The sequence below is a fragment of the Brevibacillus sp. 7WMA2 genome (assembly GCF_010748895.1).
GTDB lineage: Bacteria > Bacillota > Bacilli > Brevibacillales > Brevibacillaceae > Brevibacillus_B > Brevibacillus_B halotolerans.
Window position 1 is genome coordinate 4257501 of the sequence record NZ_CP048799.1, and the last position, 115343, is coordinate 4372843.

The 115343-nt window shown below is 41.2% G+C and carries 97 protein-coding genes, 13 tRNA genes and 1 rRNA gene (2 of these 111 cut by a window edge); 87 read left to right on the plus strand and 24 right to left on the minus strand.

All coding sequences use genetic code 11. From position 1 onward, the window contains the following. The 22 genes from GOP56_RS18255 to purB form a co-directional block, all read left to right on the plus strand. Nucleotides 1-2142: ribosomal RNA gene (locus GOP56_RS18255) — 23S ribosomal RNA — on the plus strand; it begins 788 nt to the left of the window's first position. A gap of 58 nt (nt 2143-2200) precedes the next feature. After that, a tRNA-Asn gene (locus tag GOP56_RS18260) sits at nt 2201-2275 on the plus strand. Between the two features lie 5 nt (nt 2276-2280). Beyond that, nucleotides 2281-2371: transfer RNA gene (locus GOP56_RS18265), tRNA-Ser, on the plus strand. 20 nt (nt 2372-2391) lie between these two features. Further along, nucleotides 2392-2468, plus strand: a tRNA-Met gene (locus GOP56_RS18270). A 15-nt stretch (nt 2469-2483) separates the two neighbouring features. Then, nucleotides 2484-2568 (plus strand) — tRNA-Leu (locus GOP56_RS18275). A 19-nt stretch (nt 2569-2587) separates the two neighbouring features. Continuing rightward, nucleotides 2588-2664, plus strand: a tRNA-Glu gene (locus tag GOP56_RS18280). 7 nt (nt 2665-2671) lie between these two features. Next, nucleotides 2672-2747, plus strand: a tRNA-Val gene (locus GOP56_RS18285). Between the two features lie 17 nt (nt 2748-2764). After that, nucleotides 2765-2841: transfer RNA gene (locus GOP56_RS18290), tRNA-Met, on the plus strand. Nucleotides 2842-2848: 7 nt separating this feature from the next. After that, nucleotides 2849-2925, plus strand: a tRNA-Asp gene (locus tag GOP56_RS18295). A gap of 63 nt (nt 2926-2988) precedes the next feature. Beyond that, nucleotides 2989-3064, plus strand: a tRNA-Phe gene (locus GOP56_RS18300). An 11-nt stretch (nt 3065-3075) separates the two neighbouring features. Then, nucleotides 3076-3151 (plus strand) — tRNA-Thr (locus GOP56_RS18305). 6 nt (nt 3152-3157) lie between these two features. Then, nucleotides 3158-3232, plus strand: a tRNA-Gln gene (locus GOP56_RS18310). Nucleotides 3233-3236: 4 nt separating this feature from the next. Continuing rightward, nucleotides 3237-3312 (plus strand) — tRNA-Lys (locus GOP56_RS18315). A gap of 9 nt (nt 3313-3321) precedes the next feature. Next, nucleotides 3322-3404: transfer RNA gene (locus GOP56_RS18320), tRNA-Leu, on the plus strand. A 504-nt stretch (nt 3405-3908) separates the two neighbouring features. After that, the gene (locus GOP56_RS18325; protein WP_035318754.1) at nt 3909-4862 is read left to right on the plus strand and encodes an AAA family ATPase; all 954 of its coding nucleotides are present in this window, start codon (nt 3909-3911) and stop codon (nt 4860-4862) included. A gap of 15 nt (nt 4863-4877) precedes the next feature. Further along, nucleotides 4878-6086, plus strand: coding sequence for a DUF58 domain-containing protein (locus GOP56_RS18330; RefSeq protein ID WP_022584240.1), 1209 nt, complete (start codon nt 4878-4880; stop codon nt 6084-6086). A gap of 1 nt (nt 6087) precedes the next feature. Then, complete coding sequence (locus GOP56_RS18335; RefSeq protein ID WP_163246222.1) at nt 6088-8331, plus strand: transglutaminase TgpA family protein; 2244 nt, start codon at nt 6088-6090, stop codon at nt 8329-8331. A gap of 288 nt (nt 8332-8619) precedes the next feature. Next, complete coding sequence (gene guaA, locus GOP56_RS18340) at nt 8620-10158, plus strand: glutamine-hydrolyzing GMP synthase (RefSeq protein ID WP_003335708.1); 1539 nt, start codon at nt 8620-8622, stop codon at nt 10156-10158. A 254-nt stretch (nt 10159-10412) separates the two neighbouring features. Further along, nucleotides 10413-11783 (plus strand): NCS2 family permease, encoded by a 1371-nt coding sequence (locus GOP56_RS18345; RefSeq protein WP_004432854.1) that lies wholly within the window; start codon nt 10413-10415, stop codon nt 11781-11783. A gap of 258 nt (nt 11784-12041) precedes the next feature. Next, nucleotides 12042-12560 carry a 5-(carboxyamino)imidazole ribonucleotide mutase gene (purE, locus tag GOP56_RS18350; RefSeq protein WP_174250684.1) on the plus strand — a complete coding sequence of 173 codons (519 nt, stop codon included), beginning with the start codon at nt 12042-12044 and terminating at the stop codon, nt 12558-12560. After that, nucleotides 12553-13689 (plus strand): 5-(carboxyamino)imidazole ribonucleotide synthase, encoded by a 1137-nt coding sequence (gene purK, locus GOP56_RS18355; RefSeq protein WP_163246224.1) that lies wholly within the window; start codon nt 12553-12555, stop codon nt 13687-13689. The genes purE and purK overlap by 8 nt, the downstream gene beginning before the upstream one ends. A 16-nt stretch (nt 13690-13705) precedes the next feature. Then, complete coding sequence (purB, locus tag GOP56_RS18360) at nt 13706-15013, plus strand: adenylosuccinate lyase (RefSeq protein WP_163246225.1); 1308 nt, start codon at nt 13706-13708, stop codon at nt 15011-15013. Nucleotides 15014-15137: 124 nt separating this feature from the next. Here purB and GOP56_RS18365 read toward each other — a convergent pair whose 3' ends face one another. Together GOP56_RS18365 and GOP56_RS18370 are read right to left on the minus strand one after the other, a co-directional pair. Continuing rightward, a complete protein-coding gene (locus GOP56_RS18365; RefSeq protein WP_003335703.1) occupies nt 15138-16250 on the minus strand; it encodes an aminopeptidase in 1113 nt (370 codons plus the stop codon). A gap of 60 nt (nt 16251-16310) precedes the next feature. Further along, a complete protein-coding gene (locus tag GOP56_RS18370) occupies nt 16311-17507 on the minus strand; it encodes an iron-containing alcohol dehydrogenase (protein WP_163246226.1) in 1197 nt (398 codons plus the stop codon). Nucleotides 17508-17760: 253 nt separating this feature from the next. Between GOP56_RS18370 and purC the strand changes: the two genes are divergently transcribed. The 8 genes from purC to GOP56_RS18410 all read left to right on the plus strand — a co-directional run bounded on the left by purC (nt 17761) and on the right by GOP56_RS18410 (nt 25356). Next, on the plus strand, nt 17761-18480 hold the full coding sequence (gene purC / locus GOP56_RS18375; RefSeq protein ID WP_121473343.1) for a phosphoribosylaminoimidazolesuccinocarboxamide synthase: 720 nt from the start codon (nt 17761-17763) through the stop codon (nt 18478-18480). After that, nucleotides 18473-18730: a phosphoribosylformylglycinamidine synthase subunit PurS gene (gene purS / locus GOP56_RS18380; protein ID WP_003335700.1), complete on the plus strand. Its 258-nt coding sequence runs from the start codon at nt 18473-18475 to the stop codon at nt 18728-18730. The genes purC and purS overlap by 8 nt, the downstream gene beginning before the upstream one ends. 1 nt (nt 18731) lies before the next feature. Beyond that, complete coding sequence (gene purQ, locus GOP56_RS18385) at nt 18732-19424, plus strand: phosphoribosylformylglycinamidine synthase subunit PurQ (protein ID WP_022584232.1); 693 nt, start codon at nt 18732-18734, stop codon at nt 19422-19424. Continuing rightward, the gene (purL, locus tag GOP56_RS18390) at nt 19405-21645 is read left to right on the plus strand and encodes a phosphoribosylformylglycinamidine synthase subunit PurL (RefSeq protein ID WP_163246227.1); all 2241 of its coding nucleotides are present in this window, start codon (nt 19405-19407) and stop codon (nt 21643-21645) included. The genes purQ and purL overlap by 20 nt, the downstream gene beginning before the upstream one ends. Beyond that, the gene (purF, locus tag GOP56_RS18395; protein ID WP_068793718.1) at nt 21630-23054 is read left to right on the plus strand and encodes an amidophosphoribosyltransferase; all 1425 of its coding nucleotides are present in this window, start codon (nt 21630-21632) and stop codon (nt 23052-23054) included. The genes purL and purF overlap by 16 nt, the downstream gene beginning before the upstream one ends. A gap of 16 nt (nt 23055-23070) precedes the next feature. Further along, nucleotides 23071-24114 carry a phosphoribosylformylglycinamidine cyclo-ligase gene (gene purM / locus GOP56_RS18400; RefSeq protein ID WP_163246228.1) on the plus strand — a complete coding sequence of 348 codons (1044 nt, stop codon included), beginning with the start codon at nt 23071-23073 and terminating at the stop codon, nt 24112-24114. After that, nucleotides 24111-24713, plus strand: coding sequence for a phosphoribosylglycinamide formyltransferase (purN, locus tag GOP56_RS18405; protein ID WP_163246229.1), 603 nt, complete (start codon nt 24111-24113; stop codon nt 24711-24713). The genes purM and purN overlap by 4 nt, the downstream gene beginning before the upstream one ends. Nucleotides 24714-24915: 202 nt before the next feature. Next, complete coding sequence (locus tag GOP56_RS18410; protein ID WP_004432830.1) at nt 24916-25356, plus strand: hypothetical protein; 441 nt, start codon at nt 24916-24918, stop codon at nt 25354-25356. Nucleotides 25357-25413: 57 nt separating this feature from the next. Here GOP56_RS18410 and GOP56_RS18415 read toward each other — a convergent pair whose 3' ends face one another. Then, complete coding sequence (locus GOP56_RS18415; RefSeq protein WP_163246230.1) at nt 25414-26733, minus strand: globin-coupled sensor protein; 1320 nt, start codon at nt 26731-26733, stop codon at nt 25414-25416. Between the two features lie 235 nt (nt 26734-26968). Between GOP56_RS18415 and GOP56_RS18420 the strand changes: the two genes are divergently transcribed. After that, the gene (locus GOP56_RS18420; RefSeq protein WP_138976968.1) at nt 26969-27247 is read left to right on the plus strand and encodes a hypothetical protein; all 279 of its coding nucleotides are present in this window, start codon (nt 26969-26971) and stop codon (nt 27245-27247) included. A 17-nt stretch (nt 27248-27264) separates the two neighbouring features. Here GOP56_RS18420 and GOP56_RS23460 read toward each other — a convergent pair whose 3' ends face one another. Together GOP56_RS23460 and GOP56_RS18425 are read right to left on the minus strand one after the other, a co-directional pair. Further along, nucleotides 27265-27411 (minus strand): hypothetical protein, encoded by a 147-nt coding sequence (locus tag GOP56_RS23460; protein ID WP_003335690.1) that lies wholly within the window; start codon nt 27409-27411, stop codon nt 27265-27267. Between the two features lie 84 nt (nt 27412-27495). Next, nucleotides 27496-28206 (minus strand): NAD-dependent epimerase/dehydratase family protein, encoded by a 711-nt coding sequence (locus tag GOP56_RS18425; RefSeq protein WP_254068452.1) that lies wholly within the window; start codon nt 28204-28206, stop codon nt 27496-27498. Nucleotides 28207-28392: 186 nt separating this feature from the next. On the opposite strand from GOP56_RS18425, the gene purH reads away from it, so the two are divergent. Then, complete coding sequence (gene purH / locus GOP56_RS18430; RefSeq protein ID WP_163246231.1) at nt 28393-29949, plus strand: bifunctional phosphoribosylaminoimidazolecarboxamide formyltransferase/IMP cyclohydrolase; 1557 nt, start codon at nt 28393-28395, stop codon at nt 29947-29949. Nucleotides 29950-29965: 16 nt separating this feature from the next. After that, nucleotides 29966-31255, plus strand: a complete 1290-nt coding sequence (gene purD / locus GOP56_RS18435) for a phosphoribosylamine--glycine ligase (RefSeq protein WP_163246232.1) — start codon at nt 29966-29968, stop codon at nt 31253-31255. Nucleotides 31256-31421: 166 nt separating this feature from the next. Here the strand turns inward: purD and GOP56_RS18440 are convergent, their stop codons facing one another. Next, complete coding sequence (locus GOP56_RS18440; RefSeq protein ID WP_254068454.1) at nt 31422-31868, minus strand: YgaP family membrane protein; 447 nt, start codon at nt 31866-31868, stop codon at nt 31422-31424. Between the two features lie 142 nt (nt 31869-32010). On the opposite strand from GOP56_RS18440, the gene GOP56_RS18445 reads away from it, so the two are divergent. The 6 genes from GOP56_RS18445 to GOP56_RS18470 all read left to right on the plus strand — a co-directional run bounded on the left by GOP56_RS18445 (nt 32011) and on the right by GOP56_RS18470 (nt 39094). Next, the gene (locus GOP56_RS18445; protein ID WP_163246234.1) at nt 32011-33777 is read left to right on the plus strand and encodes an adenine deaminase C-terminal domain-containing protein; all 1767 of its coding nucleotides are present in this window, start codon (nt 32011-32013) and stop codon (nt 33775-33777) included. 247 nt (nt 33778-34024) lie between these two features. Further along, on the plus strand, nt 34025-35194 hold the full coding sequence (locus GOP56_RS18450; RefSeq protein ID WP_163246235.1) for a branched-chain amino acid ABC transporter substrate-binding protein: 1170 nt from the start codon (nt 34025-34027) through the stop codon (nt 35192-35194). Nucleotides 35195-35343: 149 nt separating this feature from the next. Then, nucleotides 35344-36291, plus strand: a complete 948-nt coding sequence (locus GOP56_RS18455) for a branched-chain amino acid ABC transporter permease (protein WP_163246236.1) — start codon at nt 35344-35346, stop codon at nt 36289-36291. 9 nt (nt 36292-36300) lie between these two features. Beyond that, a complete protein-coding gene (locus GOP56_RS18460) occupies nt 36301-37584 on the plus strand; it encodes a branched-chain amino acid ABC transporter permease (RefSeq protein WP_163246237.1) in 1284 nt (427 codons plus the stop codon). Between the two features lie 13 nt (nt 37585-37597). Beyond that, nucleotides 37598-38374 (plus strand): ABC transporter ATP-binding protein, encoded by a 777-nt coding sequence (locus tag GOP56_RS18465; RefSeq protein ID WP_004432798.1) that lies wholly within the window; start codon nt 37598-37600, stop codon nt 38372-38374. Between the two features lie 12 nt (nt 38375-38386). After that, nucleotides 38387-39094, plus strand: coding sequence for an ABC transporter ATP-binding protein (locus GOP56_RS18470; protein WP_003335679.1), 708 nt, complete (start codon nt 38387-38389; stop codon nt 39092-39094). 71 nt (nt 39095-39165) lie between these two features. Here GOP56_RS18470 and GOP56_RS18475 read toward each other — a convergent pair whose 3' ends face one another. The 3 genes from GOP56_RS18475 to GOP56_RS18485 form a co-directional block, all read right to left on the minus strand. Next, the gene (locus GOP56_RS18475) at nt 39166-40356 is read right to left on the minus strand and encodes a glycosyl hydrolase family 18 protein (RefSeq protein WP_163246238.1); all 1191 of its coding nucleotides are present in this window, start codon (nt 40354-40356) and stop codon (nt 39166-39168) included. Between the two features lie 162 nt (nt 40357-40518). Continuing rightward, the gene (locus GOP56_RS18480; RefSeq protein ID WP_068793731.1) at nt 40519-41943 is read right to left on the minus strand and encodes a HAMP domain-containing sensor histidine kinase; all 1425 of its coding nucleotides are present in this window, start codon (nt 41941-41943) and stop codon (nt 40519-40521) included. Next, the gene (locus tag GOP56_RS18485; RefSeq protein WP_003335676.1) at nt 41940-42656 is read right to left on the minus strand and encodes a response regulator transcription factor; all 717 of its coding nucleotides are present in this window, start codon (nt 42654-42656) and stop codon (nt 41940-41942) included. The genes GOP56_RS18480 and GOP56_RS18485 overlap by 4 nt, the downstream gene beginning before the upstream one ends. A 147-nt stretch (nt 42657-42803) precedes the next feature. Here GOP56_RS18485 and GOP56_RS18490 point away from each other — a divergent pair, with 147 nt between their 5' ends. From GOP56_RS18490 to pruA, 8 genes are all read left to right on the plus strand, one after another. Then, complete coding sequence (locus tag GOP56_RS18490; protein WP_163246239.1) at nt 42804-43847, plus strand: DUF3048 domain-containing protein; 1044 nt, start codon at nt 42804-42806, stop codon at nt 43845-43847. 141 nt (nt 43848-43988) lie between these two features. Further along, entirely contained in the window at nt 43989-44279 is a 291-nt protein-coding gene (locus GOP56_RS18495; protein ID WP_003335673.1) for a YerC/YecD family TrpR-related protein, read from the plus strand. 15 nt (nt 44280-44294) lie between these two features. After that, entirely contained in the window at nt 44295-44996 is a 702-nt protein-coding gene (locus GOP56_RS18500; protein ID WP_004432782.1) for a heptaprenylglyceryl phosphate synthase, read from the plus strand. 206 nt (nt 44997-45202) lie between these two features. Then, nucleotides 45203-47560: a DNA helicase PcrA gene (pcrA, locus tag GOP56_RS18505; protein ID WP_163246240.1), complete on the plus strand. Its 2358-nt coding sequence runs from the start codon at nt 45203-45205 to the stop codon at nt 47558-47560. A gap of 31 nt (nt 47561-47591) precedes the next feature. After that, nucleotides 47592-49598, plus strand: coding sequence for an NAD-dependent DNA ligase LigA (gene ligA / locus GOP56_RS18510; RefSeq protein WP_163246241.1), 2007 nt, complete (start codon nt 47592-47594; stop codon nt 49596-49598). Between the two features lie 37 nt (nt 49599-49635). Then, nucleotides 49636-50577: a WD40/YVTN/BNR-like repeat-containing protein gene (locus GOP56_RS18515; protein ID WP_163246242.1), complete on the plus strand. Its 942-nt coding sequence runs from the start codon at nt 49636-49638 to the stop codon at nt 50575-50577. Between the two features lie 19 nt (nt 50578-50596). Beyond that, nucleotides 50597-51673, plus strand: coding sequence for a CamS family sex pheromone protein (locus GOP56_RS18520; protein WP_003335668.1), 1077 nt, complete (start codon nt 50597-50599; stop codon nt 51671-51673). 161 nt (nt 51674-51834) lie between these two features. Next, a complete protein-coding gene (gene pruA / locus GOP56_RS18525) occupies nt 51835-53382 on the plus strand; it encodes an L-glutamate gamma-semialdehyde dehydrogenase (RefSeq protein WP_163246243.1) in 1548 nt (515 codons plus the stop codon). A 206-nt stretch (nt 53383-53588) separates the two neighbouring features. Here pruA and GOP56_RS18530 read toward each other — a convergent pair whose 3' ends face one another. Beyond that, nucleotides 53589-54845, minus strand: a complete 1257-nt coding sequence (locus GOP56_RS18530; RefSeq protein ID WP_096887930.1) for a helix-turn-helix transcriptional regulator — start codon at nt 54843-54845, stop codon at nt 53589-53591. Nucleotides 54846-55302: 457 nt separating this feature from the next. Here GOP56_RS18530 and GOP56_RS18535 point away from each other — a divergent pair, with 457 nt between their 5' ends. The 8 genes from GOP56_RS18535 to gatB all read left to right on the plus strand — a co-directional run bounded on the left by GOP56_RS18535 (nt 55303) and on the right by gatB (nt 63977). Beyond that, nucleotides 55303-56796 carry a methyl-accepting chemotaxis protein gene (locus GOP56_RS18535; protein ID WP_163246244.1) on the plus strand — a complete coding sequence of 498 codons (1494 nt, stop codon included), beginning with the start codon at nt 55303-55305 and terminating at the stop codon, nt 56794-56796. 88 nt (nt 56797-56884) lie between these two features. Continuing rightward, nucleotides 56885-57730 carry an archaetidylserine decarboxylase gene (gene asd / locus GOP56_RS18540; protein ID WP_003335664.1) on the plus strand — a complete coding sequence of 282 codons (846 nt, stop codon included), beginning with the start codon at nt 56885-56887 and terminating at the stop codon, nt 57728-57730. A 333-nt stretch (nt 57731-58063) separates the two neighbouring features. Next, a complete protein-coding gene (locus GOP56_RS18545; protein WP_163246245.1) occupies nt 58064-58753 on the plus strand; it encodes a GNAT family N-acetyltransferase in 690 nt (229 codons plus the stop codon). Between the two features lie 163 nt (nt 58754-58916). Next, nucleotides 58917-59465: an RNA polymerase sigma factor gene (locus GOP56_RS18550; protein WP_022584205.1), complete on the plus strand. Its 549-nt coding sequence runs from the start codon at nt 58917-58919 to the stop codon at nt 59463-59465. 206 nt (nt 59466-59671) lie between these two features. After that, a complete protein-coding gene (locus tag GOP56_RS18555; protein ID WP_174250686.1) occupies nt 59672-60541 on the plus strand; it encodes a DegV family protein in 870 nt (289 codons plus the stop codon). Nucleotides 60542-60746: 205 nt separating this feature from the next. Further along, the gene (gene gatC / locus GOP56_RS18560) at nt 60747-61037 is read left to right on the plus strand and encodes an Asp-tRNA(Asn)/Glu-tRNA(Gln) amidotransferase subunit GatC (RefSeq protein WP_003335653.1); all 291 of its coding nucleotides are present in this window, start codon (nt 60747-60749) and stop codon (nt 61035-61037) included. 20 nt (nt 61038-61057) lie between these two features. Next, nucleotides 61058-62536, plus strand: a complete 1479-nt coding sequence (gatA, locus tag GOP56_RS18565) for an Asp-tRNA(Asn)/Glu-tRNA(Gln) amidotransferase subunit GatA (RefSeq protein ID WP_003335652.1) — start codon at nt 61058-61060, stop codon at nt 62534-62536. A 1-nt stretch (nt 62537) separates the two neighbouring features. Further along, nucleotides 62538-63977: an Asp-tRNA(Asn)/Glu-tRNA(Gln) amidotransferase subunit GatB gene (gatB, locus tag GOP56_RS18570; RefSeq protein ID WP_004432748.1), complete on the plus strand. Its 1440-nt coding sequence runs from the start codon at nt 62538-62540 to the stop codon at nt 63975-63977. A gap of 83 nt (nt 63978-64060) precedes the next feature. On the opposite strand, the gene GOP56_RS18575 is transcribed toward gatB, so the two are convergent. Next, the gene (locus GOP56_RS18575) at nt 64061-65278 is read right to left on the minus strand and encodes an MFS transporter (RefSeq protein ID WP_163246247.1); all 1218 of its coding nucleotides are present in this window, start codon (nt 65276-65278) and stop codon (nt 64061-64063) included. 456 nt (nt 65279-65734) lie between these two features. On the opposite strand from GOP56_RS18575, the gene GOP56_RS18580 reads away from it, so the two are divergent. From GOP56_RS18580 to GOP56_RS18630, 11 genes are all read left to right on the plus strand, one after another. Beyond that, the gene (locus GOP56_RS18580) at nt 65735-66418 is read left to right on the plus strand and encodes an ABC transporter ATP-binding protein (RefSeq protein WP_163246248.1); all 684 of its coding nucleotides are present in this window, start codon (nt 65735-65737) and stop codon (nt 66416-66418) included. A 118-nt stretch (nt 66419-66536) separates the two neighbouring features. Beyond that, a complete protein-coding gene (locus GOP56_RS18585) occupies nt 66537-68003 on the plus strand; it encodes an ABC transporter permease (protein ID WP_163246249.1) in 1467 nt (488 codons plus the stop codon). Nucleotides 68004-68088: 85 nt separating this feature from the next. After that, a complete protein-coding gene (locus GOP56_RS18590) occupies nt 68089-69606 on the plus strand; it encodes a permuted SH3 domain-containing protein (protein ID WP_163246250.1) in 1518 nt (505 codons plus the stop codon). Nucleotides 69607-69823: 217 nt separating this feature from the next. Continuing rightward, nucleotides 69824-71104, plus strand: coding sequence for an ArsB/NhaD family transporter (locus GOP56_RS18595; RefSeq protein ID WP_003335645.1), 1281 nt, complete (start codon nt 69824-69826; stop codon nt 71102-71104). A 245-nt stretch (nt 71105-71349) separates the two neighbouring features. Then, the gene (locus GOP56_RS18600; protein ID WP_004432734.1) at nt 71350-72129 is read left to right on the plus strand and encodes an ABC transporter permease; all 780 of its coding nucleotides are present in this window, start codon (nt 71350-71352) and stop codon (nt 72127-72129) included. A gap of 15 nt (nt 72130-72144) precedes the next feature. Next, nucleotides 72145-72933: an ABC transporter permease gene (locus tag GOP56_RS18605; RefSeq protein ID WP_163246251.1), complete on the plus strand. Its 789-nt coding sequence runs from the start codon at nt 72145-72147 to the stop codon at nt 72931-72933. Between the two features lie 25 nt (nt 72934-72958). After that, nucleotides 72959-73906: an ABC transporter ATP-binding protein gene (locus tag GOP56_RS18610; protein ID WP_163246252.1), complete on the plus strand. Its 948-nt coding sequence runs from the start codon at nt 72959-72961 to the stop codon at nt 73904-73906. A gap of 309 nt (nt 73907-74215) precedes the next feature. After that, entirely contained in the window at nt 74216-74560 is a 345-nt protein-coding gene (locus GOP56_RS18615; RefSeq protein WP_163246253.1) for a hypothetical protein, read from the plus strand. Between the two features lie 219 nt (nt 74561-74779). Continuing rightward, nucleotides 74780-75529, plus strand: coding sequence for a sirohydrochlorin chelatase (locus tag GOP56_RS18620; protein WP_003335640.1), 750 nt, complete (start codon nt 74780-74782; stop codon nt 75527-75529). Between the two features lie 218 nt (nt 75530-75747). Next, on the plus strand, nt 75748-76482 hold the full coding sequence (locus tag GOP56_RS18625) for an ABC transporter ATP-binding protein (RefSeq protein WP_003335639.1): 735 nt from the start codon (nt 75748-75750) through the stop codon (nt 76480-76482). Continuing rightward, nucleotides 76475-77659, plus strand: coding sequence for an ABC transporter permease (locus GOP56_RS18630; protein WP_004432712.1), 1185 nt, complete (start codon nt 76475-76477; stop codon nt 77657-77659). The genes GOP56_RS18625 and GOP56_RS18630 overlap by 8 nt, the downstream gene beginning before the upstream one ends. A 144-nt stretch (nt 77660-77803) precedes the next feature. Here the strand turns inward: GOP56_RS18630 and GOP56_RS18635 are convergent, their stop codons facing one another. Beyond that, nucleotides 77804-78769: an ROK family glucokinase gene (locus tag GOP56_RS18635; RefSeq protein WP_254068456.1), complete on the minus strand. Its 966-nt coding sequence runs from the start codon at nt 78767-78769 to the stop codon at nt 77804-77806. 184 nt (nt 78770-78953) lie between these two features. On the opposite strand from GOP56_RS18635, the gene GOP56_RS18640 reads away from it, so the two are divergent. Both GOP56_RS18640 and rlmD read left to right on the plus strand, forming a co-directional pair. After that, entirely contained in the window at nt 78954-79844 is an 891-nt protein-coding gene (locus tag GOP56_RS18640; protein WP_003335635.1) for a diacylglycerol kinase, read from the plus strand. A 35-nt stretch (nt 79845-79879) separates the two neighbouring features. Further along, nucleotides 79880-81520, plus strand: a complete 1641-nt coding sequence (rlmD, locus tag GOP56_RS18645; RefSeq protein ID WP_163246255.1) for a 23S rRNA (uracil(1939)-C(5))-methyltransferase RlmD — start codon at nt 79880-79882, stop codon at nt 81518-81520. A gap of 510 nt (nt 81521-82030) precedes the next feature. On the opposite strand, the gene GOP56_RS18650 is transcribed toward rlmD, so the two are convergent. The 5 genes from GOP56_RS18650 to GOP56_RS18670 all read right to left on the minus strand — a co-directional run bounded on the left by GOP56_RS18650 (nt 82031) and on the right by GOP56_RS18670 (nt 87935). Beyond that, nucleotides 82031-82483 (minus strand): VanZ family protein, encoded by a 453-nt coding sequence (locus tag GOP56_RS18650; protein ID WP_163246256.1) that lies wholly within the window; start codon nt 82481-82483, stop codon nt 82031-82033. 804 nt (nt 82484-83287) lie between these two features. After that, complete coding sequence (locus GOP56_RS18655) at nt 83288-83776, minus strand: NTF2 fold immunity protein (protein WP_174250687.1); 489 nt, start codon at nt 83774-83776, stop codon at nt 83288-83290. Between the two features lie 24 nt (nt 83777-83800). Further along, nucleotides 83801-84553: a DUF4241 domain-containing protein gene (locus tag GOP56_RS18660; RefSeq protein ID WP_163246257.1), complete on the minus strand. Its 753-nt coding sequence runs from the start codon at nt 84551-84553 to the stop codon at nt 83801-83803. Between the two features lie 493 nt (nt 84554-85046). Beyond that, nucleotides 85047-86576 (minus strand): thiol-activated cytolysin family protein, encoded by a 1530-nt coding sequence (locus GOP56_RS18665; protein WP_163246258.1) that lies wholly within the window; start codon nt 86574-86576, stop codon nt 85047-85049. A gap of 642 nt (nt 86577-87218) precedes the next feature. Further along, the gene (locus tag GOP56_RS18670) at nt 87219-87935 is read right to left on the minus strand and encodes a hypothetical protein (protein ID WP_163246259.1); all 717 of its coding nucleotides are present in this window, start codon (nt 87933-87935) and stop codon (nt 87219-87221) included. 110 nt (nt 87936-88045) lie between these two features. Here GOP56_RS18670 and GOP56_RS18675 point away from each other — a divergent pair, with 110 nt between their 5' ends. Next, complete coding sequence (locus GOP56_RS18675) at nt 88046-88435, plus strand: hypothetical protein (protein ID WP_163246260.1); 390 nt, start codon at nt 88046-88048, stop codon at nt 88433-88435. A 798-nt stretch (nt 88436-89233) separates the two neighbouring features. After that, nucleotides 89234-90445, plus strand: a complete 1212-nt coding sequence (locus tag GOP56_RS18680) for a macrolide family glycosyltransferase (RefSeq protein ID WP_163246261.1) — start codon at nt 89234-89236, stop codon at nt 90443-90445. 271 nt (nt 90446-90716) lie between these two features. Here the strand turns inward: GOP56_RS18680 and GOP56_RS18685 are convergent, their stop codons facing one another. Continuing rightward, nucleotides 90717-91634: a hypothetical protein gene (locus tag GOP56_RS18685; RefSeq protein WP_163246262.1), complete on the minus strand. Its 918-nt coding sequence runs from the start codon at nt 91632-91634 to the stop codon at nt 90717-90719. Between the two features lie 43 nt (nt 91635-91677). Between GOP56_RS18685 and GOP56_RS18690 the strand changes: the two genes are divergently transcribed. Beyond that, the gene (locus GOP56_RS18690) at nt 91678-92109 is read left to right on the plus strand and encodes a hypothetical protein (protein ID WP_003335618.1); all 432 of its coding nucleotides are present in this window, start codon (nt 91678-91680) and stop codon (nt 92107-92109) included. Between the two features lie 745 nt (nt 92110-92854). Here the strand turns inward: GOP56_RS18690 and GOP56_RS23465 are convergent. Together GOP56_RS23465 and GOP56_RS18695 are read right to left on the minus strand one after the other, a co-directional pair. Further along, nucleotides 92855-92995, minus strand: coding sequence for a hypothetical protein (locus GOP56_RS23465; protein ID WP_174250688.1), 141 nt, complete (start codon nt 92993-92995; stop codon nt 92855-92857). Then, a complete protein-coding gene (locus tag GOP56_RS18695) occupies nt 92995-94287 on the minus strand; it encodes a helix-turn-helix domain-containing protein (RefSeq protein ID WP_096887901.1) in 1293 nt (430 codons plus the stop codon). Before GOP56_RS18695 ends, GOP56_RS23465 begins: the two co-directional genes overlap by 1 nt. Nucleotides 94288-94571: 284 nt before the next feature. Here GOP56_RS18695 and GOP56_RS18700 point away from each other — a divergent pair, with 284 nt between their 5' ends. From GOP56_RS18700 to GOP56_RS18740, 9 genes are all read left to right on the plus strand, one after another. Next, the gene (locus tag GOP56_RS18700) at nt 94572-95627 is read left to right on the plus strand and encodes a restriction endonuclease (RefSeq protein WP_163246263.1); all 1056 of its coding nucleotides are present in this window, start codon (nt 94572-94574) and stop codon (nt 95625-95627) included. 491 nt (nt 95628-96118) lie between these two features. Further along, nucleotides 96119-97525, plus strand: a complete 1407-nt coding sequence (locus tag GOP56_RS18705) for an MBOAT family O-acyltransferase (protein ID WP_163246264.1) — start codon at nt 96119-96121, stop codon at nt 97523-97525. A gap of 21 nt (nt 97526-97546) precedes the next feature. Beyond that, a complete protein-coding gene (locus GOP56_RS18710) occupies nt 97547-98833 on the plus strand; it encodes a DHHW family protein (RefSeq protein WP_163246265.1) in 1287 nt (428 codons plus the stop codon). A gap of 564 nt (nt 98834-99397) precedes the next feature. Continuing rightward, nucleotides 99398-100177: a 3-oxoacyl-ACP reductase FabG gene (gene fabG, locus GOP56_RS18715; RefSeq protein ID WP_163246266.1), complete on the plus strand. Its 780-nt coding sequence runs from the start codon at nt 99398-99400 to the stop codon at nt 100175-100177. A 1612-nt stretch (nt 100178-101789) separates the two neighbouring features. Continuing rightward, nucleotides 101790-102443 carry a M23 family metallopeptidase gene (locus GOP56_RS18720; protein ID WP_163246267.1) on the plus strand — a complete coding sequence of 218 codons (654 nt, stop codon included), beginning with the start codon at nt 101790-101792 and terminating at the stop codon, nt 102441-102443. A 59-nt stretch (nt 102444-102502) separates the two neighbouring features. Beyond that, complete coding sequence (locus GOP56_RS18725; RefSeq protein ID WP_163246268.1) at nt 102503-103435, plus strand: DUF5050 domain-containing protein; 933 nt, start codon at nt 102503-102505, stop codon at nt 103433-103435. Nucleotides 103436-103632: 197 nt separating this feature from the next. Next, nucleotides 103633-103818, plus strand: a complete 186-nt coding sequence (locus GOP56_RS24435) for an N-acetylmuramoyl-L-alanine amidase family protein (protein ID WP_371807999.1) — start codon at nt 103633-103635, stop codon at nt 103816-103818. Then, nucleotides 103754-104101 (plus strand): N-acetylmuramoyl-L-alanine amidase family protein, encoded by a 348-nt coding sequence (locus GOP56_RS18735; RefSeq protein WP_254068458.1) that lies wholly within the window; start codon nt 103754-103756, stop codon nt 104099-104101. Before GOP56_RS24435 ends, GOP56_RS18735 begins: the two co-directional genes overlap by 65 nt. Nucleotides 104102-104115: 14 nt before the next feature. Beyond that, nucleotides 104116-104520, plus strand: coding sequence for a hypothetical protein (locus tag GOP56_RS18740; RefSeq protein WP_163246271.1), 405 nt, complete (start codon nt 104116-104118; stop codon nt 104518-104520). 581 nt (nt 104521-105101) lie between these two features. On the opposite strand, the gene GOP56_RS18745 is transcribed toward GOP56_RS18740, so the two are convergent. Then, on the minus strand, nt 105102-105845 hold the full coding sequence (locus GOP56_RS18745; RefSeq protein WP_163246272.1) for a suppressor of fused domain protein: 744 nt from the start codon (nt 105843-105845) through the stop codon (nt 105102-105104). A 433-nt stretch (nt 105846-106278) separates the two neighbouring features. Between GOP56_RS18745 and GOP56_RS18750 the strand changes: the two genes are divergently transcribed. Next, on the plus strand, nt 106279-106812 hold the full coding sequence (locus GOP56_RS18750; protein ID WP_004432651.1) for an RNA polymerase sigma factor: 534 nt from the start codon (nt 106279-106281) through the stop codon (nt 106810-106812). Then, complete coding sequence (locus GOP56_RS18755; RefSeq protein ID WP_163246273.1) at nt 106796-107905, plus strand: hypothetical protein; 1110 nt, start codon at nt 106796-106798, stop codon at nt 107903-107905. The genes GOP56_RS18750 and GOP56_RS18755 overlap by 17 nt, the downstream gene beginning before the upstream one ends. 60 nt (nt 107906-107965) lie before the next feature. Here the strand turns inward: GOP56_RS18755 and GOP56_RS18760 are convergent, their stop codons facing one another. Beyond that, the gene (locus tag GOP56_RS18760) at nt 107966-108322 is read right to left on the minus strand and encodes an MmcQ/YjbR family DNA-binding protein (RefSeq protein WP_163246274.1); all 357 of its coding nucleotides are present in this window, start codon (nt 108320-108322) and stop codon (nt 107966-107968) included. A gap of 637 nt (nt 108323-108959) precedes the next feature. Further along, nucleotides 108960-109532: a hypothetical protein gene (locus GOP56_RS18765; RefSeq protein WP_163246880.1), complete on the minus strand. Its 573-nt coding sequence runs from the start codon at nt 109530-109532 to the stop codon at nt 108960-108962. Between the two features lie 887 nt (nt 109533-110419). Here GOP56_RS18765 and GOP56_RS18770 point away from each other — a divergent pair. The 4 genes from GOP56_RS18770 to GOP56_RS18785 all read left to right on the plus strand — a co-directional run bounded on the left by GOP56_RS18770 (nt 110420) and on the right by GOP56_RS18785 (nt 112638). Continuing rightward, the gene (locus tag GOP56_RS18770) at nt 110420-110890 is read left to right on the plus strand and encodes a hypothetical protein (protein WP_003335596.1); all 471 of its coding nucleotides are present in this window, start codon (nt 110420-110422) and stop codon (nt 110888-110890) included. Nucleotides 110891-110913: 23 nt separating this feature from the next. After that, the gene (locus GOP56_RS18775; RefSeq protein ID WP_096888378.1) at nt 110914-111237 is read left to right on the plus strand and encodes a hypothetical protein; all 324 of its coding nucleotides are present in this window, start codon (nt 110914-110916) and stop codon (nt 111235-111237) included. A gap of 189 nt (nt 111238-111426) precedes the next feature. After that, nucleotides 111427-112050: a TetR/AcrR family transcriptional regulator gene (locus tag GOP56_RS18780; RefSeq protein WP_163246275.1), complete on the plus strand. Its 624-nt coding sequence runs from the start codon at nt 111427-111429 to the stop codon at nt 112048-112050. Between the two features lie 33 nt (nt 112051-112083). Then, nucleotides 112084-112638, plus strand: coding sequence for a GNAT family N-acetyltransferase (locus tag GOP56_RS18785; protein WP_163246276.1), 555 nt, complete (start codon nt 112084-112086; stop codon nt 112636-112638). 28 nt (nt 112639-112666) lie between these two features. On the opposite strand, the gene GOP56_RS18790 is transcribed toward GOP56_RS18785, so the two are convergent. After that, nucleotides 112667-113035: a YybH family protein gene (locus GOP56_RS18790; RefSeq protein WP_003342964.1), complete on the minus strand. Its 369-nt coding sequence runs from the start codon at nt 113033-113035 to the stop codon at nt 112667-112669. A 357-nt stretch (nt 113036-113392) separates the two neighbouring features. Here GOP56_RS18790 and GOP56_RS18795 point away from each other — a divergent pair, with 357 nt between their 5' ends. Then, on the plus strand, nt 113393-115343 hold the 5' portion of the coding sequence (locus GOP56_RS18795; protein ID WP_254068460.1) for a methyl-accepting chemotaxis protein. 20 nt of this gene lie beyond the right edge of the window; only the first 1951 of its 1971 coding nucleotides appear in the window; the start codon lies at nt 113393-113395; its stop codon lies beyond the right edge, outside the window.

Here is a 115343-nt window from a genome sequence, read left to right on the forward strand (position 1 = left end):
ACGTTGAAAAGTGCGGGGATGAGGTGTGGCTAGCGGTGAAATTCCAATCGAACTCGGAGATAGCTGGTTCTCCCCGAAATAGCTTTAGGGCTAGCCTCGGAATAAAGAGTCTTGGAGGTAGAGCACTGATTGGACTAGGGGCCCTCATCGGGTTACCGAATTCAGTCAAACTCCGAATGCCAAGTACTTATGTCCGGGAGTCAGACGGTGAGTGCTAAGATCCATCGTCAAAAGGGAAACAGCCCAGACCATCAGCTAAGGCCCCCAAGTGTATGTTAAGTGGGAAACGATGTGGAGTTGCCCAGACAACCAGGATGTTGGCTTAGAAGCAGCCATCATTTAAAGAGTGCGTAATAGCTCACTGGTCGAGTGACTCTGCGCGGAAAATGTAACGGGGCTAAACATACCGCCGAAGCTATGGCAGTCCTTATGGACTGGGTAGGGGAGCGTTCCAAGTAGCAGTGAAGCCGTATCGTGAGGAGCGGTGGAGCGCTTGGAAGTGAGAATGCCGGTGTAAGTAGCGAAAAGACAAGTGAGAATCTTGTCCACCGAAAGCCTAAGGTTTCCTGGGGAAGGCTCGTCCTCCCAGGGTTAGTCGGGACCTAAGCTGAGGCCGAAAGGCGTAGGCGATGGACAACTGGTTGATATTCCAGTACCACCTCTGTTCCGCTTGAGCAATGGCGTGACGCAGGAGGATAGGGTGAGCGGCCTATTGGATGGCCGTCTAAGCAGTAAGTGTGGTGTGTAGGCAAATCCGCACACCAATAAGCACAAGCTGTGATGGCGAGGGAAATATAAGTACCGAAGTCCCTGATTTCACACTGCCAAGAAAAGCGTCTAGCGAGGAACAAGGTGCCCGTACCGCAAACCGACACAGGTAGGCGAGGAGAGAATCCTAAGGTGCGCGGGATAACTCTTGCTAAGGAACTCGGCAAAATGGCCCCGTAACTTCGGGAGAAGGGGCGCCTCGGTAGGGTTTATAGCCCGAGGAGGCCGCAGTGAAAAGGCCCAAGCGACTGTTTAGCAAAAACACAGGTCTCTGCGAAGCCGCAAGGCGAAGTATAGGGGCTGACGCCTGCCCGGTGCTGGAAGGTTAAGGGGATGGGTTAGCGCAAGCGAAGCTTTGAACCGAAGCCCCAGTAAACGGCGGCCGTAACTATAACGGTCCTAAGGTAGCGAAATTCCTTGTCGGGTAAGTTCCGACCCGCACGAAAGGCGTAACGACTTGGGCGCTGTCTCGGCAAGAGACCCGGTGAAATCATAATACCTGTGAAGATGCAGGTTACCCGCGACAAGACGGAAAGACCCCATGGAGCTTTACTGTAGCCTGGTATTGAAACTTTGTGCATCATGTACAGAATAGGTGGGAAGCTGTGAAGCGAGGGCGCCAGCCTTCGTGGAGCTGTCGTTGGGATACCACCCTTGATGTACGGAGTTTCTAACTTGCCGCCCTTATCGGGTGGAAGGACCATGCCAGGTGGGCAGTTTGACTGGGGCGGTCGCCTCCTAAAGAGTAACGGAGGCGCCCAAAGGTTCCCTCAGAATGGTCGGAAATCATTCGTAGAGTGTAAAGGCACAAGGGAGCTTGACTGCGAGACCTACAAGTCGAGCAGGGACGAAAGTCGGGCTTAGTGATCCGGTGGTTCCGCATGGAAGGGCCATCGCTCAACGGATAAAAGCTACCCTGGGGATAACAGGCTTATCTCCCCCAAGAGTCCACATCGACGGGGAGGTTTGGCACCTCGATGTCGGCTCATCGCATCCTGGGGCTGAAGTAGGTCCCAAGGGTTGGGCTGTTCGCCCATTAAAGCGGTACGCGAGCTGGGTTCAGAACGTCGTGAGACAGTTCGGTCCCTATCTGTCGCGGGCGTAGGAAGTTTGAGGAGAGCTGTCCTTAGTACGAGAGGACCGGGATGGACGCACCTCTGGTGCACCAGTTGTCACGCCAGTGGCACAGCTGGGTAGCTATGTGCGGACGGGATAAGCGCTGAAAGCATCTAAGCGTGAAGCCCCCTTCAAGATGAGACTTCCCATAGCGCAAGCTAGTAAGACCCCTTATAGACGATGAGGTTGATAGGTTCGGTGTGGAAGTGCAGTAATGCATGGAGCTGACGAATACTAATCGGTCGAGGACTTATCCACATTGCCTTTATGCTGACTTTCATTATCTAGTTTTGAAAGAACAATTCTTTCACATTGTTCCTCAGTAGCTCAATGGTGGAGCAACCGGCTGTTAACCGGTAGGCTGGCGGTTCGAGTCCGTCCTGAGGAGCCATATAAGGAGAGTTACCCAAGAGGCCGAAGGGGACGGTTTGCTAAACCGTTAGTATGCGTAAGCGTAGCGAGGGTTCGAATCCCTCACTCTCCGCCATATTGTTTTCTCTAGATCGTGGCGGTGTAGCTCAGCTGGCTAGAGCGTTCGGTTCATACCCGAAAGGTCGGGGGTTCGATCCCCTCCGCCGCTACCAGTTCTTATAACTCCTGCGGTCGTGGTGGAATTGGCAGACACACCATCTTGAGGGGGTGGCGGGGCGACCCGTGCGAGTTCGAGTCTCGCCGACCGCACCATTAAGAGAAAAATTATCTTGGCCCGTTGGTGAAGCGGTTTAACACAGCAGCCTTTCACGCTGTCATACAGGGGTTCGAATCCCCTACGGGTCACCATTTATCTGGAGGATTAGCTCAGCTGGGAGAGCATCTGCCTTACAAGCAGAGGGTCGGCGGTTCGATCCCGTCATCCTCCACCATTAATTCTTCCTATTATCGCGGGGTGGAGCAGTTCGGTAGCTCGTCGGGCTCATAACCCGAAGGTCGCAGGTTCAAATCCTGTCCCCGCAACCAAAATTTTGGAGCTGTGGTGAAGTTGGAGTTCACGCCGGTCTGTCACACCGGAGGTCGCGGGTTCGAGTCCCGTCAGCTCCGCCATTTATTCAATTGGTGGAATAAGATTTTTATCGTGTATTGGAATTACTATTATAGAAATAATAAGGCTCGGTAGCTCAGTCGGTAGAGCAGAGGACTGAAAATCCTCGTGTCGGCGGTTCGATTCCGTCCCGAGCCACCATTGTAAATAATGCCGGTGTAGCTCAATTGGTAGAGCACCTGACTTGTAATCAGGGGGTTGTGGGTTCAAGTCCTATCGCCGGCACCATTTTGGTGGGGTATAGCCAAGCGGTAAGGCAACGGACTTTGACTCCGTCATTCCCAGGTTCAAATCCTGGTACCCCAGCCATTATGAGCCATTAGCTCAGTTGGTAGAGCATCTGACTTTTAATCAGAGGGTCGAAGGTTCGAGTCCTTCATGGCTCACCAGTTTCATATGCGGGTGTGGCGGAATTGGCAGACGCACCAGATTTAGGTTCTGGCGGGCGACCGTGGGGGTTCAAGTCCCTCCACCCGCACCACACATGTAAAGTAGAAAGCCGCAAATATTGCAGGCTTTTTTTGTTTATATCATTTATTGTCACGTAAACCATTTAAAAAACGTCATATAAAGAGCTACCTATAAAAATCAATTACTACAAATCATATAAAAGCTTCGTCAGCATTGTTGATGAAGCTTTTTTCTACTATTAGGGTGCAAGTTACATTAATAGTGATCCATTAACAATGGAACTACATAGCTTTGTTTTTCTATACATAGAAGGCGTGGTTAAAGCTACTCGATTGTCATAGATTTCTTTGGCTAACGGAAGATGATACATGGCGCAGGAAATGACAAGGTAAAAACCGAATGTTTTATGCAATAGAATTTAATGAAGTTTATAATTCAAAGAGTATTTACTAAAACTTAACACTTGTTCTTCCAGATATCTTCCAGTAACTTGGTAGAAGGAAAACAATCATTACATGAAACATCCAAATAATAAATCGAAACATGACAATGTAATCAAAAAGGGGTTGTAAATATGAGTATGATCCAGATGGATCGTCCCCATCACTCTATAGAAGATCTAATACTGAATATTGAAAAAGTCCTTATCGGTAAAAGAAAAATGATAGAACTTGGCTTGGTTGCTTTATTGGCAAAAGGTCATGTTTTACTAGAGGATGTACCTGGTGTAGGAAAAACAATGTTTGTACGTGCGTTAGCTAAATCGATTGGTGGAGAATTTAAACGGATTCAATTTACTCCAGATCTCCTTCCTACTGATGTAACGGGTGTATCCATTTACAATCAAAAAACAATGGAGTTTGAATTCCGTAAAGGGCCTCTGTTTGCAAATGTGGTGCTTGCTGATGAAATTAACCGCACCTCACCAAAAACGCAATCTGCCCTATTAGAGGCGATGGAGGAGCACTCTGTAACGATTGATGGCAATACCTATGAGTTAAATCAGCCATTTTTTGTTATGGCGACACAGAACCCTCTTGAATACGAAGGAACATTTCCGCTTCCGGAAGCACAGCTAGATCGTTTTTTGTTGCAACTGCAGCTTGGGTATCCAACAGAAAAAGAAGAAATGGCCATTCTAACTCGTATGGGTGCTGTTCACCCTATAGAGAGCTTGAAGGCTGTTATTAGTGTACAAGAAATCGTTCAATTACAAGCGATGATTACTCAAATCAAAGTAACAGACTCAGTGAAAGAGTATATGGTAAGGCTTTCTCAGAAAACAAGGAGCAACCCAAGCGTCTACTTAGGAATTAGCCCTCGTGGAACATTGGCTCTATGCCGGGCTGCCCAAGCTTATGCTTTTATCCAAGGTCGTGATTACGTTATCCCAGACGATGTAAAGGTGCTAGTACCTCCTATCTTTAGACATCGCCTAATTTTGAAGCCAGAGGCACGAATGGATGGGGAAACACCGGAGCGCTTCATCAGCCGGTTGTTACAAGAGACACGAGTTCCTGTACATTGAGAGGACGGTGTCTAAATGAAACAGAGAAAGTATAACAAAGCCTTATTGGCGCTATTAGTGCTGATTTGTTATGTATATGCACAATTTCAAGGTGGTTTTGTCAGTTGGTTTTTATTTTATAGCGCTTGTATACTTGGAATTTATGAAGGATTAACATACTTGTTGATGTTTGCAACCTTGGAGGTTACGCGAGAGGTGGATCGCCAAAGACTTAAAGAAGGCGATGATGTAATGATAACACTAACCTTCCGCAGAAGATTTTGGTTTCCGCTTGGCTGGAACTTGATTGTCGAACCTCTTCCTGATAAATTATCAGGTTACTTTGAACCGCATCAACAAGTAATCTTTCCAGGATTCAAAAGAGAACAGGTCATTCATTATTTAATTCCAGCCATCCCACGTGGACATTACCAGATGAAAGAATGCATTCTGGTCGGTGGCGACTTTTTTGGCTTTTTACATCGCCAGAAGAAAATAGAGCTTTTTAATGATTTTTTGGTTTACCCTAGCTATAAGCAAATTAGCCATTGGTCCGCAGGAGACGGGCGTATTAGTGGCAATGTACATGTAGCACACCTGCGCTCAGATGATGTAGCAGCTGTCAGAGGCGTCCGAGAGTACCAGAGAGGGGATCGGTTAAGCCAGATTCATTGGAGGGCATCTGCTAGGGGCCACGGGCTTAAAACGAAGGAATTCGAACATCAGGCTATGAATCAGTTAATTTTCTTTCTAGACGTACAGAAGCCTGCATCAACTCAAATTCATCATCATATTTTTGAAACCAGTGTAAAGCTGACCGCCAGCCTTATTTACTATTCAAGCATTAATATGCATTCGTATGGTTTTGTAGCACGCGGAAAAGAGCGAATCATTATACCGCCAGCTATTTCACAGCAGCATTTTTTTCGGGTATTTGATCAGCTAGCCAGAGTTCATTCGGATGGCGAAGATTCTTTTGCGAGAGTGATCGGGAGGGAGGCAATGGAATTTCCCAAAGGATATACTCTAGTACTGATTACCTCTGCATTGACAAAAGACCTCGTGCTGCAAGTGGGCAATTTAGCTAGGTCTGGACGTAACATTCAATTGTTCTGGGTACACGATCATGTGATTCCAACTGTGGAGGAAAACGAAGCATTAAAGCGATTAAGATCTGTGAAAGTAATGTGTACACCAGTTCATGTGGATGCATATGAAGAGCTAAAACAGATAGGGGGTGCCTAAGATGTTAGGAGCATCCTTTTTAAAGCAAAAAAAAGCGCTAGAATGGCTATCTGCCTTATTTTTGTTTTTATTGTTACGTGAATGGCTGTTACCGCTGCCCTCCCTTTCAGATACAGGGAGCATCAGTAGCTTTCTCTATCTGGTTGCAGGGATCATTTTAGTAGATATGACCTTCCGAAGTCACTGGCTGGGTTTATTGATTAAAATCATCGGTACTCTTGTCATCTTCCATTCCGCTTTTGTGGAAATTTCATTGTTTAATCCGGAGTGGATTTTGCAAACATTGCAAGCAGTAAGTGAAGACTTTAGCAGGATAGTTAATCAAGAGTGGACAAATATGAGTATCATTTCAAGAAATCTGCTTTTTTCGGGCATGATTTTAGTATTGGTGTCCCTTCTTAATTACTTAGTGCTAGAGCAAAGACAAGGATTATGGTTTGTATTTATCACCATTTCGTACCTTGCTGTATTAGATACCTTCATGCCTTTTAATGGTAGTGGGGCGATCATGCGGACGTTGATGATTGGCTTTATGCTAATTACGACCCTGCATTTATCAGCTATTCAGAAGGGATTTATCTATCGAGGAACGCAATCTGCAATCTGGAAAACGCTTGTAGTTCCATTAATGATCGTTTCATTAGCAATAGGGGTAGGATACGCGTCCCCAAAGGCAGAGCCTAACTGGCCTGATCCGATCGGTTTTCTGCAAGGAAAATCTGTAACTGGTCAGAGCGAAGCGATCCGCAGAGTGGGATATGACACCAATGATAAGACGCTGGGAGGTCCCTTTCAGCAGGATGATACTAAGGTATTTACAATTACCACAAATGATAAATATTACTTGCGCGGGGATGCTAAGGATGTATATACCGGCAAAGGCTGGATAAAAAGCGATAAACAATTGGAGTCCATTGTACATCCTAAAAACTATATTTGGAATGACACGCTTTTTTCCGGATTGGAAACCAAAAAGGTCATGGCTGTTGTGCAGGCGGAGGGAGAACAGCTACCGGCCATTTTTTATCCAGGGCAGCTTAAAGGCATTGAAGAGTTAAACCCAGAAAATACAACATTAACCTATGATACGATTTCTCAGGGGATTCTTACCTTTAATGGAGCTATGCAAAAGGATTCAAATAGTCGCCTGTTTGTTGAAAGAGACGATAGCACTTTGATTCCTACACCTGTTCAGCAGTATATGGACCATTATCAGCTGCAAGCCGAGATTCCCGTGATTAGTGAAAAGAAAATCATTGCGGCGGGGACCAATTATCCAAAAGATATAGAAGAACGTTACCTGCAATTGCCTAACAGTCTTCCTGATCGGATCAAGCAGCTAGCTGAAAAAATTACGGAAGGATCAAACAATCCGTACGATAAAGCGAGAGCGATAGAGAATTATTTGCGCTCTCCAGGCAGATATCGCTATGAAACGAAAGATGTACCAATACCTAAGGAAGGACAAGACTTTGTAGATCAATTTCTATTTGAAACCATGAGAGGCTACTGCGATCATTTTTCAACTTCGATGGTGGTCATGCTTCGTTCTATTGATATACCCGCACGTTGGGTAAAAGGATTTGCTCCCGGTCAGGAGATTAGTCGTGATGCGAACAATAATATGACGATTGAAGTGAGAAATAGAGATGCACACTCCTGGGTTGAGGTTTACTTCCCAGGTAGCGGCTGGATACCGTTTGAGGCAACAGCTTCTTTTACATCTCCACTACAAGTAAATTATGATCGCCTTGCTAATGAGGCCAATGAGTTCAATATTCCTGCTTCTACAGAGGAAAAAGAAGCGAACAAGCCTAAACAGTTAGATCAAATGGAAGAAGCAGACAAGCCTGTAGTGAAAACAAGTGCCGGATTCTCATGGAGCTGGCTATGGGGAATTGGTATTTTGATAGCAGTTGGTGTATGGGTTCTGTGGAAAAAACGTCAGGAGATGTATTTATGGTGGCTGCAGCGGAAAATGACACAATACGCTCAGGATGATTTTCCACGCAGATTTACGTTAGTGTTAACGATATTTGAAAAAATGGTTTCCCCACGCTATTCAGGTGAAACGCTGCGCGAGTATGTGAATCGTCTCCAAATTAGTGGAGATGAGCGTCAGGATTTACTTTATTTAACAACTATTTATGAAAAAATGTTGTATGGCTTGAAGGAAATGGAAGGGAAAACGAGATCGTTGTGGCAACAGACCATTGAGCGTTTGTTGCGCCAAATGAAACCTTGATCATTTCCCCATCATCTGCTAGAATTTTTGACAATATGATACTTTGGTAGCAGTAAGCAGGAGAAACGGTACTGCCTCTTTTTTGAATGACAACGTTAAAGACAGGGACATTTGCCCTTAGAAGATGTCAGACGATTTCATCTACGGGTGGGTGGCCTGTCTTTTTGATGGAACGGGAGAAATTTTTTTCTTCATACCAAAAAAGAGAAAGGGAGATAATATCTTCAAGAACGTTTTGGACATGTCTACTGAGTGCACGAGTATACAAGGTTAAGGGAGGATCTTTCCGTGGAAAAGCCGTTGGAATTAGTGGTAGTAATAGACTTTGGGGGGCAATATAACCAATTGATCGCAAGACGTGTACGTGATTTAGGCGTATACAGTGAGTTGTTGCCTTTCAATACACCAGTGGAAAAAATTAAGGAGCTTAACCCAAAAGGGATTATTTTCTCTGGAGGACCGGCTAGTGTATACGAAGAAGGAGCACCACAAATTGATCCAGCAATTTTTGACTTAGGTGTACCTATCTTGGGTATTTGCTATGGAATGCAATTAATGTCCCAAACATTGAAGGGCAAAGTAGAACGTGCCGGTAAACGTGAATACGGAAAAGCAGAAATACGTCTTGAAAACAAACATGATCTATACAGCAACTGGGAACCTTCTGAGGTTGTATGGATGAGCCACACAGATAAAGTAGTAGAATTGCCAGAAGGCTTCGTGATCGACGCAGTGAGCGACTCTTGCCCGATTGCTGCTATCAGTCATCCAGAGCGTAACCTATATGGTGTACAATTCCACCCAGAAGTTCGTCATACTGTAAAAGGACATGAATTTGTAAGCAACTTTCTATTCAATATTTGTAAATGCGCTGGCGACTGGAGCATGACGACATTTATTGAAGACAAGATCAAAGAAATTCGCGAAACCGTTGGAAATAAAAACGTATTATGTGCTTTGAGCGGCGGAGTAGATTCTTCTGTAGTTGCGGCTCTTATTCATCGTGCGATCGGTGATCAACTAACTTGCATGTTTGTTGACCATGGATTGTTGCGTAAAGGTGAAGCGGAAAGCGTAATGGATACGTTCGTTGGCAAATTTGATATGAAGGTAATCAAAATTGATGCTCGTGAACGTTTCTTAAACAAATTAAAAGGTGTAACTGACCCAGAGCAAAAACGTAAGATCATCGGTAACGAATTCATCTATGTATTTGATGAAGAGGCAGCTAAGCTTACGGATATGGACTTCCTAGCTCAGGGTACATTGTACACGGACATTGTTGAGAGTGGGACAGCTACTGCTCAAACGATTAAATCTCACCACAATGTAGGCGGCTTGCCAGAGGACATGACGTTTAAGCTAATCGAGCCTTTGGACACACTATTCAAGGATGAAGTACGTAAATTAGGTTCAGAGCTAGGCCTTCCTGATGCAATCGTATGGAGACAGCCTTTCCCAGGTCCTGGACTAGGTATTCGTGTTTTAGGCGAAATTACTGAAGAGAAACTAGAAATTGTTCGTGAATCTGATGCTATCTTGCGTGAAGAAATCCAAAAAGCTGGTTTGGACCGTGAGATTTGGCAATACTTCACTGCATTGCCTGACATGAAGAGTGTAGGGGTAATGGGTGATGCACGTACGTACTCTTATACAGTAGGGATTCGTGCGGTAACGTCTATTGATGGTATGACAGCAGACTGGGCTCGCATTCCATGGGATATACTAGAGAAAATTTCTGTACGTATTGTTAACGAAGTGGACAACGTAAACCGTATTGTGTACGATGTTACTTCTAAACCGCCTGCAACTATCGAGTGGGAATAGTAAATACGTATAATTCATATTAAATTAACATGAACGTTCGTGTTTTATGTTGACAGCGTGCGATGTTCTTGTTAAACTTTCGTTGTAAGATAGAAGTTCGAGTTTTTGTTCGGATTTTCGACTTATAACGACTTGTTTAGCAGGAATTATCGCACGTTTTTTATTTATTACCGAATGTTATACGTCATTATTTGAACGAAACTTGTCTTTTTAGCAATATGACTTAAAGAGGTTACTATTAGGAGGGACAAAGGGTGCGTAAGTATTTTGAGTTTGATCGACATGGCACCACGTATCGTCGAGAGATAATTGCTGGTTTAACAACCTTTTTGGCAATGGCATATATTTTAGCCGTCAATCCAAACATTTTAAGCGGGGCAGGATTGCCGCCGGAGCTACAAGCAAAATTCCCTCCGCATGATGCGGTGTTTACTGCTACAGCGCTTGCTGCGGCTATTGGTACACTTATTATGGGGATTGTCGGTAAATTACCGATCGGTCAAGCACCGGGTATGGGTTTAAATGCGTTCTTTGCTTTTACAGCAGTTCTAACTATGCAAATTCCTTGGCAACAAGCTTTGGCTGGTGTGTTTGTTTCTTGTACTTTGTTTCTCATCCTGTCTTTAACAGGTATTCGTTCGCAGATTATTGATGCCATTCCGCAGAATCTCAAGAATGCTACAACAGCAGGTATTGGCTTGTTTATCGCTTTTATGGGTCTAAAGAATGCTGGGATTATTATAGATTCACCAGCTACCTTAGTCACAATGGGACATTTAAGCTTTAAAGAAGGAATGGATGCTACTCAAATTCTAGGAGTGAAAAATGCGCTGCTAGCAGTCTTTGGACTACTGGTTACGGGGGTTTTATTAGCAAGACGTATTCACGCCGGAGTATTCCTTGGAATGTTGGTCACAGCGATTGCCGGCATGATTTTTGGAGTGGTAGAGCTTCCTTCCCAAGTGGTATCGGCTCCTCCTAGCTTAGCTCCGACACTTGGTGTTGCCTTACCATATTTATTAGATCCGAGTGTTATTTTTTCTCAAGGCATGTTCATTGTTGTGTTCACCTTTTTATTCGTTGATTTCTTTGATACAACCGGTACATTGCTAGGCGTTTGCAATCAGGCAGGGCTTTTGAAGGATGGGAAGCTGGAGCGTCCTGGGTCGGCACTTGCTTCTGATGCTGTTGCTGGAATGGCAGGTGCGCTGTTAGGGACCTCTACAACAACAAGCTATATTGAATCAACTGCTGGTGTTGCCGCAGGAGGTAGAACTGGCTTTACGGCAGTAGTCATCGGAATTATGTTCCTGCTGTCTCTGTTCTTCTTTCCATTGCTGTCTGTTATTACTCCCGCTGTTACAGCACCTGCCTTGATTATTGTAGGTGTACTGATGGCTAGTAGCCTACGCAATATTGAGTGGGATAAGCTAGAAGAAGCATTACCGGCCTTCCTTACCATGCTAATGATGCCTTTATCTTCTAGTATTGCAGCAGGTATTGCTTGTGGATTCATTTTCTATCCAGTGACGAAAGCATGTAAAGGCCAAGCACGTGAAGTTCACCCGGCGATGTATGTACTATTTGTTATCTTCCTGGTTTACTTCATTTGGTTCCGTGAATAGGTTGTTTTATCAAAAGCTACTAGCTTTGATATTTACAATATTTGATTTTGGAATATCACTAGATTATCACCATGAAAAAGTCTTCTTGAACTGTCTTCATTTGAGTCAGATCGGAAGGCTTTTTCTTTTTGGTGTAAGGAATTGAATAAAGAAGAATGAAATTTTGGTATAAAACTAAAATGTTCGTGTTTTGTTGACGTTTTATAATTTATTTTGTTAAACTGAACGTGAAATGATCTTAAATACGTAAAATGAAAAATGGAAGATCAAGGGGGAAGCGGCGTGGTTACACCGATTGTTGGAGTCATTATGGGAAGTACTTCTGATTGGGAAACAATGAAGGAAGCTTGCCACATACTAGAGGAGATGCAGATTCCCTATGAAAAGCAGGTAGTTTCTGCTCATCGTACGCCTGATCTGATGTTTACGTATGCAGAGACTGCTAAAGAGAGAGGTCTGAAGGTAATTATTGCTGGAGCCGGTGGAGCTGCTCATCTTCCGGGAATGGTAGCGGCAAAGACCATTCTTCCTGTCATCGGTGTGCCAGTGAAATCAGCCGCTTTAAACGGATTAGATTCTTTATTGTCGATCGTGCAAATGCCGGGTGGCGTTCCGGTTGCTACCGTAGCGATAGGTAAGGCAGGGGCTATAAATGCTAGTTTGTTAGCAGCGCAAATGATCGGGATGAATGACGAGGAGATAAGTCGACGTTTAACCGAACGAAGAGAAGCTATCCAAAAAAAGGTGATGGAAGCGAGCGAGTTGCCTCATGAATAAACAGAAGCAAATCAAACCGGGCAGTACCATTGGCTTGCTAGGCGGAGGACAGCTAGGAAGAATGATTACACTCGCTGGCAGAGCGATGGGGTATCGGTTTGTAGTGCTAGATCCTACAGAGGATTCACCATGTGGTCAGGTAAGCGATCGGCAAATCGTCGCAGGATATGATGATCAGCTAGCGGCGCGAAAATTAGCCCAGCTCAGTGATGTGATTACCTATGAATTTGAGAACGTGGATGCTGGTGTTGCAGCCATTTTAGAAGAAGAAGCTTTTGTGCCACAGGGAAGTAAGCTATTGGGCATTACACAACACCGCGTTAAGGAGAAGACTACGATTCAAGTCTATGGTTTGCCTGTAGCACCTTTTCGAATCGTCGCTTCAGCAGAGGACGTGAGAGAGGCTGTTGCAGAGCTGGGCTTGCCTGCTGTTATGAAGACAGCTACAGGAGGCTATGACGGTAAGGGGCAGTGGGTATTACGCTCTTTGGAAGAAATAGAAGAAGCTTTTTCGTGCCTTGCAAAAGCTAAAACAGAACTGATCGTTGAAAAATTTATCCCTTTTACAAAGGAGCTATCTGTAATCGTAGCTCGTAATGTATCAGGGGAAGTAGCAGTCTTTCCTACAGCCGAAAATATTCACCGAGATAACATTTTGCATCAGAGTATAGTCCCAGCTCGGATTGATATAAAAATTCAACAGCAGGCTGAGCAAATAGCCATAGAGTTGGCAGAAAAGCTGGAGATGGTTGGGTTGCTTGCAGTCGAGATGTTTCTGACAAAGGAGGGGGAGCTTTATATAAACGAGATGGCTCCGCGTCCCCACAATTCAGGTCATTATACAATGGACGCCTGTTTCACCTCGCAATTTGAGCAGCATATTCGAGCAATCAGTAACTTGCCACTTGGCTCCACGAAGTTGCTTAGTCCGGTCGTTATGGTTAATATTTTAGGTGAGCATATAGCACCTTTACTCAAAAAAATAGATCAACTACCCAAGAAAGCAAAATTGCATTTGTACGGAAAACAAGAGGCCAAAGAAAAGCGAAAAATGGGTCATATAAATCTTGTAGCCGAATCGGTAGATGTAGCACTGCAACAGGCTGAAAAACTTGGAATATGGTCATAAACGGAGGAATGAACAAATGATTGAACGCTATTCAAGACCAGAAATGCGCGTCATCTGGACAGAAGAAAATAAGTATAAGGCATGGCTGGAAGTAGAGATTTTGGCGTGTGAAGCATGGGCAGAGTTAGGGGTTATTCCAAAAGAGGACGTTGAAAAGCTCTGGAAGAAAGCTAGTTTTGATGTAAACCGTATTTATGAAATCGAACAAGAGACACGTCATGACGTCGTAGCCTTTACTCGTGCTGTTTCGGAAACGATGGAGGGCGATGAAAAAAAATGGGTTCACTATGGCCTAACCTCTACCGATGTAGTAGATACGGCGCTTGGTTATCTGATTCGCCAAGCTAATGAAATTATTGAAAAGGATATTATGGACTTTCTGGAAATTTTAAAACAGAAAGCGATTGAACACAAAGATACAGTTATGATGGGGCGTACACATGGAGTTCATGCCGAGCCAACTACCTTTGGGTTGAAAATAGCACTATGGTATGAAGAAATGAAGCGTAATTTGGCAAGATTCCGTGCTGCACGTGTGGAAGTAGAAGCGGGCAAAATGTCAGGGGCAGTTGGCACGTATGCGAACATTGATCCATATGTAGAACAGCATGTATGTAAGAAGCTTGGTCTGACAGCAGCTTCTATCTCGACCCAAACCCTACAGCGTGATCGTCATGCAGAGTATATGGCTACACTCGCATTGATCGCTACTTCTTTAGATAAATTTGCTACAGAAATCAGGGGCTTGCAAAAGAGTGAGATTCGTGAAGTGGAAGAGGCATTTGCAAAAGGACAAAAGGGTTCTTCAGCAATGCCACATAAGCGAAACCCAATAGGCTCTGAGAACATCTCTGGACTTTCTCGTGTTATCCGTGGCCATATGCTGTCTGCTTATGAGAATGTGCCGCTATGGCATGAGCGTGATATTTCGCATTCTTCTGTTGAACGTGTTATTTTACCAGATGCAACACAATTGCTTAACTATATGCTACGTCGCTTTATGAACATCGTGAAGAACCTAACGGTGTTCCCTGAGAATATGAAACGCAACATGGATCGTACCTTTGGATTAATTTATTCACAGCAAGTATTGCTTAAATTAATTGATAAGGGCTTGAGCCGCGAAAAAGCTTACGACACTGTACAACCACGTGCGATGCAAGCTTGGGAGGAGCAGCGTTCGTTTAAAGAGATTATCAGTGAGGATGAAACGGTGAAGGAAATGCTGACCGCAGAAGAGCTGGAGGCATGCTTTGACTATCGTTATCATTTGAAGCATGTGGACACTATTTTTACCCGATTGGGATTGACTGAAAGTAAGTAATCGTTCTTTTGAAGGATCAATAACAGCAAAAAATAGGCTTTTCAGAAGCTCATTTCGAGTTCATGAAAAGCCTATTTCCTTTTCTCTTTTTTAGGAAGACGAATCTCTTACATTCGGTTCCTTTTTACACTAAATTCTCAGGATTCAAGCCTTGTAGTTCAGGCAAGACGAAGATACCGTCCTTACGAATTAACACGTCATCAAACCAGATTTCTCCCCCACCATACTCAGGGCGTTGGATTTGTACCAAATCCCAGTGGATAGAGGAGCGGTTACCGTTATCAGCAATATCGTAGGCATTACCAGGTGTAAAGTGGAAGCTTCCCGCGATCTTTTCATCGAATAAGATGTCGCCCATTGGCTGTAGGATGTGAGGGTTAAATCCGATTGCAAACTCCCCAATGTAGCGGGCACCTTCATCTGTATCTAAAATTGTATTTAACAAGGCTGTATTACTGCTAGTAGCTTCTACGATCTTACCTTCTTTAAACGTAAGCTTCACGTCTGTAAAGGTCGTACTATGATAATTGGTTTTTGCATTGTAATAAACAGTACCTTCTACGGAATTACGCACAGGGGAGGTATAGCATTCGCCATCTGGAATATTTGCTTTACCATCGCATTTGATAGTTGGAATTCCCTTAATGGAGAATCGTAGATCAGTGTCTGGGCCTACAATGCGCACACGGTCTGTTTTATTCATTAATTCCACTAAGGGGTCCATTGCTTTGGACATTTTCGCATAATCTAGATTGCATACAGAGAAGTAAAAATCTTCAAAGCCTTCCAAGCTCATGTTAGCAGCTTGGGCCATGGCTTTGTTTGGATAACGAAGTACGACCCAGCGTTTATTTGGAACGCGTTCCTTCAGATGGACTGTGCTGTAATAAATTCGAGAATAAAGCCCCATTTTCTCTTCTGGAATATCAGAGTACTCATTTACATTTTCAAAGGCACGTACCCCGATATACGCATCCATATCTTCCATGCGTGCTAATTCATGCTTGGCAAAAAGAGCCATATGCTCTTCGCTTGAGCCCATAATCAAGGAACGCATAATTTCCTGATCCTTTACGGTAACTACTGGAAGGGCTCCTACTGCAAAAGCTTCACGTACCAGCGCTTTAACCAATGCTGGCTGGAGTCCAATATTTTCGATTAGCACCTTTTCCCCTTTTTGTAAATTCAGAGAGTAACGTATTAATCGGCTTGCAAGTTCATTGATGCGTGAATCCATGCTTTAACACCTCTTTTTATAATATGTACAACATGAATATATCATCAAGATAACCCCTTCCTAGAAGCAAGCTTCATAGATGCGAAGGACGTCATCGGTTGATAGCGCTCTTGTACTTGGAATGTGGTCAATTCCTCCACCAGTACGAATTGCTTCTCGGGCCAGCACTGGCAAATCGTCGCGTGAAATACCAAAGTCGGACAGGCGTTGAGTAATCCCCATCTGCTGATACCAATCAGCAATCGCCTGAATGGTAGCCTGCGCTGCGTCCTGAACAGATTCAGCCTTTACCCGGAAGCATTCGCGTCCCAAACGTGCGAGTCTTTCAGGACGATCTATTGCTACAAACTGTTCGAAATATGGCAGAGATAGGATGGCAAGTCCACGTCCATGCGACATATCGAAATGTCCGCTTAAAGGATGTTCGATCTTGTGTAGTGGATACCCTGCATTTCGACCTGCTCGGGCAAATGGAGAAATGCCCAATGTGCTTGCCCACAATAAGGTAGAGCGAGCTTCTTCGTTATCAGGCTCCGTCATAGCAACTGTAGAAAACTCAACGACTAAACGAATCAATGCTTCTGTGACGCCATCTTGTACATGAGCGTCATTAGGGCCAACCAAATACTCTTCAAATAAATGCGAAAAGATATCTGCAGAAGACTCGGCTGTAACCCGAGCTGGGACTGTGTAGGTTAGAGATGGATCAAGGATAGCTACTTTAGGGAATAGGGCTGGACCTGAAAAGGAGCTTTTTTCATGGGTCTCCCAGTGAGTTAGTACCGTGATATTGTTAGCTTCAGAGCCTGTTGCTGCCACAGTAGGAATGGTCAGCAAAGGTAGAGCTTCCGTTACGGGAACCAGTTCCTTTGCTGTGTTTTGGGGATTACCACGCAGGTATTCATAGCTGGATCGGCCAGATAGTGCTACAGCAGCAATAGCTTTTGCCGCATCCATGACAGATCCGCCACCAAGTGCGATGACGAAATCGCAGTTTGTTTCGCGGGCAAGCTGTCCTCCGCGGTCTACTGTGGAGGTGCGTGGATTGGGTTCTACTTGATCAAATAGTTGGTACGGTACGTTTGCTTCTTGTAGGAGCTGTTCTACCTTTGCTAATAGTCCTGTTGATTTGGCAGATTGTCCGCCTGTCACCAGCAAAGCTTTTGTTCCTAATGCACGCGCTTCTGTGCCGACACGTGCAAGCTCACCAACTCCGAAGTAGATATGAGTGGGAAATTGAACCTGGAAAGGGTACATGGTACCATCGCCTCTTTTCATTAAAAAACAGTTTCGCGTTCGAAAGAAAATCCGAACATAAATCGTGCCTATATTGTACCACAATGGCATTTTGGCAATCTAAACGGAAATGCAAAGTGTAAAATACGAACAATTGTCGAATATATCCTGTATAATATTCGTTGATTATCTGTTTGGTTTATGTTTTAATCAAGTTGAAAGTGATTTGTTGACTAAAACACGCATAAAGCTTGTAGCGGGAGGAGAATTTTTCTTGAAGAAGCGCGAGCAGCTATATGAAGGAAAAGCGAAGCAGGTTTATCTTACTTCAGATCCAGATGTGTATTGGGTGGTTTACAAGGATGACGCCACTGCTTTTAATGGCGAAAAGAAAGGGACAATCGTGAATAAAGGCAGATGGAATAATCAGATTAGCGCGATTTTGTTTAAGGCGTTAACTGAAAAAGGCATTGCCAATCATTTTATCCGCCTGTTATCTGAAACGGAGCAATTGGTTAAAAAGGTCGACATTATCCCGTTAGAAGTAGTTGTGCGTAACATTGCTGCCGGGTCCTTGGCTAAACGTTTGGGATGGGCTGAGGGCGTACCATTAGATGAACCAGTAGTGGAGTTTTATTACAAAAATGATGAACTAGGAGATCCGCTCATTAATAATGATCACATTGCCATTTTAAAAATTGCCACAATACAGGAACTGGCGGTAATTAAAGAAACGGCTTTGCAAGTAAATGAATTTTTACAGGAATATATGGGGGCAAGAGGCGTACTTGTTGTTGATTTTAAATTAGAATTCGGCCGAACCTCAGATGGAGAGGTATTGTTAGCGGATGAAATTTCACCGGATACTTGTCGTTTCTGGGATGCAGAGACGTTGGAGAAGCTGGACAAGGATCGTTTTCGCCGCAACTTAGGGAACGTGGAAGAGGCGTATCAAGAAATGCTGAAACGATTAGGAGGAGAAGTTCATGTGTAAAGCTGTTATCTATGTCACCTTGCGTGAAAGCGTACTAGACCCTCAAGGGCATGCGATACAAGGAGCCCTTCATACCTTAGGATTTCAACAAGTAAAGGATGCCCGCATCGGAAAATATATCGAATTGACGCTAGATACAATTGATCGACAAGCTGCTGAGGAGCAGGTGAAAGAGATGTGTGAAAAGCTGTTAGCTAACACTGTCATTGAAGAATACCGCTATGAGCTGGTAGAACTGGTGGAGGGATAAGATGAGAGTAGCTGTTATCGTATTTCCCGGTTCGAATGCAGATGTGGACATGTATAACGCAGTAGAAGATTGCATGCAGGTGCCTGTTGACTACGTGTGGCACACCGAAACAGATTTATCAGCTTACGATGTCATTCTTTTACCAGGAGGCTTTTCCTACGGTGACTATTTGCGCTGTGGTGCAGTAGCCCGCTTCTCACCAGTGATGGAGCAGGTGGTAAGGGCGGCACAGGAAGGTAAATTCATTATGGGAGTCTGCAATGGCTTTCAAATTCTATTAGAAACAGGTTTGTTGCCGGGAGCTATGTTACGGAATACATCGCTTACTTATCGCTGTAAACTATCTACCTTACGTGTAGAAAATAATCAGACTCCATTTACCAATGGATTTGCCAAAGGGGAGCGAATTGAAATCCCGATTGCGCATGGAGAGGGCAACTATTTCTGCGAAGAGGAAACATTAAGAAGGATGCAACAAAACGGGCAGATTGTCTTTCGCTACGATGGGGAAAATCCGAATGGCTCCTTGGATGATATCGCAGGGATTACGAATGAACGCGGAAATGTGCTTGGTATGATGCCGCATCCAGAGCGTGCTGTGCATAGCTGGATGACATCAGCCGACGGTCGTACCATGTTTACCTCAATTCTGAATGCCTGGAGGGAGAAAAACGGTGTCACAACTTACGCATAAGGAACCATCAGCAAGCCGCATTGCAGAAGAACATCTATACCGTGAACTAGGTTTAACAGATGAAGAATATCAAAGCGTTGTTCGCTTGCTGGGCAGGGAGCCAAATTGGACGGAAATTGGGCTATACAGTGTGATGTGGTCGGAGCATTGCTCTTATAAAAACTCCAAACCAGTGCTTCGTCGTTTTCCAACCAAAGGGCCCCGTGTTTTGCAAGGGCCGGGTGAAGGAGCAGGAATTGTTGATATCGGTGATAATCAGGCTGTAGTTTTTAAGATCGAAAGCCATAATCATCCTTCAGCTATCGAACCTTATCAGGGAGCAGCAACTGGTGTCGGTGGTATTATCCGCGATGTGTTCTCGATGGGAGCTCGTCCGGTAGCGTTACTGAACTCTCTGCGCTTTGGGGAATTAAAGACGCCTCGGGTCAATTATTTATTTAAAAATGTTGTGGCTGGAATTGCTGGTTACGGTAATTGTATTGGGATACCTACCGTGGGAGGGGAAATCAGCTTTGATCCTACCTATGAGGGAAATCCGCTTGTAAATGCCATGTGTGTGGGATTAATTGATCACGACAAGATTCAAAAGGGTGTAGCTAAAGGAATTGGTAACCCAGTCATATATGTCGGAGCCAGCACTGGTCGGGATGGCATTCATGGTGCTACTTTTGCTTCAGAGGAACTAAGTGAGGAATCAGAGAAAAAACGTCCTGCTGTACAGGTTGGCGATCCGTTTATGGAAAAATTGCTATTGGAGGCTTGTCTTGAATTAATTGAGACAGGTGCAGTGACAGGCATTCAGGATATGGGAGCAGCGGGACTTACTTCTTCAAGCGCGGAAATGGCATCTAAAGCAGGGAACGGAATTGAAATGAATTTAGACCTAGTACCTCAGCGTGAAAAAGGTATGAGCGCTTATGAAATGATGCTCTCCGAATCGCAAGAACGTATGCTGGTAGTCGTAGAAAAGGGAAGAGAGTCAGAGGTTACAGCCATTTTTGAGAAATGGGGTCTCTACTCAGCAGAAATCGGACGCGTAACGGATGATGGCATGCTGCGCCTACTTCATCATGGCGAAATTGTCGCCAATGTACCAGTGGATAGCCTAGCAGAGGATGCACCTGTCTATCATAAGCCATCAAAGGTACCTGCTTATTACGAGCAGAATGCGAATATAGATTCCACGGACTTTGAAATGCCTGCTGACCTAAATCAAACGCTAGTCCAATTGCTAGCACAGCCCACAATTGCTAATAAAGCATGGGTATATGAGCAATATGATCACATTGTTCGCGCCTCAACTGCTGTAACACCAGGCTCAGACGCAGCAGTGGTCATGATTCGCGGAACTCGTAAGGCTCTGGCTATGAGTACGGATTGTAATGGGCGATATGTTTACCTTGATCCAGAAGTAGGTGGAGCAATAGCGGTTGCCGAATCGGCACGAAACGTGGTTTGTTCAGGGGCTGAGCCCTTAGCTATCACAGATTGCCTGAACTTTGGAAATCCAGAGAAACCAGAGGTTTTCTGGCAATTCGAGAAAGCAGTGGATGGGATGAGTGCCGCTTGCAATGCCTTGTCTACCCCTGTCATCGGCGGGAATGTTTCCCTTTATAACGAACGTAGTGGTGAGGCCATTTATCCAACACCAGTAGTCGGAATGGTTGGACTCATTACAGACGTGGACCATATTACAACTCAGGATTTTAAACAAGAGGGAGACGTCATTTTATTATTGGGTCAAACTCACGCAGAAGTAGGAGGCTCTGAGTATCAAAAGCTACTGACAGGCAAAATCTCCGGTCGCCCTCCACAAATTGATTTAGAAAAGGAAGCAAATGTTCAAAAAGTAGTGCTATCTGCAATTCGGGCAGGGTATATACAATCGGCTCACGATTTGGCAGAGGGCGGATTAGCTGTCGCTATTGCTGAGGGCTGCTTCGGAAAAGAGATTGGAGCAACGATTGAACTAACTGACGACTTGCGAGCTGATCTAGCGCTATTCAGTGAATCACAATCACGTATTCTAGTGAGCACGACTCAGGACAATGTTAATCAGATGAAACGACTAGCAGCAGAGCAGGGAGTGGCTTGCCAAGTGCTTGGCACAACAGGATTAGATCATTTGGTTATCACTCATCAGGGCAAAGAAATCGTGAATGCATCACTTACTCGCCTAAAATCAGCATGGAAGGATGCGATACCATGTTTGATCCAATAATGTGGGATAAATTAAATGAAGAGTGCGGTGTTTTTGGAATATACAATCACAAGGAGGCAGCCCCGCTTACTTATTTGGGGCTGCATGCTCTTCAACACCGAGGTCAGGAGAGCGCCGGAATCTGTTCCTCTGACGGGGAAAAATGGTATAAGCATCGCGGAATGGGATTAGTAAGTGAAGCATTTGGGCAAGGCGAATTAGCAAAGTTCCAAGGTCATTTAGCTATTGGACATACACGTTATACGACACAAGGCTCAAGTAGGATTGAAAATGCGCAACCTTTATTTTTTAACTATGCACAAGGTAGCATGGCTGTAGCTCACAATGGAAATTTAGTAAACGCAGGAGTTATTCGCAAGGAACTGGAGAAAAAAGGCTCTATTTTTCAAACAACCAGCGATACAGAAGTGATTGCGCATCTTATAGCCCGTTCATCGAAGCAGGACTTACCTTCCGCGGTTAAGGAAGCCTTGCAGGAGATTAAAGGCGCTTATGCGCTGTTGGTCATGAACGAGGATCAATTAATTGTTGCGCTTGATCCAAATGGCTTACGTCCATTATCGCTTGGAACATTGGGAGAAGCGGTTATCGTTGCTTCCGAAACCTGCGCTTTTGATATCGTAGGAGGTTCCTATTGGCGTGAGATTGAGCCAGGCGAGTTATTGATTATTGATCAGCATGGTATTCAATCACAGCGATTTGCACCGAAAATAAATCGTACATTATGTACGTTTGAATATATTTATTTTGCACGACCGGATAGTGACATTGATGGGATTAATGTACACATGGCTCGTAAACGACTTGGGAAGCAATTAGCTTATGAAGCGCCAGCAGAGGGTGATGTGGTAATCGGGGTACCCGACTCCAGTACTTCAGCAGCGATTGGTTTTGCTGAAGCGACAGGTATTCCTTATGAAATCGGGTTTATTAAAAACCGTTATGTGGGTCGTACCTTTATTCAGCCTTCTCAAGAACTGCGTGAGCGTGGAGTGCACATGAAGCTCTCGGTGGTTCGTAAAGTTGTAGAAGGTAAACGAGTGATCATGATAGATGATTCGATTGTGCGAGGAACGACAAGTAGTCGTATTGTGCAGATGCTAAGAGACGCGGGAGCTATCGAAGTACATGTTCGAATCAGTTCGCCACCAGTAAAAAATCCGTGTTTTTATGGCATTGATACATCATCCTTTGATGAGCTGATCGCTTCGAATAAATCGGTTGAAGAGATTCGTCAGTACATTGGAGCGGATTCTTTACTCTTTATGACACCAAAGGGCATGGTAGATGCTATTGGGCGTGTAGACAGCGATAACGCACCGGATCGTGGGCATTGTTTAGCATGCTTTACAGGTAGATACCCGACAGAGGTTAACTTCGAGGAAGCCTTGCCAATCACGAAATGCTAAAAGGGAGCGATTACAGATGAGTCAAGCATATAAAGAAGCTGGTGTTGATATCGCTGCTGGAAATGAAGCGGTTGAGCGAATGAAAAAACACGTTACACGAACGTTTCGGCCTGAGGTGATGAGTGGACTCGGTGGTTTTGGCGCCTTATTTCGTCTAAATGTAGCAGAGTACAAGCAACCCGTGCTTGTATCTGGAACAGATGGTGTTGGGACTAAGCTAAAGCTCGCCTTTCAAATGGATCATCATGATACAATTGGAATTGATGCGGTAGCGATGTGTGTCAATGATGTTGTGGTGCAAGGCGCTGAGCCTTTATATTTCTTAGATTATGTTGCATGTGATAGGGTAATCCCTACGAAGCTGGAGTCCATTGTAAAGGGAATCGCGGACGGCTGCGAGCAAGCAGGCTGTGCTCTCATTGGCGGAGAAACGGCCGAGATGCCGGGGATGTATGCAGACGGTGAATATGATATCGCGGGTTTTACGGTTGGAGTGGTTGAGGAATCCAAAATAATTGATGGAAGTAAAATTCAAGCAGGGGATATTTTAATCGGCATTGCTTCGAGTGGTGTTCATAGCAATGGCTTTTCCTTAGTACGAAAGGTATTGCTTCAGGATGCCGGGTTTTCGTTGCACGACAAAGTAGAAGGCTTTGAAAAAAGCTTAGGTGAGATCTTACTTACTCCTACAAAGATTTATGTTAAACCAATCCTCTCCTTGCTAAAACAGGTTGAAGTGAAAGGAATGGCTCATATTACAGGCGGTGGATTTACAGAGAACATTCCCCGAATGCTGCCAAACGGACTGCAAGCCTCCATTACATTAGGAAGTTGGCCGGTATTGCCGATTTTTGAATTGATCGAAAAAACAGGTAATATCAACCAGCAGGATATGTTCCTGACTTTTAATATGGGAATTGGAATGGTGCTTGCAGTGGCCAAGAATGATGCTGAACATGTAGTAAACATGCTTCAGGAGGCTGGAGAAGAAGCGTATCTGATTGGAAAGGTACAGCAAGGAGAGGGCGGGGTTGTCTATGTGGAAGGGGAGCATCAATGAGGATAGCGGTGTTTGCTTCTGGAAGCGGATCTAATTTTGAAGCGATTGTGCAAGCAACTCGAGATGGACGCCTTCCCTTTGTAGAGGTAGCTCTGTTAGTCTGTGATCAAGCTCAAGCCTATGCGATTAAGAGAGCAGAGCGTCTTGGCATCCCTGTATTTTTGTTTTCAGCCAAAGATTATGTGTCTAAGGAAGCATTTGAACAAGAGATTTTGGTTCAATTAAAGCAAGAAGAAATTGATTTTATTATACTAGCTGGCTATATGCGATTGATAGGGAATGTATTGCTTACCAGCTACCAGGGGCGAATGATCAATCTACATCCATCTTTATTACCGGCATTCCCGGGAAAAGATGCTATTAAAAAAGCATGGGAATATGGAGTAAAAGTGATGGGTGCGACTGTTCATTTTGTTGACGAGGGAATGGACACAGGTCCCATCATTGATCAGGAAGTTATTTTTGTTCATAAGGAAGATACCGAAGAAAGCTTGCAGCAAAAGATACATGAGGTGGAGCATAGGCTGTTAATTCGTGTGTTACAGGGTCTTAGCGAAGAAGCCCAGTTAGGAATAGAAGGTAAGGGGAATCTAAACTAATTAAACAGCGAGGCAAGCAACATAAGTAAAGCGTTCTCCTTCTGGATGAAGGAAAACGCTTTTTCGCGTTTCATCTCAGCAAGGCGAGAAACGACCCCAAACACCCAAAAGTATCATTCCACGACTTTCTCACTCACCAACTACTTGCCCTATTCATACGATAAAGCAAGTGGGCACGCACACAAGGAGGCGAACAACTGGAATGGCAGATATCGTATCCAATTTGCTTAGCAAGCTTAGTGAGCGAACAGGAAGAGAGTGGAGCATTCATGACATATATCGATTGGCGCAAAAACTACCTGAAGTAAATAGTAAAAATATAACTTCAGTGCTAAATGAGATATCTGACATGGGATTGAACGTGTCCCAAGAGGCACGTGATAAGGTATTAAGTAAAGTCAAAAACAAGGATTACACCGGTATTAAAAATGAAGTGCTAAATCATCCTGTTGAAGAGTTGGAATTACCTATCGAATGTAGTCTGGATAAAAAAGAGAAAAAAGCAAAGAACAAATCAAGTAAAAGAACAAAAGAAGAATATGCAAAGGTATCTTTGCATAAAAAATCAAACAAAAGGTCTAAAAGTCTCTACCATAGTCTAAAAAAACTAAGCAATAAAAAAGGGAAAAAGAAGCGTGTATAAAATAAAAGAAAACCGTACAGCCCATATGGGAGGTACGGTTATTCCCAGCAACATTTCCTATAACGTATCCATTACCTCAGATAAGTTCTCTGCTGAATGCGCGACATGAGAAACAGCTTGATTCATTTCTTCAATGACGCGTGAAAAAGTGACAAGCTCTTGTTCAATCAGGTTGCTGCGTTCCTTACTAATACTGACAGCTTTTTGGATATTGGCAAAAAAGCAGGTGATTTCGCTCATCGAAGACGTAGAGGATACAATCAATTCTTCTACACGGTCGAGAAGCGAAGACACTCTGGAGGTTTGATTATGTGTTTGCTCAATCAATTGAGTTACACCAGAAACCGACTTTTTCGTTTGTTCCGCGAGCTTGCGCACCTCATCTGCAACAACAGCAAAGCCTCTCCCTTGTTCACCAGCACGCGCTGCCTCGATGGCCGCATTTAAGGCGAGGAGATTGGTTTGCTCGGCGATACCCGTTACTACACTAACGATGCCTCGAATTTGCTCTGAAGTATTTTCTAGAGCTTTCATTTCAATGGAGATTTCTCTCATACTAGACTGAAGCAGATCAAATTGGCTAACCTGCTGGTCAAGTTTGGTGGTACCGTCTATGGACAAATTTTGTGCTTCAATAGAAGAAGCTGTTCCTTGCTTCGCATGAATCACAAATTCCCCAGCCTGGGCACTCAGCTCCTCAACAGAAGCGCTAGTTTCCTCAGAGATTGCAGCTAATTCCTGAGCAGCTTGATTGACTTTTTCTCGGACAATCACTTTCTTATCTTCTTCTAAGCTACGTAAACGGTTGATCTCATCCTGGTACGCCTCCAGCACGATTTGTTGTTCGATATTTAATAACTTGGTAATGGCTTTTACTGATTTATGGTAATCAGATTTACTGTCTATATGTATGTCTAGCATATTAAATAACGAGATGGATAAATCCTGAAAGGCACATAAATACCATTTTGGTAGCAAACCAATTTTAACATGAGCGATTGCAATGCGCTTACGCTGTTGTAGGAAGTTCTCATCTATAATGCCGTTAAACAATTGTAAAATATGAGTACGCAGTGTTGATTTTAAACGGTCAATAGAGCTGTGGCGTTCAATGATAACCATCAAAGAAGGCTCGTGCTTCAGATTCTTGTAAAATTGCGCTACCATCTCATCGATATGCTGTTCAACGAGTGGCTGGAGACACCTGGCAATTCGAAGATCGGATTCGGAAAGTTGAATCATTTCCAATTGTTTCACGACATCGGAATGTTTTGACACGTTTAGAGATACATTCTTGGCATGCGCTTGCTCATCTAGTGAGAACGCTTTCTTGCTGTGGTTAGAACCAAAAAATGCGGAAAAAGGTTTTGCGCACATGAAATACCCCCCGGAATAATGAGACAGCAGTTTTTGATCTGATTGTCCGTTGCAATCTCTTTTGATTGTAATATATATATTATAAAGTAAGTGACCCCCATCATATAGAACGATACTAGCTACTATATAAAAATAATATATCCACTAGTTATATCGGTTCCTTTTTTGTAAAAAGTAAGGTGTTTATACAGTTTCAGTATTTTATTTGTAAATAAGAATGTCAAGTGGTCGTGAGGTGAGAACAGTGAACTCGTTTTGGCGATTTATTGCTTCCTATTTTGTTGCCACACTGATATGGGTGCTGATGTGGAATAACGCTGAGGGAATGGTACCTTCTATACAAGTAGCATGGTTTACCATCGGTGTTGTAGTTGGATCTTTGTTAATCATGAATGTAAAAAACTCATCTCCAAGAAACCAACAAATCCTTTATCTGTTACTCGGATGGCTGAGTATTTATGCAACCATTCATTTATTCGAATGGAAGGTAAAGATGATAACCATGGCCTTTTGATGGCAAAGAAAAATCTGTTAGCATTTTTTGGATTTCTTTTTTTGCTTATCAATTACAAGGGCGAGGAAGGTTAGAACAGAGCTGATGATGCTAAGTATAGCAGCCCAAAATGCTAAATTATCTGACGAAACACCAAGATTCACTAAATCGGATGTCGCTGGCATGATTCCTCCTCCTCTCTGACGACTTAGTAATCAGTTTATGTTGGCATGCGTGACAAGGGACTAGGCAGGTATCTGCACTGTAGATTAGGATGTAGAAAAACGTGATTGAGCCATATCATGTATAAGTGATGAGTCGTACACATGATTTCCGAAAATGCTTTGTTGGGCGGCTTGGTACATGCTATAGGCTACTTCTTCGGCAGGGATAGCACGATATGTTGCTAAGGGGCCAATCAACAAAGGAGAGAGCAAAGGAACAAGCTTACCTGCCAAATGTTCGGAAATTCGATACTCATCACGTTTACCTAGTAATAAGGAAGGACGAAAGAACAAGGCAGTAGGCAATTGTAGATTTGCAATATCTCGTTCCAGCTTCCCTTTTATTTGATTGTAAAAGAAAAGCGAGTGTACATTAGCACCTAGAGCAGAAACCAATAGAAATTTTTCAGCACCTTGTTGTTTAGCTAGGCGTGCTATAGCCAGTGGATATTCATAGTCAACTTGCTCAAATTGTTTCTTACCTTTGGCCTTCTTTCGTGTGGTGCCAAGACAGCAATAGATATCCGTACATGAGAAAAGAGAGTCGTATTGATCCAGATTTTCAAAAGAAAGAACAGCTTGTTCGAGTTTCGGATGATCAATGAATAGCGCCTTTCGCCCAACCGCATAAATACGCTCGTATTCGGGAGCTTCTAATAAAAAAGTGAGTAAATGTCCTCCTACCAGTCCGCTTGCGCCCGCAAGAAGGGCTGTTTTCTTTTGGAGCATGTCAACAATCCTTTCTGACTTCTTCAATCTTTCTTATTATCTCCTATTTTTGCCAGAAAAAAAAGAACATTATGATAGAAGGTAATTATAAAGTAAATAAAAGGTAATAGGCTGTTTGAGCAGTAAAAAAGTTGAAAAAAGCGTACATTTATAATATGATTAGCTTGAAATGTTCGTGTTAAACGAGTAATTACATGTCAGGAGGTTCTTTCCGTGGGGAAAAAGAGAGCACTGATTAGCGTATCTAACAAAACAGGGGTGGTGGAATTTGCAAGCCAGCTTGTCGAGCTAGGTTTTGAGGTCATTTCAACTGGAGGTACAGCGACTCTTTTAGCTGATGCAGGAGTTAAGGTAACAGGAATATCGGAGGTAACCCAATTTCCAGAAATGATGGATGGTCGGGTAAAAACTCTGCACCCAGCTATTCACAGTGGTTTGCTTGCGGTTCGCGATAATGAAGAGCACACGGAGCAAATGGCGGCCCAAGGTTTTGAATATATTGATATCGTAGCGGTGAACCTTTATCCGTTTAAGGAAACAATTTCTCGTACAGATGTCAGCTATGAGGACGCGATTGAAAATATTGATATTGGCGGCCCAACGATGCTGCGCTCGGCTGCAAAGAACCATGCATACGTGACTGTAGTTGTGGATGCTAATGACTATGAGCTTGTGTTGAATGAAATCCGCGAACAACAAAACACCAGTTTAGAAACGCGCAAACGCCTAGCAGCTAAAGTATTTCGTCATACGGCTGCCTATGATTCTCTCATTTCACGCTATTTAAGCGAACAAACAGGCGAGGAATTGCCAGAGAGCTTCACGGTTACCTATGAAAAGGCTCAGGAGCTTCGCTATGGAGAAAACCCTCATCAGAAGGCAGCCTTTTATCGAGATGCTTTGTCCACTAGCGGCAATATCGCTGCATGCAAACAACTTCACGGTAAAGAACTTTCCTATAATAATATTAACGATGCTAATGCTGCATTGGCTATATTGGCTGAATTCAGCGAGCCAGCAGTGGTTGCCGTAAAACATACCAATCCATGCGGGGTAGGTGTGGGAGTGAGCATTCATCAGGCTTATCAAAAAGCGTATGATGCTGATCCCGTCTCTATTTTTGGTGGGATTGTAGCGGCGAATCGCCCGATTGATCGCGAAACAGCTTTACTACTAAAAGAGGTATTCTTAGAAATCATTATTGCCCCAGCTTTTGAACCAGAGGCATTGGCTGTTTTGCAGGAAAAGAAAAATGTGCGTTTACTTCAGATGGACGAGATAGCCTCTACTGAGCATAAAGGTGCATTGGGTTCTGCTTATCAAATTACTTCTGTGCATGGTGGAGCGCTTGTACAGGAATGGGATCGCAAATCCCTTGACCCTACTGCTATAATGGTCGTAACTGAACGTTCACCAAGTGAAGAAGAGCTAACTCAACTAGAGTTTGCTTGGAAGGTGGTCAAACACGTTAAGTCTAATGCGATCGTTCTAGCTACATCAGATAAAACGATCGGAGTTGGTGCGGGGCAGATGAACAGAGTAGGTTCAGCCCAAATTGCGATCAAACAAGCTGGAGAAGAAGCGAAGGGAGCAGTTCTTGCCTCAGATGCATTTTTCCCAATGTCTGATACAGTAGAAGCAGCAGCTCAAGCAGGAATTACAGCTATTATTCAGCCTGGTGGCTCTATTCGAGACCAAGAATCGATCGATGCGTGCAATCGTCATGGCATTGCTATGATTTTCACAGGTGTCCGTCATTTTAAACATTAAGGGGAGGACAAATAGAATGAAAGTTTTGGTAGTAGGCAGCGGGGGAAGGGAACACACCCTCGTGTGGAAACTGGCACAAAGCCCTAAAGTGGAGAAAATTTTCTGCGCTCCGGGTAATGGTGGAACCGCTGCTCTGGTGCAAAACGTTCCGATCCAAGTGACAGATTATGCGGCACTGGCACAGTTTGCCAAAGATGAGGAAATTGATGTTACCATTGTAGGTCCTGAAGATCCGCTTTTAGGAGGAATTGTAGATTTCTTTACTCTACGTAATCTACCTATATATGGTCCAAGTGCAAAAGCCGCAAAGCTGGAAGGCAGTAAATCCTTTGCTAAATGTCTGATGAAAAAATATAATATTCCAACTGCGGAATATGAATCTTTCCTCGATTATGAATCTGCTATCGCTTATGTAAGAGAAAAAGGGGCGCCCATCGTTATTAAAGCGGACGGTCTGGCACAAGGAAAAGGTGTCATTCTAGCTTTTAGCCTAGAGGAAGCAGAAGAAGCAATCCGTCAGATCATGCAGGATAGTAAGTTTGGTCAAGCTGGAAGTCGCGTTGTTATTGAAGAGTTTATGCGCGGGGAAGAATTGACGTTGCTCTCCTTTATTGATGGAGAGACTGTTAAGCCAATGATTCCTTCTCAGGATCATAAGACGGTATTTGACGGAGATAAAGGGCCGAATACCGGCGGAATGGGGGCGTATGCTCCTGTACCTCAAGTAAAGAATAGCGATATACAGCATATAATAGATAAGATTGTTCAACCGATGGCGTCTGCTATGGTAAAGGAAGGTATCCCGTTTCGAGGTGTTTTGTACACGGGATTAATGCTTACCGAGGATGGTCCTAAGGTTGTAGAATTTAATGCCAGATTTGGTGATCCAGAAACACAGGTCACTCTGCCATTATTGGAAACGGATTTAGTGGATATTGTGATGGCCACAATAAATGGAACCTTGGCTGATTTAGATATCAAATGGAGTAAGCAGAGTGCGGTTACGGTTGTTATGGCTTCACCAGGATATCCGGGAGATTATCCTAAGGGAGCTGTTATAAGTGGTCTGGATGTATCTGTAGCTGATTCGCCTCAAGAAGACAAACAGGAAATGGTATTCCATGCTGGTACGAAGCAGGAAGCTGGTCATTTTGTAACAAATGGTGGACGGGTGCTTGCAGTAACTGCTTTAGGCGACTCCTTGCAGCTAGCCAAAGAAAAGGCATATCAGGCTGTAGCCAACATATCCTTTACAGGTGCACATTATCGTAGAGATATTGCTGATAAAGCTTTTAAAAAGGTATAGACAGTCAGAAAGAACAAGTACTCTTTGATTGAACAAACAAAAGGGATTGGGCATCTGTGGCCTGATCCCTTTGTTTGATTTACTTAGCATCATGATTAGACGCGTTTTTATTCTGGGCTTGATCAAGATGTGAGTCTTTTTCCTGAGTAGATGGTTGAAAAGGTGCTTACTCCCCTTGTTTTTCGCTTTCAACAAAGCTTTCGAATGCCCTGCGAGCAAGCTCTTCAGCTTGCGTGTTTTCAGCATTATGGTTTGTTGCCTGCTCATTCTGAGAATTTGTTTGGGTATGATCAGTGGAGGTGCGCTTTGATACTCGGTTTTTCATCGACGACGTAGCTTCTCTAGTCTTGTTGTAAAGCGAAAGACCAGTCGGAATAATTTTATCCATCGCTTGACGTATTAAATCCTCTTTTCTGGTACTGATACCAAACATCAAGAGGATTGGACAAAAGCGCGTGATGCCCTCAGCTACCTTCGTAGCAGACCAAAGCAAAAGACCATAAGGTTTTCTACGATAGCGATGATTTGACATTTTGCTAATGGCGCACCCTAACCCGATTAGCCCCAAGGTTATACGAATATAGGCGTCCAGCCTACCAACATTCTTTTTCATGCTCATCCAGCCTCCTTCCTTGTGTTAGTTTGTGTTGAGAAGCGATCGTCCACCCAAGGAAAAAATGGCAGAAAAGCAGGGATCCATGAGTGAGTCATATAAGTAGTAAATAACGATGCTAACACAAGAGGAGAGGGAATGAGTGAGGGCAAGAAAACTAACAGAAATGGCTTATAAACAAATGATTCGTACAGCAAAAGGACTTGAAGCTGCTAGTGTGTGGATTACGGGAGGTACCATATTAGATGTATATACGAAGTCTTGGCGCCAAGCAGACATCGTCTTGTCCGGGGAGCGAATTGCTTATGTGGGAGAAAAAGCACCATTAGTAAATCAGGATACAATTTGTATAAATGCAAAAGACAAGTATATCGTCCCGGGATACATCGAACCGCATGCTCATCCTTTTCAATGGTATAATCCGTTCACCTTAGCTGATTATGCATTGCAGACAGGGACTACGACGATGGTAAGTGATAGCTTGTTCTTTTTTCAATTGTTGCCCTATGATAAGCTGTCTTCGCTTTTAGATGAGATAAATAAGCATCCCGTGAAGCAATTTTTTTGGGCTAGGCTGGATTCACAAACGCTGCCTGATCCAGAAGGAGTATTCCAGCGAGAAAGAATAAAGGAGCTATTAGACCATCCTCTAGTGATTCAGGCTGGAGAATTAACGGATTGGAGAGGAATATTGGATGAGCGAGAAGAGCTGTTAGAAGGGATGCGCTATGCTCTGGATTTGGGTAAACGAATAGAGGGTCACCATCCGGGGGCTTCTTATCATACATTGACTTTAGCGGCCGCTCATGGTGTAGGAGCTTGTCATGAAAGTATGACGGCCGACGAGCTACTGCATCGCTTACAAGTAGGGATGTATGCTACACTCCGTCATTCCTCCATTCGGCCTGATCTGCCCAAATTGATTAAAGAATGGAAGCAATTAGGCTTGCCTTGGTCACCTCGCATGATGCTTACCTCAGATGGAGCTACAGCGCCGATGCTTCGAAACGGAGTGATGGACTACACGATCCGAGTGGCAATTGAGGCCGGTATGCCTATGGAAGAAGCCTACGTGATGGCAACATTAAATCCTGCTACTTATTACAAAATGGATACGGAAATAGGTGGGATTGCTCCTGGACGCGTGGCTGATATATTGTTGCTTACAGAGAGAAGTAATCCAACGCCAGAAACGGTTATCGCAAATGGTCTTCTCATCGCTGGGGAGGGACAAGCGAAAGCAAAGACACCAAAAAGGCAACTAAGTGAGTTTATTTCTATTGGCTCCACCATGGAAGAAAAGGTGTCTGATCATTGGTTTCAGTTTCCAGAACAAGAGCAAGAACCAGCCCTTCACTTAGATGCTCTCCCTGTCATCTGTATGATAAATGCAGTTATTAGCAAATTAGATACAACAACTGTTATTCATAATTGGGAGGAGCTTATACAAATACCGGACGCGATGCTTGCAGTCTTAATTGATCCCAAGACGAAACAACTCACAAAGGCCATTTTACGAGGCTTTGCTGTTGAACTAGAAGCATTAGCGACCACCTTCCATGCATCCACAGAATTTCTCGTATTAGGTCGTAATCCACAAGCGATGAAAGCGGCCCTTCAGGAGATCGTAGCATCAAAAGGAGGAGTGGCGATCATTGAAAAGGGAGAAGTGTTATTTCATATGCCCCTGCCTATAGGTGGGAAAATGACAGATGAACCGATGGAGATTGTCATGGAAAAAAGCGAGCTTTTTACCACTTTAATGAGAGAACGTGGCTATCGTTTTGATGATCCAATTTATTCCTTATTATTTTTTACAGCTACCCATTTACCCTTTGTTCGTTTTACGAAGTCTGGAATCTATGAAGTGAAGACAGGTACTATGATTTATCCAGCTAGTTCGATCTAAAGGTTTGGCTGATAGGTTATCAATAAAGCTTCTATTCCTTATTGAGATGTGTAAAATAGTACCAATGACGCGGTAAAATCGCTCCGATAAAAATTATTTTTTTCTTGTAAATTTTCTGAGTTATTTTACAATAAAAAATAATCATTAACGCAAAACGAATCTTCCTACCCTATAGTTGTCAAAATCCTGACGATCTGAGAATACACTGATTTAGTTGAAAGAAGAAAAATAAGGGGGATTTGATTCCATGAACAAGAAAACTAGCATGGGACTCTTGACCGCCATATTGATTACTGGATTAGCTTTATCAGGCTGTGCAGGGGCAGGCCAAGGCACCGGAAAAGAGGTAATAAAAATAGCTACACAAAGCCCGCTATCTGGTGCATACGCAAACATTGGGGACGCGATTAAACAGGGAGCAGGGTACGCGTTGCAGGAGGAGAAGGAAGAATTTGCGAAAATGGGGTTCGATCTACAGCTCTTTCCTCAGGATGATCAGGCTGATCCCAAACAGGGTGTTACCAATGCCCAGCTGCTGGTTGCCAACAAGGACGTACTGGGAGTGATCGGCCACTACAATACAGGTGTTGCTGTTCCGTCCTCTTCTAAGTATGAAGCTGGCAAACTGGTCATGGTCTCTCCCGCTAACACAGGCACCAATCTTACTGAAGAAGGGAAGAAGACAGTCCATCGCATTTGCGCACGCAATGATGCACAAGGCCCCGCAGCATCTAGATACGCCAAAAATACGCTTGGCGTAAAAACCGTATTCATTATTACTGATAAAACGGCGTATGGAACAGGATTAACTGACCAAGTAAAAGCTCAATTTGAAAAGGATGGAGTGGAAATACTGGGTTTCGAAGGCATTACTGTAGGGGAAAAGGATTATAGTGCTGTGGTTAATCAAGTAGTTACAAGAAAACCAGACCTGGTTTTCTTTGGAGGGATTTATACGGAAGGAGGTCTGTTATTTAAGCAGGCCCGTGATAAAGGGTATCAGGGCAAATTTATGGGCGGGGATGGAATTGATTCCTCAGAATTAGTGACGATTGCTGGCAGTGCTGCTGAAGGAGTGATCTATACATCGGCAGCGGGGGACGTTACCCAAACTGCTGAAGGAAAAAAATGGGCTGAAGCTTATGAGAAGGCAACTAATAAAAAGCTAGAAGCCTATTCCGTTTACGGATATGATGCGATGAAGGTATTACTGCATGGCCTACAAAACGCTATTAAGGCAAATGGAAATAAGAAGCCTAGCAGAGAGCAAGTATTAGACGCCGTTCATAAAACGAAAGACTTTCAAGGTCAATTTACCAAAGTCACCTTTACAGAAAAAGGAGACAATGAATTCGCTCAGATATTTGTTTATAAATTTGAAAACGGCAAAGCCACATATGTAGGCAAAATTGAGTAGTAATTACAAAGGACGCTTTCTACTGTTGTAGTAAGGGGACGACACATAGAAGCGCCCTTCTTTTGTGAATGATTGAGGAAAAGCCCTATTTATTTTTAGGGAAAATGATCTGCATTTACAGTAAAAATATAAAGAAATGAGGAATGTACATGTGGCAGATCCTACCTCAAGTTTTGGTCGATGGACTTACCCTCGGCTTCATGTATGCAGTTGTAGCCCTGGGTTACACAATGGTTTATGGGGTTTTGGAATTTATTAACTTTTCCCACGGAGAAATTTTTATGGTGGGAGCCTTTGTCGGAACAGAAGTGCTGCTGATTATGGATGCTAATGGTGTATTGCAAGGAATGAATCCATTTTTAGCTCTTGTTCTTGCTCTCGTTATCAGTATGATCGTAACCGGTTTATTGGGTGTCGGGATTGAACGGGTTGCTTATCGACCTCTACGTAATGCCCCGCGGCTGGTTCCGTTGATATCTGCTATTGGTGTGTCCTTCTTTTTGCAGGATGTCGTTCGTTTTGCAGAAGCGCTTCATCGGGATACCTTTTATTTAACAGGACCGATTTTATTCCCTGGAAAAATCGATATCGGAATTGCCCAAGTTCCCTCCAAAGCTGTAATTGTTGTTATTGTAGCAATCGTAATGATGAGTACATTAACCTTTTTTATTAATAAGACAAAATGGGGTATCGCGATGCGTGCCGTTTCACAGGATCAATCCACAGCATCACTTATGACCATAAATGTGGACAAAGTCATTATGCTAACCTTCCTTATTGGCTCAAGCTTAGGTGGAGCAACAGGTGTGTTGTTTGCACAAAACTATGGAACGATTGATCCTTTCATTGGTTTCATTTTGGGCATGAAAGCTTTTACTGCTGCTATATTAGGCGGGATTGGCAACCTCAGAGGGGCGATGCTGGGCGGAGTGCTTCTTGGTTTGGTTGAGTCGTTGGCTGGTGCATATATGGGGCCGTTAACAGGGGGAGCCTTCGGAGGAGAGTATAAGGATGTCATCGGTTTTGCCATTCTCATTCTAGTGCTTCTGTTCAAACCAGAGGGTCTGCTTGGAGAAGCCGTAAAAGAGAAAGTGTAGGTGAAAGAAATGGGAACTCTTAAAAATGTGCTAGCAAAGGAAAAACCAATCCCGCTTCCTCTTACGCTGGTGTGGATTGCAGCATGCTCTGTAGCACTTTATTTATTACAGCAATCGGTAACAAGCTTTGTGGGGCTTATTTTTTCCGTATTGCTCATTTACTACACGAAGACGAATAAATGGACACAAGTGTTTTTAGGGGTATTCGTGCTGTTTGGTCTTATTCCATTACTTGCTTATGATAACAGCTATTATATGGAAGTGGCGACCAATATCGGTATTTATGTAGCGATGGCGCTTGGCTTAAATATTGTGGTTGGATTTGCAGGATTATTGGATTTAGGCTATATTGCTTTTTTTGCCGCTGGAGCATATGCATATGGCATATTTGCTACCGCACAGGCTAATCATTTTATTCCGGGAGATTTGTTCCCGTTAAGTGGAGAGTGGTTTTGGGCATTTTTAGTGGTTGGTTTGCTGGTTGCAGCCATTTTTGGAATTCTGCTAGGACTCCCCGTTCTCCGTGTAAAAGGAGATTATCTAGCCATTGTTACCTTAGGATTTGGCGAAATTATCAGAATAATCTTTAATAATTTGGATAAGCCAATCAATATAACAAATGGACCTCAGGGAATAACGTCTATTAATGCCCCACAAATATGGGGTGAACCCTTTTCTGATGCTTTTCATTTCTATTTTATTGTGCTCGTGGTGATTTTATTGATTGTATTTGCCAACATTCGCTTGGAGCATTCCAAACTAGGGCGGGCTTGGATTGCGATTCGTGAAGATGAGCTGGCAGCGCAGTCTATGGGCATTTCTCTGTTAAAAACGAAATTAGCGGCATTTGCTACAGGAGCATCCTTTGCAGGGGTAGTGGGGGTTATCTTTGCGGCAAAGCAAACCTTTATTGATCCTACCTCCTTTACATTGATGGAGTCATTTAGCATCTTGGTAATGGTTATTTTAGGTGGGAGTGGCAGCATTCCCGGCGTTATTTTAGGTGCAACGTTTGTGACACTGCTACAGGTTCAAATTTTAAAAGAGCTATCTAATTATTTACATGAGCTATCTCAGGCAGGAATCCTGTATCTACCCAGTCAGCTAGACCCGTCTAAGCTACAGCGGATGGTGTTTGGAATTCTGCTGGTAGTAGCGGCTCTCTATCGTCCAAACGGCTTAATTCCAGCAAAAAGAAGGAAAGAAAATATGGAGTCCATTAAAAATCACGCTCAGGTTGAACAACGGCATGGCATTCTTGCTAAGCTGACTGGACGAAACAAAGTAGGTTAGAGGAGGGTGTAGCATGGCATTGTTAGAAGCGAGACATTTAACTAAGAAATTCGGTGGTCTGGTAGCTAATGAAGACGTGTCGATTGATATTGAAAAAGGAAGCATCACGGCAGTCATCGGTCCAAATGGGGCAGGTAAAACCACTTTTTTTAATATGGTGACAGGCTTTTACGAGCCAGACGAGGGGGATGTTGTCCTAAATGGAAAGAGTATTAAAGGACTTCAACCTGATCAAATAGCAACCCGAGGCATTACACGGACATTCCAAAATGTCAGACTGTTCAAACAAATGACCGCGTTAGAGAACGTAATGATTGGGCAGCATGGACGTCTGCAAGCAGGTCTTCTGGGAATTTTGTTTCATTCAAAAAGAGTACGGGAAGAAGAGGAACGAGCACGAATTGAAGCTTATCAAATACTTGAATATGTAGGGATTGAACAGATTGCTAATGAAACCGCGGGAAGCCTGCCGTATGGATTGCAGCGCCGGCTAGAGATCGCTAGGGCCTTAGCTACGAACCCTCAGATTATTTTGTTAGATGAGCCAGCGGCAGGAATGAATCCAAGAGAGACGGTGGAAATGACAGACTTCATACGTCAGCTCAAACGCGAATTAGAATTAACCATTATTTTAATCGAGCATGATATGAAGCTGGTTATGGGGCTGTCCGAGTATATTCATGTTCTGGATTACGGCAGAAAGATTGCGGAGGGTACTCCAGACGACATAAGAACCAATCCAAAAGTAATTGAGGCGTACCTGGGCAAGAGCGCAACAGAAGCTTCGTAGGAGGGAAGAGCGATGGCATTATTGGAATTGAAGGAGGTTCATACCTATTACGGTGGCATCCATGCGTTAAAAGGTCTAAGTATTACGGTAGAGCAGGGAGAAGTTGTAACTCTTATAGGTTCTAATGGAGCTGGAAAGTCAACTACCTTAAAAGCCATATGTGGTCAAGTACGAACCAAAGAAGGTCAAGTGTTATTTAACGGGCAAGCTATTACCGGTAAAAAACCGCATGAAATTTCAGCATTAGGAATTGCTCATGTTCCGGAGGGAAGGCGGATATTTCCAAAATTAACAGTGAAGGAAAATTTGGAGATGGGGGCCTTTTCTATCAAGGATAAAAAAGTGATGGAAGAGGGTATCGAACGAGCCTTTCATTATTTTCCACGCTTAAAAGAACGAGTATCTCAAAAAGGTGGCACGATGTCAGGCGGTGAACAGCAAATGCTGGCTATCGCTCGTGGATTAATGATGAAGCCGAAAATTCTGATGTTAGATGAGCCATCTATGGGATTAGCTCCCATTTTAGTTGAGCAAATCTTCGAGATCATCACGGAATTAAATCAAGAGGGTATGACCATCCTGTTGGTCGAGCAGAATGCAAATCAGGCACTTGCCATTGCACACCGAGGCTATGTCATCCAGACGGGTGAGATCATTTTGAAGGATGATGCAAAAAATCTGCTATCAGATCCTCAGGTGAGAGAGGCGTATTTGGCATAGAATAGTAACAAAAACCTTGAAATCTCCTCCAGAATTCAAGGTTTTTGTTGTGTATAGGGCTTGCCCTTTCATTAATGAATCGTATCCGTTTTCCAGACGTTAATTTGATTGGAAAGGTTATCCCAAATGGTTGGGTCCTCTAGTCCCAAGCGCCAAAGGGCTATCCCAGCCAGATCATATTTCTCAATTAAATCTAGCTTGGAGCGGGTGCTAAAAGAGTTTTCAAACCAAACGATGTGCATATTCCCCGCCTCATCCATGTATTGCATGTGAGGAGAGAGGCGTTCCTGATCCCAATTAAGAGTGGCTCCGTGGGTTTTGCTTTGATCCATAAGACTTTTATAGGATTGATACTCGGCTTTTTCACTGCTGCTGTTCCAATTCCAACCATAACCAGCAACCCCAAGTAAGATTTTTTGAGCAGGAACCCCCTGTGAGAGTGCATAGCGCACCGTATCTTCAGCCCATTGAATGGAGGCAACAGGTCCTGGTTTGGTTCGCGGATTATGCTCGTCATAGGCCATGATCACCAAGCGATCAGCGTAGCGACCTAGTAGCTTATAATCAAACCAAGGAGACCATACATTGGAACGCTCATCGCCTGTATTAGCAGGAACACAGACTGTGACGGTCTTACCATAACGGTGCATCAATTCCGTTACATTTTTTACTAACTGAGTGAATGCAAACTTGTCTTCTAGATATAGATTCTCAATGTCCAAATTAATGCCGTCATAGCCCATGGAAAGCACTTCACGTTCTAAATTACGCAAAAAATAACGCTGATTCTTAGGATTGCGTAAGATATCTCGTGCAACATCCTTTCCTTTTTGGATAGAACCATAGAACAGATTATGAACTAACAGATAGACTTGAACCTGATTGGCATGTGCCCGATCTATGATCTTTTGCTGCTCTTCTTTTGGAAGGGTTGTTTGTAAATATCCAGGATTTTTATCATCTAGCTTATGCCAAAAGGGTACGATTGTACTAAGCTGTTCATGCTGAGCAGATAAGGTTGGAAGAGATCCAGGATAAGGCTCCTCTGCTTCTGTATAAAAGCCAAGCACCTCTCTGGGGCGGGTGCTAGAAATTACATTTTGTATAGTAGGAGTCTCGTGAACGGATGCAAAATGAGGAGAAGTATTTCGAGCAGAGGTAGCAGATTTATTTTGGGACGGTGAACCGGATTGACAAGAAGCTACCAGCAAAGAGCTAATCACCAACAACAAGGTGAAGAAGCGTGAGAAGAGACGTGGCATTTCTTCTCTCCTTTCTTAATCATAAAGGTAGTTTTATCCTGATTGTTAGTTTTAACATGTGGCAATTGATAAAAAGTTATACATGTTACTTGTGAGAATAGACTCAAGCTGGAAGAGATTAAAAAACGGTAACCGGGAAATTTCCTCCCAATTACCGTTTTGTTATCCTAAATGAGATTGCTTTTGCGGCAAGGTCGCAATAAACATAACCCCCTGCTGCTCAGAAATATTTTTAGCCGTAATCGATCCTCCATGCGCTTCTAGAACAGCACGTGCAATAGCCAGACCTAAGCCGTGCTTACCTGTTTTCCCTTTCCGGAAACGTTGGAATAAATAGGGCATGACGCTTTCCTCAATAGGCGGACCGTCATTAGAAATAGCGATTTCGATTTGTTCCTTTACCACTTTGGCTGTGATGGTGATTGTGGTTTTGGCGTATCGTAGCTGATTTTCCACAATATTAGTAAAAGCACTGTAAAGCTGTTCACCATCGCCCTTCATTGGCAGGGTTTCCGGTATCTCGATCTGCCATGCTAAATGTGGGTGCAGAAGATGATAGCGCTGATGTAATAGACCAATCATTTCTGTTAAGTCTAATGAAGTAAAGGTCATCATTTTATCAACTGATTCTACTTTGGTTAAATACAATAGTTGTTCAACTACATTCTCCAAACGGTTGCTTTCCTCCATAATAATGGATAAGCCTTTTTGGGCCTCAGCACCTTGAAAAACGCCGTCTATTAAGCCTTGTGCATAGCCTTGAATCGCCATAATTGGCGTTTTTAATTCATGAGAAATATTTTGCACAAAGTGTTGCTGAGATTCGTCATGATCCTTCAATTGCTTTTTCATCATGTCAAAGGAGCGAGCCAATTGACCGATCTCATCCTTGCGATCAACCATTAGAGGAATGTCAAATTGACGACGCGCAATCTTTTGGCAGGATTCCTCTAAACGGCGTAAGGGGGTACTCAAATACCCGCTAAACCAACCAGCTAATAACAAGCTGACAAAGATAAAAAAGGCAAAAATAATGAAGAATCTTTTGGTAAGCATGTTATTGATTTGAATGATTTCCTTTTCCTTTGTAAAAATCACGAGGTAATAAGGGAATCCAAAATAGTCCATTTTCTGGCTTACCATCAAGAAATTTTCATTATCCCACTCGGTGCTTCCTTTATAAGGGGTTGAGCCTTTGTGAGCAGAAGCTTCTTTAAAAAGTCCAGCTGCAACCTTCAGTGGAACGCCCTCCTTGGGCAGATGCTGGAACCCGATCAGTTGACCATCTTTACTAAACACCATCATCTGAAAAGAAAAGTTATAGTTTTGTAACAATAACATCAGCATGCGTGGAGAAGTGAAAGATGGTAATGGTACAAGCTCGTGCTGTTGCGTAAAGGAGATTTGATCTGACACCTTCTCAAATTCATCCTCAAGCAATGAATACGTATTATCCAGTAGAATCTGCTTTAAGGTATAAGGATAAAGAATGGCTACACTTGCCCCAAGCACGATTGTCATGGATAAAAACAGTAAAAAAATCTGTTTGGCTAACGGCATGTTCTGCAACGAAAATTTTTCTCTCATTTCGTCATCCGGTAACCAAAGCCATATACCGTCTCCAATGGAAAATCAGGCATCTTTTTACGAATCCGTTTTACCAGATCATCCACGGCACGATCTGATCCGATGTAGTCATCGCCCCAAACAGCCGTAAGGATTTGCTCGCGCTGCAAAGCTTGGCCCTGATTTTTTATAAAGTAAAGCACCAAATCAAACTCTTTTGTTGTTAAATCAATCATTTGCTCGTTTTCCTTAACCAATCTGCCTTTTTCCGAAATGAAATATGAAGAGACATTTATCCAGTCCTCATACACTACCGGAGATTGGGCAGGTGTTGTTACAGATAGTCCAGTCTTTTCATAGGTGCGATGCAACAAACGCTGTGTGCGAATGACTAGCTCACGAGGCAAAAAGGGCTTTGCCAAATAGTCATCGCTACCTAGCTCTAGCCCGATAATTTTATCAATATCCTGATCCCGAGCAGAAATGAACATGATCGGAACGTCTTCCCATTTATTTCGGATTAGTCTAAGAAGCTCGTATCCATCTATATCAGGCAACATAATATCAAGAATCCATAAGTGTGGTTTCGTATCGTCAAGGACAGCCAGAACCTCTTCACCGCTCTGAAAGGTTTTTACTTCAAAACCCGCCCGCACAAGATAGGAGCGCAATAGCTCCAGCAAATTCGTTTCATCATCAACCAGATAAACCAGATAAGGTGTGGTCTGAGTCATGGTCACCCTTCCTTTCTACCTATCATAGTACCATAGCTTGCATAAAAACATGTGGGAACCAAATAGAAGGAATGTGGGAAAGTTGTGGCAGGAATTATGCGGAACTTGCTCGAAAAATAGTAGGGACAAAAAAGGAGTGAGGCATATATGACACATTTCTGGAAGTATGCGGTTGTCGTTGTTACAGCATCAGCCTTATTGGCATCATGTAATCCGTTTGCAAATAAAGAACAACCACCGCAACCAAATCCGGTAACGCCACCAGTTTCTGAGCCTTTACAAGAAAAGACATTTCCTTATACAGCTCCGCTAACAGGGACGGGGGTGGATGAGCGAATTGATCATCGTCCCGTAATGGTTATGGTTAATAATCATCCAAAAGCTAGACCGCAATCTGGACTGGATAAAGCTGATATCGTGTACGAAGTGCTGTCGGAAGGTGAAGTGACACGCTTTTTAGCCATTTTTCACAGTCAAACTCCTAAAACGATTGGACCAGTAAGAAGTATTCGTCCGTACTTTATTAAATTGGGCAGAGGCTTAGATTCTATTCTGGTGCATGTAGGTGGAAGCCCGGATGCTCTCACCATACTTAAAGGCGCAGATGACGATATTAATGAGATCAGTAACAGTACGTATTTCTGGAGGGAAAAGTTCCGTTCCGCTCCTCATAATGTATATACCGATCTAAGCCATATCGAAAAAGCGATGCAGGCAAAAAATATGCGTTTGACCTCTGATCTACCGTTTTTCCCCTTCCTGCCTAAAGACACTAAAATAGAGCAAGGACAGCCTGCGGCAGAAATTAAGGTCAAACCACATCCGCAATACTCGCTTAGTTACAAATATGATGCGGATAAGGAGAAATATTTACGCTTTACACAAGGTGAGGTTCATAAGGATCTAACATCAGACAAACAACTTGAAATCACGAATGTACTGGTGATTTCCACTAAGCATAAGGTTCTAGATAATGAAGGCCGGCGTGAGGTCGATGTAAATGGCCCTGGGGAAGGTTATCTGTTCCAGCAAGGAAAAGCAAAATCAATCAAATGGGCAAGAAAGGATGGCGTTATTCGGGCATTTGAGGACGCTACTCTAACGCAGGAAATCCCTTTGCTCCCGGGCAATACATGGGTAAACATCGTGCCGAATACACCAAGCCTAGACCAGCATCTTAGCTTTCAATAACCAAACTTTAGGAAACAGGTAAAATTGATAAACATCGTCTTGCACAGAGATGTCTTTTGCTCTATCATGAAAGCAGAACTTTAGTACTTAAAAACTTTACAGAGAGAAAAAGTTCCCAAGACGATCACGGGGTGATTTTTCATGCAATTAGAGAAATTGAAGGGTAAGGGAATTGAACAACTTTTTGAATCAATCTTGTCCTTAAAAGACATGGAAGAATGCTATAAATTTTTTGATGATCTATGTACAGTAAATGAGATGCAGTCACTTGCTCAACGCTTGGAAGTGGCGCGCATGCTGCGTAAAGGATATACCTATAACCACATTGAATCGGAAACAGGTGCGAGTACAGCGACGATCTCTCGTGTTAAGCGATGCCTCAATTACGGTAATGATGGTTACCAGCTGGCATTGGATCGGATCGGTAAATAAAGCGGAGGTATCAACGTGATTGAATTTAGCAACTGGCGACATGTTTTTAAACTGGACCCAGAAAAGCCTATTGATGACGATCAATTGGAGCAAATCTGCGAGTCAGGTACAGATGCGATTATTGTAGGGGGAACCCTTGGTGTCACATTTGACAACACGCTTGACCTAATGTCGCGTATTAGACGCTATGCTGTACCGTGCATGCTGGAGGTCTCCAATTTGCAGGCCATCGTTCCAGGCTTTGACGGATACTTTATCCCTATCGTTTTAAATGCAAGCAATCCAGATGTGATTTTTGCTCCGCATGTAGAGGCTCTAAGCTCACTGGGAAGCTATATACATTGGGATGATATTGTAGCGGAGGGGTATCTGGTGTTTAATCCGGATTCGGCGGTAGCTGAGGTAACCAGCGCTCGTGCCATTTCGTCACAAGCAGAAGCGAAGGCTTACGTGCAAACGGCTACAAAATTATGTCGTTTGCCAATCGTGTATATCGAATACAGCGGTACATATGGCGACCCGCAGATGGTTGAGGCCTGTAAAACAGCTTTGGATGAAGGGCACCTCATGTATGGTGGCGGGATTACGGATGCAAGCCAAGCTCGTGAAATGGCAGCAATCGCTGATACAGTGGTTGTTGGCAATATCATCTATGATTCTCTGGAACAGGCTCTATCTACTGTTGCTGCGGTAAAAGAGACAGAGCGTCGTTTCTAGTTTAGTTTTACTTACACATGATTTACAGGAAACTCCTTGAGCCAATGCCGAGGAGTTTCTTTTCTTTAAGATAAAAAATGGAATAAAAAAGGAGTCTTTTTTCCTAAAAGAGTGAGTGGCATAACGGGGAAAGATATGACAAAATAGGAACATATGCTTTCTTTTGGGACGAAGGAAAAGAAGCAAAATGAAAGGTGGCTTACGGCATGTTAGCTCAAGATAATTTTTTCGCGGGTTTAAATCCTGAACAGAAAAAAGCAGTGGAGACCACAGAGGGACCAGTGCTGATTCTGGCAGGGGCAGGCAGTGGTAAAACCCGCGTTCTTACCCAACGAATTTCATATCTAGTTGGATATAAGCAGGCGTTTCCTTGGAGCATTCTGGCGATTACCTTTACGAATAAAGCGGCTCGTGAGATGAAAGAGCGTGTGGAAAGAATGGTTGGTCGGGATGCTGGAGCGGATGATATTTGGATTTCTACTTTCCATTCTCTGTGTGTACGCATTTTACGAAGAGATGTCGATCGGATTAACATTAGCCGTAATTTTACCATTTTGGATGCGGGCGATCAGTTGACTGTGGTCAAGCAGTGTATGAAAGAACTAAATATTGATGTGAAAAAATTTGAACCACGGTCTATTTTAGGCGCAATTAGTGGAGCGAAGAACGAATTGCTAGATCCAAAGCGTTATGAGCAAGTAGCGGGAGATCAGTTCCAGCGCATTGTAGCACAAGTGTATGAGCTGTACATGAAGAAGCTGAAAACGAACCAATCGCTTGATTTTGATGACCTAATCATGACGACGATTCGCTTATTTAAAGAAGTGCCGGAAGTGTTGGAATTCTATCAGCGTAAGTTCAAATATATCCATGTAGATGAGTATCAGGATACAAACCGTGCCCAATATATGCTGATTAGTATGCTTGCTGACATGCACAAAAACATTTGCTGTGTGGGTGATGCAGACCAGAGTATTTATAAATGGCGCGGTGCTGATATTTCGATCATTCTTAACTTTGAGAAGGAATATCCTCATGCGAAATTAATAAAGCTGGAGCAAAACTATCGCTCGACGAAAATTATCTTAGAAGCAGCTAACCACGTCATTAAAAATAATAAGAACCGCAAAGAGAAAAATCTTTGGACCAACAAAGAGGCAGGAGACAAAATTTATTGCTATCAGGCTGAATCAGAGCATGACGAAGCCTACTTTGTGGTGGATATGATTCGAGAACAACTGAAAACCTATAAACGATACGACAAATTTGCCATTTTATATCGTACGAATGCCCAGTCTCGTGTACTGGAGGATGTGTTGGTTAAGTCGACTATTCCTTATACCATCGTCGGAGGCACGAAGTTCTACGATCGCAAGGAGATTAAAGATGTACTAGCTTATTTACGCTTAGTATCCAATCCTGACGATGATATCAGCTTGACCCGTATTATTAATGTACCAAAGCGTAATATAGGGGATACCACGGTAGAAAAGCTGCAAGCCTATGCCAGCTCACATGGTTTGACACTCTTTCAAGCCGTCCAGGAAGTAGCGTATATGGGGCTTGCCTCTCGAACAACCAATGCTATTTTAGCCTTCTCGGATATGATAAAGAACCTGATGCAGATGGTGGATTATTTAAGTGTAACCGAGCTTGTTGAGGAAATCTTGAAGCAATCGGGCTATCGTGAATCGTTAAAAGAGGATAAATCACTAGAAGCAGCGGCTCGCTTAGAAAACATCGACGAGTTTCTGTCCGTTACGCAAGAATTTGAGAAAAAGAGCGAGGATAAAACCTTGCTGGCTTTTCTAACTGACCTAGCATTGGTGGCAGACATTGATTCACTTGGCAATGATGATACAGAGGAAGCGGTACCAGATGATGGACAAGTCGTGCTAATGACCTTGCACAGCGCTAAAGGCTTGGAGTTTCCTGTTGTCTTCCTAGTAGGTATGGAGGAAGGAGTTTTCCCTCATAGTCGCGCTCTATTTGATGACAGTGAAATGGAAGAGGAACGACGTCTGGCTTATGTGGGAATTACTCGTGCCGAACAAAAATTATTTATGACACGAGCAAGAATGCGTACGCTATATGGACGTACAAATATGAATATGCAATCCCGCTTTTTCATGGAAATACCAGAGGAATTACTTACTGGTGACCTCGGTTCAGGAGGTGGGTCTGAAGGCGGTTTTGGTTCAAGTGGCGTCTTCGGCTCAGGCTCAGGATTTGGTGCTGGCCGCAAAGGTCAACCCGGTCGATTTGGAGCAGGCGGACGTACAGGGGGTACATTTGGACGTTCCCCTAAACCTACAGAATCCACTGTCTCAATGCAGCCAAGCGCATTTCGTGGCTTGAACCAGGCAACAAAATTGCCGGCACACGGAGCAGCCTCGCAAACAGATTGGAAGGTAGGAGATAAGGCTAAGCATGGTAAATGGGGAACAGGAACAGTGGTTAGTGTGAAAGGTGCAGGTGACAACACCGAGCTGGATATTGCCTTCCCTAGTCCAGTAGGCATTAAGAAATTACTTGCTAAGTTTGCTCCTATTGAAAAAGGTTGATTTTGAACGAACGGAAAGGATGAAGAGATACGTGGATCGTGTTGCTGCAGAACAACAAATTGCAAAACTAAAGAAACGGATTGAAGAGGAAAGCCGTCATTATTATACAGAGGATAATCCGCAGATTACGGACCAGGAATATGATCAAATGATGCGTGAATTGCAAGACCTGGAGGACCAATGGCCGGACATGGTTGCTCCTGATTCTCCTACCCAGCGTGTCGGAGGTATGCCATTGCCTTTTTTTGAAAAGGTTGTGCATAAAACACCGATGTTAAGCCTTGGGAATGCTTTTGATGAGGATGATTTACGCGATTTTGATCGTCGTGTGCGTCAGGGCTTAGGGAACCAAACCGTTCGCTATGTCTGCGAATTAAAAATTGATGGGCTAGCTGTCTCTCTTCGTTATGAAAACGGACTTTTCGTAAAGGGAGCAACACGTGGAGATGGAACTACCGGGGAGGATATCACCCAAAACCTGAAAACGATTCGCTCTATTCCGTTGCGTTTACCAGAACCAATTACCATGGAGGTTCGCGGAGAGGCCTTTATGTCAAAAATTGCTTTTGACCGCTTGAATAAAGAACGGGCGGAGCGGGAAGAAGCATTATTTGCTAATCCGCGCAACTCAGCGGCAGGTTCCTTGCGTCAGCTAGATCCTAAGATTGCAGCCTCTCGCTCTCTTTCCACGTTTATTTATCAGATCGGTGAAGTAGAAGGGCGTCAGATTGATTCTCACAGTGAGGGCCTTACTTTCTTAGAGCGGCTAGGCTTTTCGGTGAATCAGGAACGCCGTACCTTTGATGACATAGAAGAAGTAATAGAATTTGTGCAAGGCTGGACCCTCAAACGCCCAGAGCTCTCTTATGAGATTGATGGTATGGTAATTAAAGTAGATAGTTTTGCTCAGCAACAGGAACTTGGCTTTACAGCGAAGAGTCCACGCTGGGCGATTGCTTATAAATTCCCGGCTGAAGAGGCCGTGACACAGTTAAAGGATATTGAGGTGTCAGTTGGGCGTACCGGAGTGGTGACACCTACAGCGTTGCTTCAGCCTGTCATTTTAGCTGGAACTGAGGTAAAACGAGCATCTTTACACAACGAAGACATTATTATGAAAAAAGGTCTACTCTTAGGTGATTACGTGCTTGTAAAAAAAGCAGGTGACATTATACCTGAGATTGTAGAAGTGTTAAAGGAACGACGCACGGGAGAAGAACGTCCATTTATGATGCCAACTCACTGCCCGGAGTGTGCGAGCGAATTGGTTCGTCTACCGGACGAAGTGGCATTGCGTTGTATTAATCCAGAATGTCCAGCCGTTATTCGTGAAGGAATGTCTCACTTTGTATCCCGACAAGCGATGAATTTAGATGGACTTGGAGAGAAAGTGGTAGCTTCACTATTTGCCGCAGGTCTCATTACAAGTGTCGCCGATTTATATTATCTGCACGATAAGCGGGAACAACTGTTACAATTAGAGAGAATGGGTGAGAAATCTGTCGATAAGATGCTACAAGCAATTGAAGCTAGCAAGGAAAATTCTGTGGAGCGCCTACTTTTCGGATTAGGAATTCGGTTGGTGGGAGCCAAAGCAGCGAAGGTACTTGCTGAGCAATTCGGTGACATTGATCATATCATGCAGGCGACAGCAGAAGAACTGATCGCTATTGACGAGATCGGTCCCAAAATGGCTGAAAGCATCTTAACCTATTTCTCCATGCCGCAAGTACAAGAATTGATTGAGAAGCTCAAGAATGCTGGTGTGAACATGAAATATAAAGGTGTTCGCGTCCAAGCAGGTGATGACCTTCCCTTCTCAGGTAAAACAGTAGTCTTAACCGGTACACTGACGCAATTAACACGGCAGGAGGCGGAGGAAAAGATTGCTATGCTTGGCGGCAAAGTAACAGGGAGCGTTAGTAAAAAAACCGATCTCGTAATTGCTGGCGAAAAAGCAGGCTCCAAATTAGAAAAAGCTGAAAAATTGGGTATAACTGTACTGGATGAAGAGGCATTTTTAGCGCTATTATCATAGGTGGGCTGAGGAGATATTAAGCAAAGGTGTGAAGGTGATGGATAGATTCACGCTTAAACAGATGGGAGCAAGCATTAGTGTGTTCCTTTTGCTCAGTGGTTGTGCTACTGCAACACATAAATCAGTTGAAACAGAAATCGTAGATGCGGGCCAGACGATGGAAGAACCGGGTGTAAAACAATCGGTGAAATTGGCTCAGATCACAGGTGAACTGACGTACCAGGACGTGTTGCAAAAAGGGGACAGTATTAATTCATTGGCTCTGGATCAAGGGGGAGAACAAGTCTGGCTGGCAACGCATGCGGGACTCTATGCATCTGCCGATCATGGATTATGGGGAGCAGTTGCAGACGAGTTGGAACAGGCGGATGTCAAGACGATCTACTTTGATCCGAAGAAGCCGAAACAGGTATATATAGCCGGTGAAAAGGTTTGCAAGGTATCCAAGGATGGGGGTAAATCTTGGAAACGGATAGAGGGAGGATTGCCACAAGGGTATGACATTCAATCTCTAATCGGAGCTTTAACCGATAAAGGGACATTCCTCTATGCATTTGTGAACCGTGAAGGCGTATATGAATCAACAGATGCCGGTGCAAATTGGCATTTACGATTCCCTATTGATTCAGTAGAAGGATATGATTTGGATTATGTACCCAGTGAGCAGAAATTGTACGTACTCACTCAAAACGAACTGTTATCAATAGATATACATGGTGGCGATTGGCAGGTTGAATGGCGAGAAAGCGATTCGCACATTTACTCAATTGCAGCAAATAAATCTACAGACACCTTATATGCAGCAAGTGATAAAGGTATTTTAATTAAGGCTGGCAAGGAGTGGACTCTCCTATCCTCAGACCTTCCAGAAAAACTGATTAATATCTCCTACGGTACAGCCGATACACCTATCATCGGAATTGGAGAATCAGCCCAAATTTATAGATACAGCCAAGAAAAGTGGAAAAAGTGGGAGTAACAAGTAAGGAGTTTGCAATATGAAAACGAAAAGAAAGCTTGTACGTTATCTTTGCATCCTGATAGCTTGTTCGGTGCTGTTGTCAGCATGTTCATTGTTACCGGGAAAGAAGGATAGCGCAGATCCGGTAGCGCCTGCCGTGTCTTCTGTTCTACAGGTGGACGAAAATTACTACGGCAGCGCCGCCATGCCTTATCAAAAGAACCAAACACGAGGCATGCTTAGCTCTAATCCTAAATATCGCATTGATTTTAGCCACTTAGAGTATGGCATGATGGAAATTGCAAAGGAAAGCTTTTCTCCGAGTTCGTACTTGTTTCAGGAAGGCCAGCGAATCTCCCGCAAGCAGGTAACCACTTGGATTGAATGGGAAAAGAAGAACCCGGAAGGTTTAAATCCGGATAAAGCCAATAAATTGCTTGTCAATGTGCTGGAGCATAATTATCTGGATAAAAAAGACCAAAAGCTGGCGGGTATAGTTTTAGGCCTATCTTTATCCCCAATTTATCAAGATCCGTCTGGTTTGGAAAAACGGTTAAGTGTGGACGAGCTACGGTTGAAGGGGCAACAAATCGCTGCCAAAATCGTCATGAAGGTAAGAGCGGAGAATCCAGAGATACCGCTTGTTGTAGCGATGTATCAAGTGCCAGAATCAAGCTCTAACCTAGTACCGGGTAATTTTATCATGTCTGGTATCGTGAATGCGAATGACAGCAGTGTTGCGAAATGGCAGCCCATCAATGAAGAATATTTCCTTCTGCCAGGGGATGCGGCATACAGTAAGTATCCACAGGCCTCCTTGCAATACGAGAAATTGATGAAGCAGGGACAGAGCTTCTTCCAGGAATTTGTGGGAATGACAGGCACGGCACGCTTCTTAAATGGAGATTTGACAGAATTGACCATCAATGCAACCGCAGAGTATGATTCTCGGACAGAAGTAATTCAGTTCACACAGATGATTGCTCAAGCAATAGATCAATATATAGATAAAAGGGTTCATGTAAACTTTTATGTTCAGTCCATCAATCAACCATTAGCGATTTATGTGCGACCAGCTGATGGAAAATCGTACATGCATATCTATCGAAATTAACACATGTGTATAAACAGAGTGAGACACCAATTAGACAGAACTGTTCAATTGGTGTCTTTTTTCGTACGTTTTTACATAATTATAAAGAATGGCATATATCTTGCATATATTGTTTGATGTAACAAGTTGATCATGGAAGATGAAGTAGGAGGCGAACTTAAGTGCAAGTAGAATTCAAAAATGAACCGTTCGTTAATTTTAATCTGCCTGAAAATAAGCAAGCATTTCAAGCCGCTTTGGATATAGTTGAAAGCGAACTTGGACGTGAATATGATCTCATCATTGGTGGAGAACGTATCAAAACGGAGAAGAAAAGCCGTTCCATGAACCCTTCCCAAAAAGATGAATGCATCGGGGTTGTTTCTCAAGCTGACCAAGAATTAGCAGAGAAAGCCATTCAAGTAGCAGCAACAACCTTTGAAACCTGGAAACGTGTTGCTCCTACTGCTCGTTCTCGCTATTTGTACAAGGCAGCAGCTATCCTGCGCCGTCGTAAACATGAATTTTCAGCTTGGTTGGTAAAGGAATCAGGCAAAAGCTGGCCTGAGGCTGATGCTGATACAGCAGAAGCAATCGATTTCATGGAATACTATGCAAGACAAATGGATCAATTAGGTCAGCGACATTCACTACCGCGTATTCCTGGTGAAGATAATGAGTTGTACTATATTCCTTTGGGTGTAGGAATCGTTATTCCTCCATGGAATTTCCCGCTTGCTATTATGGTAGGCATGACCACGGCAGCGTTGGTAACAGGGAATACCGTTGTTTTGAAACCAGCTTCTACTACTCCGGTCATTGCAGCTAAGTTCATGGAGATTCTTGATGAGGCAGGCGTTCCTGCTGGTGTTGTTAACTTTGTGCCAGGCAGCGGAAGCGAAATTGGTGATTATTTAGTAGAACATACATTGACTCGTTTCATTTCATTTACAGGCTCTCGTGATGTAGGTCTGCGTATTAATGAGCTGGCGGCCAAACACCGTCCAGGTCAAAAATGGATGAAGCGTTTAGTGGCTGAAATGGGTGGCAAGGACTCGATTATTGTTGATAACGATGCTGATCTGGAATTAGCCGCACAAGCGATTACAGCATCTGCGTTTGGCTTCTCTGGTCAAAAATGCTCGGCTTGCTCCCGCGCAATCATTCATGCAGATGTATACGACGAGGTACTGGCGCGTGTTGTTGAGCATACAAAAGCATTAACAGTAGGAAATGTCAGCAACCCTGAGTTCTATACAGGTCCAGTAGTGGATGAAAAAGCATATAATAAAATTTTGGAATATATCGAGATCGGAAAACAAGAGGGTAAATTAATGGCTGGTGGAGAAAAAGGGCCGGAGGAAGGCTACTATATTATGCCAACTGTATTTGCTGACGTGGCTCCAGATGCTCGAATTATGCAGGAGGAAATCTTTGGGCCGTTTGTGGCTTTCTGCAAAGCTAATGATTTTGACCATGCTTTAAAAATCGCTAACAATACAGAATATGGACTAACTGGTTCTGTTATCAGCCGAAATCGTGCCCATTTAGAACGCGCACGTGAGGAGTTTCATGTAGGCAATTTGTATTTCAACCGTAAATGTACAGGTGCATTAGTAGGTGTACATCCATTCGGCGGCTTCAACATGTCAGGAACGGACTCCAAAGCAGGCGGACCTGATTACCTTCTGTTATTTACACAAGCAAAATTAGTGTCTGAATTACTATAAGCATCCTGACAAAAAGAGGGAGCCCGCAGTAGATAAACTACTTGGGCTACCCTCTTTATTTATGAGTAAGATCGAACACGAGTTAACTAGATGTAGACAGGATAGCTTGGCTGTAGCTACTGTTCGAGACATGATCCAGCCAAGCTATGCTACTTGAATGCATCTGATTTGAATCAAAGTGCAGATAACGTTATACCGGAAAAGAATTATGATATATACTGTTCGTACAGATAGTAAAAGGAGTCTATTTTGCCAAACTTTAAGTTTATTTTAGCTAACAAGGCTAGTCCTTTTAGCAAATAACGCTGGGATTTGTACTCATTAAAGTAATGCAGGGCTTCTTCTAAATGTGACAGCGCCTCAGAGCCTTTTCCCATTTCACATAAGATAGAAGCATAGACTAACTTGGCCTCTGCATAGGCATGCTCATTTATTGAGTGCTCAAAGATGTCTAAGCATAGCTGGCTAGCCTCCTCATAGCGTTGCAAGCCTTTGAGGATATTCGCATGTTCAATCTTTGATTCAATCCGTTTCGCAAGGTCTTGAGGGGAGTGAAGCGACATAGCCCGCGTGATATATTCATGTGCTAGCTGATAATGCTTTTGCTCGGTATAAATGACGGCTAAATTGTTGTAAATATTAGCCTCTAAGGCAAGAGAAGGAGAGATTTTTAGAATATCTAACGATTTTTCGTAGTAGCGCTGGGCTACTTCGTACTGCTTTAAAATTTGATGGCAAACTCCTAATAATAAATAAATGGACTCCATCCGATATATGGCGCGTAGGCTTTTGCATATCTGTTCCGCTTGCCTAAGATGTTCGATTGCCGAATGGATTTCACCCATGGAGACGTGCATATAGCCAGTAGCATGTAACAGGGTGATATGTAATAAGCCATTAATTTGGTAACGATTGGTTAATTGCATTGCTTCGTTTAAATAGGGAAGAGCCTTATCTGCTTTCTTCGTCTTGCAATAATAAAAGCCCAATGAAGTAAGGATACGTACTTGCCATTCATATTTATCAAGTTCACGGGCAATTTTAATACTTTCTTGAAAGAGGGATTCCGCAATATCGAAATGATTTCTATTCTCCGATAAGACAGCTTTCGACCAGAGATACATACACGTTTGCTCAAGACTCATTTCAGCGCCTTCTAATTTATTGAACCATTTTTGGGCGATCTCCCAATCCTGTGCATCAATGCTATTTACCAGATGGCGAAAGTTATTTTCGATTTCAATTTTTGTAAAGGCTGGTTTGACAGTTGGAGTAAAAATAGTGGAGAGATCGGTCTGTAATTTCTTAGCTAGTTCTTCTAGGATTTCAGGAGAGGGAACGACATCTCCTTTTTCTATTTGGCTAATATAACTACGATTGCAAATACCTTCAGCTAGCTCACCTTGGGTTAGGCCTAGCTTCTTACGATATTCTCGAATTCCTTTTCCGATTTGATTGCTCACCTTACCTCACCCTTTTTGTCAGAATTGTTCTATTGTTTATTATACAAGAATTTTCACTATTTTTACATTTCTTATCCCTGATCTTCATATTCTTTTTGTCAACTTAATCGACAAATATGATGAACCGTCAGTTTTTGTAAAAAATGCTTGGATGATAACCGAGTTGCTCCCTTTTTTTAAATTTTTAAAAATATCTTTCGGTAGAACTATGAAATTCTTACATCTATGGTACGATAAGTATGGTATATAAATAAGAAATCATACTTTATACCTGTTTTCTTGTACATGAAATACATAGAATCTAGGTAAGCCGATCTGGATTGGCTCCGCACAGCACGACCTACAAAACTATAGATCCGTTGGCTGTTGGATTGTACTATTTAATTTGTTATCGTCAGAGGCGTTCTACATGACATCATATCCCTCTGGTGGTGTAGGGAAAAGGAGAGCTGCGGGAATGATCAATAGGTTGATCAATGGAACAATTGATTTAGTACGAAATACGTTGACAAACAAAGAGGGATTTATGATCTTTCTTTTATGGGATCATCTTTGGCTGTCGATCATCTACTCATGGTTTACAGGTATATCCGTGTGGAACCTTACATCGGTAGGACTCATTGTGACATTGCTTGTGTCACTCTGGTATTTTATCAAGAAGGATAGCATTTGGTTGCGTTATTTGGTTGCAGTAGGCTTTGTCTTTTATTCACTATCCTTTGATCATTTTACACCATATCCAGAAATGGCGATCCTACCAATCGTAGTGTTGGCATTGATGTCTGCTTATTTAGATTATAAGGTAGTGTTATTTACAGGTCTTTTGTATATAGCTTCTATGCTAATTGGTTATCAGACAGATTGGTATACTTTATTTAAAAGTGAGCATGATCTTATTAATCTGGGCCTTCGTCTTGTTGGTGTCGTATTCACTACAATTGTTTCGATATACTTATGCTTGTCGGGGCGTGCATCCTTGCAGTGTGTGGAAGAGGCTCGTCAGGAGGCAGAGGTGAAAGAGGCTCAGCTAACCGAGCTATTGTCCAGTGTCTCAACTATGATTGAGAACCTAGATGCGACCTCTAACCAAGTGAATGAAAATGCTGATATCACGAAGCAAAACACGGATGAAATGCTGGTTGCCTTTAAAGAAGTGGCAACAGGCATGGAACAGCAGGCACAGTCCACTGTGAAGGTGGAAGAGGATATTCAGTCCATTGATCATGAAATAAAGAAAGTAAATGAACAAGCAAATGAAATGAAAGAGGAAGCCTTGCGAAATAATCGCCGTCTTTCTGAAGGCATTGATATGATGACCGATCTTACAGCTCAAATGCAACATATTGTCAGTACGGTCGATATGGCGTCAAATACGATTCATAAGTTAAATCAACAGGCTGGCCAGGTAGAAGCTATTGTGGAGACGATTAATCAAATTGCTACGCAAACCAACCTTCTAGCCCTAAATGCTGCCATTGAATCAGCGCGTGCAGGCGAACATGGCCGAGGCTTTGGTGTAGTGGCAGATGAGGTTCGTAAGCTGGCAGAGCAGAGCGCAACGGCTACACAGCAGATCGCTAGAATTTTGGAAGCGCTACATCAGGATACACAAACCGCTGTAGTTCATATGAAAGAGGGTGAAAGCTCTGTTTCCAAGGGGCAGGAACTAGCCAATAAGACAGTTGAATCCATGGGAAAAGTGCGTACAGGAATGGCGGGCTTTATGGGATCAGTTGAACTGGTACAGGTCAGCATGGTGCAAGTAAAGCAACGATCTAGTGAGGTAACAAATGAAGTTTCGAATATTACCTCCATCACCGAGGAATCTGTAGCTAGTTTAGAGCAGCTATTCGCTTCGGCTGAGACACAGCGTGATAAAATCAGCAGTATTACGGAGGAAATTCACCAATTAAACGAGCTTTCACACTCTTTACGTCACTCTTTGCATTAAGGCCCATGCAGAAGGCCTCTGCTAGTATTTGCGGGGAGCCTCCTGTCGTGGTAGAGTAGCAATGTATACCATGAGTAGGAGAGGTCTTATGAAGAAACGTGTGTTTCAAGGGCTAATAAACAAACTTCCGCAAAACGTAATGTCCAGACAAATGGGAAAAGTGGCTAGCTCCCGTTTCAGCCGTTTTGCCATCCAAAAATATATCAATCATTATCAGATTGACGTGTCGGAAATTGAAAAGCCTGTTCGTGAGTATCGCTCGTTAAAGGAATTTTTTACACGCCGCCTGAAACCTGAAGCGAGACCTATCGATATGGATGCTGAGATAGTCAGCCCAGTTGATGGGAAAGTATCCCAGATGGGAGATATTCAACAAGGAACACTCATCCAAGCAAAGGGTAAAACGTATACGGTCAGCCAATTGCTAGGCAATGATGAACATGTGGCATGCCGCTTCAATGGAGGCTCCTTTATGACCATCTATTTAAGCCCGCGTGACTATCATCGTATTCATATGCCAGTTGAAGGCAAGCTGTTTAAATACTCCTACCTGCCAGGGAAGCTTTACCCTGTGAACAATATAGGCGTTGAGCATGTTGAACAGCTTTTTGCTCGAAATGAAAGACTGATCACTTATGTTCAGAGTAAGGCATGTGGAAATGTAGCTGTGGTAAAGGTGGGCGCATTATTTGTAGGTAGCGTAAAAGTAACGTATAATACGCAAACCACGAACGTAAAAAATGGAAAACAAGTTTGTGAAGCGATTGGTGGCACTCCCCTCTTTGAAAAAGGAAGAGAACTAGGCTGGTTTGAATTCGGTTCCACCGTTATTTTGTTGTTTGAAAAAAGCAAGATGAATTGGGCAGAAGGAATTCAAGAAGGCAGTGTGCTAAAAATGGGGCAAAAAATCGCAAGTAGCGTAACTGTAGAATAAGAACACGTAAAAAAATCCTTTTTGCTGCTTATCCTGATGATAGGTGGGGGCAAAAGGGATTTTTTGTGTTTTTCTATAGATATAGAGGTGATAGAGTGGGAGGCCCTTTTCGTTTGCAGTATGCAGTCAACCTAGTTTGTAATAGGACGAGGAGCGAGATTCTTACTAAGCGAAATTGTTCCATAATTTGCTGAGGCAATTTTTATTCGATATACTGGAAGATACATATATCGTTTTGGCTTTCGAGTAACAACATAATATGGCAGGAACAGATTTCAGAGACGGAATCGACCAAATAAGATTACACATCGAGAAAAGGAGAGTTAATAAACTATGGAGATCATTTGGCATGATATCAAGGACATTACGTCACCATTAATCCCTCAAGCACTAGAATTGTACGAGCAAATGTTTACCGAAGATTTACGTGAGCCTAATGAGATATTGTTAAAAGGGCTTACGGATAAAGGTCCAACAGCACCAGATGCTTTTCATCTATTAGTAGGAACCAATGAGAATCAACAAGTGGTGGCTGTTAGCACATTCCATTACCTGGCAGCATGGAATTTCGGATTTATTGTATATATGATGGTGAACCCAGCTATTCAAAGCGGTGGTGTAGGTAGTAAAATGATGGATAAAATTGAGAAAATTCTGCAAGAGGATGCCCGTAAGCATGGTGCGGAACTGACTGGTTTTATACTGGAGACAGAGCGTGAAGAGGATGCACATGATGAGGAAGAACAGATCCTGACTCAACGCCGATTGCGATTCTTCAGCCGAAATGGCTTGGTGCCTGTGAAAGGCGTTCCTTACAAGCAACCACCGTTATGGGAGAATACGCAAGAGGTTCCACTGCATTTACTAGTAAAATGGACAAAGGATACAGATGGATTCTTACAAAAAGAATGGTATCGTTTTGTTCAAGATGTATATAAGGAAAAGTATGGAAAAATAAATAACGTAAAAGCCGAAATTTTGCATGAAATGGAAGCTGAATTACTTGCTAATCTTCAAGTTTAGCAAAATGCTACCATTAAATTAAGATAATCTTAAGGTTTGTGTAAGATTGATGAAAGAGTAACCATGTATCATTGTACATGTAGGGACGGCACGAGAGATTAGGTAAGAGATTGCATTATCTTACGTGCCTCCTCAACAACAATTAGATGAAGTGGTGTTGAACATGGGTGTACCGATGCACGCTAAAAGTCAGACAACTGAATACTATGAGGATCGCGAATTCCATGAATTGTATGATGAGTTTTTTGACCGTGTAAATCGTTATTTGCGTTGCCGCGTACATAATACCTGGGATGCCGACGATTTGACGACTGTTGTATTTATTAAGGCTTTGGAAAAATTCCAACAATATAGCCGTACAAGTCCGTTCGCCGGATGGATTTTTAGTATAGCCCATCATACATTTATTGATTTTTGTCGTAAAAAGAAAGAATTACCGATGGATCACACGGAGTTCTTTGAGAGCAGTATTGATAATACATGGAATCCGGAAGAACATGCTCTCTCAAATGAAGAGACGCTTCTTCTTCGTGAAACATTAGAAAAGCTGACACGCGACCAACGTGATGTTTTGTCCTTGCGTTACTTCGGCGATCTTCGCATTGCACAAGTGGCTGACATCCTAGGAAAAACAGAAGCAAGCGTTAAAACAATTTCCCACCGTGGATTAAAAGAGTTACGTAAATTATATACAGGAAAGAAGCTGAAATAGAAGACTCATAGGTAGGGTCTTCTATTTTTTTTATCAATTTTGCTTGGCTTGGGTAAAACTTTTCATAGAGAAGTTCTAGGGACTATCGGCTTTATCATGAGGCCCTATTTTATGTTACAATAATTAAATATAAATAAAATCCGGCTTCTAGCGATAAACGTTACTAAAAGATGAATAGGGAGTGCCTCTCTAAGCATCATATATGAATGAAGAAAGTGGAGGGACTATCTTTGTCAGAAATTGCAATTATAACAGATAGCACCAGTTATATTCCAAAAGAGCTCCAAGATGAATTACAAATTACAGTAGTGCCTCTGCAAGTGGTTTATGGAAACAAAGCGTATCGCGAAGAAGTAGAATTAACGGAGGCTGATTTTTACTCCAAGCTAAAAACGAGTGATCAGTTGCCGACGACATCTCAGCCACCTGTAGGCGAGTTTGTGGAAGCCTATATGAAATTATCCAAAAATCATAAGCGAGCAATTGCTATCCATATGTCTAGTGGTATTAGTGGTACCTATCAGGGAGCGGTAACAGCGACCACGATGGTTGATGATTTTCCTATTGATGTCATTGATTCTGAGATTACTACATATGCATTGGGTGCTGTTGTCGTGGAAGCAGCTAGAATGGCACAAGCTGGTAAACCACGAGAAGAGATTCTTGAGCGTATCGAATACATACGTACGCAAATGAAAACGTACTTTTTAGTTGAGGATTTAGATTTCTTGTACCGCGGAGGTCGCTTGTCAGCGGCTCAATTGATGCTGGGCAATATGCTTAAAATCAAACCGATTCTAACGTTTGAGAATAAAAAGATTGTTCCCTATCAAAAAGTCAGAACACGTGCCAAAGCCAAGGCCGGGATTATGGAATTATTTGAGGCAGAGGCCAAAGCAGGCAAACCTATACAGCTTTCCATCATCCAAGCGCAGGTTCAAGAAGAGGCAGAGGAATGGAAGGCTTACATTGAAGCGACCTATCCACATGTAACGGTGACAATCAGTCATTTTGGACCAGTTATTGCCACTCATGTGGGTCCTGGAGCCATTGGATTAACTTGGTATAATAAATAAGGATGCCATAATGCCGTTTTGCTGAAAGGAGAGCAAACGGCGTTTTTTTAACAGTTCGGAAATGCTCAAGGATAATGGGAACCTCTTTCATGCTTTACTGATAAAAAGAAAAAATGGGAGGTCAAATTGACTAACCTTGGATTTTTCAAGTAATATCAATGTTATGTAGAAACGTACAACTAGGACATTTGGAGGTGGACAATAGATGAGTAGGATTTCCCGACAAGAAGTTGAGCACGTGGCTAAACTGGCTCGACTACGTTTAACAGAGGAAGAAGCAGAGCGCTACACGCGTGAATTAGATGCGATTTTAGACTTTGCTGCACAATTAAACGAATTGGATACGACCAATGTGAAGCCGACTAGTCATGCATTTGACGTACGTAACGTTATGCGCCCTGACGTAAACCGTCCTTCCGTATCCAATGCAGAAGCACTGCGCAATGCACCAGATCAAGAAGACGGACAGTTCAAGGTACCGGCTGTTTTTGAATAGGAGAGAAAGGGGGAGACATTGTGTCCCTATTTGATAAACGCTTAGCTGATATACATAGCGAGCTAAAAAAGAAAGAGCTATCTGTTACAGATTTAGCTAATGAATCGCTTGCACGTATCCGTGAAGTGGACAAGGATGTACAAGCGACTTTGCTCGTTGACGAGGAAGCTGCTCTTAGCCAAGCAAGAGCGTTGGATGAAAAGCTAGCTAAAGGAACGGAGGATCTCGGCCTCTTGTTCGGTCTACCGGCTGGTGTGAAGGATAATATCGTAACAAAAGGCTTACAAACAACATGCGCAAGCAAGCTGTTGTCTAACTATGATCCCATCTATGATGGAACTGTTAGTCAAAAGCTAAAGGAAGCTGACGCACTCGTATTTGCTAAACTAAACATGGATGAATTCGCGATGGGTGGTTCCAATGAAAACTCTGGCTTTTACCCAACTCGCAATCCGTGGAATGTAGAATATGTACCAGGCGGTTCTAGCGGTGGGTCTGCTGCTGCGATGGCTGCTCGCCAATTTTTCTTTACACTTGGATCGGATACAGGTGGCTCTATTCGTCAACCGGCTGCTTTCTGCGGAGTAGTTGGTCTGAAGCCAACTTATGGACGTGTATCCCGTTATGGCTTGGTATCATATGCATCGTCACTAGATCAGATCGGACCGTTGACGAAGAACGTAGAGGATTCAGCGTTTGTGTTACAGGCCATTGCAGGACATGATTCATACGACTCCACATCGGCTGATGTTGAAGTCCCTGATTATCTATCTGCGCTGACAGGTGATGTCAAAGGCTTGCGCATTGCGGTACCAAAAGAGTTGCTTGGAGAAGGAATTGATCCACAGGTTCGCGACGCGGTATTAGCAGCCTTGAAGCAATTGGAAAGCATGGGTGCTGTTTGGAGCGAGGTATCAATGCCGCACACCAAATATGCCGTACCAGCTTATTACCTATTAGCTTCCTCAGAGGCTTCTTCCAACTTAGCGCGCTTTGATGGTGTTCGTTATGGTGTACGCGCTGATAACGCAGAAAATCTATTGGATTTATATATGGAATCTCGCAGCCAAGGCTTTGGTGCAGAGGTCAAACGCCGCATTATGCTAGGGACATATGCCTTGTCTTCTGGTTACTATGATGCTTTTTATAAAAAGGCACAACAAGTGCGCACTTTGATTATCCAAGACTTTGAAGAAATCTTTGCGAACTTTGATATTGTGTTACATCCGACTACTCCTTGCCCAGCTTTTAAACTTGGCGAGAAAATGAGCGATCCAGTGCAAATGTTCCTAGAGGATATTTGTACGGTAACGGTTAACTTAGCTGGTCTTCCGGCTATTTCAGTTCCATGCGGATTCTCTGATAACGGGCTGCCAATTGGTTTGCAAATGATTGGGAAAGCCTTCGACGAATCCACGATTCTACGTGCGGCACATGCGTACGAGCAATCAACTAATCTGTTCCCAAGCAAGCCACAATTGGGAAGGGAGGAAGTGTAACATGAGCCAAAAATTCGAAACGGTCATTGGTTTGGAGGTTCACGCTGAACTATCGACTAATAGTAAAATCTTCTGCGGTTGCAAAACGGAATTTGGTGCGCCTCCTAACACGCACACATGCCCTATTTGTTTAGGACATCCAGGTGTATTGCCTGTATTGAATCAACAAGCATTAGAGTTTGCGATCAAGGCTTCCTTAGCAATTAACTGTGAAATTTCTCGTGATACAAAATTCGATCGTAAAAATTATTTTTATCCTGATCTTCCTAAAGCATATCAAATCTCGCAGTTTGACCAACCAGTGGGTAAGAACGGTTGGATTGATATTGAAGTGAATGGCAAAACCAAGCGTATTCGCATCAATCGTCTTCATTTAGAAGAAGATGCTGGTAAATTGACACACTGCGAATACGGAAGCGGTACGATGATGGACTACAACCGTGTAGGTGTGCCGTTAGTAGAGATTGTTACAGAGCCAGACATTAGTTCACCAGAAGAAGCAAAAGCTTATTTGGAGAAATTAAAAGCAATCATTCAATATACGGAAGTATCTGATGTAAAAATGGAGCAGGGCTCCCTTCGTTGTGATGCCAACGTATCAATTCGTCCTGTGGGAGAGACCAAATTAGGTACAAAAACGGAATTGAAGAATATGAACTCCTTCCGTAATGTACAGGCTGCCTTGGAATATGAAGTGAAACGTCAGGAAGAAGTAATCGAAAGCGGCGGAGAAATTAAGCAGGTAACGCTACGCTGGGATGATGCGAATAAGAAAACCATCGTCATGCGTTCTAAAGAAGAAGCGCATGATTACCGTTATTTCCCGGACCCTGATCTGGTGAATGCTACGATTACTGACGAATGGATTGACCGCATAAAAGCCTCTATCCCTGAATTGCCAGATGCTCGTCGGGTACGCTATGTTGAGCAATATGGACTACCTGCATCTGACGCTGAAGTTATCACGATGACACGTGATTCAGCCGACTTCTTTGATGCCGCAGTAGCAACAGGTGCTGATCCAAAGACGGTTGCTAACTTTTTAATGGTAGATCTGTTTGGATATTTGAATGCAAACAATCTAGACTTCTCAGACGTGAAAATGACGCCTGAGGGTTTAGGAGAAATGGTGAAGCTGATCGAAAAAGGAACCATTTCCATTAAAATTGCCAAGACAGTCTTTACAGAAATGCTGGAAACAGGCAAGGCCCCAGCAACGATTGTGGAAGAAAAAGGATTGGTGCAAATTAGCGATGAGGGCGAATTAAAACGCATTGTCGATGAAATCATTGCAGCTAATCAGCAATCGGTAGAAGACTACAAAGCGGGTAAGAAGCAGGCAATTGGCTTCTTAGTAGGGCAAGTTATGAAACAGACCAAAGGAAAAGCTAATCCAGGTGTGGTCAATAAATTATTGGTAGAATCACTAGAAGCATTGTAAACAACAAAAGCTCCTCTTTGCATCTGAAATTGGCAGGAGGAGCTTTTTTATTTGATTGTTCTATGCTTTACTTATATCTTATCTTATCCGTTCAACTTTCCTAGCTCTATCTTAAATGCTCGACGCATGATAAATCCAAGTAACAGGCTTGTAATAAGTATTCCCGAAGCTGCTATATATGCCATAGCCGCACCATAGACCGCTACCACATTGGTTAGGATAAGTACGGATAAGCCGTAGCCTACGTATTCCACTGTGCTTTTGGCCGATAGAACGTTAGGCAAATAAAGAGAGTCTACGTTTCTTTGAAAGTAGGTTTGCTTGCTAACATATTGAATTTGTGTGGCAGGTCCCGAAAGAAATGATAGGAATAAGGCAACCCAGGCGCTATGAGTAACTCCTAAGCCTAAAGTTACGAGGGCAGAAAATAGCCCAGCTCCTAACAAAAACGAAAGAAAATAACGAGATACATGAGTCGCAATAACGACTAGCAGCAGGCCTCCTGCAATCATTCCGACAAAGTAACTAGCATTGAGGTATCCCCACCATTCCTGACCTTTTCCTAGAACATCAGACACATAAAACAGCATGATAGCAGCTACATAGATGGCCCCTGCCAAGGATTCAAGAACATCCATACAAGTAAGTGTGAAGAGCGCGCGGGAACGCAGAATATAGTTCCAGCCGCGAAGTAGCGCTTCTTTGTTGGAGGAGCTATCCGTACGCGTTGTTGCTTGAGAGATTGGATTATGTAAATAAGCCATACAGACTGTTGAAAGGATGAATAATCCAAGACTAACAGCAAAAAGGTATGTGATTCCTAAAAAAGCTACGAGCATGCCGCCTAAAGCCCAGCCCATAAATTGGATGACTTGATCGGTGGTCGCAAACAAACTATTTAATCGCAGCAGATGAACAGGCTGTGCGATCCGTGGCAGCAGGGCATTTCGTGCAGGAGTAGCCCAACCGTCCAAAAAGGAAATGAAAGACGCAAGACCTAAACTGAAAAGCAAGGGTAGGGCCGACCATTGTGTTACAAAAACAAGCAGACCCAACAAGATTGTTTTGGCAAATTGAGATAAAAACAGCAGGGTAGATAGGGAAAAGCGGCGTTGCATAAGGGGCGCGAGAAAGCCACTTACGGTTTGCGCTAGAATAATAGTAAGCGGTACGAAGCCGGTATAGACAGCGGAATGTGTCTTTTCAAAAACGAGGGTAAGTAGAGAAATAATGTAAAAAACGTCTCCAGCGTTGGCAAGCATTTGGCCAACCCAAAGAAAGCGTACTTGTTTGGTAAGCATGTCAAAAAAACCTCTTTTCATGAGAAAGATAGACAGAGCTATTCTGCCTTCAACAAACCATGTTTCCATTTGTTTTTTCTTTTTCTTGAAAAGGGCTTTACAATGGAATCGACTCCGTATCATGAATTTTCAAGCATTTCATACAGCGTAGCAATAAAAAGCAAGCATGTCAAAGAATAAAATAGATAGTTTGTAACGAACGACTAAGAGCTTCGTCCTATTTTATGGCTAATTTTGTATGAGCAATAAATTCCAGCATTTCTCAACAAAATTTAATAGAGTGCAAGAAAATAATGTTACTTTTTGGCCTACTAAAGCGTCTTTTCAAAGAGAAACTTTTTCCTGTACATACGTAGGCAAAATAACAATCTTTCTGTATGGAGGATGATGTTTTTTTGAATAAAGGGAAAATTATCTAAAATTTTAGGAAGAGGGAAGCTATGAGGTGAAGAGAAAGTGAGTAATAGCATTGGTGAATTAACCGTACGAGATGTCAATCATTTTTATAGGGCAGGTAAGCTTCAGGTTCCCGTTTTGCATGATATCAACCTGCATATTGGAAAAAGCGAATTTATTTCGTTATGCGGAACATCAGGTTCAGGGAAATCAACGCTACTGAACCTGATGGCGGGGTTAACACGTCCCGAGCAAGGAACCATTCATGTAAATGGGGAAGAAATCTCTAAGTTTAACGAGAATCAGCTATGTTTGTTTAGACGGCGTTGCTTAGGATTTGTCTTTCAATCGTTTAATCTCTTGCCTAATTTGACAGCAGTTGAAAATGTGGAACTGCCGCTTGTCTTTTCTGGAGTCAGTCCGCGTATGCGACGTAAAAAAGCGATAGAGATTTTAAACCGAGTAGGACTGGAAAATCGAGAGCACCACAAGCCAAATGAACTAAGTGGTGGTCAGCAGCAGCGTGTCAGTATTGCGAGGGCGCTGGTCAATGAACCAGGAATTGTGCTTGCGGATGAGCCAACCGGGAATCTGGATACAGCAACAGAGGAAGAGATTTTACAGCTCATGCGTCAAATGAATCGGGAAAGAGGTACAACCTTTGTGATTGTCACACATGATCAGGAGGTTGCAAGTCAATCTGATCGCACCATTTTTCTGCGGGATGGCTACATTCAGCAATAAAGGAAAGTGGCTATACTCAGGCCTACAGCGATGACTAGCCTGAGCTTTCATGTAGTAAGACAAGAATTTATATGCTCTTATCCGTTAAAAAGGCAAGGGGAAAAATGAGGTGTAATTTGTGAAACTGCTTGATTCGCTACGTATCGTCTGGCGCAATCTTTGGCGTATGAAGCTACGGACAGTACTGACATCGGTTGGGGTTATGATTGGTACCGCTGCTATTGTGACCATGCTATCGCTTAGTATTGGTTTAAAAGAGAATGCAGTTAAAAGCTTAGAGAACTTCGGTAACTTAACTGAGCTTAAATTGTATCCAGCTTATTTGATGCCAGATGGGACCACTGAGAGAAAGCCAGATCAAATGAAACGCTTAGATAGTAAAAGTATACCGGAAATAAAGGCTGTTCCTGGAATTGAGGCGGTTATGCCACAGAAAAGGTTGATGGGAGAAGCCACTTTAAAGCTAGGTCGTCGAGAGGCAAAATATTTGGAGATTGTTGGGGTTGATCCGCAACAAGAAGGACCTGTGAGAACCAAGGAGTTGGAAAAGGGTGAGTATCTCACTGGGGCAAACAATGAAATTGTCATTTCCTACGAAGTACCAAGAGAAATGAGAGACGTGGAGAAGGACCGCCGTGAAGCTAGAAAACGCAATGCTAACCAGAGTGGAAGTAGGGCCAGATTTGATATGGGTAGCTCTAAAGAACCGGGAATCATAGAAATGGTTGGGAAAACAGCAATATTAGAGCTGAGACGCGAATATACCATCGACAATGAAACGAAGTATGAGAAGAAGGAAGTACGTGTTCGCGTCGTCGGTCAGATGCAAAAGGATGAAAAAGGCTATGGTGGTAGTACTATCTATGTTCCGATGAAGATGGCTAATGAACTAAATACCTGGATGGAACAAAAGAGGGAACAAAGCGATTATGAAATGGAAATGGGGATAAACAAACCGAACCGTTCCAAGAATCGTAATCAAAAGCCAGCTGTGGAATATGATTCAATCAACGTAAAGGTTGAATCAAGAGAAGCAGTGGAGCAGGTTCTTAAGGATTTACAAAATATCGGCTATGATAACTATTCGCCAGCACGTCGTCTTGCAGAACTAAATAAGTTTTTCTTCGTTATTCAATTAGTGCTTGGTGGTATAGCAGCTATCTCTTTATTAGTTGCCACGATTGGTATCGTAAACACCATGATCATGTCCATTCTGGAGCGAACCAAGGAAATAGGGATTATGAAGGTTATTGGTGCTACCGTGTATAATATTCGTTGGCTCTTTTTGATTGAATCGGGTTCAATCGGTTTAATAGGTGGGCTGACTGGTTTGGGTCTTGCTTATGGAGCTGTAGCGGTGATTAATTATCTAGGTAAAAACAGCGAGTTTTTAGATAACTTTGGCATGGGCATGGGAGGAGGAATGGGAGCAGAAGAAGAGGTAGCAGCACAAATTGCATTGGTACCACCTTCTCTTGCTATATTCGCTATCATTTTCTCAGTTGTAATCGGGTTGTTAGCGGGGATTCTTCCTGCCATCCGTGCATCCCGTCTAAGTCCATTGGAGGCTATTCGCTCTCAGTAACGTTACAGTGATTTTTGCTTAGGTGACTGCTTTGGCAAAGAAAGGTTTTTTAAATATAAACGGAAGAAATGTGGGGAATTAACGCATGGCTATGAAGAAAAAAGTGATTATTTCAGCCATCACCGTGCTCGTACTAGCGGGTGGCGGTTATGGAGGGTATAAATATTTTGCTCCAGCTACAGATGCATCACAGGAGGTTGTTGAACCACCTGCGCTTCAGACTGTAGGGGTAGATATGGGCGAAGTTAAGAAAACGGTGTATTCGACAGGTACAGTTGAGGCTACAGCTCGTCAGGAAGTGAAGCCGGATGTCAGTGGTAAAGTAGAGAGTCTAGTGGTTAAGGAAGGCCAGCATGTTAAAAAGGGCGATTTGTTATTTACCATGGAGGCTACAGATACTGGCTTCGAAATTGAGAAACAAAAATTATCGATGTCTCGTATGGAGAAAGAGATAAAGGATTTGAAAGCTAGAAAAGATAGAATTGAAGCGAATGCCGGTGGGGTTGTCAAAGAGATATCGGTTAAACGTGGAGACAGCGTATCACCTGAGACAGTCATTGCAAAGGTAAATGACCCCAATTATTTAAAAATTACAGGCTACTTCTCCCCTTACGAAGCCGAATTGTTACGGGAAGGGCAAAAGGTAAAGGTATTTTTACCAAGCTCAATGACGTACGTAGATGGTGAAATCGACCGTATTGATATGGAAGGTACCAAGCAAGACGGAAAGATGGCACAGCATGCTGTAGACGTTTTGGTCAAAAATTCTGGAGCCTTGTATGTAAATGACCTTGGATCTGTTGAGTATACAGATGCGAAAGGCTTGAAATACGCAAGCCAGGGAAATACTCCTTTTACCAAAGCGGTTGATATCGAAATTTTAGCAGGCACTACAGGTAAAGTTGGCGAGGTTTTGTTTAAAAAAGGAGACACCATTAAGAAGAATCAGATCCTAGCAAAAATGGATAGAGAAGCAGATAAATCAGAGATCGAAGAGAAGGAATTAAATTGGAAGGAAGCTCAGCTTGGGATGGACCAAAAGATGCGTGACCTATCCAAGCGAAGAGTAGTTGCTCCCATTAGCGGAGAGATCACGAAATTGAATGTGAAGGTGGGAGAAGCGCTTGGCAGTGATCCTGCGGCAATCATCATGGATACCTCCTCTGTCACCTTTAAAGCAGCCGTGGATGAATTAGATTTCCCACAAGTGAAAGTCGGACAAAATGTGGATGTATTTATCACAGCCTTTGGAACAAAAGCATTTAAGGGTACGGTAACAGAACTGCCGAAAGAGGGAAGCAAGCAGGATAAATCGGTGCGTTTCGAAGTGAAAATCGCTGTTGAGGACAGCAGTCAACTGAAGCATGGCATGAGCGGTGATTGTGATATCTATATTCATAAGAAAGACAATGCCCTGCGTTTGCCGGCTAATGCTGTAGAAGTAATGGAGGAAGGCAAAGCTACGGTTATGGTTAAGGACCCAAGTGGAAACCCGATGCCAAAAGACGTGGGAATAGGCATTGAGGGGGCCGAATATGTGGAGATTGTGAGTGGTTTGAAAGAGGGAGATGAAGTAGTTCTTACAAATGGAGAGGGTATGTAGAGAAGTAGCCCTCCATTTAGAATGATTCTATAGAATGCGAAACTAGCCTGCAAAGTCCGTTTTTTCCTGACTTGGAAAGAAAAAAACGGTGCTTTGCAGGATTTTTTTACCTATAAAACCTAGAGATTATAGTTGATATTAGGTAAAATGGATGACGTATTAGAAAAATGGACAAATCATTTAACAGAAGGTACAAGAATGCTTAGGGGAGGCAGATATGGAACAACAGGCAATCATTGCACTTGTAATCTTCTTGGTTACGTATGCCATTATCATTTCAGAGAAAATTCACCGCACCATTATTGCGATGGTGGGAGCGGTATGTATGGTTATGCTAGGAATTGTTAGCCAAGAAACCGCATTACACCATATTGATTTTAATACGCTTGGATTATTGATCGGAATGATGATTATTGTTGCGATTACTGCCAAGACAGGATTGTTTAAAGCTATTGCGATCTGGGCAGCTAAAAAGGCAAAGGGTAACCCGCTGTATATTTTAATTGCGTTATCGCTTATTACAGCTGTAGGTTCTGCCTTTTTAGATAACGTAACTACCGTCTTATTAATGGTACCTGTTACGTTTAGCATTACACGAAAATTAGAGGTATCTGCGTTTCCGTATCTGATGTCAGAAATTCTGATGTCAAATATCGGAGGGACAGCAACTATGATCGGTGATCCACCTAACATCATGATTGGAAGTGCTGTCAAGGAGCTTTCCTTCGTGGCCTTTATCAATAATTTGACCCTTATCTCTATGTTTATCGCTGTGGTTACGATTGTAGTGCTTGCTTTTATGTTCCGTAAGCAACTGCATACAAAAGAAGAGCTGCGCCAAAAGCTTATGAAGCTGGATGCCGCTGCTGAAATTACAGACCGGACGTTATTAGTAAAATCATTGATTATTTTAACACTGACGATCATTGGCTTCTTTGTACATCAAGTACTTCATCTTGAATCAGCAACAGTAGCTTTAGTCGGTGCCTTTTTATTGTTATTAATTACGGGCGAGCATTATTTAGAGGAAGCCTTGACTAAGGTCGAGTGGACAACCATCTTCTTTTTCGTAGGGTTATTTGTACTTGTTTCAGGACTTGTCGAGACAGGAATTATTGCATCTCTTGCACAGGAAGCGGTTAATTTAACAAAAGGAAACGTTACCGCAACGGCTTTGCTAATTCTGTGGCTGAGTGCCATTGCATCTGCTTTCGTGGATAATATTCCGTTTGTTGCAACTATGATCCCAATGATTCAGGAGATGGGGCGAATGGGTATAGATAACCTGGAGCCCCTATGGTGGAGTCTGGCGCTAGGAGCATGCTTGGGTGGCAATGGTTCTCTAGTTGGAGCGAGTGCAAACCTGATCGTTGCCGGCATTGCGGCTAAGGAAGGAGAAAAGATAACATTCCTTGGCTTCCTGAAAATTGGTTTTCCACTTATGATTCTATCCATTGTGATTTCAACGCTGTATATTTACTTCCGCTATTTAATCTAGTATTTGTGATTGGAAGTTGTTATATGAATGTACGGAAACGAATGCCTGCTTCGTCATAGAACGAGGTAGGCATTTCTGTTGTTTCAACGAAATGGATGAGGAAAGGAATTTCCGCTGTAATAAAGTTGGAATATCCAATGAAAATTTCTGAACTTTTTTCTTTACAAAAAAAGTAGATTTTGATAGTATGGAACCCTTGACTGATTTTTCAGAATAAGGATATAGGTAGATAAAGGAGGGAGGCTATGGTTTATTATGTATTGGCTATTAAAACCTACAAAGCAAGCATTCAGTATCGCATGGCGCATTTTATTAACACGTTAGGAAGCTGTATTTTCAGCTTTGTCATGATGGCGATTTGGACAGGTGTCATGAATGGAAAAGAAGCACTCAGTCCTCTTGCTTTACATGATGTTCTCTTTTATTTGGTTCTCACCCAATGTATGCTATGGATCACTACTTTTCTTACGCCAGGACTTTCTATACCTGAATGGGTTCGTACGGGACAAATCTCCCTACATATCATGAAACCCATTCATTTTTATTTTTATACAGTGAGTCAGGAAATAGGCCGGGTTATTTATAATTTTTTCCACCGATTTCTTCCGATTTATTTGATTCTTTCCTGTGTTGTTGGCTTTTATGTGCCTACGAATTTCATAACCTTAGTATGGTTTTTCCTATCGGCTTGCTGTGCGGTGTGGATTGGTCTTAATTTATATTTTATGGTAGGTATTTTCGCTTTTTGGAGTACCGAAGTAAAGTGGGCTCACTATTTAAATCAGTCCTTCATGCTATTACTAGGTGGTCAAATGTTACCCTTGGAATTTTTCCCTCGTTCTTTTGAGATGATCCTATCTTACTTGCCCTATGCAGGTATCCTCTATTATCCAAGCATGATTCTACTAGAAAAACAGGCTCCACAAGCTATCTTTATCCAGGTAGTCTGGGTTATTTTGCTTACCGTATGTAATATGATCTTGGCTAGATTCGCACAAAAACGCTTGGAAGTCCAAGGTGGTTAGGAGAGAGAGCGAGCGATGCTGAGAATTTACGGACGTTTACTGCGGGCAAGTATCCGCTCACGGATGCAATATAAATGGAATTTCATTATTTCGAATGTGATGATAGGGCTCTTGCTTGTAGTCGATTTTCTGGGAATCACCGTGTTATTATGGAAGTTTACTGACATTCAAGGGTGGACTCTCTATGAATTAGGGTTAATTTTTGGTTTTGCTAGCATTTCAGAAGCGTTGTTTCGAATGTTTGCTTCCGAAATTCATGAGTTTGAAAAATACATTTTACAGGGAGAATTCGACCAGTTATTAATTCGTCCCATCTCTCCATTGGTGTTGCTTTTAAGTCGCAATATTGATATTGGAAGACTAGGACAATTAGGACAGGGTATGCTTGTTTGTGGCTACTCTTTTTTTCAACTGATGAGGCATGGACAGGATATTATAGGTATCCTGATGTGGATGCCTATTATCATTATAGGAGGAGCGCTTATCTGTTTTTCTTTGTCGCTGATCGTAGCTACATTCAGCTTTTGGATGGGGAGAATCAGTGATTTACAGGTTTTCTTATTTTATGCTCCCATGAATGCTTCCAAATATCCGATCAGCTTGTATACCGGATGGTTAAAAACATTGTTCTTTACATTGATGCCGATTGCGTTTGTTAACTATACCGCTCTTTCTTATTTACTAGATAAGGGAGGAAGCTGGATACTACTACTGGTTAGCCCGCTTGTTGCCCTTGCTTTCCTTGGAGCGGCTATTTCCTTTTGGAATTTTGGTATCCGGCATTATCACAGTACAGGCAATTAATAGAGGAAGGAGTGGAGGAATTACGATGATCATAGCACGAGGAATACATAAGCATTTTGAGCTGGCAAAGCCGAAAACGGGTCGTTTTTCCTCGATTCGCAGTCTTTTTTCACGGGAAAAACGAATTGTACATGCCGTTCATGATATTTCTTTTGAGATTGGCAAAGGAGAAGCGGTCGGCTACATTGGCCCTAACGGGGCAGGAAAATCTACAACCATTAAAATGCTTTCCGGCATTCTGCATCCGGAGCGTCAGCGTAGAAAGCTAGCTCATCAGATTGGCGTAGTATTTGGGCAACGTACCCAGCTATGGTGGGACTTGCCTGTCCGTGATTCCTTTGAAATTATCAAGGAAATGTACAAGGTTGGGGAGGCGCAGTATCGTTCGCGCTTATTGCAGTATGATGATCTTTTACATATAGAAGAGTTTATTGATACACCTGTACGTAAACTATCATTGGGACAACGCATGAGAGCTGATCTGGTGGCTGCCTTGCTACATAATCCGGATGTATTATTTTTAGATGAACCGACAATCGGGCTGGATGTGGTTGCGAAAACCAATATTCGGACTTTTTTACAGCAGATCAATAAACAAGAGCAAAAAACGATTCTCCTCACCACACATGATATGGATGATATAGAATCTATTTGTTCCAGAGTAATGATTATCAACCATGGTACGATCATTTCAGATGGTAGTATCGACCAATTGCGTGAACAGATTGGATTACCTAGCATGTTACAGGTTGAGTATAAGACAACTCCTCAACCATTCCCATTACCAGCAGGTGTTACCTACGAGCTGATTGATAAACAAGTAACGTTTCTTTACGACAAACGTTTGGTTACTGCCATAGATTTAATTACTAGTGTTGGCAAATGGGGAGAAGTTGGAGATATATCCATGCATGAAGCTGAGGTGGAGGAGCTAATTCGGAAGGTATATGAGAGACCATTGACTATCATCTAAAATGTCGGGATTTATTTCCCAAGAAATGACACGCTTTGCTAAGGAGTCACCTGTGTGTCGGTTTACTCTGAAATCGAGTGTATAGGACGACAAGAATCAACACTGCTACTGCTTAGCAAGGCGAGAATGTAAATGATTGAATTTGAATGTCATACACTTCCTGCTAAAAAATTGCTCAACTGGATATTATGAGATGAAAAGACGTTTGTAATGGGTTAAAAAGGAATGAACTAGTTTGTGGAAATAGTCACTCTATTCTATAATAAAGGATATAGGTCTGCGAGTATGCGAATAAAAGGGGAAGAGATAATGAAAATTCTGTCAGTTATAGGGGAAAGTGTGTCTGCTGGAAAAGGAGGCTCACCTGCTGATACCTTTGAACGATCAGTTGTCACTTATCAAGTAGGGACAGAAACGAAAACGCTTACTGTTACCTATGTCCGCTATTTCGAGAAACTTCTAGCCCAACAAGGAGTGTACGATCAGGAGAAGGAAGGAGTGCCTGTCAATCAAGTAGCAGCTACTCTTTTTTTAGAACAAAATCCCCAGGCCAAAGAATCACGCCACTATTTTAATGATGCTGAATCATTCACTAAGCTATTTGCAACGTTTTCTATAGAAAAGTGGAAAGAAAAATACTCATCATTGGTATGAGATGTCAAAATTTCGTCGAAACAGAGTAGAAATAGACATATTTTTGACCAAAATATCACATTTTTGTGACAACACGTGTTTATGACACTTGAATGATTGCAGTTCCCCTCGAATTTTTGCATAATATAATTTGTATTATTTGATAACTATTCTTATTTAGCGATTACACGATTACAATCGCAAACAAGAAACGACATAGATAGAGGGGCGAAGCACGGAATGAAACAAGTCGGAGTACTCATAATAGGTCATGGTTCCAGCAGTGCAGCATGGGTAGAGCTCGTGGATCAAGCAGTTGCTAGTTTAGACATCCAGGTACCTTACACCACCTGTTTTCTGGAAATGGTAGAAGGACGCCTCGTTGAGGATGGTCTACGAGAACTTGAGGCTCGCGGTGTAGAAAAAGTCATTGCGATTCCCCTTTTTGTTGCAGAAGGCAGTACACATATTGATGAGATCGGCTATTTGTTAGGTGCTACCGATAATAAATTGGATGATGGGTGGGAAAGATTGCACACAACCATGGAGATGATTTATTGCCCACCAATGAACGATCACCCGTTTATTTTAGATATTTTAGAAGATCGGATTCGCGAACTTTCCTCAGACCCACAAGAAGAGATCCTGTTCCTAGTTGGACACGGAGCAAACGAAGGTGAAAATCATCGGAAGTGGGAAGAAGTATTACAGAGCATGACCAAGACTCTGAAGGAGCGCTTGAAATTCTCTGAGGCTACCTATGGAACTTTGCATCCGGACAATCTTCGTTCTAGGGCGGAGGAAGCAATCAATCAAGGCAGAACGATTGTGATTCCGTTATTCTTAAGCGAGGGGTATTTCACTAAGAAGGTCATCCCCTCCAATCTGAATGGATTAAATTATGCTTATAGTGGTAAAACATACCTGCCACATCCTTTTGTAGCGAAGTGGTTGCAAGAAGTTGTAGATGAACAGGTGCATAATGCGTAACGGTTAGAATAATCTACAAGAAGGCTCATCAATCGAGGCCTTCTTTTTTCTTGTGTAAGGCAGGCGGAGAAACTTGCGGTACAATAGGAGAAGTGCAACAATAATCCCTGCAGGCTTGTATAGTCACAAAGCAAAGGGATGCATACATAACATAAAAAAGTTGGGGAAACGAGTAAAATTAGGGAGAACCGCGTTTTTTCAAGAAAGAGAGGGTATCTATGATTGAAGTGCAGAATGTGACAAAAGCATTTAAAGATGTCGTTGCTGTCGATCAGCTATCGCTTCTGTGTCGACCGGGAGAGGTACTGGGTCTTTTAGGAGAAAATGGAGCGGGTAAGACTACTACGATGCGTATGATGGCAACAATTTTGACCCCTACCAGCGGCGATATTATCATGGATGGTTATTCGGTTAAAACGCATCCGATGGAAGTCCGCAAACGCATTGGATTATTATTTGGCGGAGATGTGGAGCTGTACGCTAGGCTGACAGCAAGGGAAAATATTCAATACATAGGAAAGCTGCATGGGCTGGATCAGAAGCTATTAGATCAACGGATTGAACAGGTTAGTAAGCAATTGGACATGAGTGAATTCTTGGATCGTCGTGTGGGGCCTTTTTCCCGTGGAATGCGACAAAAGGTAGCGATTGCCAGATCATTAGTGCATGATCCTAAGGTAATTTTGTTTGACGAGCCTACTACAGGATTAGATATTACAGCAGCTAGTGTATTTCGACGATTAATTAAAGAATTACAGCAGCAAAACAAAACGATTTTATTTTCCACGCATAACATGGGGGAAGTAGAGAAGCTATGCTCAAGAGTAACGATCATGCATAAAGGAAAGATGATTGTGGAGGGCAGCATCCCGGATTTGCGCAAACGCTATGATCTACAGGATATGGACGACATCTTTATGCGAGCGGTCGGAGGTGAGAAAGAAAATGAATAGGCAGCATATCTGGATTGTCTTTCAAAAGGAAATGACCGACCTCATTCGGGACCGCAAAACGTGGATTGGAGCGTTAGTCATACCTTTGGTGGTCGTTCCATTACTTGTATTTCTAATGTCCTTTTCTATGAATGGGGTAGTCAAAGAAGCGCAATCCTTCGTGCCGCTGATTGTTAATGCAGACAGTCAGCATCCCTTTGTGAAAATCTTACAAAAGAATGTTAGTGTAAAAATGATTCAGGTAGAAGACCCTTTAGCAGCAATTAAGGATGGCGATGCAAGGGCGTTCATTAAATTGCCGGAGCATTTGCAGAGTAAGCTGCAAGCTGGTGAGTCTGTTGATATTACAGTCTGGTACGATCCGTCTAACCAAAAGTCTACTTATGCGAAAACATTAATTGAAAAATCCATAAAGGAATATGAAAAAGAGGTTGTCTCCAAGCGTTTACAGCGTGTGGGATTGACGATTGGGGCGATTGAGCCAATGCAAACTACATTTGAAAGCGTAGCAAGCGATGAGAAGGTGTCTGGGAGTATTTTATCTGGGGTTCTGATTATCCTGATGATTGCTTCGCTCATCTCTGGAGGATTGCCAGCCGCGACAGATTTAGTTGCGGGAGAGAAGGAACGAGGTACTCTGGAGACATTGATAAGTGCCCCGATAACAGCTAATAGCGTGTTAACAGCCAAGCTATTTACCGTCATGATTATGAGTGGCGTCAGTTCGTTGGCGTCGGTGATTAGCGTATCGGTAATTTTTTCGTTCATCCCCATTAATCACGATGCGGGAGGACTCTCCTTGCAATTTTTCACCGCTAGCTCGCTTATCGTGTTGTTTGTGGTGCTAATCTTGCTGGCAGCTATGTTTGCTGGCGTCATGCTAAGCATTAGTTCCTTTGCTAAATCCTTTAAGGAAGCACAGACATACATGACACCACTCGTCTTGGTCGGATTAGTACCGGCTTACCTGATGATGCCTCTTAATCCGATTGATATTCCATATGCGTACTATTTACTGCCGATCTTTAATGGAGTGGCGATTTTTAAAGAAATTTTCTATGGTGAGCTTCAACCCATGCATGCTCTTCTAGTAATGTTCACCTCGCTTCTCTATGTAATCATTGCGATTAAAGTGGCAGCGAAGTTCTTTAAACGGGAGAATTTATTAGTGAAATAAAAAATAGCTTGGCTCTTAGTAGGAGCCAAGCTTGTATAATAATTATATCCGATCAGCAGAACTGACATAAATCCGCAGAATCAGGAATAACGATTCTAACAGTCATCTTTATCTAATAGCTATTGATAGAAATCATTACTGGATTTACTTGGATTCCCCTTGCTTTACTAGCCAGCCAGCCCCAATCACACCGGCGTCATTACCCAGTGTAGCCGGCAGGATTTCGCATGAATCCGCTGCAATTTTCCATGTGTAGGTATCAAATGACTTACGGATCAGCGAGAATAGAGCGTCACCTGCTGCAGAAACACCGCCACCGATTACAATTTTGGCAGGGTTCAGTAGGTTGGCTATGTGTGAAAGGCCAAATCCGGTATAAAACGCAGCCTGATCAATGACCTCCTGAGCCGCTAAATCTCCTTCTGTGGCTGCATCAAATGCATCTTTGGCAGTTAAGGAGCCTTTCTCTGCTAGCTGCTTGGCTAAATACGCACTGCGACCTTCCTTCGCCGCTGTCTCTATCCCTACAATAATGGCTGTTGCTGAACCATATCGCTCCATGCAACCCTTTTTACCGCAATTGCATAGTGGGCCATCTGGGTTAACGGTTACGTGACCGATTTCGCCGCCTACTCCTTTTACACCATGGACGATCTTGCCGTCAATAATGATTCCACCGCCAATACCTGTACCAAGTGTAATAGCAACCAGGTTCTCGGTCCCTTGTCCCGCGCCGCGCCACATTTCACCGAGAGCGGCTGCGTTGGCGTCGTTTTCTACATATGTGGGCAAACCAGTTAAAGCTTCTGTTTTAGCCTTCAACGCAGTATCCTTAATACCCAGATTCACCGCTTCATATACAAAGCCCGTGTCCGTATCTACCGGCCCAGGCACACCGATGCCAATTCCATAGGCTTCTTCTTTGGTGAAGCCCTGCTCGGCCATCAGTTGGTCAATCGTGTTTGTCATCTTCCCAATAATAGCATCTTCTCCCTCAGAAACAGGAGTAGGGATTTGTGTTTTTGTAATAATTTCCCCATTCGGATCTAGTAAAGCTATTTTAATCGTGGTTCCCCCGATATCTACTCCTACAATCATACGCTTCGTCAAACTGCATACACCCCTCGTACAAGTCATCTATTCACTAATAGTACCATGAGCAGAGCGGATAAAATAGGCAAAATCATGTGACAAGCCGCATAATGATTCCCAAAAATGGTCATACAGGATATGATGGGTATGGTATCATGATAAAATTCAAAAATATATACGTAAACGGAAGAAGGGGACGCGAGTGAAGAGAGCACGTCTAATCTATAATCCGACCTCAGGGCGTGAAGCTGTTCGCCGTCAGTTGCCAGAGATTTTAGAGACGCTGGAAAGGGCCGGATACGAAACTTCTTGTCATGCTACCAAGGGGGAAGGGGACGCTACTAGAGAGGCTGCCCGAGCCGTATCCAGACAGTTTGACCTTGTTATCGCAGCCGGTGGAGACGGTACTATTTATGAAGTAATCAATGGCATGGCGGAAAAGAAAAATAGACCCAAGCTGGGGATTATTCCTGCTGGTACAACCAACGATTTTGCCAGAGCCTTAGGTATACCAAGATCGTTAAAAAAAGCAAGTCAAATCATTGCGGCCGGTCACACGCAAAAAATAGACGTTGGAAAAATGAACGACCGTTATTTCATTAATATAGCTGGCGGTGGAACACTAACCGAACTAACCTACGAAGTGCCAAGCAAGTTAAAAACCGTGGTGGGACAGCTTGCCTACTATTTAAAAGGAATAGAAAAGCTTCCATTTATCACGCCGACACATATTCGCATCGAGACACGTAATCAGGTCATGGTCGATGAGGAAGTTATGCTTTTTCTTATTTCGAATAGCAATTCTGTGGGTGGCTTTGAGAAGATAGCCCCTGCGGCCAGTCTTTCAGATGGAAAGCTCGATTGCATCGTCTTAAAGAAGGCAACATTGCCAGAAATCGTACGTATCGTTACCATGGCAATCAAAGGGGACCACATTAAAGACTCCCATGTATTATATTTTCAAGCGGATTATATCAAAGCAACAACCAGGGACAAACAACAGGTACTTCTAAATCTGGATGGAGAATTGGGTGGAGAATTACCTTGTGAGTGCTACACCCTTGCCAATCATTTTGAGATTTTTGTACCATGACATAGATTTATGCAATATTAAAGGAGCTAGACAGAGTGAGAAAATCAGGAACAGGAAAATCGCAACGCGGCAATAAACAGAGAAAAGAAACGAATCGATCAAAGGAGCAACAGTCTAAGAATTACCCTGTGCAGCTAGAGCAGGTGGTGGACATAGAGATAACCGGTCTGAATCATGAAGCGGAAGGGGTCGGCAGATATAATGGCTACACCCTATTTGTGAAAGGCGCTTTGCCTGGGGAAACCGTCAAGGCAAAGGTCATTCATGCCAAAAAGAACTTTGGTTATGCTCAGTTGCTCGAAATAACGGCTACAAGCCAGCATCGAGCAAAGCCACCCTGTCCGGTCTACGATCGTTGTGGCGGCTGTTCCTTACAGCACTTCGTATATAGTGAGCAACTGCGACACAAGCAGCAGATCGTCATGGATAACCTGCGCCGAATTGGCGGGTTCTCTATCGAGGGTGAGCAGCAGAAGAGCTGGGCTAGAAAAGGAGAAGCAGACACAGACGCTGTGGCTAGTGGACAAAGCTTAGCAACAGTATCTAGTAAAGCGGCAACAGCAGCAGGAATGGCGAATGGTGAAGCTTCGTCTTCTGAAAAAGCCGCCTTTAATTCAGCCGTGGCTACATCACATAACGATGAACCAGCAAAGCCTGTGAAGGTACTTCCTACCCTCGGAATGACAGACCCGTGGCGCTATCGTAACAAGGCACAGGTGCCGATTGGAGAGGAAAACGGTGCGCTAATCGGTGGCTTCTATGCTGAAAAATCGCATGATATTATTGATATCAACGAATGCCTGATCCAGCATCAAGCCAACGATGAAGTGGTAGCCACGGTGAAGCGGATCGCAGAACGACTAGGTATTGAGCCATACAACGAGGTAAAGCACACAGGCTTATTGCGCCATGTCGTAGCAAAAGTAGGTGCCAAAACAGGAGACCTCATGGTAGTGCTTATCACGACAGAGGCGTTTCTGCCAGAAAGAGAACAGCTCATCCAGCTCATCCGTGCGGAATTGCTAGGAGTCAAAAGCATCGTCCAAAACATTAATGAGCGCAGAACCAACGTGATTTTCGGAGACCAAACCTTCACGTTGTGGGGCGATGACGTTATTTACGACTATATTGGACCAATTAAGTTCGCGATCTCGGCCCGCTCCTTTTATCAGGTGAACCCCGAACAGACAGATGTGTTGTACAGCAAAACACTGGAATACGCAGGGCTAGAAGGAAATGAGACCGTAATTGATGCCTATTGCGGTATCGGAACAATCTCGCTGTTCCTAGCTCAGAAGGCCAAGCGCGTGTACGGTGTAGAAATTGTACCAGAGGCCATCGCTGATGCGAAAAAAAATGCGGAACTAAATGATTTGGAAAACGTCAGCTTTGAAGTGGGACCTGCCGAGGTCGTGATTCCTAACTGGCGCAAGCAAGGGATTGTCGCTGACGTGATCGTCGTTGACCCACCGCGCAAAGGCTGCGACGAGGCCTTATTAACAACCATTTTGCAAATGCAACCGAAAAAAGTGGTATATGTGTCCTGTAACCCGTCTACGTTGGCGCGGGATTTGAAGGTGTTAGCGGAGAAGTATGAGGTTGTGGAAGTGCAGCCGGTGGATATGTTTCCGCATACCGGTCACGTGGAGAGTGTGGCTTTGCTTACATTGAAGTAAATGGCGAAAACCCTTGGGATACAAGGGTTTTTTGTTTTGATTATTTGGTAGGATAGGGAGAATGACCACATTTTGACCACAGAAGCTTTACATATATAGTTTTTTTAGCATGTAGATTTGCAGTTAAAAGAATTTTATAAGTTGGGCATCTATTACCCATGTCCCATCTTTTAACATAGGAGCACTAGTTGCTAACATCTCCGAGAAAATCTTTCCTGAAGGTTCTATCATACGAAATTTTTCACCTTTAATAATTTCATATGTTTCAACTTCAGTCCATTACTTTAACTATATTCATTGGTTACACTAGACCCCTAAAGTAGAAATGGATGAAGCGCGAGTGATAAATCCAATGAATATTTTAGGGGGTTTTTAGATGGAAAGTCGAAGGTATAATATGATTTTAATATAAAAAAATTAATGCTTGAAATGATGGGAGTCAGATAACAAAAAAATAACGCCTTTATAACACAGGCGTCAAATGATTATTCATCGGTAGGGAATTTCTCTTTAGGATGAAGGGGATTTTGTAAACTGACCTATTATCTTAAAAATTGATAACCCAATTGCTCCACCTAATACGTTTAATATGATGTCATCCACATCAAAAAAACCTATTCGCAGTAACAACTGTAATAATTCTGAAGCCAAGCTTACGAAAAAGACCAATGTAATTACAGGAAGAAAAATTCTTACTTTATTAAATATTAAGGGTACAAATACCCCAATTGGAACAAATACCAACATTTTTAATAAAATGTTTAAAATTAAAGTTTTAGTATTAAAGTCTGTATAGTTAAAGAAGTAATTTGAAAGTGTAGATAAGGGGACTAAATTAATTTCTAAGTATTCTCGATGAAACAGATGCTGTTTACTTAATATTAGTTGTAAACCTAATACCATATATATTCCTACCAAAATTGAAACAGAAATTATTCTCCATTTTTTAACGTTTCTTTCCACTTGATGACCTCCTTTTTAATTACTATTTTTTCTTAATAATACCAAAAAAAGTTTGATTCACTATTTATAATAATGAATTGTTGGGAAATGACTAAATTTTTAATGAAATAAAGTGAAAATTAATGGGGTACTTACTGTATACACGGAGATGGGGAGGGAAGTTTGATTCAACGTTTAAACAAATCAAGTTAAAGGATGATGAGGATTTTTGACGGATACCTGTAGAAGATGTAGTGAAGGTTGATATGTAATAAAATGAAGAAAGTCATCTCCTTTTAATTTAGGTAACGATTAAACCATTCTAGGTACGTAAAGGGAAGGTGTTGACGAATTGTTGACCAAATTCGTCAACAAGTATTACAAAGTATTAAAAAGTAAACTCAAAAACTCATATTTAATCACAAATAATTACACTATAACAAATAATATTAAATTGACTACGCTTCCCGTATACGGGAAGCGCGGAGAGTGTGGCCCGCTTGATATTTAAGAGCTTTTAAAAGAGTCAATATCTCGTTGGGGACGAATTGGAGGACGAGAATTATTTTTGTCTTCTTTTGTTTAATAAAATTCAATCAAACTTATAGGCTACAGGTTGGTCCTGATGAAAAGCTTTGATATTAGGATGACAAAATATGAAGAAATAATTACTGTCTTTTAGTTATCTCCTAATCTATCATGTTCTTTTTCTTTGTAGATAGTATTTTCTTAGTTCTTCTAGCATGGAAAAGGGAATGACTATAAATAAACGTCCGAACTTGAGGTTCGGACGTTTCAGCGTGTAGAATAGCAAACGCGATAATCTTACTTTGAATGCATATCAGAGAATGCAAGTATTCCATTTTTCATGCCATAACGTCTATTTTTATAATTATCAATGTTCCATGTATCAGCTTTTTTCAATAAAACAAACAGATATTCATCACTAAAATTAGTTTCGGTTTGGATATAAACCTCTGCACGGTTTTTATTCTTTAATTCAACATTTGAATTGATCGGGTTCTCTATTCCATTAAATTTCACCGGAAACCCAAAGCTCTTCCTGCTTTTTCCGCCATAAACCCTCTTTTTATCGGTACAGTATTCATCCCAAATAAAGCTTATCTGCCCCGAGAATTCTTCGTGCCAATCTGTACGTTTTGCGTAATGATATTCAACGCCTGTATATTTTCCTCTAAATTCGATCTCTTCTTGTTCATGTTGTTTATAGATGCGATCTTCAATACTATTCCATTTTGATCCATATTCTTGGACTATGTTAACTAAATGCTTTTTCAACTCTTGTTCATCCATGGGGTAACACCTCTGCAAATTATCTTAGTCTTCCATTTCATCTTCGCCGTATGCTAGTTGAATGTCGATAAACTGAACGATGATTTGGCAAATATCCCCAGACACATCATAGCCCCAATAAACTGGATAAGTACCATCGCCAAACCCGCTTTGAAAGATAGGCAAATGGTATTTTGTATCAGGAATCTGCCAGTTCAACCAATCGCCGCCGTCACGTTGATATTCAGGATTCTGCCGGGCACTCTCTGCAAACAGGGCTGCAAAATAGCCATCGTAAAGGTTTTCCCCCGGATGTTCTGTATGCCATTGTCTGACAAAGTCACAGAAAGCTTGATGCACTTGCTTATCACAAATACAGCCTAGACCAGCATCTACATTGAATCCAAAAAATTCATCCTCACCCAGCTCCAAGAGTTTTTCATGGCCGATAAGAGCTTCCTCGAACCGGACAGCAGGCACATCGTTAAATCGCAACCGAACGGCGGCATAACGTGCGCAGTCACCTTCCTCATCCTGTTTCACCACACAGACTTCAGTGGGATATATTCCAGCAGGTGTCGTCTGGAAGTAGGGCTTCTCGTCAATATCTCCCAAGTAGCACAGCGGATCGCGAACTAGTAGCTGGCCAGATGGAATAGAGCAGGGACCAATATCTATAACCGTAAGCTGCTTGCCTGCAATTTCAGGCAGCGTAAAATAATCACTCAAATCTACAGGGCATTTCAATTTATCACGTTGCTGTTTCCATTGGGACAGCCATTCATTTGTTGGTACCACGACACTTACCTCCTAAAAATATGATTCTCGATTTATTGATATCTTTGAGAAGCGAAACATTTTGCAATGTATTCACCATTTTCTTGGTGGCATTTTGTTTTTCTATTGACGAATAATGTCACATCATAGATTGTCTACTTTGTTTAATTCAAACATTTGGGAAGGTGTTGAGCAAACACTATTTCTTCAGACACGTACATGTTTGGTGTTACTATCTGCTCGATACATGTGGAGTAGGTTTGCTGGTTGGAGAGAAAATAAGAATAAAGAAAACGGCTAAAGTCCTTGTGTAGCAAGAATTTTAGCCGTTTTCAATCCTTCAATCTGATAAATGATTAAACGTAAGGAGAGTGTGACCGATTTACATTACGCTAATCCGATTCATTGCCTTGGTATGCTTTAGGTTTACATCATAATCATGTAATCCTTTTTTATTCTAGCTAGCCTCTGAAAGTAGGAGAGGTACTGTTTTTCCAATCGATACTTCTCTTTTCTAATGATTAATACTAGCTGATGGATTCAATGTAGTTCCTCCAATGGAAACTTTTATTTCATTAGTTAATGGAACATTGTATTCATCAATAATTGTTCTCCACCATTCCCATGCTAGACCTGTGCATTCTTTGGCCAAAATTCTTATATTTTTAGAATTAGGTGGAAGTGGTATTACGGTAGAGAAATGAGCTGTTCTGTTTTTATAGTTTCCATCCCAAGTTTTGTGGGTAAGTACCTCATTTCCATCTTCATCATATGAAAATTCATCCCAGGATACTTCAAATTGAGCAACGTATGCACCATGATGATCAAGAATGATTTTACCTTTAGAATATTCTGTAGAGGTAGTCTCAATATAGTCTGTATTGTTATGAATAGCAGCAATTGAATTATCTTTTAAGAAAACACTGGTATATGAAATAGGGTATGCTGGATTTTTTAGACTAAATTCTGCATTATCTTTAATAATATTTCGTATTTCATCAAAGTCTTTTGTAACAACCTTGTTATGCTCTTTTGAATCTCCCCCTAATACTACAGCAGTAAAGGAGCTATCTTCAAAAATGTCTTTGTACTGTCCGCTAGCTTCTACATTGGTATTCTTGAGTAGGGCTTTAAATGCAGCTTGTACATCTTTGCTCTTAGAGGTTGTTTCTAATTTTACATAAATGGTTCGGCCATAAGCTACATTTGACACCATAACAGGCGGAGCTTCATCACTTACCCCTTTACGGGTTAGTTCCTTAAAAGTAACACTATCATCAAAGAGCTCTGATGGATTGTCTGGTAGTTCTGCATTTACCGTATAAAATATTTGCTTATACGCAGCAATCATCACTTTCTTTTCTCCGCTAGCAATAGCATTAAAGTCAATTCCTAGTGAATTGTTAAGAATTTTAGAGTTAACATTAAGAGCACTTGCTATTTGATTTTTGCTATAAACCATAGATTCTGCGTACTGTAGTCTTGCAGGTAAAGTATTTGATGTTGAATACTTTTCACTCCAAGTAGATACTAATTCATCGATTGCTCCAGACACATTACCATATGTTGGGTTTTCAACAGTTGTTGTATTTTCTCTTTTCATCCCAGGTAAATCTATACTAATATTCAAAGGTTTTCTCTTTGCCATTAACAAAGTAGGTTGATTTGCCACAAAAGAGTCGTTTGCAAGTTGTATTGCGCCTGGATAGGTACGATTCGCCACAGAATCAATAATAGAAATATCCACTGGTGAAGTTGTAAGTGATTTTTTCTCTCGTTTCACCACTATAAATTTACCATTTGATTTAACACCTTCTGTTGGGACATAACTATCTACTTGATCACCATTTACTGCTAAAATATCGTGAACATTATAGTTTAAGTTAGCTATTCCAGTATCAATATCATTAGGCTCGCTTGTTTCACTAGGTACACTAGTATTAGATTTTTCAGCAAAGGAAATAAAAGGATAAGTAAGAATGCATAAACTTGTGCTTAAGCAAATGAGTAATTTTGTTACTTTTAAATGGTTTAGAATTCTCAAGAAACATCAACTCCTTTTGGTAAATCATACCTTCTATTATTAACATTTTGTATAGTTCCATAGAATCAACTTGTTAGTAATATAATGTTAAATTATATAAAAGAAGTGTCAAAATGAAGATTAAAAGCCAAAAGAACCATACTCATGCATGGTATAAATAGTGCTTAAGTTTGATCGTTCTGGGCTAATTAGTGGAGGAATTAACTAGCGGGTTAGCGTGTCTTACTTGTCAATTTTGATTAATCTAGATATGTGGAGAGAGTGGCATACTTGATATATAAGGGTTTTTAAGAGAGTTAATATATCGTTGGGGGCGAATTGGGGATGAAATTTATTTTTGGCCCTTTTTGTTTGATACGATGCTATCAAACTTATCGGCAACGGATTGATCAGCAGATTGCAATGCTGTCTATAAATATTCATTGTGTATTAATATTACCATGTACAACATGTTCCGAAATTAATCTTACATTAACTCCTTGATTAATTAGTAATGTAGTCGACGTATGATAGAGCAAGGTGCACACTGGACTAACACCCGAATTTTGAAATTTGGGTGTTAGTCTAATTATCTTAAACCTATTTACCTCATTGTTTTAATTCCGTATATTCTGACATTCAACAAGAGATACTTTCACAAAATTATTTTATATACTGGTCATGAATATAGTAATTTCCAGTTCCAGTGAAGCGTAATTCTATGTGTCCAGCATAGTTACCAACTACTTTGATATAACTGTAGTTACTGTCTGCCCATGCGTCCTTTGCTGAGGCATCAATATTTGAAACACCCTTGTCTGTTATCTCCCCGACCCATCCTAACTGTCCTGTGGCTGTAGCACTAGGTTTCGCTTGATAATCAATGATCTTGTGAGTCTTTGAATTATAGGTATAATTTTCACTGATATTTATAGCGAACATTCTAATTGTATTAAACAAAGTTACAGCCCATTCACCTTTTGCAGTTACCGATTGAGTATCTTTGCCAGCTGGAGATATTGAGTTTATGCCACTGCTTGCAGGCTCCAGAGAAACGCTAGATGTAACTGCAAAGCCATTTCCTAGATCAATGGTCTGAGACTTATTATCTTGGGAAACCTGCATTTTTGAAAGTGCCTCATTAATTTTTTCCACTGTAGGAATTTGATCTAAGGTTAATTCTTCTTCCCCAAGTTCATGAGCAATTTTATTTACTTCTCCTAATGAAAAGGCTCTTGCACCGTTTACATTCAGACTTTCAGAACTAATTGATTGACTTTTTAAAACTGGATTACTATTTGTGCTTGCCAAGACATTAGTATTCGTGACAAGAGACAATGCGAAGACAGTTGATAAAACAGGCAATATAATTTTCTTCATAAAAAAACATCTCCCTATTTTATATTTGTAATTGAATTACAGAAAAAGGTAAAGGTATAATTATATACAGAATATTGTATGAACAAATTCTATGATGGGAGGTCACTGTCATGAAAAATAAGGTTATTAAAATACTTTTTGTTCCCCTTTATTTTTTACTTATTCTTGGTTTCGGTAATGAAGGAACCCAGTTATTTCGTTGGTTACACGGGGAAAACTATGTTCTAGGAGCTGTGTTGTTTTCATATGCTTTTTGTTTTCTTTTTGGCTGTATTGTGTGGAGTCCTTCGCTTTTGTCTAACTTAGGGAATAAAGGAAGTTGGAAGTTTAAATGTTCAAAAAAGGGGAAAATGTTGCTCATTTTATCATGCATACTCATTATTCTCTCTAGTATCTTATTAGTTACACCATTTGAGTCGCATTTGCTTATTTTATGCGCTTCCCTTTTTGTCTTTCTAAGTGGTGTATTAGTCATCCGGTCATTGCAAAGGAGTCTGTAATAAGCAAAATTTGCAATCTCACTAGCGTTTTTGAGAGTATATGAAGCATTGCTGTAATCTTTCTAAAGGGTGTACCTAGGCATGAATAGCTTATGGGAACATCCTTATTTTTATTTTTGAAAATGGACATCTCATATTTAAGGAAAGCTATTCCCCCTTTCTTAAAAAAAATTGTGATTCTTTTTTGTTATTTTATAAAAGTATCACTCTCCTTTGTGGATATTGGCAATTCATAATCATAGTAACAATAAAAATATTAAATGTAAATATATGTAAAATAATAGTGGAGTTCAGATCCATAACCGCATTTTTATGATCGAGGTGGTCAGCAACCACCTTCACATTCCGACTGACTCATCTACAACATGAGCGTCGTATGTGTATGTCTTGTATCGTGGAACATAGCCAGTTTCATCGTTCTTCTAAAGTAGCCTGTCAGACTTCGTGGATTAACTGGTGGCCTTCTTCTCGTGCAATAACCAGATCATAATCGTCTCTGTAACTTTCGCCAAGAATCAGCCTATGCTTGTATTGTTAAATGCGGTGTTTGGTAAGCTCGCAAACTACTGAATCTGAAATAGAAATCATGCGAATGGATGGGTCTTGGAGTCAGGAATGTAAAATCACCAACAAGCATAGAAATTGATGGATTACCCATAACCCCGGCTGCTCCTATGCAATGTGCTGGGTTTTAACGTCAGACTTGATCCAATATTTTCCCTCATCTATAATCAAATTGTAACATCTTCTATTTCTAGTAATATCTTCTATTTCGATATTTTTGGGGAGGTGTAGTTAGTGGCACGCGTATTGTATGTAACGATTCCAGCAGAAGGTCACGTGAATCCTACATTAGGATTAGTAAAGCAGCTCATCGACAATGGAGAAGAAGTCGTCTATATGTGCTCAGAAGAATATCGGGCTAGGCTTGCCCAGACTGGGGCACAATTTTTGGCCTATCAATTGGACGAACAGATATTTAGAGAGCTTGGTTTTAATCCAACCGAAATTAGACATCCGCTTCAATTCACCGATTTTATGCTGCGAGGCATTATTGAACCACATATTCCGGAAATCTTAAGGCAGGTAGAGAATGATTCTTTTGACTACTTAATTTTTGACTCCTTATTTGGTTGGGGAGGGGAAATTTTAGGGAAAAGGTTAGGTATTCCGACGATTTGCTCCGTTACAAACTTCGCTTTCGCTGGGCCTCTAAGCAAAATTATAGAAGAGATTGATGCAGGAGATTTAGATGTAGAAGCTCTTTATGAAAGACTAACAAATACAGCGCAAAGCATCGCGAGTGCATGCAACGTAGCTGTTCCTGCTATTGAAGATATCACTCGCCAATATGGTCAAATTAAGATTGTATTTACAAGCCGTGATTTCCAACCAGATGCTGATAAGCTTGATGATAGCTATATATTTACTGGCCCCTCCATTACACCGCGTCTTGATGTTCCTTCCTTTCCGCTTGAACGGCTTCGAGCTCAATATGACAAAGTTGTCTACATTTCAATGGGCAGTATCTTGAACAAAGATATCGAATTTTACAAATTTTGCTTTGAAGCCCTTCAAGATATCCCGGCTCAATTTGTGTTAGCGAGCGGTCAAGGCACGGATATGAGTTCGCTAGAGGACAGGATTCCACATAATTTTATCATTGAGCCGTATGTTCCCCAGTTGGAGGTGCTTCAACAAGCGAATGCTTTTATTACACATGCCGGCATGAATAGTGCAAGTGAAGCTCTCTATTATAATGTACCACTTGTGATGATTCCGTTAAGCTCAGATCAGCCACTTGTTGCCAAGCAGGTAGAGGAATTTGGAGCTGGTATTACTTTAGATAAGAGTCAGCTTACCCCTGAAGCTTTGAAGTCCGCATTGTTGCAAGTGTTGAACGAATCTGCTTATAAACAGCATGCCGAGCGGTTAGGTGATTCCTTACGTAATGCTGGCGGGTACAAAGAAGCCGCAAGTCGTATTATGGCTTTGTTTTCTAAAGTATAAGATGTAGCATCACGGCAGTTTTAATAAACGTAACCTGATTACTTCATGGAAAATGGTGTACGAATATGACGCGAATATATAAAGTACAAAAGGCTCTCTATAGAGGGGATTTGAACACTGATATGGGTTTCTAGCGGACAGGGGGCGTTGAACAAGTAATTTAGTTTAAGACAAAAAGAGATGGTTATAATAATAACTTTAATGAACGCCCGAATCTCAAATTCGGGCGTTTTCTTACATAATGTTACTAACTAAATGATTCGATTGCTAATTACTTATCATACTCTTCTTGCACATGGCCAGTAAGTTTTATAGCGTCTCCTTTATCTATTTCGAACGACCCACCTAATGGAATAGAAAATCCTATTTTCACAGAGGAGGTGGAATGAAGATAATGACTATATATGTCATAAACTTCGCCCCTCCATTTCTTACTTCTCGGGGTAACATCTACTTTCATATATCCTCTCATGTCACGAATACGGTTTCCTGTATCAGGAAGATCAAATTTAAAAGCATATCCTCCTGAATCGCGTTGATCTGCACGTTTGCTTTTTTCTTTTTCTGGGACCCAATCATATATTGGATGGCCATATCTATCATATTCTCTAGTAAACTTAAATTCGTCATATTTAAAAACGAAATCTTCTGATCCTTTTACGATAGCGAGGTTCTGACTAGTTCCGATTGCCAAAATATCCTGATGAAAATCACTATAGTCAGGAGTACTTAAAAACTCAAATCGTGCGGATGCTTGGGCTTCTTTATCACCTTTATTTTTAATAAGCCACGTCTCTAGTTTCAAAATATCATTTTTTTCGACATCTGACCCTAGAGCATCTACTTTATTTGGAGCGTTTTTTTCCTCTTTTCGTGTGAGTAAATTAGCCTTCTCTTCTGCTTCTGTTTGTGAAAGTTCTTCTACTTTTGGATTGGAGTGTTTATTATAAGTAATCTCAAAGTATTCTTCTTTTTTAGAGACAATAGGGTCTTCATAGGAAAGATATTTTTTAATAGCTTCATCACTAAGATCATTTATATGTTTGTCTGAAAACTGGAAGGTTTCTTTAAACACTTTCCTTTGATCTTCCGTAATATTTTTGCTATTATTTGCAAATGCGGATGAATTTGGTATAAGAAAAGATAAACCTATTGTTATTGCCAGCAAGAATTTAGCAATATTCATCATAATCCTCCTTAAAGGGATATTTTTTTGTAAAGGGGTTTTTCATTTGAAAAGAAATAAAATGATTCTATTCACAATTCTTGTGGTATTAGTCATTTCAAATGTCTATTTTTATACGAAAAATTACACTGAAATAACAAAAATAGAATCTTCAATTGACACTAACTTTAGATCCAATTTGGCTGACATTGCAAAGTCTCTTAAACGTGACTCTGATTGGAATACAAGATATATTCTTGCTATATCTTTTTCCAGTAAACTACAAAGTTTAGTAGAGTACACTTCTTACTCTAAAAAAAGTTCATTAGTAGGTAGCTATTCATACATATTGGTAAATTTCTTTTTGAATCAGCAAAAGTTAGGTATCCAATTGAATACAGAGGATAATAAGACTCTTATAGCTTGTTTAGAAGTGTTATCCGAAAACCCAACCGATAAAGAAAAGATTGATCAGTTGCTAAGGGTGATTACAAAATAATAATAGGTATCACCTCATTTTAGTATTTTGAATGCATTAATACTTTTTTTACCGTTGTAACCTTGCTAGATTGCTTTTTCTAGCAAAATATTGTAGCTTCATTATCAAGTTGCTGCTTAGGTTATTCTTTCAATTTTGACTTCTTGATAAGAGCTATTCCCTATTCACACCGAAATGTTCTAGTTGTCATATAAGAATAGTTGAAAAACGGCATTGTATATCCCAAAAAAGGGGTCATAGGTTTCCGTACAACTAATTCATATTTAACAACTAGCGTTTATATTTCTCAAAAGTAACGATATACTCGTCTAGTTGATGACTCATTTGCTGTAGGATGGATGTGAAAATGAACCTTTTCTTATATACAACTGTTCTAATTCTGTGCGGAGGATTTCTATAAACATTAGTAAATCATTCTCTAATTGGTAATTTTCTGTTTTCATAATCTGTAACCGGATGGTAAAATATTCTTTAGTGACATTTTTGGTTGCTCAAGGTGGGGTGTTCCCGTAAGTTTAGCGATAAAGGGAACACTCCTTTGTGATTTTCAAAGACTATGGGCTAATTTCAATTCCTCCTTTCTTCCTCCTATGTATTAATTTACCACACCGTTTTGATAATTAATGGAGAATAAAAAAATTGAAACGTTCTTCAAATTTCGACAAATAATCACATAATTACAAACAAAAAAACGCTAAGATAATAGCGTTTTTAAAGAAAATGAGCTTATAATGTTCTCTTACTATCAGCCCTGTGGGTCATCAGTATATGGTTTCATGCTACTTGCTACATTATTGACTTCAAATTTACCTGTAATTTCTATGGTAAAAAGAGAGCTTAATAATACAAGCGAAACAGTTGTGATAAGAACTAAATATTTCTTCATCAATTATCCCCCTCCTTTTCACCTTTATTTACCATATTATATACTTCCATTAGTTTTTTCAGAAGAGATAAATCTAAATCTTTTCCTTGTTCACAATAATGCTTAAAAATTTCTTTAGAAAAATCTAAGATGCCATTTATAGCGTTAATATTACTAAGAAATTGTATTCCTTGAAGATACGCGTTTATTCCTTCATCAGACTTGCCACATTTTAAAAGGTACTTCCCTTTGTGCCTGAAATATTTACCCAACTCTAAATACTTATAAGGTGTAATAATTTTGACAAAGGTATTCTTCTCTTCATGTTCTAAAACCTGCTGTAGAGAACTTAGATCTTTTATTTTATGTAATACTTCTAATAATTGATTAACCCTATGTAATCGATGGTTATCAGGAGCTTCTTCCACACATTCTTTTAACAAAGGAACAGCTTCCTGATGTTGTCCAGTTTTTGCGAGTATAATTGCACGTAAATATTTAGAACGTTCAGATATAAAAACATAACCCAACCTCTCATATTCTTGAAGATGTTCCTCTAACTCAGAAAATTTATCCATATAGAAGTAAGAATTACAAATTGCTAGAGCAACACGTTCTTTTATCTCATTGCTTGTTGTGTCTTCGGCATGTCCCATTTTACCGAGTTCAATACACTTTTCATACTTTTCGATACCATGTGCATGAAATGCCATTTGATAATAAAAACTTATCCGTTCTTCTTTGCTCAAAAAATTTGTGTAATATAAAATCTCTTCTCCGTCTCTAAATGTATTCTCTACTCTTTTGATATTCTGAATTTCAATCATGTATTTTTGATATAGTCCCTTGGCTATATACTTCGGTACTCCATGCTGTCTTGCGTATTTTACAATGACATTGTAAAGAGTTAACCTTGCTTCAGTGTCTTCAAGTGTAGAGGTAAGGTTATACAGATGTTCTAACATTGTGTAAGTATCTTTTTTAGGATTTCCAAGGAATTTTAAAGCTACTTTTGTAAGTAATGAGATATTTGCAATTTCAACGGCCTCTGCTAAAAATGTCTCTAAGATATCAGTACGTAGTTCGACATCAACGTAGCGATCAATAATTTCTTCGTAAGGTATGTTTATAGTATCTGCAATTAGTTTGAGATTTCTTAGTTCTGGACGCTTTGTTTCACCTGATTCTATTTTGGAAATGATTCCTTTGCTAACCCCTGTTCTTCTTGATAATTCTGACAAAGTAATTCCAAATTCTTCCCTTGTTTCTTTTATCAGTTCCCCTAATGTTGTGGAAGCTAAAATATCAGACATATAAATCCCCTTCCCGAATTAATAAAACATGATTTTTCTTAACATTCTAACTTGAATGTATAATTATGTAAATATGAATAAAATTTTGTAATGGTAGGGGAGGGGACTTAGAGACAAAAATTGATAAGTTGGTCAGCATAGTGGTAATGAAGTTTTTTAGACTTAGGACTGAGACGGTGGTTAACTAGTCAAAAAATAATAACAAGTCTTTTTGCATGGGGACCCATTGAATGGTAAGTTTTACTATATAATATATAAAGATTTAGTAATAGGAGGAACTAAGGTTGAGTATTTGGTTATTTAGAGCTGGATCAAATGGAGAATATGAAAGTAAGTTTTTGAACGACAAGAGAATATATCTAACTTGGGATGACTTAGATATAAATTTAAAAAGTTTCAAAAAAAAAGAAGATCTCTACATGTTTCTTGTAGACAAATATGATCTAGAAAAAGAAAAAACAGCGATAAATTGGGCCTCTCAAATCTATCCCATAGCCCATAGAATGGAAATAGGAGATTGGATTGTACTTCCAAGTAAGATTAATAGAACGATACATTTTGGGAAGATTGTAGGAGATTATAATTATGATAAAAGCTTAGGAAGTCCATATTACCATTACAGAGAAGTAGAATGGTTTGCAGTCGATATTCCAAGAGATAAATTTGAACAAGATATCTTATATTCAATGGGTGCTTTTATGACTGTATGTAGGATACATAAAAATAATGCAGAAGAAAGAATTAAGATAATGTATGAGAATAATTGGAATATAAAGGATAAAACTATACCTCAAAAAATTGATGAATCAGATGATGAGATACGATTTGATTTAGATGAGTACATATTTGATAGAATTTCTGATTATATAATCAAGAAATTTAAAGGCCATAAAATGGAGATTTTGGTTGAAGAAATATTAAAAGCCAAGGGATTCACAACCTATCGAAGTCCAGAAGGTGCAGATAATGGGGTAGATATCTTAGCAGCTTCTGATATTTTAGGATTTGGTTCAACAAAAATTTGTGTTCAAGTAAAAACCGCTGATTCACCTATTGATAGACCTACGATGGATCAATTAATAGGAACAATGAGTAACTTTAATGCCGACTATGGATTGTTGGTCTCCTGGACTGGATTCAAAACCTCTGTGATAAAAGAAATTCCAAAACAGTTTTTTAAGGTAAGGCTATGGGATTCAAAGAAAATTATAGAACAACTCTTTGAAAATTACGATAAATTGAGTGAAGATATTAAAACTGAAATACCTTTAAAAAGGGTATGGATGTTAAATTATAGAAGAATAAAACCTGCAAACGAAATGTGCGTGTATTTTGGTTAAAAACGACAACATCATCTCGAAAGTAGTAAAGGGATTTCTCCATAATGGTCTAATGAAGTGGTAAGGAAAAAAGTTTTGCTTGGATCGGTATAACCCATTTTTTCAAAGGGTAGCGGACAGAAGCCGTAGCATAAATAATTGAGTTAGATAAAAGTAATAAATAATGTTTAATATCAACAAACGCCCGAATTTGAAGATTCGGGCGTTTATTTTATAATGCTTATTTTCAGGATCAGCTTTTTTCCTTTAATCTCTAAGTCCAATTCGCTAACCTTACTCCCTTAAGACGATCACAGGTAAAACAAGATATGGAACTGGTGATGAACTTTCACGACATGCTATCGTGGACAAGATTGTCTCAGGTTTGCAAACATCTAGGAATAACCTATTATAGAATGAGCAGAAAGAGAGGGGTTACTTACCCGTAGACATTTTACTCTGTTAATTCTGATTACATTACACAAAATAACAACATAGAGAGGAAGTTTGTTTTGGTCTTTAGTTCAGTCATATTTTTGTTTTGCTTTTTACCGCTTGTTCTTATGCTGTATTTCTCTGTTCCGTTCAAATTAAAAAATACGATTCTTTTACTATTCAGTTTAGTCTTCTATGCCTGGGGCGAACCGAGGTATGTGCTTCTCATGGTATTATCCATTCTCATTAACTATGGGTATGGGATTTGGATTGATAAATCGGAAAATCACGCGAAAAAGAGAGTCTGGATTTTAACGTTTGCAATCGTTGTTAATATCGGACTTCTTGGCTACTTTAAATACGCCAACTTCTTTGTTGATGTAATCAATGCCGCACTTCAAACCAATCTTCATTTGGACCCTGTACCTTTGCCTATAGGAATTTCTTTTTATACGTTCCATGCTCTCAGTTATTTGATTGATATATACAGAAAAAAAGAAAGAGCGCAACGAAATCTCTTCAGCTTGGCGCTGTACATTACATTTTTCCCGCAGCTTGTAGCAGGTCCCATTATTCGCTATAATGCCGTCGCTGAACAACTTAGCAAACGCGTTTTTTCTTCCGTACAATTCGCCGAGGGAATTAAGCGTTTCATTCTAGGCCTGTCTAAAAAAGTACTCTTAGCCAACCCCCTTGGGTCCGTAGCAGACACCGTGTTCACTACTTCTGCAATGGACCTTTCAACTGGAAGCGCTTGGATTGGTATTATCGCTTATACCTTACAAATCTATTTTGACTTCTCAGGCTACAGCGACATGGCTATCGGGTTAGGTAAAATGTTTGGATTCGAGTTCGCAGAAAACTTTCATTATCCGTACATTTCTAAGAGCATTTCCGAGTTCTGGAGACGCTGGCATATCTCTCTTGGCAGTTGGTTCAGAGATTATGTTTATATCCCGCTTGGCGGAAACAAAGTTACTCCTTGGAAAATCTATCGCAATTTATTTATCGTGTGGACACTAACCGGTTTCTGGCACGGAGCCAGTTGGACTTTCATTGCATGGGGGACATACTACGGAATCCTAATCGCTTTAGAAAAAGCTGGTCTTGAAAAGATGCTTTCCAAGATTTATCCGTTAAACCATGTTGTTGTGTTGCTGCTTGTCATGATAGGATGGGTGTTTTTCCGCGCTGACAATTTTGGATATGCAACAGAATTCATTGCTTCCCTGTTCTATACCCGGGGCAACGAAATATTCGATTCTCTGGCACTTTCGTTGTTATCTTCCAATTGGTTCTACTTTGTCATTGCGATGATTGTTGCCACGCCGATTTATCCGAAGCTACAAAAATTGCAATGGAGTAAGTCGATGACAAAAGTACAAACCGTTTTTGGAATGCTGTTCAACTTTTTCCTTTTTACAGAAGTGATTTTGTATCTTATTAATTCTACGTATAACCCTTTCTTATATTTTAGATTTTAATTTTTCAAAAGGAGTATCGAAGTGAATAAACATATTTCAATCGTTTATATGGTCATATTTTTAGCTATTATTTATGGTTTCGCAATTGTTACCTTCATTTCTCCAGATAAAGAGATTTCCGACATCGAAAATCGGGCGTTGAGTAAATTTCCGGAGATCAGTCTTTCAGCCGTTACAACGGGAAGTTTTTTCGAAAAAATAAATCAGTATTGGAATGACCAAATTGTTTTTCGCAATGAAATGATTAGAATCTACCAAAATCAGCAAAATTCAGAGATCTTTAATTCCATGCTATTCGAAAACTTGTTTGAGGCCAACAAGCCGCGGAAACCCGAAGACGGAACAAAAATAAAAAATTCACGCATCGTGTCCAAGCTTGTAGTGACAAACAATAAATGGATTTTGCCAATTCCCAACAAGGTCGTTCATAAGAGTGAAATCGACGCTGCGACGGCAAAATTGAACGACGCGGTTACATTCGCCAAAAATCAAAAAACAGAAGCATACTTTGTCTTTAATCCGTCAAGGACCAAAGCGTTGATGCATTTATATCCGAAATATTTTCAAACTGACGCTTATGCTCAATCGAAAGAGTATTTCTTGTCTAAACTCGACAAAGATGTAAACGTGATTAACGTGGGAGAAAAGTTCGATACCTTTACAAAGGCGCAGTTGGAAGAGCTTTACTTCGAAACCGACCATCATTGGAATATCAAAGGCGCTTTCATCGCTTATCAGGAAATGATTACGCAGCTATCTAAGAAGTCCTCCAAATTCGAAGGCAAGCCAATGTCCTTACATGAGCTCAATGTTTCTACATTAACAACCGGTAACTTCAAAGGTAGTTACAATACTCAAATCAATTATGCTGTAAATCCAAAAAATGCAGATAGAACGCCGATTTATGAACCAAAAATGCCGTTTACATTTAAGAATTTTGAGGCTATTAGCACGGACGGCAAAGAAGTTATCACGAACTTTCATGATTTTTATCGTTTCAAATATGGTCAAAGCGATTATTCTTATAAGATCCTATATGGTGGGGACAAACGAAAAATCGCTTATGAAAATTCAAAAGCCAATAATCAATTAAAGGTCCTGCTGATAAAAGATTCTTACATGAATCCAATTACGCCGTATCTGGCACAGCATTTTAACAAACTAACCGTTTTAGACAATCGCTATTATTCGGATTTCAGCTTGAAAAAGATTTTGGCTAATGAGAAATACGATATCCTTATCATCGCTTGCCATGATGACAATCTATTCAGTGACAATTATCAATTTGAAAAAAGGACAGGGGAGTAGATAAAGATCATGCTGTTGGGGATTGGGTAAGATTATCATTTGGGATATGTTTTTCGGTTTAATGGTAATAAAGCTGCTCAGGTATAATAAAACTAAAATCGCTGATTTACAAATAAGCCTTCCAATAAAAATAGGGAAAGGCTTATTTGGTTTGGCCATCTATAACATACCTTGGCATTATCTTCAGAATGATGAATGAGTCTTTTAGATTATTAATTCCCGTCAGAGGAGGAGATTTCATTGATGGGAAAATGGATTGAGAATCGTGCTGTGTGTTCGAAACTTCAAATCCGGGCGTTTTTTCAATACTAAAGATATGATATCGCTCAACCGTACGGCTTTATTTGAGCGGTGAACAAGGGTACAAAACACTTACAAGGGATCTCGACATTAGCGATCCAAACCTTATTTTAAGTCAAATCCGTGGTACAGTGCAGTTCCTTCGCTAGATGAAAAAAGGCTGCTCAGCAAGTTGCCTCCATGTTTGGATTTATAGTACGATGATAAGAAATCCAATAAATAGGAAAATATAACTTATTTAACACATGATGGGAGTGTTACTGCATGCTGACACCACTGAAGGATAAGACGGTCGTAGTGACCGGAGCCAGCAAAGGAATCGGTAAAGGAATTGCGAGAACCTTCGCCGCACAGGGGGCGAAAGTCGCGGTCGTCGCACGCAGCCTGACGAAAGCGGAGGAAACGGCGGCGGAAATCCGGAAGACCGGAGGCATTGCTCATGCCTTCCAGGGCAATGTCGCCGATTTGGACTCGATGAAGTGCGTTGCGAGCGAGACGGCCGGTACTTTCGGGGGAATCGACGTGCTGTGCGCCAATGCCGGTATTTTTCCGAATGCACCGATCGAGGAGATGACCGGCGAGCAGTGGGATCAGGTGATGAACACGAATGCTCGCGGGACTCTGTTTTCCGTTCAAGCCTGCCTGCCCTTTCTGAAGAAGGCGGAATACGGCCGGATCATTGTTACCTCTTCGATTACGGGGCCGGCCACTGGCTATGCCGGATGGTCGCACTACGGCGCAAGCAAAGCCGCTCAGCTTGGATTCATGCGCAGTGCGGCGCTCGAGCTCGCGCGTTATAGTATTACCATTAACGCTGTCATGCCCGGCAACATAATGACGGAAGGCTTGGATGGCCTTGGAGATCATTATTTGCAGGCGATGACGGCGTCCATCCCGCTCAAGCGGCTCGGAAGCGTCGAAGATATCGCTTATGCCGCTCTTTTTTTAGCGTCGAAGGAGGCAGGTTATATTACGGGCCAAACCATCATCGTTGATGGCGGTCAGATTATTCCAGAGAGTCTGGAAGCGATGGGGCAAACCTGATTCGATTACGATTGGACACCATATCGATACCCCGAGAGAGAAGGCAGTCGGATTTTTGTTTGTGTTGTTCCTTCAATGCCAGTAACAACTAATATTGAAGGGACCAAAGCAAATGTATACACTTTAGATTTATTATCGGGGAATATAAATATTTTGACCGACTATGTAGATTTTCTTGAAAATCATTCAGAAGAAATATTACCTGCACTAATAACTATTGTGCAATCTGCTAATATATTTAAATTTTCAATAGATGACATTCTTGAGCGTTTTTCTGACTCAATCATTAGTAGATATCTGCAATTCAGGTATCACAGATCAACAAATAGATTACTTTCAAAAAATTATGGATGGAGGTTGTGAGGATGAAGAAACCTTTATTTTCGTTAGCCGTGTCAACCAGATTAATTAGTGGATTTCATGTAGCTATCATGGCAATTATAGCTTATCAACATGGTGTAGGTGGGTAATCGTATTAAGTGTGGAAGGAGCCAAGTTATTCTTATTCACCTTCCGATTTTTGGTTAAACATAATATATGTCCCTTAATCATACAGAGCTTGCACCTGTTATGACGTTTATACGGATGTTTAGAGACCTCCGTATAAACGTTTTTTTATGTTATTTTGATGTCTGGTTCCGATAAAAGATTAATATAAGTATTAAACCATTTTTATAGCGTTAACTTTTTATACATTTTTCTCAGTCAGGGTTTTGATGAAAGCTGATGTATAGTTTAATTAGTAAATATTGGTTAATAAGGAAGGGGAATTGATAACGAGCTTGAAATCGAAAAGGACAATCCTCATTCCCACAGTACAGGAACGCGTCCTCTTTCCAATCACTACATTGTGCTACCACTTTATCACAGAATGACGATCTTGAAGTCGTGCGCCAGAAGTTAGTAGAATTATTTATCCAAGAAGGATATTTTTCAAGTCTAGAAGTGCTGCAATTTAGTTAGCAACTGGATGAATATATCGTTGTAATTCAAAAATCATGAAAACAATAAAGTAGCTGTCAACGTAGAATAAGCTCTACAGAAAACTACAAAACCCTTTTGAAATAGCCATTTTTCAGCTATTCCCTTCCTTGATTATGCACTCAGTCAAACTAAGTAAAGATATTCAGAGAGACGATGAGAAAAATCTGAATAGGAGGAAATAATATGCTAGCGTGGAGTGACTCAGACCCTATAGATTGTTTGCAGAATAAAAACAATGATCAGAAATCTTTCGGCTTTCAAAAGTCAGCAGTCAAGTCTCAAAACAAAAATCAAACATCACACCAACAGGAGAGAGAATTTAAAAGAACCTTGGAGGAGGTGATGATCAATGAAAGATAAAAGGACGTTCCCAGCCGGCCAGCGAGGAACGTCCGATAACAAAACATTAAATACATCCCTATTTTAACACAGCGTGGTTGCGATTCACAGAAATTCTCAGAACCTACTCAAAAAAGTTAGATGTGACTCCTCCCAATAGCCTATATTTGGGGTGGTAGTCAGAAGTGTGTTTCTCCGTGTAGTTTGTCTCAATTTGATTTAGATAATATTTTTGCGAAATATTTACAAAAAATATCATTGTTGGTAATATTTATTAGGAGAGGTTGTTATGAATATGAAAAAGAAAAAACTTATTGCAAGTATCCTTGCAGTTGCGTCTATTCTCACAGTCATTTCTTCTGCACATGCTAAAGTCGAACCTAACAGAGAAGATCCTGGTACGTATCCATTTAAGTGGCCAGTTCCAGATTCCAGCAAAATTAACAGTGACTTCGGATATCGAAAAGATCCTAAGACGGGAAAGAGAGTATTGCATGCTGGACTGGACATTGCCCCTGTTAAAAGGGGAGTTTCAGGGGACAAGGTCGTAGTAGCTTATCACGGGACGGTTGTTCGATCCGAAGAGTCTAGTAGTTATGGACACGTAGTGTATATTAATCATGAACTGAGAAGAAATGATTGGGTCCAAACTAGATATGCACATCTGAGAAAACCGGCAAACGTAAAGAAAAAAGAAGAAGTTTCAAAAGGAACAAAAGTGGGCGAGATGGGAGACTCTGGTGAGGTAACAGGAGTTCATCTACATTTTGAAACACGGGAATCTTCCAAGGAGCCCGATACTTCAAATAAATCAGAACCTGTAGATCCACTTAACTATGTTGAACCACCAAGAAGTCTAGATGTAATATCAACTGTAGATGAAGAAGGCTTTGTACCTAATCCGTACAATGAACGGTACAGCGAAGAAACGTCCGATCAATAAGTAATACAAATTCCCCTTGGATTCTCAGCTCAAGGGGAATTTATTTTTAGGAGGGAGCCATGAGATTAATAAGTTCATTCTTTGCGATAACTCTAGTTGCTGTGAGTCTTTTGGGATGTACCAGTACAAGCGTGGTAAGTAACAATTCGCTGGGAAACACCGTTGGTAATATCACAAACATGGGGTTCATTAGTTCAAAAGATGATTGGATTTATTATGCTAACACATCCGATCAAAATAAGTTGTACAAGATGAGGGATGGAGCAACTCCTACAAAAATAACAGATGATCAAGCCTATGATATAAATGTTGTGGGTGATTGGATATATTATCGAGCGCTAGATAAAAGCGCTCTAATGTATAAGATTAAGACGGACGGCACTTCCAAAATCCAATTAACCCAGGAACCCTCAGGCTATATTAATGTAGTTAATGACTGGATCTATTACTCGGACTATTCCGGGTATACGCCTGTTATGTATAAGATGAAAACAGATGGGTCTGGTAAGCAACGAATCACAGATGACTATTCAGAGCAGCTATTGGTATTGGAGCCATATATTTATTATCGGAATGGGAACGATGATAGTGCCTTCTATCGAATTAAGAATGATGGAACAGATAAAAAGAAAATAAGTGATGATAATGTTAACTTTCTAAACTACTCAAATGGTTGGTTGTATTACGCAAACAGTTCGGACGATTTCAAACTCTATAAAATGAAGATCGATGGTACACAAAGTACGAAACTAACTGATGATCAAATTAATTCAGTTATTGTTTACAATGATTGGATCTATTACAGCAATGACATGGACCACAACAAATTATATAAAATTAGGATAGATGGTACCAACAAAACAAAGATTTTAGATGATACAGTAGAACGACTAAATATAGCAAAAGAATGGATTTTTTATTGGGAAGGTAGGCAAAAAGCAAATCTTCACCGTGTTAAAACAGACGGAACGAACAAACAGGAAGTTAAATAAACCTAAAGGTAAGATAAACAGTTTGAATATAATTATTATGTATTAGATGTAAAAATTTTGAAAAGAAGAAGTCATTCTTCTCGATCTTAGTACAAGCCTCTACATTAGTGTAACAATTTTTACCAAAATTCGTTTAAAGGAGTTGTTTGTATTGCGTAGAATCCTTGCCTCCACTCTTACATGCTTATTACTCTGATTTGAATCTTGAGATCGCAAAAAAACTCAGAGATTATCTCGAAGATAGATTAAATGCCACCGTATATATGACTCGCACAACAGACAAGTATATTGATCTTGATAAACGATATGCACTTGCTAATGAAAAAAAAGCAGATATTTTCATTAGTGTACATATCAATTCCAGTTCAAATTTCCAGTGTTAAAGGAACCACTGTAATATATCCTAACAATCATCATATTAAATTAAGTAGAGAGGCTGCCGATTTTGTCCACAATAGAATTATCGATGTCCTACGCGACTATAAATCCCCATACGAAGACAACCGTAACTTGGCCGTTTTACGTGGAACTAAAATGCCCGCAATTTTGACTGAAACAGGTTTTATATCCAATAGTTCTGATTTGAAATATTTGAAGTCAAGCTCAGGACAGGATGAGATTGCTAATAAGATTTACAGAGGAGTAAAAGACTGGTGGTTTGATTAAAGGAGGAATTTAAAATGAAGCTAATTCCGTTTATTACCTTATTGCTTTCTTTTTTGTTACTTGCAGCATGTGGAAATCAATCTACTATGAGTCAAAATGTCGAATCCACTCTAAAGAATTTAGCTGTTCAATACATTGAAGCAGAGTATAAAGGTGATAAAGAGTTACTCATGAAAGTAACCGGGGAAGAAGCAAAGAAAGCTGTTGAAGAAGATCAACTCAACATCTTTAAAGATCAACATCTTGATCATATCGTAGATACGAAAATCGAAAAAATTTCAGATAATGAATATAGTTTGGTTGTAACCGTTAGCTCATCTCCAAAAGAAAACGAGCAACCAACAAATTACACCGAAAACTTAACTATGACTAAATATAACGAAGAATGGTTAATTACAAAGGTCACTAGAGAACAATAGAAACAAATAGGAAGTTATAAGAAACCGGTTTTCACCACGTTAAGGGTGTAACCGGTTTTATTACTAACGTTGGTTAACGACCGTAATGATTCTAATGTGGTATTCACTTCACACCTTTCTATTCAATTTTTCGGGGTCGGTCGCTCCGGCCAGCAACGCTATTAAAAAAAATAGCTGGTGTTAGAATAGGGAAATATCCCTGAATTTCTGTGGTGAATAGTCTCCTGTCACCATGATATACAGCTACCGAGATGAGTAGGGAACTTGATCTTTCTGTTAGTTATCTATCCGAAAAAAATAACAAGAAGCAGCCATCGCTTAAGAAACAAGAATGCTATGCAAATGTTCAGGGCTTAAAAAAATCTTCAATTCTGCTGTTGACGGAGCAATTGCATAAGGCAGAAAAGACAAATACAGAACGTGAGTTAATCAGGAGTTTAATGGTTCGCTGAATCCCAAGGGCTTTTCGTGTTGCCTATTTTTATAAACCAGAAATAACATATGACTGCCAAACATAACTTGAGTAGTTTTCCGCATGTAAATCAAAATCGAAAAAGACCTTGCTTTTATACCTAACTAAACTACCCACAAGTATTCCTTCTATTCGGCTGTAAAACCAGCACTTCATCTCCTAACTCCGATAATTTTTCCATCAACGCATCCATGCCATGCTCTAATTTATATTCCATTTCCTCTTTATATAAAGGCAGCAGGAAATAGGCAGTAACCTTATTTCCGTCTTTTGTTGGAATGACGCTGATTTCCTCTTTTAACTGGAAGATAACCACTCCGTTTAACCCAGTTGAATCTGCATATGGTTCATAGTCCTGATAATTGGGGATGGTATGTCCATATCCCAACCAGGTATTATACTGATGAGGAAAACGAGCCATCTGCTTCATCAATCTGATCGGCCAATAATTATTTTCATCCTGCATCGATTCCTGTGTTAATTCCCAAGAAGCTGGAAGAAACATCATAACCTCTGCTCGATCGATTTGATCATCAAGCTGCTCCTGCACCTCGTCTGGTATTGTCATTGGTAAATCACTCATACCGGTTGTATATAGAACCCAAAAGGGCTCTTCTTCTGTGGGCTTCAATATATTCACATCAATATGTATGGTATCAGATATAATTTCATGAAAAACACTGCTTTCTCTTCCGGGAAATACTGCTTCAAAGTGTTCCACGATTTCCTCTACATATTCCATTGGAGCTGGAGGAGAATAGCTAGCTGATTCTTCATATTTGTAAATCGTAGTGCCATCCTTTGATTTTTCTCCGTTGTTCTTGCCGCCGAATATCTTTTTTAAAAAATTCATCTAACCTTTTCCCCTTTTTTATTATTTGTCTTCAACAAATTTCTTTGAAGTCTTCTTGTGCTTCTCATCTTGTTTTGTAAACTAGAGAAGCGTATGCTGTTCTATTCCTTCTTTACCTATGTATTTCATTTGTACATATTAAATGAAGATTATGAAAATATTACAAGAACGAAGCGGACTTGCTTTACATCACATGTTTGCCCACACATTTATATTTAAGTAAATGCTTTATAAAATAGCAAGTAAAATGAGGAAATTCATTGTAAAGTTTCACATGAATGACTTGGTGAAAAAATGATTTTCCAGAGCGTATCGTACAGCGCTATAGCCTATACCCCGGCAAGAGAAGAGGAGCCGAAAAAATTTTTATAATAAAAGTGAAAGATCAGCAGAAGCTCTTCCGTCTATACAGTGATAAGGAGGTGGAACACAATTGGATGACAATGCTGGAGCACGTATTGAACAATGGTTTCTAGCGTACAGCACTGATATATATCGTTTTCTCGTCTTTTATACGGGTCGGACGGATATAGACGATCTTGTACAAGAGACCTTTATTCGTGCCCTAAAGGCTATCCATTATACCGAGATTGCAAATCCCAAAACATGGCTGTTTGCCATTGCTAGAAATGTCGCCATTGATGAAAAGCGTAAGACAAAATTAATAAGCTGGCTGCCGGATATATTCCTGCAGCATCTCGTTTCACCTGATAAAACACCTGAAGAATCTTTAGAATTAAGCGAGAATAAACGTTTTCTCTATAACATCATCAATCAGTTGAAACGATCTTATAGGGACGTACTGATATTGCGTGGTATCAAGGGATTATCTAGTAGGGAGACTGCGGAGGTATTGGGCTGGAGCGAAGCCAAAGTAAATCTCACTTTACATAGGGCGATAAAAGCTGTTCAAAAAAAACGGAATGTTCCTGTTTCGGAGGTGATTCAAGATGCCGTCACAAGATGAACAAATGATATTGGAAGAGTTAAATCATTTCCCCAATCAGATCCTTTCTTGGGAGCGCAAGCAAGTGATAGTAGAAAACATACGAAAGGAGAGAAGAATGATGCAAAAACAAAAAAGACGGAACGCATATTTGGGATGGGCGGCAAAAGGACTTATCACATGTGCAGCGTTATTTGCTTTTATCTGGATGAAGCCATTCTCTTCTTCAGTAGAAACCTCTTCTTCAATAGACACATCAGGAAATAAGGATGTAATAGAGCAAAAGTATATTACGGCTGCTCAAACAGAAATAAAAAAAGCGTTTGGCATTAATAAGGATTTTCATTTTGAAAAGTTGGATAAAGATACTGATTCCTATAGGTTAGAGACAGAGGATCGAGAGTCAATGGTGTGGTTTAAAGCTGGAACCACAGAGGTTACAGCCGTCACGGCGAAATATAATATAGATGAGCTACCGAATATCTATCAACAATATGTAGAGACCGCACGAAATCGGATTAAGGAAACGAATCTACATGATAATTTTCGAATGGTTCATCTTTATAAAAACAAATCAGGAACAGGCATGACTCTTATGTCAGAAGTTAACCAGAGCATTAGTGTCGATCTGAATACAAATAAAGTGACCCATTACTCTTTAGATTACAATCTGGGTAATGTGGATAAAAAGTATGTGTCCATAGCTCAAAAAGCGTTAATGAAACTTTCAAATAAAAATGATTTCTCATTTAATCATGCCAAAAAGTCCTCCGATGAAAAAGAAGATATGTGGACGTTCTCCAATAAGGAAGATAAGTATTACGACAAATATTCTGTTCAGATTGGAGCAAAAACAGGCCAAGTGTATAATGTATATTATAGAACTGATCGTTATAGTATCAAATCAATAAACGAAGCAATGTCAGTGGGCAAACCGCTCATCAAAAACATAACTGGAATAGATGTTACTGGGTATAAGGTTGATGGTGGTGATCATTGGGGAGGCTATGTATTTCAGAGTCCGGGGAAACCGGCCGTATCTATATTTACTGATAGAGCGATTGATAGAGCGGACGGTGGTAATGTTAGTGGTATCCAAGTCCACGTTCGGTAAATAAGCAAAAGCTACTGACTAGCATACTTTGTCAGTAGCTTTTTTGTCCTTTTGACAGCACTATTTTACTAATTCCTTTTGAATGTTTTTAGGTAGCTTATGAAAAACCAATTCATAAGAATGAGTAATCAGCTTCTCCCACAATTCAGCAGGAATATCGGCATCTAAATAAATAGAATTCCAATGACTTTTATTCAAGTAGTAACCAGGAATAATCCCCTCATATGTTTCTCGTAGCTGTTCGGCTCGAGCTGGATCGCATTTTAAGGATAGGATAGGCCTTCCGTTAGAATCTCCACCAAGCATTGCAAACATTTTTCCTCCTACCTGATAACGATCTGCTTCCCATTCTGCTTTGTAATCATGAATCGCTCCTGGGTGCTTCAGACAATAGGCTTCCAGTGTGGCTTTTTCCATGATAAGCTCCTTTCTGCACGCATTTTTTTCATTTTATCACTGATGGCTACCTTCGATGTAAGGGACTATTGAGTGAAATAAGAGATTGGAGGTATTGCAAGGATTTTATCATGAAAAAGCAGAAGGCACGAGGCTTGTTGATGCTACATGGAAAAAGTACAAACAGGAGGACAACCTAAGGAAGGAGTAGGATTGGACTATTATCATTTAGTTCATCTTATGATCAGCAGAGGGATAAGCTGACCCGTTGTTGAAAGCAATCAATGGGTGGAATGAATTATATTTTGCCTAGGAATGAATCAGGTGGGTAAAGGGATGATTACTCCAAACACAACCAAATATAAGACAATGTAGACTAGATAAAGATAAACCAGTCTGATGTTATATCTTTCACAAAACCGTTTAACTGCGTTGGTCAGAAACGAATCGAAGAATGTAAGGATAAGAAAAATGATGGATAGCTCAATTATTGATGCAAGATAAAAGTTAGTAAATAGGAAATCGACCCAATAATTCAGCTTTATACATATACTAATAAAAACAAAAAAGATAAACATGGAGTATCTTTTTTCATGGTTCATATGTGTTCCTCCCAATTCCTAAAAACGAAAGAGATACTCCCATTTTTAGATATGGATTACCACTTTTTTCGGTCTATTTCGTAATACTCTACTTTTTTCGGCTTCTTAAAATTCTCATCTTTGTAATGAACAACAGTCTCGTAGTAAATATCAGATTGTATGTCAGAATCCTGTACCTTCCAAACCCAATATCCAACATAAGTATCAGCTAATGTTTTCTTGCTCCATGCGGAAAGCTTCGCAATAGTCCAACCTAATAGTGCCTTTTTTAATTTTTTTGTTGGAATCGGAATCTTTTCTGCCACCCAAGAAACAATAATGTCAGCCATTTCTCTGTGGACACTATGGTCATAATAATCGTATTTTGGACCATAGACAATTTCTGCACTTCCACCAGGTCCGTCGATGATTGAGGTTCGAATTTCATTCATCATGCTCTCATACATACTCTCCAATTGATGCTCACTCAATGGACTGGGGCCAGCAAAGGTAACTCCATGGCAGGTGTAGGTATATTCCGTGCTTTGTTCAATAGGAGAAGTCGTCGTGCTCTCAATTGATGCAAAAGCAGATGTTGTCATGCTTAAGGTAGTAAGAAGTGCCAATAAGCCTAACGAAAATCTTTTCATCAAAAGAATCACCCTCCTTTTTTGTTTTATTATAACAAATATTACAAAAATAACCAATTAAAGATGCGTTATTTCTAGAAAATCCACTATATGTGATAAAACCGCTTATTGCCTCCTATATGGTATTTTGCCTGATGTCTTGAAGTTTTCCTTCAAAATAAAAAAGGAGAAACCCTTTTTCGTTTTAAACAAAATATGACATGCTTTCACCGATAAAAAAGAATGCGATAGCTCTTTTGATGTGTTGCTATAACACATGACAGCGATAAGCTGCGCGAGTATCCTCATATACTTGTTGCAAACGGAGTTTTTACATCGACAATGTGAAGCATAAAACACCAAAATAGTAACTGAAAATGGGGAAATATCCCGCTACTAATACTGGGTATAATGGATCAGATTCATATGCATTTGGTCACCTCTATCATTTATTTACAAACTAACTCCAAAGGAATGTAATCGTATTTATAGGTAGTGAAGTATATTTGTTCTATTTGGATTAAGCAAAAAAACGACGATGGAAAAATTGCTATTTGTTTAGTATAAGTATATGAATGTGGATAAAATGTCACCTTTTCCTATAAGGGTATTTAGCTTTCATCTACTAGATTATGGTGATAGGAGTAGTAATCATACATTGGCATAAAAACAGGAAAACCAAGCATGAATCAAACATTCATGTTTTTTTTGCATGACTAAAAAACAAGGTGGATTTCTCTCAATCTAGTCACATTGCACCAGTTAACGAATACTATATATAAATTACATCTACTAAATGTTAATCTCCCATAGTAAAAGGTTAACATTTGGTAGAAAAGACCCATTTACTTACAATTATTACCTAATTATGATAATGGTGTAAGTTACATTGGGATGGAGGTAGATTTATGCGTAAACAATCTAAAAAAATGATTGTAAGTCTTTTGTCTACGTCACTATTGGCTGTATCTCTAGCAGTTCCTGTTTCAGCATCAACCACATCCTCCGTACAGCAGGCTGTAGTAGTACCGAACAGTGAGGTCGGGGCACAACAGGTAGGGACCTATGGATGGAAGACTCATATTACAAAAGAAGGTGTACAAATAGTCATTAAACACATTAGAAAAGGGGGCGCAACGTTAGAAAGAGCGATTAGTCAGCTATCTCCTACGGCGGCTCAATCCTTTAAAAGATGGTCTAATAAAATAGCAGATCATCTGGAGGGAATCATCAAAGGATGGGAACAAAAAGAAGAATACGCTATTGTTTATCTAAAAGATCAGCTAAGGAACTTTTTGAAGGCCAACTCCAATCTTTCTGATGGAACAATCCAAGAGATTGTTGTTGCTATAGAGTGGCTTCTCTGGTTCGTAGCCTAGAGAATAGCTGAGGGGGAACCCTATTGCGCGAAAAACATACCTACTATGATTGGCTAATCGAACAGAACGTATCACCTGACCAGCAATCTAAGCTTCATATTCTTCTTTATTTACTTTCTGATAAGCTAACAGGCGACCTTATTACCGCTGAGTATGACCGAAAAATACGCGACTCGGTTCCAGAGTTTGCGCATATTTTGGATGCGTCCACTATAACTCAGGAGTTAGTCTATTCTACCTTAGAGTCAAATTTCCAGTTTTCGAAAGCTTCAATCAATAAAATGATAGAAGGTATGAGAAAGCAAGGTAATTTTGCAAAGCTTACAGAATTTATGGGACAACCTTAAGCATCCATCTAGAATAAAATATAGGATATTGGAGCGGCGATGATATAGCTGCTCTTTTTTCTTTTTATAGAGCAAAATTGAATGGGGGCTTTTTCCTTCTTTTTATTGAAAACGACATTGATGTCTTTTATAATAAACTTACCAACAAAAACGACAACAGTGTATATTTTATAGGAGGCTTGAACCACTATGGCTCCAAGAGTAAGCGAGGAATACAAAAAACAAAAGAAAATGGATTTGTTACAGGCGGCAAAACGGGTGTTTGTGGAAAAGGGATATACACGAGCGACGATGCAAGACATCATGGACGAGGCAGATGTTTCGAGAGGAGCTTTGTATTCGTACTTCGATAACATCGAGCATGTGTATCTTGAACTGCTTCATGCTGAGGATGAAAAGGATGCGATGTTTTTTCGTCTAGATGAGAACGGCACATCCTGGCAACAGATAACCAAGTGGGTTAATCGGCAGCAGCAGGAAATGCAAAGGCTTAATCAATCTCTTCTACTGGCTAATTCGGAGTTTTTTTTATCAACGAATTATCGCAAGAATCGAGATAGCTATCCTTATGTCACCACACGCTATCAACGGCTAGCTGAGGTAATAATCGCTTTTTTTCGCAAAGGAATCGAGCAGGGGGATATTTGTCCGCGTATTCCAGTTGAGTCTATTTCGCTTTATCTCATTTCATTTATGGATGGTTTAATGCTAGATACTGCTCATTTGGGGCCAGAAAAAACAAAGGTGAAGGAGCAATTGGAGGTTTTGCTGTTTTCATTAAGGGAAATGCTTTGTCCGATTGCAGAAAAATAAGCAGACAATATATGCAAAAGGGGGAGTAAGGCGATGCTGTTTCAATCCACAAGAATGTATTTTAGAAAAATGACTGCTGACGATGTAGCTATCTATCATAGATGGAGAAATGATATGGAAGTCATGCAAACTACCAATCCATCACTTGATCTGTTTACATTTGATAGCACAGAAGAATTTGTGAATCAGGTCATTTTGGGAGCAAGTACATCGAAAAGCTATATGATTATCGAAAAGGAGTCGGAAACCCCTATTGGGATCGTCTCACTTATTCAAATTGATTATAAGAATCGGAATGCTGAGTGCATCATCGACATTGGGGAGAAGGCGTATTGGGGAAAAGGCTATGGAACAGAAGCAATGAAGCTGCTACTGGATTATGCCTTTTTGGAATTAAACCTGCACCGCGTATCATTACGAGTGTTTTCTTTTAACAAAAAAGCCATTTCCTTATATGAAAGAGTGGGATTTAAGCACGAAGGAATTTCACGAGAATACATTTTTCGAGATGGAAAATGGAGCGACATTTTTCACATGGGAATACTTCAAAGAGAGTATATTGCTACGAATGCCGCTGTTGGTGAATAGGCGAAAGCTATGCAAAAGGTCTAGATTTCTAGATCTTTTTTGCAGGTAAAGGACTTAAATGTTCATGAATAAGCAACCATTCAGTAGATTCTTTGACGAATACATTTGTCGCTCTTCCTTGCCCGCTGGTATACTCGCCATTCATATAGCCTTCATAGCAATATGTATACGTGCAGGTTGCAGAGTCATTACCTACATGTAGCCATTGAATATCTTGGGCTTTATAAATCTCGTTTTGGATGATGGACCAAGCGGTTTCAAAATATGCTTGTATTTCTTGGTGAGTAGTACAGGTGTGATTGGAAAAGTAGTAAATGGCAGTTGGATGCAGTAATTTTTTCACTTCACTGAAGTTGTGGGTGTTGGTTGCTTCTATATATTTATCTAATATCTCCATGTACGTACCCTGCCTTTATTTTGAATTTTAAGTTAAATTATAATTTTTTAACTATCGTTTATCAAGATTGAGAGTGAAAATAGTTCAAAATATCTTTTACTTTAAAAAGTAAGGAACTAGGTTTACTTTCGATGTGTGGTCGACGCTGTTTTCTCTAAGCTTCAGGAGGAAAAGCACGTGTCATTTTTTTCCTTATTTTGATCATCTAGGAACTCTATTAAGGCCCGTAGGTATCCTATTTTTTGCCTGTCATTTATTACCACAACAAGAATGTGAAATAGCTATATTCTCCGTGAATTTTTTTTCCGATAAACATTAAAACGACGAAAAAAATGCATGGAGAGGAAACCTAAAAATATGGCACGGAAATTTACATTTACTTTGACGATTAGAAGAAAATTAATTTTCTCCTTTGCACTTATTTTAATCATTCCAAGTATTGTAATTGGTATGATGTCTTATCAAGTTGCAGCAGACAAAATGGAGGAGGAAATTAACAATTTCGGTATTAGAAGTGTTAATATGCTGGATCAAATTATCAACGATACGATTGATCCCAAAATCCATGATATCACGTACTTTTCCAAGCAAATCACCGAACCACTTTTACAGGGTGGCCTACAAGCTCCCATAAGAGAAAGATTGAAGCAATATTACGCTCTGCATTCCGAATTGGTTAGTGTTTTCGTAGGAACCAAAGATGGAGTAATGATACAAGAGCCTATTCAGAAAATGTCTGCCGACTATGATCCAAGAAATAGACCTTGGTACCAGGAAGCTATCGCGAAAAAAGGACAAGTTATTATTACGGAACCCTACGTATCAGCATCCACGGGCAAGGTGGTCGTAACCATTGCGAAAACACTTGAGGATAATTCCGGGGTAATAGCAATAAATTTGAATTTAGATAATCTGTCCGAGATCGTTCAACAGGTTAAAATCGGGAAACAGGGCTACGCATTTATCATCGATCAAACAGGCAAATATTTGGTTCATCCCACGATAAAAAGCGGAACTGATTTTAAGGAGAAGTGGGAAGATGAATTATTTGCCAAGAAGTCAGGTCAGATAAAACTAGATGAGTCAAATGAGTTTATCGCATTTGAAACAAATAAAGTAACGGGCTGGAAGATAGCCGGAAATATGTTCTCCTCCGAGATTCAAGAGGCAGCTCAGCCTATCTTTACTCAAACTCTAGTTGTTATTGCAGTGGCTTTACTTGCAGGTACAATTTTGATGATCTTCGTCATACTTTCCATTACCAAACCGTTGAAAAGATTAATTAAGGCCTCCCGTACAATTAGTGAAGGGGATTTAACTGAAACGATTAGCGTGAACGGGGAGGACGAGATTGGATTACTGTCTCAATCGTTCCAGCAGATGCAGACTAATCTTCGCAATCTGATTGGGCAAGTAGGTTTTAGTGCAGATCAGGTAGCCGCTTCGGCTGAAGAGTTAACTGCAAATGCAGATCAGACAAGCAAAGCTACAGAGCAAATCAGCACGACAATCCAGTTATTAGCCACCGGGGTAGAAAAGCAATTTCATAGTGTAGAAGAAACCTCGGAAACCGTACAGCGCATGTCACTGGGTGTAGAGCAAATGGCCTCTCATTCTGAAGAGGTAACAGCTAAAGCGATTGAAGCATCTGTTAAAGCAACAGAAGGCAGTCATTCGATTCAGACAGCAGTAGAACAGATGAGTTCCATTAATCATACAGTTAAAAAAGTGGCAAGTGTCATTAAGGGCTTGGGTGAGCGTTCCGAGGAAATCGGTAAAATTGTTGACGTTATCGCAAATATCGCTACTCAAACCAATTTGTTAGCATTAAATGCAGCGATTGAAGCAGCACGAGCAGGCGAGCATGGTCGGGGATTCGCTGTTGTTGCGAATGAAGTTAGATTATTAGCAGAGCAATCGACCCATTCGGCTGAACAAGTGGATAAGCTGATTATGAGCATTCAGGAAGAGACGAATCAAGCTGTCCATTCGATGGATTTAGCCACCCAAGAAGCGGAAGAGGGGATCAACCTGATTAATACGGCTGGAGATTCCTTCGAACTGATTCAAGTAACGGTAGAACAGGTAACAGCCCAAATTCAGGAGGTTACAGCAGCGATTAAACAATTGTCAGAGGGATCGAAGGAAATGGTCAGTTCCATGGAAATGATTACGGAGGTAGCAGAAACAGCGGCATCAAGCACGCAGGAGGTTTCTGCATCCACAGAGGAACAGCTCGCGACAATGGAGGAAATCACCCATGCCGCTGCTTCCTTGGCAGACATGGCTGAGGAGCTTCAGGGGTTAT

What these genes read in the sequence shown, in the direction of transcription:
- purE (WP_174250684.1), top strand. Translation starts at nt 12,042, where the DNA reads ATGGAAGATCAAGGGGGAAGCGGCGTGGTTACACCGATTGTTGGAGTC.
- GOP56_RS23460 (WP_003335690.1), bottom strand. Translation starts at nt 27,411, where the DNA reads ATGCCAGCGACATCCGATTTAGTGAATCTTGGTGTTTCGTCAGATAAT.
- GOP56_RS18725 (WP_163246268.1), top strand. Translation starts at nt 102,503, where the DNA reads ATGAGATTAATAAGTTCATTCTTTGCGATAACTCTAGTTGCTGTGAGT.
- GOP56_RS23465 (WP_174250688.1), bottom strand. Translation starts at nt 92,995, where the DNA reads ATGAAGAAATATTTAGTTCTTATCACAACTGTTTCGCTTGTATTATTA.
- GOP56_RS18735 (WP_254068458.1), top strand. Translation starts at nt 103,754, where the DNA reads ATGAAAAAAAAGCAGATATTTTCATTAGTGTACATATCAATTCCAGTT.
- fabG (WP_163246266.1), top strand. Translation starts at nt 99,398, where the DNA reads ATGCTGACACCACTGAAGGATAAGACGGTCGTAGTGACCGGAGCCAGC.
- GOP56_RS18620 (WP_003335640.1), top strand. Translation starts at nt 74,780, where the DNA reads ATGAAACAAGTCGGAGTACTCATAATAGGTCATGGTTCCAGCAGTGCA.
- GOP56_RS18765 (WP_163246880.1), bottom strand. Translation starts at nt 109,532, where the DNA reads ATGAAAAGATTTTCGTTAGGCTTATTGGCACTTCTTACTACCTTAAGC.
- GOP56_RS18625 (WP_003335639.1), top strand. Translation starts at nt 75,748, where the DNA reads ATGATTGAAGTGCAGAATGTGACAAAAGCATTTAAAGATGTCGTTGCT.
- purD (WP_163246232.1), top strand. Translation starts at nt 29,966, where the DNA reads ATGAAAGTTTTGGTAGTAGGCAGCGGGGGAAGGGAACACACCCTCGTG.
- GOP56_RS18495 (WP_003335673.1), top strand. Translation starts at nt 43,989, where the DNA reads ATGCAATTAGAGAAATTGAAGGGTAAGGGAATTGAACAACTTTTTGAA.
- GOP56_RS18615 (WP_163246253.1), top strand. Translation starts at nt 74,216, where the DNA reads ATGAAAATTCTGTCAGTTATAGGGGAAAGTGTGTCTGCTGGAAAAGGA.
- GOP56_RS18515 (WP_163246242.1), top strand. Translation starts at nt 49,636, where the DNA reads ATGGATAGATTCACGCTTAAACAGATGGGAGCAAGCATTAGTGTGTTC.
- purF (WP_068793718.1), top strand. Translation starts at nt 21,630, where the DNA reads ATGTTTGATCCAATAATGTGGGATAAATTAAATGAAGAGTGCGGTGTT.
- pcrA (WP_163246240.1), top strand. Translation starts at nt 45,203, where the DNA reads ATGTTAGCTCAAGATAATTTTTTCGCGGGTTTAAATCCTGAACAGAAA.
- GOP56_RS18465 (WP_004432798.1), top strand. Translation starts at nt 37,598, where the DNA reads ATGGCATTGTTAGAAGCGAGACATTTAACTAAGAAATTCGGTGGTCTG.
- GOP56_RS18460 (WP_163246237.1), top strand. Translation starts at nt 36,301, where the DNA reads ATGGGAACTCTTAAAAATGTGCTAGCAAAGGAAAAACCAATCCCGCTT.
- GOP56_RS18480 (WP_068793731.1), bottom strand. Translation starts at nt 41,943, where the DNA reads ATGAGAGAAAAATTTTCGTTGCAGAACATGCCGTTAGCCAAACAGATT.
- GOP56_RS18595 (WP_003335645.1), top strand. Translation starts at nt 69,824, where the DNA reads ATGGAACAACAGGCAATCATTGCACTTGTAATCTTCTTGGTTACGTAT.
- GOP56_RS18450 (WP_163246235.1), top strand. Translation starts at nt 34,025, where the DNA reads ATGAACAAGAAAACTAGCATGGGACTCTTGACCGCCATATTGATTACT.
- GOP56_RS18455 (WP_163246236.1), top strand. Translation starts at nt 35,344, where the DNA reads ATGTGGCAGATCCTACCTCAAGTTTTGGTCGATGGACTTACCCTCGGC.
- GOP56_RS18760 (WP_163246274.1), bottom strand. Translation starts at nt 108,322, where the DNA reads ATGGAAAAAGCCACACTGGAAGCCTATTGTCTGAAGCACCCAGGAGCG.
- GOP56_RS18490 (WP_163246239.1), top strand. Translation starts at nt 42,804, where the DNA reads ATGACACATTTCTGGAAGTATGCGGTTGTCGTTGTTACAGCATCAGCC.
- GOP56_RS18770 (WP_003335596.1), top strand. Translation starts at nt 110,420, where the DNA reads ATGCGTAAACAATCTAAAAAAATGATTGTAAGTCTTTTGTCTACGTCA.
- GOP56_RS18545 (WP_163246245.1), top strand. Translation starts at nt 58,064, where the DNA reads ATGGAGATCATTTGGCATGATATCAAGGACATTACGTCACCATTAATC.
- purN (WP_163246229.1), top strand. Translation starts at nt 24,111, where the DNA reads ATGAGGATAGCGGTGTTTGCTTCTGGAAGCGGATCTAATTTTGAAGCG.
- asd (WP_003335664.1), top strand. Translation starts at nt 56,885, where the DNA reads ATGAAGAAACGTGTGTTTCAAGGGCTAATAAACAAACTTCCGCAAAAC.
- gatB (WP_004432748.1), top strand. Translation starts at nt 62,538, where the DNA reads ATGAGCCAAAAATTCGAAACGGTCATTGGTTTGGAGGTTCACGCTGAA.
- GOP56_RS18590 (WP_163246250.1), top strand. Translation starts at nt 68,089, where the DNA reads ATGGCTATGAAGAAAAAAGTGATTATTTCAGCCATCACCGTGCTCGTA.
- GOP56_RS18720 (WP_163246267.1), top strand. Translation starts at nt 101,790, where the DNA reads ATGAATATGAAAAAGAAAAAACTTATTGCAAGTATCCTTGCAGTTGCG.
- GOP56_RS18410 (WP_004432830.1), top strand. Translation starts at nt 24,916, where the DNA reads ATGGCAGATATCGTATCCAATTTGCTTAGCAAGCTTAGTGAGCGAACA.
- GOP56_RS18365 (WP_003335703.1), bottom strand. Translation starts at nt 16,250, where the DNA reads ATGGATTCACGCATCAATGAACTTGCAAGCCGATTAATACGTTACTCT.
- gatC (WP_003335653.1), top strand. Translation starts at nt 60,747, where the DNA reads ATGAGTAGGATTTCCCGACAAGAAGTTGAGCACGTGGCTAAACTGGCT.
- GOP56_RS18370 (WP_163246226.1), bottom strand. Translation starts at nt 17,507, where the DNA reads ATGTACCCTTTCCAGGTTCAATTTCCCACTCATATCTACTTCGGAGTT.
- GOP56_RS18655 (WP_174250687.1), bottom strand. Translation starts at nt 83,776, where the DNA reads ATGGATGAACAAGAGTTGAAAAAGCATTTAGTTAACATAGTCCAAGAA.
- purM (WP_163246228.1), top strand. Translation starts at nt 23,071, where the DNA reads ATGAGTCAAGCATATAAAGAAGCTGGTGTTGATATCGCTGCTGGAAAT.
- GOP56_RS18470 (WP_003335679.1), top strand. Translation starts at nt 38,387, where the DNA reads ATGGCATTATTGGAATTGAAGGAGGTTCATACCTATTACGGTGGCATC.
- GOP56_RS18330 (WP_022584240.1), top strand. Translation starts at nt 4,878, where the DNA reads ATGAAACAGAGAAAGTATAACAAAGCCTTATTGGCGCTATTAGTGCTG.
- GOP56_RS18610 (WP_163246252.1), top strand. Translation starts at nt 72,959, where the DNA reads ATGATCATAGCACGAGGAATACATAAGCATTTTGAGCTGGCAAAGCCG.
- GOP56_RS18335 (WP_163246222.1), top strand. Translation starts at nt 6,088, where the DNA reads ATGTTAGGAGCATCCTTTTTAAAGCAAAAAAAAGCGCTAGAATGGCTA.
- GOP56_RS18520 (WP_003335668.1), top strand. Translation starts at nt 50,597, where the DNA reads ATGAAAACGAAAAGAAAGCTTGTACGTTATCTTTGCATCCTGATAGCT.
- purS (WP_003335700.1), top strand. Translation starts at nt 18,473, where the DNA reads ATGTGTAAAGCTGTTATCTATGTCACCTTGCGTGAAAGCGTACTAGAC.
- GOP56_RS18745 (WP_163246272.1), bottom strand. Translation starts at nt 105,845, where the DNA reads ATGAATTTTTTAAAAAAGATATTCGGCGGCAAGAACAACGGAGAAAAA.
- GOP56_RS18575 (WP_163246247.1), bottom strand. Translation starts at nt 65,278, where the DNA reads ATGCTTACCAAACAAGTACGCTTTCTTTGGGTTGGCCAAATGCTTGCC.
- GOP56_RS18325 (WP_035318754.1), top strand. Translation starts at nt 3,909, where the DNA reads ATGAGTATGATCCAGATGGATCGTCCCCATCACTCTATAGAAGATCTA.
- GOP56_RS18475 (WP_163246238.1), bottom strand. Translation starts at nt 40,356, where the DNA reads ATGCCACGTCTCTTCTCACGCTTCTTCACCTTGTTGTTGGTGATTAGC.
- GOP56_RS18440 (WP_254068454.1), bottom strand. Translation starts at nt 31,868, where the DNA reads ATGAAAAAGAATGTTGGTAGGCTGGACGCCTATATTCGTATAACCTTG.
- GOP56_RS18485 (WP_003335676.1), bottom strand. Translation starts at nt 42,656, where the DNA reads ATGACTCAGACCACACCTTATCTGGTTTATCTGGTTGATGATGAAACG.
- purB (WP_163246225.1), top strand. Translation starts at nt 13,706, where the DNA reads ATGATTGAACGCTATTCAAGACCAGAAATGCGCGTCATCTGGACAGAA.
- GOP56_RS18780 (WP_163246275.1), top strand. Translation starts at nt 111,427, where the DNA reads ATGGCTCCAAGAGTAAGCGAGGAATACAAAAAACAAAAGAAAATGGAT.
- GOP56_RS18685 (WP_163246262.1), bottom strand. Translation starts at nt 91,634, where the DNA reads ATGATGAATATTGCTAAATTCTTGCTGGCAATAACAATAGGTTTATCT.
- GOP56_RS18755 (WP_163246273.1), top strand. Translation starts at nt 106,796, where the DNA reads ATGCCGTCACAAGATGAACAAATGATATTGGAAGAGTTAAATCATTTC.
- GOP56_RS18675 (WP_163246260.1), top strand. Translation starts at nt 88,046, where the DNA reads ATGAAAAATAAGGTTATTAAAATACTTTTTGTTCCCCTTTATTTTTTA.
- GOP56_RS18695 (WP_096887901.1), bottom strand. Translation starts at nt 94,287, where the DNA reads ATGTCTGATATTTTAGCTTCCACAACATTAGGGGAACTGATAAAAGAA.
- GOP56_RS18740 (WP_163246271.1), top strand. Translation starts at nt 104,116, where the DNA reads ATGAAGCTAATTCCGTTTATTACCTTATTGCTTTCTTTTTTGTTACTT.
- GOP56_RS18670 (WP_163246259.1), bottom strand. Translation starts at nt 87,935, where the DNA reads ATGAAGAAAATTATATTGCCTGTTTTATCAACTGTCTTCGCATTGTCT.
- GOP56_RS18415 (WP_163246230.1), bottom strand. Translation starts at nt 26,733, where the DNA reads ATGTGCGCAAAACCTTTTTCCGCATTTTTTGGTTCTAACCACAGCAAG.
- GOP56_RS18605 (WP_163246251.1), top strand. Translation starts at nt 72,145, where the DNA reads ATGCTGAGAATTTACGGACGTTTACTGCGGGCAAGTATCCGCTCACGG.
- purK (WP_163246224.1), top strand. Translation starts at nt 12,553, where the DNA reads ATGAATAAACAGAAGCAAATCAAACCGGGCAGTACCATTGGCTTGCTA.
- purQ (WP_022584232.1), top strand. Translation starts at nt 18,732, where the DNA reads ATGAGAGTAGCTGTTATCGTATTTCCCGGTTCGAATGCAGATGTGGAC.
- GOP56_RS18550 (WP_022584205.1), top strand. Translation starts at nt 58,917, where the DNA reads ATGGGTGTACCGATGCACGCTAAAAGTCAGACAACTGAATACTATGAG.
- GOP56_RS18785 (WP_163246276.1), top strand. Translation starts at nt 112,084, where the DNA reads ATGCTGTTTCAATCCACAAGAATGTATTTTAGAAAAATGACTGCTGAC.
- GOP56_RS18555 (WP_174250686.1), top strand. Translation starts at nt 59,672, where the DNA reads ATGAAGAAAGTGGAGGGACTATCTTTGTCAGAAATTGCAATTATAACA.
- GOP56_RS18535 (WP_163246244.1), top strand. Translation starts at nt 55,303, where the DNA reads ATGATCAATAGGTTGATCAATGGAACAATTGATTTAGTACGAAATACG.
- GOP56_RS18630 (WP_004432712.1), top strand. Translation starts at nt 76,475, where the DNA reads ATGAATAGGCAGCATATCTGGATTGTCTTTCAAAAGGAAATGACCGAC.
- GOP56_RS18790 (WP_003342964.1), bottom strand. Translation starts at nt 113,035, where the DNA reads ATGGAGATATTAGATAAATATATAGAAGCAACCAACACCCACAACTTC.
- GOP56_RS18600 (WP_004432734.1), top strand. Translation starts at nt 71,350, where the DNA reads ATGGTTTATTATGTATTGGCTATTAAAACCTACAAAGCAAGCATTCAG.